Annotated in this window: 104 protein-coding genes, 2 tRNA genes and 1 other RNA gene (1 of these 107 only partly in view); 59 read left to right on the top strand and 48 right to left on the bottom strand. The window is 69.8% G+C overall.

Annotated features, from left to right (window positions below; translation table 11 throughout):
- Together ACFWN7_RS00535 and ACFWN7_RS00530 are read left to right on the top strand one after the other, a co-directional pair.
- Positions 1-588: the 3' portion of a TrmH family RNA methyltransferase gene (locus ACFWN7_RS00535; RefSeq protein ID WP_376936695.1), read on the top strand. The gene continues 252 nt to the left of window position 1, outside the view; the window shows 588 of its 840 coding nt (coding positions 253-840); its start codon lies off the left edge, out of view; it ends in the stop codon at positions 586-588.
- On the top strand, positions 581-1,861 hold the full coding sequence (locus tag ACFWN7_RS00530) for a D-alanyl-D-alanine carboxypeptidase family protein (protein ID WP_376936694.1): 1,281 nt from the start codon (positions 581-583) through the stop codon (positions 1,859-1,861). Before ACFWN7_RS00535 ends, ACFWN7_RS00530 begins: the two co-directional genes overlap by 8 nt.
- On the opposite strand, the gene ACFWN7_RS00525 is transcribed toward ACFWN7_RS00530, so the two are convergent.
- The gene (locus tag ACFWN7_RS00525) at positions 1,843-2,628 is read right to left on the bottom strand and encodes an SGNH/GDSL hydrolase family protein (protein WP_376936693.1); all 786 of its coding nucleotides are present in this window, start codon (positions 2,626-2,628) and stop codon (positions 1,843-1,845) included. The two genes, ACFWN7_RS00530 and ACFWN7_RS00525, sit on opposite strands and share 19 nt — an antisense overlap.
- Positions 2,629-2,714: 86 nt before the next feature.
- Here ACFWN7_RS00525 and ACFWN7_RS00520 point away from each other — a divergent pair, with 86 nt between their 5' ends.
- From ACFWN7_RS00520 to ACFWN7_RS00505, 4 genes are all read left to right on the top strand, one after another.
- Complete coding sequence (locus ACFWN7_RS00520; RefSeq protein ID WP_376936692.1) at positions 2,715-4,511, top strand: DEAD/DEAH box helicase; 1,797 nt, start codon at positions 2,715-2,717, stop codon at positions 4,509-4,511.
- A gap of 88 nt (positions 4,512-4,599) precedes the next feature.
- Positions 4,600-5,532 (top strand): hypothetical protein, encoded by a 933-nt coding sequence (locus ACFWN7_RS00515; RefSeq protein ID WP_376936691.1) that lies wholly within the window; start codon positions 4,600-4,602, stop codon positions 5,530-5,532.
- Positions 5,532-5,891: a GntR family transcriptional regulator gene (locus ACFWN7_RS00510; RefSeq protein ID WP_376936690.1), complete on the top strand. Its 360-nt coding sequence runs from the start codon at positions 5,532-5,534 to the stop codon at positions 5,889-5,891. The genes ACFWN7_RS00515 and ACFWN7_RS00510 overlap by 1 nt, the downstream gene beginning before the upstream one ends.
- Positions 5,892-6,149: 258 nt before the next feature.
- Positions 6,150-7,523, top strand: a complete 1,374-nt coding sequence (locus tag ACFWN7_RS00505; protein ID WP_376936689.1) for an FAD-binding oxidoreductase — start codon at positions 6,150-6,152, stop codon at positions 7,521-7,523.
- Positions 7,524-7,535: 12 nt separating this feature from the next.
- On the opposite strand, the gene ACFWN7_RS00500 is transcribed toward ACFWN7_RS00505, so the two are convergent.
- Positions 7,536-8,765 carry a trans-sulfuration enzyme family protein gene (locus tag ACFWN7_RS00500; protein WP_376936688.1) on the bottom strand — a complete coding sequence of 410 codons (1,230 nt, stop codon included), beginning with the start codon at positions 8,763-8,765 and terminating at the stop codon, positions 7,536-7,538.
- Positions 8,766-8,874: 109 nt separating this feature from the next.
- Here ACFWN7_RS00500 and ACFWN7_RS00495 point away from each other — a divergent pair, with 109 nt between their 5' ends.
- A complete protein-coding gene (locus ACFWN7_RS00495; protein WP_376936687.1) occupies positions 8,875-9,351 on the top strand; it encodes an Lrp/AsnC family transcriptional regulator in 477 nt (158 codons plus the stop codon).
- Between the two features lie 24 nt (positions 9,352-9,375).
- Here the strand turns inward: ACFWN7_RS00495 and ACFWN7_RS00490 are convergent, their stop codons facing one another.
- The 3 genes from ACFWN7_RS00490 to ACFWN7_RS00480 form a co-directional block, all read right to left on the bottom strand.
- Positions 9,376-10,467: a VIT1/CCC1 family protein gene (locus ACFWN7_RS00490; protein ID WP_376936686.1), complete on the bottom strand. Its 1,092-nt coding sequence runs from the start codon at positions 10,465-10,467 to the stop codon at positions 9,376-9,378.
- Between the two features lie 160 nt (positions 10,468-10,627).
- Complete coding sequence (locus ACFWN7_RS00485; protein ID WP_376936685.1) at positions 10,628-11,512, bottom strand: DUF3097 domain-containing protein; 885 nt, start codon at positions 11,510-11,512, stop codon at positions 10,628-10,630.
- Between the two features lie 9 nt (positions 11,513-11,521).
- Positions 11,522-12,718: an MFS transporter gene (locus ACFWN7_RS00480; protein ID WP_376936683.1), complete on the bottom strand. Its 1,197-nt coding sequence runs from the start codon at positions 12,716-12,718 to the stop codon at positions 11,522-11,524.
- Positions 12,719-12,839: 121 nt separating this feature from the next.
- Here ACFWN7_RS00480 and ACFWN7_RS00475 point away from each other — a divergent pair, with 121 nt between their 5' ends.
- The gene (locus ACFWN7_RS00475; RefSeq protein WP_376936682.1) at positions 12,840-13,208 is read left to right on the top strand and encodes a hypothetical protein; all 369 of its coding nucleotides are present in this window, start codon (positions 12,840-12,842) and stop codon (positions 13,206-13,208) included.
- The gene (locus ACFWN7_RS00470) at positions 13,172-13,834 is read left to right on the top strand and encodes a hypothetical protein (protein ID WP_376936681.1); all 663 of its coding nucleotides are present in this window, start codon (positions 13,172-13,174) and stop codon (positions 13,832-13,834) included. Before ACFWN7_RS00475 ends, ACFWN7_RS00470 begins: the two co-directional genes overlap by 37 nt.
- A 100-nt stretch (positions 13,835-13,934) precedes the next feature.
- On the opposite strand, the gene ACFWN7_RS00465 is transcribed toward ACFWN7_RS00470, so the two are convergent.
- The 4 genes from ACFWN7_RS00465 to ACFWN7_RS00450 form a co-directional block, all read right to left on the bottom strand.
- The gene (locus ACFWN7_RS00465) at positions 13,935-17,393 is read right to left on the bottom strand and encodes an error-prone DNA polymerase (RefSeq protein WP_376936679.1); all 3,459 of its coding nucleotides are present in this window, start codon (positions 17,391-17,393) and stop codon (positions 13,935-13,937) included.
- A 30-nt stretch (positions 17,394-17,423) separates the two neighbouring features.
- Positions 17,424-18,971 (bottom strand): DNA polymerase Y family protein, encoded by a 1,548-nt coding sequence (locus ACFWN7_RS00460; protein ID WP_376936678.1) that lies wholly within the window; start codon positions 18,969-18,971, stop codon positions 17,424-17,426.
- Positions 18,968-19,684 carry a hypothetical protein gene (locus tag ACFWN7_RS00455; protein WP_376936677.1) on the bottom strand — a complete coding sequence of 239 codons (717 nt, stop codon included), beginning with the start codon at positions 19,682-19,684 and terminating at the stop codon, positions 18,968-18,970. The genes ACFWN7_RS00460 and ACFWN7_RS00455 overlap by 4 nt, the downstream gene beginning before the upstream one ends.
- A gap of 111 nt (positions 19,685-19,795) precedes the next feature.
- A tRNA-Leu gene (locus ACFWN7_RS00450) sits at positions 19,796-19,879 on the bottom strand.
- 113 nt (positions 19,880-19,992) lie between these two features.
- On the opposite strand from ACFWN7_RS00450, the gene ACFWN7_RS00445 reads away from it, so the two are divergent.
- Positions 19,993-21,318: a M20/M25/M40 family metallo-hydrolase gene (locus tag ACFWN7_RS00445; protein ID WP_376936676.1), complete on the top strand. Its 1,326-nt coding sequence runs from the start codon at positions 19,993-19,995 to the stop codon at positions 21,316-21,318.
- A 49-nt stretch (positions 21,319-21,367) separates the two neighbouring features.
- The gene (locus ACFWN7_RS00440) at positions 21,368-22,186 is read left to right on the top strand and encodes an undecaprenyl-diphosphate phosphatase (RefSeq protein WP_376936675.1); all 819 of its coding nucleotides are present in this window, start codon (positions 21,368-21,370) and stop codon (positions 22,184-22,186) included.
- 34 nt (positions 22,187-22,220) lie between these two features.
- Here ACFWN7_RS00440 and ACFWN7_RS00435 read toward each other — a convergent pair whose 3' ends face one another.
- A complete protein-coding gene (locus ACFWN7_RS00435; protein ID WP_376936674.1) occupies positions 22,221-23,141 on the bottom strand; it encodes a PAC2 family protein in 921 nt (306 codons plus the stop codon).
- Positions 23,142-23,216: 75 nt separating this feature from the next.
- On the opposite strand from ACFWN7_RS00435, the gene ACFWN7_RS00430 reads away from it, so the two are divergent.
- From ACFWN7_RS00430 to lnt, 9 genes are read left to right on the top strand one after another with little or no spacing between them, the layout of a single operon-like run.
- Positions 23,217-23,900 carry an HAD family hydrolase gene (locus tag ACFWN7_RS00430; RefSeq protein WP_376936673.1) on the top strand — a complete coding sequence of 228 codons (684 nt, stop codon included), beginning with the start codon at positions 23,217-23,219 and terminating at the stop codon, positions 23,898-23,900.
- Complete coding sequence (locus tag ACFWN7_RS00425; RefSeq protein ID WP_376936671.1) at positions 23,897-24,919, top strand: tRNA (adenine-N1)-methyltransferase; 1,023 nt, start codon at positions 23,897-23,899, stop codon at positions 24,917-24,919. The genes ACFWN7_RS00430 and ACFWN7_RS00425 overlap by 4 nt, the downstream gene beginning before the upstream one ends.
- A gap of 53 nt (positions 24,920-24,972) precedes the next feature.
- Positions 24,973-25,902 carry an FKBP-type peptidyl-prolyl cis-trans isomerase gene (locus ACFWN7_RS00420; protein WP_376936670.1) on the top strand — a complete coding sequence of 310 codons (930 nt, stop codon included), beginning with the start codon at positions 24,973-24,975 and terminating at the stop codon, positions 25,900-25,902.
- 49 nt (positions 25,903-25,951) lie between these two features.
- Positions 25,952-26,971 (top strand): helix-turn-helix transcriptional regulator, encoded by a 1,020-nt coding sequence (locus ACFWN7_RS00415; protein ID WP_376936669.1) that lies wholly within the window; start codon positions 25,952-25,954, stop codon positions 26,969-26,971.
- Positions 26,971-27,990 (top strand): helix-turn-helix transcriptional regulator, encoded by a 1,020-nt coding sequence (locus ACFWN7_RS00410; protein ID WP_376936668.1) that lies wholly within the window; start codon positions 26,971-26,973, stop codon positions 27,988-27,990. The genes ACFWN7_RS00415 and ACFWN7_RS00410 overlap by 1 nt, the downstream gene beginning before the upstream one ends.
- A 36-nt stretch (positions 27,991-28,026) precedes the next feature.
- The gene (gene tatA, locus ACFWN7_RS00405; protein ID WP_376936667.1) at positions 28,027-28,254 is read left to right on the top strand and encodes a twin-arginine translocase TatA/TatE family subunit; all 228 of its coding nucleotides are present in this window, start codon (positions 28,027-28,029) and stop codon (positions 28,252-28,254) included.
- Positions 28,255-28,304: 50 nt separating this feature from the next.
- Positions 28,305-29,057 carry a twin-arginine translocase subunit TatC gene (tatC, locus tag ACFWN7_RS00400; RefSeq protein ID WP_376936666.1) on the top strand — a complete coding sequence of 251 codons (753 nt, stop codon included), beginning with the start codon at positions 28,305-28,307 and terminating at the stop codon, positions 29,055-29,057.
- Between the two features lie 12 nt (positions 29,058-29,069).
- Complete coding sequence (locus ACFWN7_RS00395; RefSeq protein ID WP_376936665.1) at positions 29,070-31,499, top strand: DEAD/DEAH box helicase; 2,430 nt, start codon at positions 29,070-29,072, stop codon at positions 31,497-31,499.
- Positions 31,500-31,529: 30 nt separating this feature from the next.
- The gene (gene lnt, locus ACFWN7_RS00390; RefSeq protein WP_376936664.1) at positions 31,530-33,089 is read left to right on the top strand and encodes an apolipoprotein N-acyltransferase; all 1,560 of its coding nucleotides are present in this window, start codon (positions 31,530-31,532) and stop codon (positions 33,087-33,089) included.
- A gap of 12 nt (positions 33,090-33,101) precedes the next feature.
- Here lnt and ACFWN7_RS00385 read toward each other — a convergent pair whose 3' ends face one another.
- The 5 genes from ACFWN7_RS00385 to ACFWN7_RS00365 form a co-directional block, all read right to left on the bottom strand.
- Positions 33,102-33,464 carry an RNA polymerase-binding protein RbpA gene (locus ACFWN7_RS00385; RefSeq protein ID WP_376936663.1) on the bottom strand — a complete coding sequence of 121 codons (363 nt, stop codon included), beginning with the start codon at positions 33,462-33,464 and terminating at the stop codon, positions 33,102-33,104.
- A gap of 85 nt (positions 33,465-33,549) precedes the next feature.
- Complete coding sequence (locus tag ACFWN7_RS00380; RefSeq protein WP_376936662.1) at positions 33,550-34,305, bottom strand: glycerophosphodiester phosphodiesterase; 756 nt, start codon at positions 34,303-34,305, stop codon at positions 33,550-33,552.
- 10 nt (positions 34,306-34,315) lie between these two features.
- Positions 34,316-35,278: an SPFH domain-containing protein gene (locus ACFWN7_RS00375; protein WP_376936661.1), complete on the bottom strand. Its 963-nt coding sequence runs from the start codon at positions 35,276-35,278 to the stop codon at positions 34,316-34,318.
- 33 nt (positions 35,279-35,311) lie between these two features.
- Positions 35,312-35,782, bottom strand: coding sequence for an NfeD family protein (locus ACFWN7_RS00370; protein WP_376936660.1), 471 nt, complete (start codon positions 35,780-35,782; stop codon positions 35,312-35,314).
- A 59-nt stretch (positions 35,783-35,841) separates the two neighbouring features.
- The gene (locus tag ACFWN7_RS00365; RefSeq protein WP_376937095.1) at positions 35,842-36,312 is read right to left on the bottom strand and encodes an NfeD family protein; all 471 of its coding nucleotides are present in this window, start codon (positions 36,310-36,312) and stop codon (positions 35,842-35,844) included.
- 139 nt (positions 36,313-36,451) lie between these two features.
- Between ACFWN7_RS00365 and ACFWN7_RS00360 the strand changes: the two genes are divergently transcribed.
- Positions 36,452-37,219 (top strand): SDR family oxidoreductase, encoded by a 768-nt coding sequence (locus ACFWN7_RS00360; protein ID WP_376936659.1) that lies wholly within the window; start codon positions 36,452-36,454, stop codon positions 37,217-37,219.
- Between the two features lie 78 nt (positions 37,220-37,297).
- Here the strand turns inward: ACFWN7_RS00360 and ACFWN7_RS00355 are convergent, their stop codons facing one another.
- Positions 37,298-37,906, bottom strand: coding sequence for an HdeD family acid-resistance protein (locus tag ACFWN7_RS00355; protein WP_376936658.1), 609 nt, complete (start codon positions 37,904-37,906; stop codon positions 37,298-37,300).
- 282 nt (positions 37,907-38,188) lie between these two features.
- Between ACFWN7_RS00355 and ACFWN7_RS00350 the strand changes: the two genes are divergently transcribed.
- Positions 38,189-38,629: an iron chaperone gene (locus ACFWN7_RS00350; protein WP_376936657.1), complete on the top strand. Its 441-nt coding sequence runs from the start codon at positions 38,189-38,191 to the stop codon at positions 38,627-38,629.
- Positions 38,630-38,850: 221 nt separating this feature from the next.
- Here ACFWN7_RS00350 and ACFWN7_RS00345 read toward each other — a convergent pair whose 3' ends face one another.
- Both ACFWN7_RS00345 and ACFWN7_RS00340 read right to left on the bottom strand, forming a co-directional pair.
- Positions 38,851-39,513: an HAD-IA family hydrolase gene (locus tag ACFWN7_RS00345; protein WP_376936656.1), complete on the bottom strand. Its 663-nt coding sequence runs from the start codon at positions 39,511-39,513 to the stop codon at positions 38,851-38,853.
- A 56-nt stretch (positions 39,514-39,569) separates the two neighbouring features.
- The gene (locus ACFWN7_RS00340) at positions 39,570-39,902 is read right to left on the bottom strand and encodes a hypothetical protein (protein ID WP_376936655.1); all 333 of its coding nucleotides are present in this window, start codon (positions 39,900-39,902) and stop codon (positions 39,570-39,572) included.
- Positions 39,903-40,004: 102 nt separating this feature from the next.
- Here ACFWN7_RS00340 and ACFWN7_RS00335 point away from each other — a divergent pair, with 102 nt between their 5' ends.
- On the top strand, positions 40,005-40,766 hold the full coding sequence (locus ACFWN7_RS00335) for an SDR family NAD(P)-dependent oxidoreductase (RefSeq protein ID WP_376936654.1): 762 nt from the start codon (positions 40,005-40,007) through the stop codon (positions 40,764-40,766).
- Between the two features lie 17 nt (positions 40,767-40,783).
- On the opposite strand, the gene dhaM is transcribed toward ACFWN7_RS00335, so the two are convergent.
- Genes dhaM through dhaK form a run of 3 tightly spaced genes read right to left on the bottom strand, consistent with a single transcriptional unit; the run spans position 40,784 to position 43,159 of the window.
- A complete protein-coding gene (gene dhaM, locus ACFWN7_RS00330) occupies positions 40,784-41,497 on the bottom strand; it encodes a dihydroxyacetone kinase phosphoryl donor subunit DhaM (protein ID WP_376936653.1) in 714 nt (237 codons plus the stop codon).
- Position 41,498: 1 nt separating this feature from the next.
- Positions 41,499-42,146 (bottom strand): dihydroxyacetone kinase subunit DhaL, encoded by a 648-nt coding sequence (gene dhaL, locus ACFWN7_RS00325; protein WP_376936652.1) that lies wholly within the window; start codon positions 42,144-42,146, stop codon positions 41,499-41,501.
- Between the two features lie 11 nt (positions 42,147-42,157).
- The gene (gene dhaK, locus ACFWN7_RS00320) at positions 42,158-43,159 is read right to left on the bottom strand and encodes a dihydroxyacetone kinase subunit DhaK (RefSeq protein WP_376936650.1); all 1,002 of its coding nucleotides are present in this window, start codon (positions 43,157-43,159) and stop codon (positions 42,158-42,160) included.
- 266 nt (positions 43,160-43,425) lie between these two features.
- Here dhaK and ACFWN7_RS00315 point away from each other — a divergent pair, with 266 nt between their 5' ends.
- Positions 43,426-44,139, top strand: coding sequence for an MIP/aquaporin family protein (locus ACFWN7_RS00315; RefSeq protein ID WP_376937094.1), 714 nt, complete (start codon positions 43,426-43,428; stop codon positions 44,137-44,139).
- Between the two features lie 84 nt (positions 44,140-44,223).
- Complete coding sequence (gene glpK / locus ACFWN7_RS00310; protein ID WP_376936649.1) at positions 44,224-45,744, top strand: glycerol kinase GlpK; 1,521 nt, start codon at positions 44,224-44,226, stop codon at positions 45,742-45,744.
- Between the two features lie 96 nt (positions 45,745-45,840).
- On the opposite strand, the gene trpD is transcribed toward glpK, so the two are convergent.
- Complete coding sequence (gene trpD / locus ACFWN7_RS00305) at positions 45,841-46,893, bottom strand: anthranilate phosphoribosyltransferase (RefSeq protein ID WP_376936648.1); 1,053 nt, start codon at positions 46,891-46,893, stop codon at positions 45,841-45,843.
- A gap of 129 nt (positions 46,894-47,022) precedes the next feature.
- On the opposite strand from trpD, the gene ACFWN7_RS00300 reads away from it, so the two are divergent.
- The 5 genes from ACFWN7_RS00300 to ACFWN7_RS00280 are packed head-to-tail and all read left to right on the top strand — an operon-like array spanning position 47,023 to position 52,130.
- A complete protein-coding gene (locus ACFWN7_RS00300) occupies positions 47,023-47,661 on the top strand; it encodes a heme-copper oxidase subunit III (RefSeq protein WP_376936647.1) in 639 nt (212 codons plus the stop codon).
- Between the two features lie 46 nt (positions 47,662-47,707).
- Positions 47,708-48,502: a c-type cytochrome gene (locus ACFWN7_RS00295; protein WP_376936646.1), complete on the top strand. Its 795-nt coding sequence runs from the start codon at positions 47,708-47,710 to the stop codon at positions 48,500-48,502.
- 37 nt (positions 48,503-48,539) lie between these two features.
- On the top strand, positions 48,540-49,616 hold the full coding sequence (locus ACFWN7_RS00290; protein ID WP_376936644.1) for a Rieske 2Fe-2S domain-containing protein: 1,077 nt from the start codon (positions 48,540-48,542) through the stop codon (positions 49,614-49,616).
- The gene (locus ACFWN7_RS00285; RefSeq protein ID WP_376936643.1) at positions 49,613-51,223 is read left to right on the top strand and encodes a cytochrome bc complex cytochrome b subunit; all 1,611 of its coding nucleotides are present in this window, start codon (positions 49,613-49,615) and stop codon (positions 51,221-51,223) included. The genes ACFWN7_RS00290 and ACFWN7_RS00285 overlap by 4 nt, the downstream gene beginning before the upstream one ends.
- A 31-nt stretch (positions 51,224-51,254) precedes the next feature.
- Positions 51,255-52,130 carry a methyltransferase domain-containing protein gene (locus ACFWN7_RS00280; protein WP_376936642.1) on the top strand — a complete coding sequence of 292 codons (876 nt, stop codon included), beginning with the start codon at positions 51,255-51,257 and terminating at the stop codon, positions 52,128-52,130.
- Positions 52,131-52,194: 64 nt separating this feature from the next.
- On the opposite strand, the gene ACFWN7_RS00275 is transcribed toward ACFWN7_RS00280, so the two are convergent.
- The 5 genes from ACFWN7_RS00275 to ACFWN7_RS00255 form a co-directional block, all read right to left on the bottom strand.
- Positions 52,195-52,617: a cytochrome c oxidase subunit 4 gene (locus ACFWN7_RS00275; protein ID WP_376936641.1), complete on the bottom strand. Its 423-nt coding sequence runs from the start codon at positions 52,615-52,617 to the stop codon at positions 52,195-52,197.
- Complete coding sequence (gene ctaD, locus ACFWN7_RS00270) at positions 52,618-54,354, bottom strand: cytochrome c oxidase subunit I (RefSeq protein WP_376936640.1); 1,737 nt, start codon at positions 54,352-54,354, stop codon at positions 52,618-52,620.
- Positions 54,351-55,253, bottom strand: coding sequence for a cytochrome c oxidase subunit II (coxB, locus tag ACFWN7_RS00265; protein ID WP_376936639.1), 903 nt, complete (start codon positions 55,251-55,253; stop codon positions 54,351-54,353). Before coxB ends, ctaD begins: the two co-directional genes overlap by 4 nt.
- Before the next feature lie 200 nt (positions 55,254-55,453).
- Positions 55,454-55,804 carry an iron-sulfur cluster insertion protein ErpA gene (gene erpA, locus ACFWN7_RS00260; RefSeq protein ID WP_376936638.1) on the bottom strand — a complete coding sequence of 117 codons (351 nt, stop codon included), beginning with the start codon at positions 55,802-55,804 and terminating at the stop codon, positions 55,454-55,456.
- 77 nt (positions 55,805-55,881) lie between these two features.
- Positions 55,882-57,318 (bottom strand): dipeptidase, encoded by a 1,437-nt coding sequence (locus tag ACFWN7_RS00255; RefSeq protein WP_376936637.1) that lies wholly within the window; start codon positions 57,316-57,318, stop codon positions 55,882-55,884.
- 37 nt (positions 57,319-57,355) lie between these two features.
- Here ACFWN7_RS00255 and ACFWN7_RS00250 point away from each other — a divergent pair, with 37 nt between their 5' ends.
- Positions 57,356-57,943, top strand: coding sequence for a DUF3043 domain-containing protein (locus tag ACFWN7_RS00250; RefSeq protein ID WP_376936636.1), 588 nt, complete (start codon positions 57,356-57,358; stop codon positions 57,941-57,943).
- Positions 57,944-57,975: 32 nt separating this feature from the next.
- Here ACFWN7_RS00250 and ACFWN7_RS00245 read toward each other — a convergent pair whose 3' ends face one another.
- Positions 57,976-59,124 carry an alkaline phosphatase family protein gene (locus tag ACFWN7_RS00245; protein WP_376936635.1) on the bottom strand — a complete coding sequence of 383 codons (1,149 nt, stop codon included), beginning with the start codon at positions 59,122-59,124 and terminating at the stop codon, positions 57,976-57,978.
- A 75-nt stretch (positions 59,125-59,199) separates the two neighbouring features.
- On the opposite strand from ACFWN7_RS00245, the gene ACFWN7_RS00240 reads away from it, so the two are divergent.
- On the top strand, positions 59,200-61,677 hold the full coding sequence (locus tag ACFWN7_RS00240; RefSeq protein WP_376936634.1) for a DNA topoisomerase (ATP-hydrolyzing) subunit A: 2,478 nt from the start codon (positions 59,200-59,202) through the stop codon (positions 61,675-61,677).
- A gap of 118 nt (positions 61,678-61,795) precedes the next feature.
- A complete protein-coding gene (locus ACFWN7_RS00235) occupies positions 61,796-63,130 on the top strand; it encodes an FAD-binding oxidoreductase (RefSeq protein WP_376936633.1) in 1,335 nt (444 codons plus the stop codon).
- A gap of 2 nt (positions 63,131-63,132) precedes the next feature.
- On the opposite strand, the gene ACFWN7_RS00230 is transcribed toward ACFWN7_RS00235, so the two are convergent.
- Positions 63,133-65,226: a type IIA DNA topoisomerase subunit B gene (locus ACFWN7_RS00230; RefSeq protein WP_376936632.1), complete on the bottom strand. Its 2,094-nt coding sequence runs from the start codon at positions 65,224-65,226 to the stop codon at positions 63,133-63,135.
- A gap of 146 nt (positions 65,227-65,372) precedes the next feature.
- Between ACFWN7_RS00230 and ACFWN7_RS00225 the strand changes: the two genes are divergently transcribed.
- Both ACFWN7_RS00225 and ACFWN7_RS00220 read left to right on the top strand, forming a co-directional pair.
- The gene (locus ACFWN7_RS00225; protein WP_376936631.1) at positions 65,373-65,609 is read left to right on the top strand and encodes a hypothetical protein; all 237 of its coding nucleotides are present in this window, start codon (positions 65,373-65,375) and stop codon (positions 65,607-65,609) included.
- 83 nt (positions 65,610-65,692) lie between these two features.
- Positions 65,693-66,451, top strand: a complete 759-nt coding sequence (locus ACFWN7_RS00220; RefSeq protein ID WP_376936630.1) for an alpha/beta fold hydrolase — start codon at positions 65,693-65,695, stop codon at positions 66,449-66,451.
- 17 nt (positions 66,452-66,468) lie between these two features.
- Here the strand turns inward: ACFWN7_RS00220 and ACFWN7_RS00215 are convergent, their stop codons facing one another.
- From ACFWN7_RS00215 to ACFWN7_RS00200, 4 genes are all read right to left on the bottom strand, one after another.
- Positions 66,469-67,218 (bottom strand): type 1 glutamine amidotransferase, encoded by a 750-nt coding sequence (locus tag ACFWN7_RS00215; RefSeq protein ID WP_376936629.1) that lies wholly within the window; start codon positions 67,216-67,218, stop codon positions 66,469-66,471.
- Entirely contained in the window at positions 67,215-68,471 is a 1,257-nt protein-coding gene (locus ACFWN7_RS00210) for a Mur ligase family protein (protein ID WP_376936628.1), read from the bottom strand. Before ACFWN7_RS00210 ends, ACFWN7_RS00215 begins: the two co-directional genes overlap by 4 nt.
- A 22-nt stretch (positions 68,472-68,493) precedes the next feature.
- The gene (locus ACFWN7_RS00205) at positions 68,494-69,924 is read right to left on the bottom strand and encodes an RNA polymerase sigma factor (protein ID WP_376936627.1); all 1,431 of its coding nucleotides are present in this window, start codon (positions 69,922-69,924) and stop codon (positions 68,494-68,496) included.
- A 289-nt stretch (positions 69,925-70,213) separates the two neighbouring features.
- A complete protein-coding gene (locus tag ACFWN7_RS00200) occupies positions 70,214-71,140 on the bottom strand; it encodes a proteasome assembly chaperone family protein (protein WP_376936626.1) in 927 nt (308 codons plus the stop codon).
- Between the two features lie 87 nt (positions 71,141-71,227).
- On the opposite strand from ACFWN7_RS00200, the gene ACFWN7_RS00195 reads away from it, so the two are divergent.
- The 3 genes from ACFWN7_RS00195 to sucB all read left to right on the top strand — a co-directional run bounded on the left by ACFWN7_RS00195 (position 71,228) and on the right by sucB (position 75,830).
- Complete coding sequence (locus ACFWN7_RS00195) at positions 71,228-72,694, top strand: leucyl aminopeptidase (protein ID WP_376936625.1); 1,467 nt, start codon at positions 71,228-71,230, stop codon at positions 72,692-72,694.
- 97 nt (positions 72,695-72,791) lie between these two features.
- The gene (gene lpdA / locus ACFWN7_RS00190; protein WP_376936624.1) at positions 72,792-74,165 is read left to right on the top strand and encodes a dihydrolipoyl dehydrogenase; all 1,374 of its coding nucleotides are present in this window, start codon (positions 72,792-72,794) and stop codon (positions 74,163-74,165) included.
- Positions 74,166-74,231: 66 nt separating this feature from the next.
- Positions 74,232-75,830 (top strand): 2-oxoglutarate dehydrogenase, E2 component, dihydrolipoamide succinyltransferase, encoded by a 1,599-nt coding sequence (sucB, locus tag ACFWN7_RS00185; RefSeq protein WP_376936622.1) that lies wholly within the window; start codon positions 74,232-74,234, stop codon positions 75,828-75,830.
- On the opposite strand, the gene ACFWN7_RS00180 is transcribed toward sucB, so the two are convergent.
- Positions 75,827-77,473: a hypothetical protein gene (locus tag ACFWN7_RS00180; RefSeq protein ID WP_376936620.1), complete on the bottom strand. Its 1,647-nt coding sequence runs from the start codon at positions 77,471-77,473 to the stop codon at positions 75,827-75,829. The two genes, sucB and ACFWN7_RS00180, sit on opposite strands and share 4 nt — an antisense overlap.
- 156 nt (positions 77,474-77,629) lie before the next feature.
- Between ACFWN7_RS00180 and lipB the strand changes: the two genes are divergently transcribed.
- From lipB to ACFWN7_RS00165, 3 genes are all read left to right on the top strand, one after another.
- A complete protein-coding gene (lipB, locus tag ACFWN7_RS00175) occupies positions 77,630-78,268 on the top strand; it encodes a lipoyl(octanoyl) transferase LipB (RefSeq protein WP_376936619.1) in 639 nt (212 codons plus the stop codon).
- Complete coding sequence (lipA, locus tag ACFWN7_RS00170) at positions 78,265-79,254, top strand: lipoyl synthase (protein ID WP_376936618.1); 990 nt, start codon at positions 78,265-78,267, stop codon at positions 79,252-79,254. The genes lipB and lipA overlap by 4 nt, the downstream gene beginning before the upstream one ends.
- A 73-nt stretch (positions 79,255-79,327) precedes the next feature.
- A complete protein-coding gene (locus ACFWN7_RS00165; RefSeq protein WP_376936617.1) occupies positions 79,328-80,041 on the top strand; it encodes a DUF4191 domain-containing protein in 714 nt (237 codons plus the stop codon).
- Between the two features lie 15 nt (positions 80,042-80,056).
- Here ACFWN7_RS00165 and ACFWN7_RS00160 read toward each other — a convergent pair whose 3' ends face one another.
- Complete coding sequence (locus ACFWN7_RS00160) at positions 80,057-80,491, bottom strand: RDD family protein (protein ID WP_376936616.1); 435 nt, start codon at positions 80,489-80,491, stop codon at positions 80,057-80,059.
- 135 nt (positions 80,492-80,626) lie between these two features.
- Between ACFWN7_RS00160 and glnA the strand changes: the two genes are divergently transcribed.
- Positions 80,627-82,051 carry a type I glutamate--ammonia ligase gene (gene glnA / locus ACFWN7_RS00155; protein WP_376936615.1) on the top strand — a complete coding sequence of 475 codons (1,425 nt, stop codon included), beginning with the start codon at positions 80,627-80,629 and terminating at the stop codon, positions 82,049-82,051.
- Between the two features lie 225 nt (positions 82,052-82,276).
- Here glnA and ACFWN7_RS00150 read toward each other — a convergent pair whose 3' ends face one another.
- Complete coding sequence (locus tag ACFWN7_RS00150) at positions 82,277-85,315, bottom strand: bifunctional [glutamine synthetase] adenylyltransferase/[glutamine synthetase]-adenylyl-L-tyrosine phosphorylase (protein WP_376936614.1); 3,039 nt, start codon at positions 85,313-85,315, stop codon at positions 82,277-82,279.
- A gap of 11 nt (positions 85,316-85,326) precedes the next feature.
- A complete protein-coding gene (locus ACFWN7_RS00145) occupies positions 85,327-86,664 on the bottom strand; it encodes a glutamine synthetase family protein (protein ID WP_376936612.1) in 1,338 nt (445 codons plus the stop codon).
- Between the two features lie 89 nt (positions 86,665-86,753).
- On the opposite strand from ACFWN7_RS00145, the gene panB reads away from it, so the two are divergent.
- Positions 86,754-87,656: a 3-methyl-2-oxobutanoate hydroxymethyltransferase gene (gene panB, locus ACFWN7_RS00140; protein WP_376936611.1), complete on the top strand. Its 903-nt coding sequence runs from the start codon at positions 86,754-86,756 to the stop codon at positions 87,654-87,656.
- Positions 87,657-87,704: 48 nt separating this feature from the next.
- On the opposite strand, the gene ACFWN7_RS00135 is transcribed toward panB, so the two are convergent.
- Positions 87,705-87,890, bottom strand: coding sequence for an SPOR domain-containing protein (locus ACFWN7_RS00135; RefSeq protein ID WP_376936610.1), 186 nt, complete (start codon positions 87,888-87,890; stop codon positions 87,705-87,707).
- A gap of 11 nt (positions 87,891-87,901) precedes the next feature.
- On the opposite strand from ACFWN7_RS00135, the gene ACFWN7_RS00130 reads away from it, so the two are divergent.
- Positions 87,902-88,048: a hypothetical protein gene (locus tag ACFWN7_RS00130; protein WP_376936609.1), complete on the top strand. Its 147-nt coding sequence runs from the start codon at positions 87,902-87,904 to the stop codon at positions 88,046-88,048.
- Positions 88,038-88,793, top strand: coding sequence for a polyphosphate--glucose phosphotransferase (gene ppgK / locus ACFWN7_RS00125; RefSeq protein WP_376936608.1), 756 nt, complete (start codon positions 88,038-88,040; stop codon positions 88,791-88,793). The genes ACFWN7_RS00130 and ppgK overlap by 11 nt, the downstream gene beginning before the upstream one ends.
- Before the next feature lie 5 nt (positions 88,794-88,798).
- On the opposite strand, the gene rnpB is transcribed toward ppgK, so the two are convergent.
- The 4 genes from rnpB to ACFWN7_RS00105 form a co-directional block, all read right to left on the bottom strand.
- An RNA gene (rnpB, locus tag ACFWN7_RS00120) (RNase P RNA component class A) lies at positions 88,799-89,174 on the bottom strand.
- 75 nt (positions 89,175-89,249) lie between these two features.
- Positions 89,250-89,987: a zinc ribbon domain-containing protein gene (locus ACFWN7_RS00115; protein WP_376936607.1), complete on the bottom strand. Its 738-nt coding sequence runs from the start codon at positions 89,985-89,987 to the stop codon at positions 89,250-89,252.
- 37 nt (positions 89,988-90,024) lie between these two features.
- Entirely contained in the window at positions 90,025-90,843 is an 819-nt protein-coding gene (locus ACFWN7_RS00110) for a Nif3-like dinuclear metal center hexameric protein (protein ID WP_376936606.1), read from the bottom strand.
- 48 nt (positions 90,844-90,891) lie between these two features.
- Positions 90,892-90,967: transfer RNA gene (locus ACFWN7_RS00105), tRNA-Val, on the bottom strand.
- Positions 90,968-91,042: 75 nt separating this feature from the next.
- On the opposite strand from ACFWN7_RS00105, the gene ACFWN7_RS00100 reads away from it, so the two are divergent.
- Positions 91,043-91,741 (top strand): hypothetical protein, encoded by a 699-nt coding sequence (locus tag ACFWN7_RS00100; protein ID WP_376936605.1) that lies wholly within the window; start codon positions 91,043-91,045, stop codon positions 91,739-91,741.
- A gap of 21 nt (positions 91,742-91,762) precedes the next feature.
- Here ACFWN7_RS00100 and ACFWN7_RS00095 read toward each other — a convergent pair whose 3' ends face one another.
- The gene (locus ACFWN7_RS00095) at positions 91,763-92,218 is read right to left on the bottom strand and encodes a peroxiredoxin (RefSeq protein WP_376936604.1); all 456 of its coding nucleotides are present in this window, start codon (positions 92,216-92,218) and stop codon (positions 91,763-91,765) included.
- 168 nt (positions 92,219-92,386) lie between these two features.
- Here ACFWN7_RS00095 and aceE point away from each other — a divergent pair, with 168 nt between their 5' ends.
- The 6 genes from aceE to ACFWN7_RS00065 all read left to right on the top strand — a co-directional run bounded on the left by aceE (position 92,387) and on the right by ACFWN7_RS00065 (position 100,090).
- The gene (gene aceE / locus ACFWN7_RS00090; protein ID WP_376936603.1) at positions 92,387-95,113 is read left to right on the top strand and encodes a pyruvate dehydrogenase (acetyl-transferring), homodimeric type; all 2,727 of its coding nucleotides are present in this window, start codon (positions 92,387-92,389) and stop codon (positions 95,111-95,113) included.
- 11 nt (positions 95,114-95,124) lie between these two features.
- A complete protein-coding gene (locus ACFWN7_RS00085; protein WP_376936602.1) occupies positions 95,125-96,336 on the top strand; it encodes a PucR family transcriptional regulator in 1,212 nt (403 codons plus the stop codon).
- Positions 96,337-96,491: 155 nt separating this feature from the next.
- Entirely contained in the window at positions 96,492-97,415 is a 924-nt protein-coding gene (locus tag ACFWN7_RS00080) for an ACP S-malonyltransferase (protein ID WP_376936601.1), read from the top strand.
- Between the two features lie 39 nt (positions 97,416-97,454).
- Positions 97,455-98,459 carry a beta-ketoacyl-ACP synthase III gene (locus ACFWN7_RS00075; RefSeq protein ID WP_376936600.1) on the top strand — a complete coding sequence of 335 codons (1,005 nt, stop codon included), beginning with the start codon at positions 97,455-97,457 and terminating at the stop codon, positions 98,457-98,459.
- Between the two features lie 65 nt (positions 98,460-98,524).
- Complete coding sequence (locus ACFWN7_RS00070; protein WP_056731598.1) at positions 98,525-98,773, top strand: acyl carrier protein; 249 nt, start codon at positions 98,525-98,527, stop codon at positions 98,771-98,773.
- A gap of 81 nt (positions 98,774-98,854) precedes the next feature.
- Positions 98,855-100,090 carry a beta-ketoacyl-[acyl-carrier-protein] synthase family protein gene (locus ACFWN7_RS00065; protein ID WP_376936599.1) on the top strand — a complete coding sequence of 412 codons (1,236 nt, stop codon included), beginning with the start codon at positions 98,855-98,857 and terminating at the stop codon, positions 100,088-100,090.
- Between the two features lie 166 nt (positions 100,091-100,256).
- Here the strand turns inward: ACFWN7_RS00065 and ACFWN7_RS00060 are convergent, their stop codons facing one another.
- Complete coding sequence (locus ACFWN7_RS00060) at positions 100,257-100,778, bottom strand: DUF3145 domain-containing protein (RefSeq protein WP_376936598.1); 522 nt, start codon at positions 100,776-100,778, stop codon at positions 100,257-100,259.
- Between the two features lie 210 nt (positions 100,779-100,988).
- Between ACFWN7_RS00060 and ACFWN7_RS00055 the strand changes: the two genes are divergently transcribed.
- Positions 100,989-101,681: a PadR family transcriptional regulator gene (locus tag ACFWN7_RS00055; RefSeq protein ID WP_376936597.1), complete on the top strand. Its 693-nt coding sequence runs from the start codon at positions 100,989-100,991 to the stop codon at positions 101,679-101,681.
- Here the strand turns inward: ACFWN7_RS00055 and ACFWN7_RS00050 are convergent.
- Positions 101,660-103,429, bottom strand: coding sequence for a bifunctional 3'-5' exonuclease/DNA polymerase (locus ACFWN7_RS00050; protein ID WP_376936596.1), 1,770 nt, complete (start codon positions 103,427-103,429; stop codon positions 101,660-101,662). The genes ACFWN7_RS00055 and ACFWN7_RS00050 overlap by 22 nt on opposite strands.
- 89 nt (positions 103,430-103,518) lie before the next feature.
- Between ACFWN7_RS00050 and ACFWN7_RS00045 the strand changes: the two genes are divergently transcribed.
- Positions 103,519-104,379 carry a hypothetical protein gene (locus ACFWN7_RS00045; RefSeq protein WP_376936595.1) on the top strand — a complete coding sequence of 287 codons (861 nt, stop codon included), beginning with the start codon at positions 103,519-103,521 and terminating at the stop codon, positions 104,377-104,379.
- Here the strand turns inward: ACFWN7_RS00045 and ACFWN7_RS00040 are convergent.
- Both ACFWN7_RS00040 and ACFWN7_RS00035 read right to left on the bottom strand, forming a co-directional pair.
- Positions 104,266-104,850: a DUF7010 family protein gene (locus ACFWN7_RS00040; RefSeq protein WP_376936594.1), complete on the bottom strand. Its 585-nt coding sequence runs from the start codon at positions 104,848-104,850 to the stop codon at positions 104,266-104,268. The genes ACFWN7_RS00045 and ACFWN7_RS00040 overlap by 114 nt on opposite strands.
- Positions 104,851-104,891: 41 nt before the next feature.
- A complete protein-coding gene (locus ACFWN7_RS00035) occupies positions 104,892-105,458 on the bottom strand; it encodes a GNAT family N-acetyltransferase (RefSeq protein WP_376936593.1) in 567 nt (188 codons plus the stop codon).
- Between the two features lie 21 nt (positions 105,459-105,479).
- Between ACFWN7_RS00035 and ACFWN7_RS00030 the strand changes: the two genes are divergently transcribed.
- Genes ACFWN7_RS00030 through ACFWN7_RS00010 form a run of 5 tightly spaced genes read left to right on the top strand, consistent with a single transcriptional unit; the run spans position 105,480 to position 113,524 of the window.
- The gene (locus ACFWN7_RS00030) at positions 105,480-108,218 is read left to right on the top strand and encodes an ATP-binding protein (protein WP_376936592.1); all 2,739 of its coding nucleotides are present in this window, start codon (positions 105,480-105,482) and stop codon (positions 108,216-108,218) included.
- Between the two features lie 57 nt (positions 108,219-108,275).
- Entirely contained in the window at positions 108,276-108,791 is a 516-nt protein-coding gene (locus ACFWN7_RS00025) for a DJ-1/PfpI family protein (RefSeq protein ID WP_376936591.1), read from the top strand.
- On the top strand, positions 108,788-109,558 hold the full coding sequence (locus ACFWN7_RS00020) for an ABC transporter ATP-binding protein (protein WP_376936590.1): 771 nt from the start codon (positions 108,788-108,790) through the stop codon (positions 109,556-109,558). Before ACFWN7_RS00025 ends, ACFWN7_RS00020 begins: the two co-directional genes overlap by 4 nt.
- Positions 109,555-112,071: an ABC transporter permease gene (locus ACFWN7_RS00015; RefSeq protein WP_376936589.1), complete on the top strand. Its 2,517-nt coding sequence runs from the start codon at positions 109,555-109,557 to the stop codon at positions 112,069-112,071. The genes ACFWN7_RS00020 and ACFWN7_RS00015 overlap by 4 nt, the downstream gene beginning before the upstream one ends.
- The gene (locus ACFWN7_RS00010) at positions 112,064-113,524 is read left to right on the top strand and encodes an MFS transporter (protein ID WP_376936588.1); all 1,461 of its coding nucleotides are present in this window, start codon (positions 112,064-112,066) and stop codon (positions 113,522-113,524) included. Before ACFWN7_RS00015 ends, ACFWN7_RS00010 begins: the two co-directional genes overlap by 8 nt.
- A gap of 176 nt (positions 113,525-113,700) precedes the next feature.
- Here the strand turns inward: ACFWN7_RS00010 and ACFWN7_RS00005 are convergent.
- The coding region (locus tag ACFWN7_RS00005) for a hypothetical protein (protein WP_376936587.1) at positions 113,701-113,943 on the bottom strand (243 nt) is incomplete at its 5' end.

The following is a 113,943-nucleotide window of genomic DNA, read 5'->3' as shown; positions in this document are numbered from 1 at the left end:
CAGCTCGAGGCCATCACGGGGTACCGGGTGCACCGGGGCGCCCTCGCCGCGTTCCACCGGCCGGCGACGCCCGACCCCGCCGCACTGCTCGAGGGTGCGCGTCGCGTCGTCGTGCTCGAGGACATCGTGGATCACACGAACGTCGGCGCGATCTTCCGCTCGGTCGCGGCGCTCGGCGCCGACGCGGTGTTCGTGAGCCCGCGATGCGCCGACCCACTGTACCGCCGCAGCGTGCGCGTCAGCATGGGCACGGTGCTGCAGGTGCCCTGGACCAGGCTGCCCGAGTGGCCGGATGCCGCGGCGCTGCTGCATGCGCACGGCTTCTCGATCCTCGCGCTCGCGCTCGCGGACGACGCGGTGTCGCTGCGGGCGCTCGCCGCCGACCCGCCCGAGCGCCTCGCACTCGTGTTCGGCGCTGAGGGCGACGGTCTCAGCCGCAGCGCGCTCGGCGCCGCCGACCAGGTCGTCACGATCCCGATGGCGCACGGCGTCGATTCGCTGAACGTGGCCGCCGCCGCAGCGGTCGTGCTGTATGCGCTCGCCGTCGACTCGACGACCGCGGTCGACGGGGAGGCGACGGATGCCTGAGACGAATCCCCGCGCGGATCGCGCGAAGGTCTACCGGCGGCGCCGCATCGTCGTGTTCTCCGCGCTCGCGCTCGTGGTCGCGCTCGTCACGACCGGCGCGATCTACACGACGAACGCGCTCGGCGCCCCGATTCCGGCTGCAGCGCCCGCGATCATCGACCCCGCGCCCGTCGCCGCGTCGCCGCAACCGGTCGCCCTGCCGGGTTTCGGCAGCTACGCGGTCGGCGCGGTCGGGTTCGACGGCCTGCTCGCGGCGGGGAATGACGCGGCATCGGTGCCGATCGCGAGCATCACGAAGGTCGTCACCGCACTCGTGGTGCTCGAGGCGCATCCGATCGCGGCCGGCGAGGGCGGACCCGAGATCGCCTACACGAGCGACGACGTCGACATCTACTGGGACATGGTCGCCCAGAACGGCTCCGTCGCCCCGGTGGCCGCCGGATCGACGCTGACGCTCCGCGAGAGCCTCGAGGCGATGCTGCTGCCGTCGGGCAACAACTACGCGATCTCCATCGCGAACTGGGCGTTCGGCTCCGAGGCCGCCCTCGTCGAGCGCGCCGACGCCTGGCTGGCCGAGCACGAGCTCACGACCACGCGCATCGTCGACGCGAGCGGACTGTCCCTCGACAACGTGTCGACCGCCCCCGATCTCGTGAAGCTCGGCGAGCTCGCACTGACCGATCCGGTGCTCGCCGAGATCGTGGCGACACCCGTCGTCGACATCTCCGAGCTCGGCACGCTGAAGAACTCCAACAAGCTGCTCGGCAGCCACGGCGTGGACGGCATCAAGACCGGCACCACCGACGACGCCGCGAACCTGCTCTTCTCCGCCGACGTGCCGGTGGGGGCGACATCCGTCACCATCGTCGGGGTGCTGCTCGGCGGCGACACCCACGCGGTGCTGAACGACGCGATCGCCGCGCTCCTCGACTCGATCGCGCCGGGCTTCCACGAGGTCACCCCCCTCGAGGCCAACCAGGCGCTCGCCGAGTACGACACCCCGTGGGGCGACACCGCGCGCGCGCGGACGGCGGGCGGGGCATCCGTCATCGTCTGGAACGACACGCCCGTCGACGTCGAGGTGCACGCCGACCCCCTGACCCTCGCCACGCGCGGCGACGAGGTGGGCACGGCCGTCGTGCGCGCCGGCGCGCAGGAGATCACCGTTCCGCTCGTGCTCGACGCGTCGCTCGACGACCCCGGCGCGTGGTGGCGGCTCACGAACCCCGGCGCGCTCGACGCGACCGGCGCGGCTCAGCCGGGCAGCGAGTAAGGGCCTGCATCGGGGCGCTTCGCCGAGATGAGATCTCCAGAGGACTGGTGACGGATGCGCCGGAGCACCCACGGCACGAGGTAGTCGCGCGCCCACGACAGGTCTTCGACGCGCGCCTGCCGCCAGGTGCCGGTGGGCAGCGGTTCGGGCTTCATCGGTTCGAGGTCGTTGTCGACGTTGAGCGCGGCGAGCACCATTCGAGCGACGGTGTGGTGACCGAGCGCGTTCAGGTGCAGCCGGTCGGGTGCCCACATTCGCTGGTCCTGGATGTCGGTGAGCGCCCACTGGTCGGCGACGATGCAGTCGAAGCGCTGCGCGATCCGGCGGAGGTTCTCGTTGTAGATGGCGACCTTGCCTCGGATGCCTCGGAACACGGGGGAGAACCCGACGTCGACGCCCGTGAAGATCACGATCGTCGCCCGGTCGCGGGAGAGTCGTTCGATCGCGTACTCGAACCGCGCGGCGATCTCGTCGGGGTCGGTTCGCGGGCGGATCACGTCGTTGCCGCCCGCAGAGACGGTGATGAGGTCGGGGCGGAGCGCGAGCGCCGGCTCGAGCTGCTCGTCGACGATCTGCTGGATGAGCTTGCCGCGCACCGCGAGGTTCGCATAGGCGAAGTCCTCGGTGCCCTGGCTGAGCACCTCGGCCACGCGGTCGGCCCAACCGCGGTGACCGCCCGGCACACTCGACTCGGGATCGCCGATGCCCTCGGTGAACGAATCGCCGATGGCGACATACCGTGACCATGGGTGCTGCTGCGTGACCATCCCCCCATTGTGCCGGTTCGCGGACTCCACGCGGCGGTCCGGCCCGGGTTCGATCATGTCGGGCCCCTCCGCTACGCTCGGATCCAGTGAGCACCGCGACCCCCTCCGGCCATCAGCCGGGCACCTCGGCCGCCGAGCATCTCCCACCCTCGTTCCCGGCTCGTGCCCCATGGGGCACCGCATCGAGGCTCCGCGCCTGGCAGGCCGAGGCGCTCGAGCAGTACCTCGCCGGCCTGCCGCGCGACTTCCTCGCGGCCGCGACGCCGGGCGCCGGCAAGACCACGTTCGCGCTGCGTCTCGCCGCCGAGCTCAGGGCCCGCCGCATCATCGACCGCATCACCGTCGTCGCCCCGACCGACCACCTGAAACGGCAGTGGGCGGATGCCGCGGCCCGCGCCGGCATCCGACTCGACCCGGGTTTCCGCAACTCCCACGGACGCGCCGCCGGGCACTTCCACGGCGTCGCCGTCACCTATGCCCAGGTCGCGATGCGGCCCGCGCTGCACCGCGAGCTCACCGTCTCGGGGCGCACGCTCGTGATCCTCGACGAGGTGCACCACGGCGGCGACGCGCTCTCGTGGGGCGACGCGATCCGCGAGGCGTTCGAGCCCGCGACGAAGCGGCTCTCGCTCACGGGAACGCCGTTCCGCTCCGACACGGCCCCCATCCCGTTCGTGCACTACGAACCCGACGCGCGGGGCGTTCGGCTCTCGAAGACCGATTACGACTACGGCTACGGCCGTGCCCTCGCCGACGGCGTCGTGCGGCCGGTGCTCTTCATGGTCTACGCGGGCCACATGCGCTGGCGCACCAAGGCCGGCGATGAGATGGAGGCGAAGCTCGGCGAGGACAACACGAAGGACATCACCTCGTCGGCGTGGCGTACCGCGCTCGAGCCGACCGGCGAGTGGATCCCCGCCGTGCTCGCCGCAGCTGATCGCCGGCTCACCGAGGTGCGGCACGGCATCCCCGACGCCGGCGGGCTCGTCATCGCAACCGATCAGACGGTGGCTCGCGCGTACGCGCAGATCCTCGAGGGCATCTGCGGCGAGCGGGTCACCGTGGTGCTCTCCGACGAGAAGGAAGCCAGTGCCCGCATCGAGGAGTTCTCGGGCAACACCAGGCGGTGGATGGTCGCGGTGCGCATGGTCTCCGAGGGCGTCGACGTGCCGCGGCTCTCGGTGGGCGTGTACGCCACGAGCGCGTCGACGCCGTTGTTCTTCGCACAGGCGATCGGCCGATTCGTGCGCGCGCGGCGCCGCGGCGAGACCGCGTCGGTCTTCCTCCCGAACGTGCCGACCCTGATGAGCCTCGCCTCGCAGCTCGAGCTCGAACGCGACCACGCGCTCGATCGGCGCAGCGGCGACGATGGTGACGACGGCCTCGACGACAGCCTCCTCGAATCGGCGAACCGCGAGGAGCGCGCCTCGGAGGAGGCCGGCCTCGGCACGTGGGAGGCGATCGGGTCGGATGCCTCGTTCGACCGAGTGCTCTACGACGGGACCGAGTTCGGCACCCTCGCCGAACCCGGAAGCGACGAGGAGTACGACTTCATCGGCATCCCCGGCATCCTCGAGCCCGAGCAGGTCTCCGAGCTTCTCCGCCATCGGCAGGCGCGTCAGGCCCGTAGGTCCGGCGAGCGGCGCAAGCACGCGGTCGAGGAGGAGCACGCCGAGCCCGTGGCGCTCTACCGCACCCTCAAGGAGCAGCGCGCGCTGCTCAACAGCCTCGTCGGCCTCTGGGCGCGGCACACCGGGGAGCCGCACTCGCAGGTGCACGCCGAGCTCCGTCGGGTCTGCGGCGGCCCGGCGGTGGCGCAGGCCACCGTGACCCAGCTGCAGTCGCGCATCGAGCTGCTGCGCCGCCGTCTCGGCAGCCGCTGAGGCGCGGGTCTGGCGGCGATTGCGAGTCGACCCTTGAAACCCTCGGATCATGTGTCATGCTGTTGATACATAACTCGCGGAGGTCGTGTTGTCGTTCTTCCTGTGGCTCTGGTTCGAGGAGATCGCAGTCTGCACGGTGGCGCTCGTCGCACTCGGCATCCTGTTGCATGCCGCTCGCGTCTCGACCGTGACGGTCCGGGGCGAGTCCTTCATCGGCCGTGTATCGGCGCTCCTGGCGCTGGCGGGCATCGTGCTGTTGTGGTGGTCGCGCTGGTGGGCTACCCCGGATGAGAATGTCTGGCGATACGCTCTGCCCATTCTCGCCGCCGTCTTCGCGATCGCGATCCATGCCACGTTCTCGGCACGGGCGACCGGTGAACGGCAATTCGACGCGGTCGATCTCGCCCTGCGGTCGATCTGGTCGTACGGATCGCGCTGGTGGTTCGTCGGCTGGTGGACGCTGGCGGCGCTCATCACGGCGACGGTCGTGCTCGCCGGACTCGCGTCGAGCACCGATGAGCGGGGTCGTTACACCATGATGGTGATCCAGCTCGGAACCTCGCGGGCGGGCACGACCTTCTTCGGCTGGTCATTCGGCCTGCCGGTGCTGGTCGCGCTGGCCGTGCTGGTGGCCGTCGTACTCATGGCCCTGCGGCGCGTGTCCATTCCCGCGGTTCCAGCGGATCCAATTCATCGGGAGCGCGATCGCGCACATCGCCGCGGTCGCACACGCACCATCCTCTCCATCGCGTGCGGAGCGGTGTCATTCACGCTCGGCGCTTCGTGGCTCTTCATCGGTCAGTCCTCACGGCTCGCCGCAAGCATGTCGACACCCGAAGGCATGCGGGTCGACGTCGGTACCTCCTTCGCCGCCCTCGCGATGCCGCTGGCTGTCGGGGGCATCCTGCTCGAAGGACTCGGGCTCGCCCTGATCGCATTCGCACTCTTCCAGCCGCGGGCTCGCGCAGCCGATCGCTCACGTGTGCCGTCCGCCGCACGTGCCGAGTCAGTTGCGAACTGATGGTCACGCTCGACCTCGGAGGGGCGTCGCCACCGTCGGACCAGATCCATCAACAGCTCCGTGGCCTCATCATGGCGGGCCGGATCGCACCAGGGGAGCGACTTCCGACCGTTCGCCAGCTCTCACGAGACCTTGGTGTGGCGCCGGGCACGGTGGCGAAAGCCTACAAGTTGCTGGAATCCGAGCGATTCGTGCAAGCTCGGGCACGCGGCGGAACGATCGTGAGCGCATCGCCTCGCGGGTTGCCGGCTGAAGTGCTCAAGCCGGCGCGGGAACTGCACGACGCGGCGGTGAGAAATGAGCTGACACTCCAAGACGCAATCACCGTGCTGATGGGACTGTGGACCAACCGGAACTGAGGCGGGCGTCCCGGCTTGGGCGGGCGTTCGTCAGGGTGCGCCGACGCGCTCATGAACGGTCGCGGCCGAACTCGGAAGCGACGAGGAGTACGACTTCATCGGCAGCCCCGGCATCCTCGAGCCCGAGCAGGTCTCCGAGCTTCTCCGCCACGCGAAAATGGGGCGTTCACCCCATGCATCCGACCGTGGCCGCGCCTACCGTTGGTACTGCCGTCGGATGCTTGACGGGATTGCGAGGCGATCATGATGATGTCGCAGGTGGCGCACTCACCGCTTGCCGGTGACCTGCGCGCACGTGTGCGAGGAAAGGTGATCGAGCGGGATCACCGCGAGTACGACGCGGCACGGGGGGTCTGGAACGCGCTCATCGACCGGCACCCCGACGTCATCGTCAGATGTGCGGACACCGAAGACGTGGTGGCGTGCGTCGACGCGGCGCGTCGCCATCGGCCGATCGTGTCGGTCCGCGGGGGTGGACATCAGGTCGCCGGGAGCGCCGTGTGCGACGACGGTCTCGTGATCGACCTTTCGCGCATGAGCGGCGTGGTCGTCGACCCCGTCGCGCGGACCGCGCGTGTCCAGGGTGGGGCGCTCTGGGCGGATGTGGATGCCGCGACCCAGGTGCACGGGCTCGCGACGCCCGGCGGCGAGATATCCGAGACCGGGGTCGGCGGGCTGACGCTGGGCGGCGGCCTCGGCCTGATGCAGCGCACCCACGGGCTCAGCTGCGACAACGTGATCTCGATGACCATCGTCACGGCGGACGGGAGCGTCCGCACCGCGAACGCGGATGAGAACCCCGACCTCTTCTGGGCGGCACGAGGGGCCGGACGCGGACTCGGAGTGGTCACGGAGTTCACGTTCGCGCTGCATCCGCTCGGTCCCGAGGTCGCCAGCGCCGCGTTCGTCCATCCCGCGGCCGAGGCCGCGACCGTGTTCCGCGCCTGGCGCGAGATGGCGCTCGCAGCGCCGGTCACGATCGCGCCGCAGTTCGCGCTCTGGTCGGTTCCTCCCTTCCCCGGCCTGCCGAGCGATCTCGTCGGGGTTCCCGTCGTATTCGCCCTCGGAACGTACATCGGAGACCCAGCCGATGCGGGTCCGGTGCTCGAACCGTTCGGGGAGCTCGGCCGGCCCATCCTCGATCTCAGCGGTACCAGCACGTGGGTCGAGACCCAGAGCGAGTTCGACGACGTGCTCCCCGCGGGCGGGCGCTACTACTGGAAGTCGCACTTCATGGACGACCTTGCCGACGAGACGGTGGACATGATCGTCGAGAATGCGGCTCGCCGACCGGATTCGAGTTCCGCGGTCGTCGTCCGGACGGTGGGCGGGGCGATCGACCGGATCGGCGTCGACGAGTCGGCGTTCCCGCACCGCGGCGCGCGATTCAACGTCAGCATCGACGCCATCTGGACGGACCCGGCGCTCGACGAGGCGTCCATCGCCTGGGCGCGGGAGCTCTGGAGCGCGCTGCGACCGGCCTCCCGCGGCGTGTACATGAACTTCGCGGGCTTCGGCGAAGGCGAGGATGCCATGTGGGGCCTGATCCTCGGAACCCATGAGGAGCGCGTCGAGAGGATTCGCCGCGCGTACGACCCCGACGGCGTGTTCGACGGGGCGGCGAGGCCGTGACGGCCGCGACCGTCAGGCCGTGACGGCGTCCGGCGCTCGTTCGGAGGAGACGAGGCCGCCGACCTCCGCGGCCGCATCGAGGGCGGCCATGAGGTCGGCCGTCAGGTCGTCGATGTGCTCGAGCCCGATCGAGAGTCGCACGATGCCCGCTCCCGGCTTCGCCTCACCGGCCACGGGGCGATGCGTGAGCGACGCCGGGTGCTGAACGAGCGAGTCGACACCGCCGAGCGAGACCGCGTGCGTCACGAGATCGCACGACTCGGTGAAGCGTGCGGCCGCCTCGTAGCCGCCGGCGAGGTCGAGGGCGATGATCGAGCCGGGGCCCGCGAGCTGCGTGCCGACAAGGCCGGCGGGATCCTGCCCTGCCAGTCCGGGATAGTGCACGTGGGCGACGGCGGGATGAGTGAGCAAGCGCTCGGCGAGCAGTGCGGCGGTCTCCTGCTGCGCGCGCACCCGCACGGGAAGGGTGCGAAGCCCCCGGTGCAGCAGGTACGCGGCCATCGGATGCAGCAGGCCTCCGGTGAGCGCGCGGACGCGCCGCAGACGCTCGACCCAGCCGCGGTCGCCGGCGACGATGCCGCCCATGACGTCGCCGTGTCCGCCCAGGTACTTCGTCGCACTGTGCAGCACGACGGTCGCGCCGTGCTCTACCGGTCGCTGGAGCACGGGGGTTGCGAACGTGTTGTCGACGAGCAGCGGCACGTCGCCCGCGGCATCCGCCACCTGGCGCAGGTCGAGGAGCTCGAGGGTGGGGTTGGCCGGCGTCTCGACGATGACGAGGCCGGTGTCGGGCTCGATCGCGTCGGTGATGCCCGCGGCATCCGTCCACGTGACGCGAGTGCCGAGGAGGCCGTTCTCGAGCACGTGGTCGGTGCCGCCGTAGAGCGGGCGCACCGCGACCACATGCGGGCGAGCGTCGGCGACGGTGGCGATGAGCGTCGCCGCGAGGGCGGCCATGCCGCTCGAGAACGCGACTGCGCCATCGGTGCCCTCGAGGCCGGCGAGCGACTCCTCGAAGCGGGCGACGCCGGGCTGCCAGAGGCGCTGGTACACCGCCGAACGGCCCTCGCCGAGATCGTGGCCGGTGGCGAGCTCCTCGTACGCCAGGCCACCGGTCTCGACGGAGCCGAGCGGATTGGTGGTCGAGAAGTCGATGACGGGAACGTGGGAACCGCTCTCGCGGACCCCGGTCATTCCACCATGCACGGCGCGGGTCTCGAACTTCGTCGACGATGTCTGCATGCCTCGAATGAAGCAGAATCTGTCACGATCGGCAAACTCCGATGAATGATCATTGCGATAGGCTAGAAATCTCGCAGCTTCTGCACGAACTCACGAGGAGAATCGACTCATGGCGCAGAAACCAGAACTCGACCGCGTCGACCGGGCGCTGCTCCAGGCCCTGTCCACGAATGCACGGGCGTCGGGTGCGGCGCTCGCTGCCGAAGTGGGCGTCGCGGAGTCCACGGTGTCGCTCCGTCTTCGGCGTTTGCAGAGCCTCGGCACGGTTCGCGGCTACCGGGTCGACGTCGATCTCGCCTCGCTCGGCGTCTCGCTGCAGGCGCTCATCGCGGTGCGGCTCGTGAAGCACGACCGAAGTGAGATCGACGCGTTCCGCCAGCAGGTGCCGCATCTGCCGGGTGTGATCGGCGTCTTCCACATGGCGGGCGCGGAAGACTACCTCCTCCACGTGGCCGCGCGCGACGCGGAAGAGCTTCGCGAGTTCGTGCTGGCGTATCTCACGGGGCATCCGGCCGTGGCGCACACCGAGACCAACCTCATCTTCGAGCACGTCGACGGCGACGGCTGGAATCGGCTCGTCGGCTGACCGGAAGCGCCCGCCGGCTCACACTCACGCGAGCGTCGTGCCGAACGCCAGGCCGAGCAGGTACGTGACGGCCGCGGCGCCGAGCCCGATGGCCAGCTGACGCAGTGCCCGCTTCATGGGGGAGGCGCCCGAGAGCAGCCCGACCGTTGCACCAGTCGCGAGCAGCGCGATGCTCACGAGCACCGCAGCGATCGCGATCGCCGCCGGCCCGCTCACGCCGAACAGGTAGGGGAGCACGGGAATCAGCGCGCCCGATGCGAAGAACAGGAAGCTCGACACCGCGGCCGACAGCCCGGTGCCGACGGCGTCGTCGTCCTGCTCCACGACGGTGAGGGCGTCGGTGGGGACCGACGTGCGACCGGCAGCCTTCACCCGGGCCACCATGAGCGCGGCGTGCTCGCTCGCCGCTTCCTCGCCCATGCCGCGTGCGCGGTAGACGAGGGCGAGCTCGTTGGCGTCGATGTCGAGGTCGGCAAGGGCCTCGCGCGCGGTTGGGTCGGGAACGGATGCCTCGAGCAGCTCACGCTGGGAGCGCACCGACACGAACTCTCCCGCGCCCATCGACAGTGCGCCGGCGAGGAGCCCTGCGACGCCCGTGAAGAGCACGACCGACGTCGAGACCCCGGTGGCGCCGATGCCGATCACGAGGGCGAGGTTCGAGACGAGACCGTCGTTCATGCCGAACACCGCGGCGCGGAACGTTCCGGCAAGGCGACGGCGCCCGCGCGCCGCGAGTCCGCGCACGACCTCGCCGTGGATCCGCTCGTCGGCCGCCATCGCCGCCGTCGCGTCGGGGTCGCTCGCGTACGGCGAGCGTGCCTCGGCGCGCTGCGCGAGCGCGAGCACGAAGATCGAGCCGAACCGCCGTGCGAGTCCGCCGAGGAGCCGGGTGCGCACGTCGGCGCGGGGTACGCCCGAGTCGTCGCCGCCGAGCAGCGCGAGCCAGTGCGCCTCGTGGCGGCCCTCGGCCGCGGCGAGCGCGAGGAGGATCTCACGCTCCTCGCCTTCACGGCGGGCCGCGAGCTCGCGGTACACCGCGGCTTCCGCGCGTTCGTCGGCGAGATACCGGCGCCATCTCGCCCGGTCGGCAGTGTTCGCCTCGTGGTCGTCGCTCATCCTGCTCCACACCTCATCGGGAGCCGCGGGCGTTCGCTCGTTCGCTCCCGCTCCGTCACGTCGCGGCCGCGAGCGGCCTCAGCCACGATAGCCGCCGGGCACGCGCCCACCGCCCGATGCGACGGGATTGGCAGCATTTCGGAGTGCCGAACCCCGCGGATCAGTTCGCAGCCGTGGTCGCCGCGGGTGCCGTGACGAAGTCGATGAGCTCCTCGACCCGCCCGAGCAGGGCGGGCTCGAGGTCGCCGTAGCCGCGAACCATGCCGAGGATCCGCTGCCAGGCGCGCGCGATGTCGGCCTGCTCGCCGTGCGGCCAGCCGAACGCCGCGCAGACGCCGTGCTTCCACTCGGTTCCGCGGGGAATCACGGGCCATGCGTCCCGACCGAGCCGGGCGGGTTTCACCGCCTGCCAGATGTCGATGAACGGATGCCCCACCACGAGCACATGGGGTCCATGCGGCCCCCGCGCGACCGAATCTGCGATGCGCTGCTCCTTCGAGCCGGGCACGAGGTGGTCGACGAGGATGCCGGCGCGACGACCGGGCCCGGGCCGGAAGTCGTCGAGTTGGGCGGCCAGCACGTCGACGCCCTCGAGGTACTCGACGACGACGCCTTCGACCCGGAGGTCGGCGCCCCACACCTTCTCGACGAGCTCGGCGTCGTGCCGACCCTCGACGAAGATGCGGCTGGGCAGCGCGACTCTGGCGGGCGCGTGTTCGACGGCGAAGGAACCGGATGCGGTGCGGAGCCGGCCGGCCGGTGCCTTCGGTGCGGGCGGCACGAGCCGCACGGCCTCGCCGTCGATGAGGAATCCGTGGCCGAGGGCGAACATGCGCCTCGCGCCCATGCGGTCCTCGAGCGTGACGATGCGCTTGTCGACCGCGACCACTGCGCCACAGAACCCGTCGGCGGCGAGCTCGACGACGAGGTCGCGCGCGGCCTCGACCTCGGGGATCGTGCGCCGACCGCGGGCCCTCCAGTCGCCGGCGAGAACATCGGCGCCGTAGCGGTCGTGTCCGGGAGAGTCATGGGTCGCGTTCGGCACCGGTCGAGGCTAGCGGATGCTCCGCGGCCTCCCGGCTCCGACACGGCGGGCCGCGACCCGTCGACGGAACAGGGTGAGGGTCCAGACAGCTCCAGCGGCGGCGATCGCGGCGCCCACACCGAAAGCCCACGGAATACCGAACGCGTCGGCGAACAGCCCGAGCAGGATCGGGCCGATGCCCAGCCCGAGGTCGATTGCTGCACTCGCGGTGCCCGATGCGACGCCCCGTTGCGATGGTGAGGCGGTCGCGAAGATCGCCGAGAAGAATGCCGGCGTGCTGAACGAAACCCCGACGGCCATGACTCCAGCGCCGACGATCAGCCCGGCAGGCGAAAGCCATGTCGCGACGACGACGAGACCGAGTCCGATCGTGCCGACCGCGGCGGAGCCGAGCGCAAGCGGCGGAACCTTGTCGGGCACCCGTGCGAACGCCACGCGGCACACGACGACGATTCCGCCGTACACGAACAGCGCCAGGCTCGCACTCGAGAGCCCCACCCTGCTCGCATGCAGGGTGGCGTATGCGAGGAAGCCGCCCATCGCGAGGAGCGCGGCGAGGAAGCCGATCGCGATCGGAAGGGCCGGCCGATGGATGAGGTGGTGGTCGGATGCTTCGGCCCCTTCGTTCTTACGGGTCTCGCCGACGAATAGCGTCAACCCGGCGGCGATGGCGGTCAATACGGCTGCGCCCGCCCAACCGAATGCGAATCCGTTCATTCCCACGAGCACCTCGCCGAGTGGCGGTCCGAGCGCGATGCCGAGGTAGAGCCCGAGCGAGTTGTACGACAGTGCTTCGCCGAGACGCTCCTGTGGCGCGAGGTCGGCGAGGGCGGCGAACCCCGCGACGAAGAAGGCCGCCTCCGCGACGCCGGCGAGCAGCCGCAACGCGATGATCGAGACGAGGTCGTGGGCGAGCGCGAGCAGCCCCAGGCTCACCGCGGCGACGAGTGCCCCGCCGACCAAGAGCGGCAGCCGACCGATCGTGTCGGCGAGTCGACCGGCAAACGGACGCAACACGAGCGCCGACAGGGCGAACGCGCCGAACGCCACGCCCGCCCACGCTTCGCCACGGCCGACGGGTCCGGTCACGTAGGTCGGGAGCGCGTAGATCGCGACACCGGCGGCGGTGAAGTAGCAGAGTTCCGCGACGCCCAGGGCGATGAACGGGCGGGTGAACAGGCGCTCCGTCGACAACCGGCGCGTCATCGTCGGACGCTCCGGCTGGGCGGTCGTGGATCTCGGCAGTCCACCGCTTCAGGATATTCCCGCGCCGGTGCGTCCACGGTCAAGGCGGCAGCGCCGGTTCGGCACCTGACAGGATCAGTGGATGGATGTCGCGCGGTTGCTGCTCTCCGGCCCGAGGGGCCGGCGGCTGTGTCTCGAACTGGCTATGGCGCTGGATCCGGGCGTCCGCGAGATGGTCTTCCAGCATGGCTACGACCTCGACCCAGGTCGCGGATCGTCCCGGATCCGCCTCGTCGCCTTCGCACGCGAGGACGAGCCCCACGACCCGGCACAGAACGAGCCAACCGGCATCGACGGACTCGTCGACCGGCTGATATCGCTCGGTGCGTTCGAGGTCGACGACGCTTCCGTGGCATCCCCCCTCGTCAGGTCGGTCGACACTGCCCGTTATTGGCAGGAGCCCGATGGAGAGGATTGCTCGCTGCCATCCCAGAAGTGGGGGCGGCGCTGAAGGCGCTTGCGGAGCGCATCGCTGGTTCGCCGGCAGCATCGTGGTGGCTCCGGCCGCGGCAAGCCGAGCAGTGGGCCGTGGAATGGCAATCAGCGCGCGATCCGGTTCCGTCGGCGTTCTCACGGCCGAGCGAGGTGTTGGCGACGTGGGCGCGCTGTCCGGGAGGGCGAATCGCGTGCACAGCGGGATCGGTCGCAGGATGCCACGGCGAGTTTCAGCGGCGAGTGGTGGTCGGTGCCGAGCCGGATTCCGCAGACGACCGGGTGCTGCCGTCCGGAGAACCGGCCGGCCTGGTGCTGGTTGAGGATTCCTTCGGCGAGACCGAGGCCACGGCGCTCCCGATCCGCGGCACGGGCAGAACCCTCGAGATCCGGGCGGCGGAGGAGTGGGTCGCGCTCTGCCGCGAGTTCCCTCTCGACGTCACCGCGTCGCGTCGACACGACTGGTATCGGGTCACGGGACGAGATGGCGCCTGGGTGATGCCCGATTGGGAACGCGTCGCGCAAGCCTGGGACGCCGTCCACCTGACGGTCATGGGGTACCTGAGCGCTGCCGCGCGAGCCTTGGAGGTCGAATCCGATATGGCGACCGTCATCGCCGGCTGGGCACCCGACACGACGCTGTGACTCACCGATGTGGTTCGCGAGTGGGCCGGAGGCCGCTTCCACTGGCGACGATCCTCATCCGAGGCATCCTGGGGACGCGAGCAGTGACGAGCTGACGAGTTCAGCGGAAGTCGCGCGAGCGCATCGTCGCCGACACGGTGAGGCGTTCGAACCGGTCGGCGACGAGGTTGGTCACGCCTTCGGGCGAGCGTTCGAGGATGCCACGTACGATCATCGCCGGGGCTTCGCGCGCGACCCGCCGGTACCGGTTCCACACCCCGACGCCCGCGATGACGTTGAGCGTGCCCGACTCGTCTTCGAGGTTCATGAAGGTGATGCCGCTCGCGGTCGCCGGCCGCTGACGGTGCGTGACCACCCCGCCGACCTCGATGCGGCGGCCGCTCTCGGCATGCCGCAGCAGGTCGATGCGAATGGCGCCGCGTTCGTCGAGCCGCTCCCTGATGTGCCGGATGGGGTGGTCGTCGGGTGAGATGCCCGTGGCCCACAGGTCGTAGACGACCTGCTCGGCGGGAGAGAGCATCGGCAGCAACGGCGGTTGCACGACGACGACCGAGCCCGCGAGGTACTCTTCGCGGTCCTCCGCCGCCTCGCCGGCGAGCCAGAGCGCCTCACGCCGTCGCAGGCTGAAGCCGTCGAACGCGCCCGCGGCGGCGAGCGCCTCGAGCTGCTCGGCGGCAAGACCCGCACGACGCGAGACATCCGCCATGTCGCGATACGGACCGTGCGCCTCGCGTTCGCCGACGATCCGCTCGGCGACCGCCGTGCCGATGGAGGAGACGTCGGCGAGCCCGAGCCGCACCGCGAAGGCACCGTCGCGACGGTGCTCGGCCGATCGGTCGGGTGCGTTGCGATCGAACGGCCCGATGGGCGGCTGTACGGGTTCGGCGCACGCGGCCAGGCCGGTCGGTCCGCGGCATCCGTCGCCTGAAGCAGCGGATGCCGCGGTCGACGCACCCGACGCGCCTGACGCGCCCACCTCGATCGCCTCGAGTCCGGCACTCACGCCCGAGCGGAGGATGTCGGGCCGGAGCATCTCGACCCCATGGCGTCTCGCGTCGGCGGTGAGCGTCTGCGGCGAGTAGAAGCCCATCGGCTGCGCGCGGATGAGCGCGGCGAGGAACGCGGCCGGGTAGTGCAGCTTCAGCCACGAGCTCGCGTAGACGAGCAGGCCGAAGCTGAGCGCGTGGCTCTCGGCGAAGCCGAAGTTCGCGAACGCCTCGATCTTGGCGTAGATGGAGTCGGCCACCTCGGGCTCGATGCCGTTCTCGGCCATGCCCGCGTAGAGCTTCGAGCGCAGGCGATCGATCTTCTCCACCCCGCGCTTCGAGCCCATCGCGCGTCGCAGCAGATCGGCGTCGGCCGCGCTGCAGTTGCCGACCGCGACGGCCATCTGCATGAGCTGCTCCTGGAAGAGCGGCACCCCGAGGGTACGGGCGAGCACCGGCTCGAGGTTCGGATGCAGGTAGCTGACGGGCTCCTCGCCCGTGCGCCGCCGGATGTACGGATGCACCGCGCCGCCCTGCACCGGACCGGGGCGGATGAGAGCGATCTCGACGACGAGATCGTAGAAGCAGCGAGGCTTGAGGCGGGGGAGCGTGCCCATCTGGGCGCGGCTCTCGACCTGGAAGACGCCGATGGAGTCGGCGCGGCAGAGCATGTCGTAGACCGCCTGCTCCTCTTTCGGGATGGTCGCGAGCTCCCACTCTTCGCCGGTCGTCTCGCGGACGAGGTCGAAGGTGTACTGCAGCGCGGCGAGCATGCCGAGGCCGAGCAGGTCGAACTTGACGAGGCCCATCCAGGCGCAGTCGTCTTTGTCCCACTGCAGCACGGTGCGCTTCTCCTTGCGGGCGTGCTCGATGGGGCACACCTCGCCGACGGGTCGGTCGGTGAGCACCATGCCGCCCGAGTGGATCCCGAGGTGTCGCGGGAAGGTGAGCAGCTGCTCGGCGAGCTCGACGACCGGCTGCGGGATGTCGTGGTCGTCGGTCGACACCACGGCGCCCCACCGTTCGACCTGACGAGACCACGCGTCCTGCTGCCCGGTGGAGTAGCCGAGCGCCTTCGCCATGTCGCGCACCGCAGCCTTCGGCCGATAGCTGATGACGTTCGCGACCTGCGCGGCATTCATGCGGCCGTACTTCTCGTAGACGTACTGGATGATCTCCTCGCGCCGATCCGAGTCGAAGTCGACGTCGATGTCGGGCTCCTCGTCGCGGAGCGCGGAGAGGAACCGCTCGAACGGCAGGTCGAAGAAGATCGAGTCGACCGCCGTGATGTCGAGCACGTAGCAGACGGCGGAGTTCGCCGCCGAGCCGCGACCCTGGCACAGGATGCCGCGGCTGCGCGCCTCGCGCACGATGTCGTACACGATGAGGAAGTAACCGGGGAAGTCCTTCTGCTCGATGACGTCGAGCTCGCGGCCGAGCCGCTCCCGCACGTGGTCGGGCAGGCCGGGGTAGCGCTGCCCGGCGCCCGCCCAGACGAGCTCACGCAGCCAGCTCATGGGCGTGTGGCCGGCCGGCACCTCCTGCCGAGGCAGTCGCGGGCGGGCGCTGCGCAGCCGGAAGCCGAGCTCGCCCGCCAGCGTCACCGACCGCGCCACCGCTCCGGGGTACCGGTCGAAGCGGCGCATCATCTCGGCGCCGCTGCGCAGGTGCAGGCCATCGGATGCAGGCAGCCACCCGTCGAGCTCGTCGAGGCTGCGCCGGGCCCGCACCGCCGCGAGCGCGGAGGCGAGCCGGTGCTCGCCGGGGCTCGCGTAGTGCACCGCGTTCGTCGCGAGGAGCGGCAGGCGTGCCCGCTCGGCGAGCAGCGCCAGGGCGTCGTTCGCCTCCTGGTCGAGCGGATGGCCGTGGTCGAACAGCTCCACGACGACGTTGTCGCGGCCGAAGAGGGCGACGAGCCGGTCGAGCTCGCGCCCCGCGGCATCCGCCCCGCCGTTCGCGAGTGCGCGACGAACCGCACCCTTGCGGCATCCGGTGGGAACGACCCACTCGCCGCCCGAACGCTCGGCGAGCTCCTCGAGCGAGTAGACCGGGCGCCCCTTCTCACCGCCCGCGAGCTGGCCCGCGGTGATCGCGCTCGCGAGCCGGTGGTATCCCGACTCCTGCCGGGCGAGCACGAGCAGGTGCTCGCCCTCGGGGTCGGCGACGCCCATCTGCGGCTCGGTGAGGCCGAGGCTGAGCTCGGCGCCGAACACGGTCGCCAGCTCGGGGAAGCTCTCGGCGGCCTCGGCGAAGCGCACGATGCCGTAGAAGCCGTCGTGGTCGGTGACCGCGAGTCCCGACAGGCCGAGTCGATGCGCCTCCTCGACGAGCTGCTCGGGGGTCGAGGCCCCGTCGAGGAAGCTGAACGTGGAGTGCGCGTGCAGTTCGGCGTAGGGCACGACGGGGCCGGCCGGCGCCTCGAGGCCCTCGGAAGGGCGGTACGGATGCCGCTTGCGGCTCCATGCGGGGCTGTCACCGCCGTCGGCGATGAGCGACTGCCCTCCGGGCCGCCGCTGGTCGGAGAGCTTGCGCTCGAGCTCGGACCACGGGATCGACGGGTTGTTCCAGCCCATCGGTCACCCCCTCACGATCGGATGCCGCCATCAGTCGTACCTCGCCTCGGCCCACCAGCCCTCGCGGTCGCGCACGAGCAGCCACGCGCAGCCGTCGTCGTCGACGACCTGGAACCTGTGCACGCGCTTGGCGTGCTCTTCGTCCCACCAGCGTTCGACCACCGGCCATGGACCCGCCCAGGCGCGCACGGGCGCGAGGTCGCCGCCGCCCACCGCGAAGCGCTCGGGCGCCGCGGAGACCGCCCCGCGCCCGTCGATCGCGACGACCGCGCCGCGCGCGTCGAGGAGGGCGATCGGCAGCCGCTCGCGGAACACGCTCGCGGGCGCGAGCGCGGGCAGGCTGCCCGGCCATGGCGCATCGCCCGCACGCTCGGGCGGCCGGTCGCCCCACGGCACGAGCACCTGCCGATCGGCGAGCATGCGGCCGCCGCCGATCGCCGCGGTCACGACCGCCTCGTGCCCGAGCATGCTCTGCACGCGGGTGAGCGCGTGGTGCACCCGCTCGTCGGGCCCACCGCCCCAGAGGCCCTCCTCGTGGTGGCCGGTGGAGTCGATGCGCTCGGGAATCACGCGCAACCGCACGATCGGCGAGTCGAGCCCGGTGTCGGCGGTGCCCGTGCCCTGCAGCTGCCACCGCACCCGGTCGACGACGTCGGCGGGAGTGAACCACCGCGGGTGCAGCCAGCTGCGACTCGAGTGCCCGCCGCGCTCGTCGTCGAGCTCGATGCGCAGCCCCGTGCAGACGAGTCGCACGGCCCGCATGCGCTCGATGAACTCCGAGGCGCCCACCCGGAACGCGAACGCGAGCTGGTCGACGCGGTCGAGCGGGGGCTCGAAGTGCTGCTCCGCCTCGAACTCGGGCGGCGGGGTGCGCGCGATGACCCGCGCCTGCTCGCGCCCGGCGGCGCGGTCGTGCGCGAAGGCCCCCGCCGCGCCGAAGCGGCGCCGCACGTCTTCTTCGGGAAGCGCGGCGAACTCGCCGAGGGTTTGCACGCCGAGCCGGTTCAGCAGGATCGTCGTGCGGCCGTCGGCCACGAGCGACACGGGCAGCGGTGCGATGAAGGCGGCGGATGCCCCGGGCGCCACGATCCCGACGGAGGACTCGCTCGGCGCGGCACGCGCCGCCTGCTCGGCCGCGAACGGCCCGTCGGCGACGCCGACCCGTGCACCGGCGACCCCGAGCTCGGCGACGGTGGCGAGGAGGGCCGACGCCGCGGCATCCTCACCCCCGTAGTACCGCGCGGGTCCACGAGCGCGCATGGCGAGCGTTCCCGGGCGGATGAGCTGCACACCCGGCACCGTCGCCTCGACGCCTCGTACGACGGGTTCGAAGACGCGTGCGTCGAGATCGGCGTCGTAGTCGAGCAGGGTGAGGCTGGGGGAGCGGTACTGTGCCTCGCGGAGTTTCAGCCCGCGCGCGACGCCGTCGCGGCGCGCGGTGGCAGAGCAGGCGTAGACGAGGCCGGCCTCGGTGAGGGCGATGGGGGAGGCCGGGTCGAGTCCCGTCTCACGGCACGCGGCGAAGACGGGCCAGTCGGGGCACCAGAGCACGACGGTGCGGCCGGAGTCGATGGTCATCCGGTGGCCCTCCGCACGGGGTCGTCGAGGCGGATCGGGTCGGCGCCGCTGTTCGTGCCCGCCGGCGCGAACTCGAGGGAACGCCCGGGCAACCGGAGCCGGGAACGCGCACTGCGCATGAACTCGCCGCGCCCCGCCACGCTCACGACGACTTCGCGCTCGGCGAGATGCCCGTGCCCGCGCTCGAGCCCCTGCCACTCGCTCGCCTCGATGCCGAGCCGTGCGTCGCTGCCCGGCCAGGCGCCCACGACGAGCAGGGTGGTACCGCGCTGTCGGAGCCTCGCTTGGAGCCGGCTCGACTCGGCAGGCGAGACCCGGCCCGCCGGCCGCACCGCGACGACGGGGATGACGTCGGCGAGCGCCGCGACGACGGTGAGCCACTGCCGGCCGGGCTCTGGCACGAGCACGAGCCGCTCGAGCGCGATGCCGAACCGCGCGGCGGCCTCGACGCCGAACTCGGGCATGCCCGCCACCGCGACCCAGCGCCCGCTCGCGCTCGGCGCCGCAAGGAGCGCCATGAGCAGGGTCGTCGACCCCTCGACCTGCACGACCGTGCCCTCGCGGAGCGAGCCGCCCGGCAGCACCTGTGCGAAGGCCGGATGCGTCGGCACCGCCTTGGAGTCGAGCCGCGTGGCCTGCATCCCGCGGATGCGGGCCTGCAGTTCATCGACGCGCGCCGGCCTGGGGCCGGGGGCGACGAGGGGAGCGGTCATGGCCATACCCCAGTTTCGAACATATATTCGAACAAGGCAAGTCGAAGACGCCGACCGTCCCGGAGACGAAAGAAGGCCGGATCGTGATGATCCGGCCTTCTTCACAACGCGTGCGCGAGGGGGGACTTGAACCCCCACGCCCGTTAGGGCACTAGCACCTCAAGCTAGCGCGTCTGCCATTTCCGCCACCCGCGCGTTGTGTTCGGCCCGCGATCGCTCGGAGGCCCGAGAGACGACACTAGCACGGAATCCCGGGGGCTCCGAACCCCGCGTGGCCCGGTCACCGAAGGGCGGCTACGGTGAGACGCATGGCCGACTCATCCGCAATCCAAGAGCCCCTGCCCGAGCTCGACAAGACGGCGGTGATCGCCCGAGACCTCATCCGCATCGACACCTCGAACTACGGTGAGGGCAAGGCGAACGGCGAACGCGAGGCGGCCGAGTACGTCGAGGCGAAGCTCGCCGCCCTCGGCCTCGCGCCGCAGCTCTTCGAGCCCGAACCGCGACGCACGAGCGTCGTCGCACGCGTGCCGGGGCGCAACCCGGAGAAGCCCGCACTCGTGCTGCACGGCCACCTCGACGTCGTGCCCGCCGACGCGCGCAACTGGAGCGTCGACCCGTTCGCGGGCGAGATCAAGGGCGGCATGCTGTGGGGCCGCGGCGCGGTCGACATGAAGGACATGGACGCGATGATGCTCACCGCCCTCGGCGACATCATCGGCGCGGGCTCGCTTCCCGAGCGCGAGATCGTCCTCGCATTCTTCGCCGACGAGGAGGCCGGCGGCGGCACCGGGGCGAGCTGGCTCGTCGATCACCATCCCGAGCTCTTCGCGGGCGCCACCGAGGCGATCAGCGAGGTCGGCGGTTACTCGATCACGGTCGGCGGCACGCGGGCGTACCTCCTGCAGACGGGGGAGAAGTCGCTCATCTGGGTGCGGCTCGTCGCCCGGGGCGTCGCCGCGCACGGGTCGCGTCTCATCCGCGACAACGCCATCACGACGCTCGCCGAGGCGATCGCGCGCCTCGGCCGCACCGAGTGGCCCGTGCACCTGACCGACACGACGCGCGAGCTCCTCGCCGCGATCGCGGGGGCACTCGGCGTCGACCCCGAACAGGTCTCGCCCGACGAGCTCGCGCTTGCCGCCGGCTCCGCCTCGGGATTCATCACCGCGACGCTCCGCACGACCTCGAATCCGACCGTGCTCGACGCCGGATACAAGCACAACGTGATCCCCGACCACGCCGAGGCGCTCGTCGACATCCGCACCCTGCCCGGTGAAGAGGAGGCGGTGCTGGCCGAGATCCGCGAGATCGTCGGCGACGACGTCGACGTCCAGGTCGTGCATCGCGACGTCGGCCTCGAAGCGTCGACGACCGGGCCGCTCGTCGAGGCCGTCACGCGATCGATCGGCGTGCACGACCCCGGGGCATCCGTGTTCCCCTACCTTCTCTCGGGCGGCACCGACAACAAGTCGCTCAGCCGGCTCGGCATCGCGGGGTACGGGTTCGCTCCGCTCCGCCTGCCCGAGGGCCTCGACTTCCCCGGCATGTTCCATGGCGTCGACGAGCGGGTTCCCCTCGACGCACTAGTCTTCGGTAGGCGGGTCCTCAGAGACCTGCTCCTCGACTACTGAACACCCTCGACCCTCCGGCATCCGCGGAGACGGAAGGCGGATCCGCGACGTGATCGAAGCGCTCATCCTCGGCCTCGTGCAGGGGCTCACCGAGTTCCTGCCCATCTCCTCGAGCGCCCATCTGCGGATCCTGGGGGAGTTCCTGCCGAGCGCCGAGGACCCGGGGGCCGCGTTCACCGCGATCACCCAGCTCGGCACCGAGACCGCGGTCGTGGTGTTCTTCTGGCGCGACATCGTGCGCATCGTCTCCCACTGGTTCGGCTCGTTCACGGGGCGCGTCCCCCGGCACGATCCCGACGCGCGCATGGGCTGGCTCATCATCGTCGGCTCGGTGCCGATCGTCGCGCTCGGCATCCTGTTCCAGGACGCGATCGAGACGAGCCTGCGCTCGCTCTGGATCGTCGCGACGATGCTCGTCGTGTTCGGCATCATCCTCGGCCTCGCCGACTGGGCGGGCGCGAAGAACCGCACGCTCGACCAGATCACGGTGCCGCACGGCGTTCTGTTCGGCCTGGCCCAGGCGCTCGCGCTGATCCCCGGGGTGTCGCGGTCGGGCGGCACGATCACGATGGGACTGTTCCTCGGGTACGAGCGGTCGGTCGCGGCACGCTACGCGTTCCTGCTCGCGATCCCGGCGGTGTTCGGCTCGGGCCTCTACCAGCTGATCAAGAGCTGGGGCGAGCCCGCGGTCTACGGGCCGCTCGAGACCGCCGCCGCGACGATCGTCGCGTTCGTCGTCGCGATCCTCGTCATCGCCTTCTTCATGAACTACATCTCGAAGCGCAGCTTCCTGCCGTTCGTGATCTACCGCATCGCCCTCGGCGGACTCATCTTCCTCCTGCTCGGCACGGGGGCGATCCAGCCCTGAACGGATGCCGCGGCTCGGCGCCATGCGGCCATGCTCAGGGGCCGGGGCGCGGACCCTCGCCGCGACCGTCGGCCCGTCCCTCTGGTCCGTCGCCGCGCCGTCGCAGGTAGCGCTCGAACTCCTGCGCGATGGCCTCGCCGCTCGCCTCGGGCGCATCCACTGCGTCGCGGGCCTGCTCGAGCTGGGTGATGTAGCCGGCCATGTCCTCGTCGTCGGCGGCGAGCGCGTCGACGCCGGCCTCCCACGCCTTTGCCTCGGCCTCGAGCGTGCCTCTGGGGATCGAGAGCCCCGTGAGCTCCTCGAGCTTCGCCAGCAGCGCTAGCACGGCCTTCGGCGAAGGGGCGTTGTGCACGTAGTGCGGCACCGAGGCCCAGAGCGACACCACCGGGATGCCGTCGCGCTCGGCCTGGTCGGCGATCACGCTGAGGATGCCGACGGGCCCCTCGTAACTCGATCGTTCGAGGCTGAGCGCCGTGCGCACCTCGGGGTTGTCGCTCGACGCGAAGACCGAGAGCGGGCGGGTGTGCGGCGCGTCCGCGAGCATCGCGCCGAGCAGGATGATGCCCTCGATGTCGGCGGTGAGCGCAGCGTCGACGAGTTCGGCGGCGAACCCCTTCCAGCTGCGGGCGGGCTCGGCGCCGAGGAGCACGTGCAGGGTGTCGGCGCCCGGGCCCGTGACATGGTCCTCGTCGCTCGGCAACGGCTCGCCGCTCGGGCCGAGGATCGCGGCCCCCGGCCATTCGAGGCGTCGCACGCCGTCGTCGCCGACGGCGACAGTGGGTCGGGTGAACTGATAGTCGAAGTAGAGCTCGGGGTCGACCGCCGCGATCTCGGCGAGGCCCAGCCGCTGCACGAGGAGCTTCGCGGCTCCGGTCGCCGCCTCGCCGGCGTCGTTCCATCCCTCGAATGCGACGACGAGCAGCCTTCCGCCCTCGAAACCGGCCGGCTGATTCACTCCTGGTGCCCCGCTTCCCGCCCCGGACGACCCGGGTCCCCTCCACAATAGGCCGTGCCCGTAGACTTGCGGGTTGTGACTACTCGCCTTCCCGCCGCGGTGCTCTGGGACATGGACGGAACCCTCGTCGACACCGAACGCTACTGGATGGCGGCCGAGGAGGAGCTCGTCGCGTCCTTCGGCGGCCGCTGGACCCACGAAGACGCACTCGGCCTCGTCGGCAGCGGCCTCTGGGAGGCTGCCGCCGTGTTCCAGGCGGCGGGCGTCGACCTCGACGCCGACACGATCGTCGCGCGACTCACCGCACGCGTGAAGGAGCAGCTGGCCGAGCACGGCGTGCCGTGGCGCCCCGGCGCCCGCGAGCTGCTCGAGGCGTTGCGCGAGGCATCCGTGCCCACCGCGCTCGTCACCATGTCGGTGCGCTCGATGGCCGACGACGTGATCGGCGCGATCCCCTTCGAGGCGTTCGACGTCATCGTCACCGGCGACGCGGTCGAGAACGCGAAGCCCCACCCTGAGCCCTACCTCGCCGCGGCCGCCGCACTCGGCGTCGACGTGCGCCAGTGCGTCGCGATCGAGGACTCGCCCGCGGGGCTCACCTCGGCGTGGGCGGCGGGGGCCGTCACGGTCGGTGTGCCGAACATCCTGCCGCTCGACGAGGCGCCCGCGCATGTGCTGTGGCAGACCCTCGCCGACAAATCGGTGACGGATGTCGCGGCCCTCCTCGACGCGCGAGACGCACGGAAGGCACGCACGTGACCGGGAGCCGCGGCGAACGCAGCGGGCCGTTCCGCGCCGGCGACCGGGTGCAGCTCACCGGGCCCAAGGGCCGGATGCACACCATCACGCTCGAACCGGGCAAGCTCTTCCACTCGCACAAGGGCCCGATCGCGCACGACGATCTGATCGGCAGGCCCGACGGATCGGTGGTCGCGAACCAGGTCGGCGTCGAGTACCTCGCGCTGCGGCCGCTCCTCTCCGACTTCGTGATGTCGATGCCGCGGGGTGCCGCGATCGTGTATCCGAAGGATGCCGCGCAGATTCTCGCGCAGGCCGACATCTTCCCCGGCGCGACCGTGGTCGAGGCGGGCGTGGGCTCGGGTGCGCTCTCGCTCTGGCTCCTCCGCGCGATCGGCCCGGCCGGCCGCCTCCTCTCGTTCGAGCGTCGAGAGGAGTTCGCGGACGTCGCGCGCGGCAACGTGGCGACGTTCCACGGCGCCGACCCCGAGAACTGGTCGATCACGCTCGGCGACCTGGCGCTCACCCTGCCCGAGGCGACTCCCGCGGCATCCGTCGACCGGGTCGTGCTCGACATGCTCGCGCCGTGGGAGTGCCTCGACGCCGTGTCGACCGCGCTGAAGCCCGGCGGCGTGCTGCTCTGCTACATCGCGACGGCCACCCAGCTGTCCCGCGTGGCCGAGGCGATCCGCGCGACCGGCGAGTACACCGAGCCGAACTCGTCCGAGACGATGGTGCGCGGCTGGCACGTGCAGGGGCTCGCGGTCAGGCCCGATCACCGCATGATCGCGCACACCGGGTTCCTCATCACCGCCCGCAGGCTCGCACCCGGCACCGTGCTGCCCGAGCTCAAGCGCCGCCCCGCCAAGACCGAGTTCAGCGACGACGACGTCGAGGCGTGGACGCCCGGCGCGCTCGGCGAACGCCAGGTGAGCGACAAGGCGCTGCGCAAGCGGGTCAGGGCAGCGGATGCCGCGGCCGAGCGCTCCCGTGCGGCCGACGCGTCCGCCGACACCGAGCCCCCCGGCGAAGCCGGGTAGGCTTTCCGAGGACTTTCACCGCCCTCCGCGACCCATCGAAGAATCGAGGATCAGTGCGCACGTCTCTCGCGCTCATCGTCACGGCCGGCCTCGTCGCCGTGACCCTCTCCGGTTGCGCGCCCGCGCCCGCACCCGAGGCGTCGCCCGGGCGGTCGTCCGATGTGGTGGTGGTGAAGGGCGATTTCGGCGAGAAGCCGCGGGTGGAGTTCCCGACGCCGCTCATGCCCGACGAGACGCAGTGCACCGAGGTCATCGAGGGCGAGGGTGAACTCCTCCAGGAAGGTCAGTTCCTGCTGCTCGGGGCGTCGCTGTTCAACGCCGCGACCGGGGAGCTCGAGCAGTCGGTCGGCTACGACGGCCAGCCGGTGGGCCTGACGATCGGCGAGGGCACGCTGCCCGCATTCGTGAAGGGGCTCAGCTGCGCCCGAGAAGGGTCCCGGGTCGTGGTCGTCGCACCTGCAGACGAGCTGATCCCGTCGTCGGCCGATCCTGAGTCGGTAGCGGGCGGTGACAACGTGGTGGCGGTGTTCGACGTGCTTCGCGCCTTCCCCACCCGCGCCGAGGGTGCAGTACGCCTGTCCCGCGACGGGTTCCCCGCCGTCGTGCTCGCACCCGACGGCCGCCCCGGCATCACGGTGCCCAAGACCGACCCGCCCGAGCACACCGAGGTCGAGGTGCTCAAGCAGGGCAACGGCCAGGTCGTCGAAGACGGCGACACGGTCGTGGTGCACTACACGGGCGTGCTCTGGAACGACAACTCGGTCTTCGACTCGAGCTGGGAGGCCGGCCAGCCGGCCACGTTCGTCGTCGGCGAAGGGGGCCAGGTGGTGCCCGGGTTCTCGGAGGCGATCGTCGGCCAGGAGGTCGGCTCGCAGGTCGGCGTCATCATCCCGCCGTCCGAGGGGTACGGCGACCAGGAGAGTGCCCAGATCCCGGCGGGTTCCACGCTGTTCTTCGTCATCGACATTCTGGGCGTCATCTGAGCGTGCGCCGGCAGCCGCACGCGCACGGCGCTTCAGTATGATCGCTCGTGTGGCTGGCGAGGCGGGCAGGGCAGATGCAAAGATCCCGGTCGAGGACCGGCTGTTCAGCCTCGTGCTCGCGCTGCTCGCTACCGAGACGGGCCTCCTGAAGTCCGAGATCCTGTCGTCCGTGCGCGGCTACGCCGAGCGCTACGACGCGTCGGGCCGGAATGCGAACCTCGAGCGCCAGTTCGAGCGTGACAAGGACGACATCCGCGAGCTCGGCATCCCGCTCGAGACCGTCGAGTCACCCGACCGTCCCGGAGACAACCAGGCGCTCCGCTACCGCATCCCGAAGGGCCGGTACGACCTGCCCGACGAGGTGCGCTTCACGCCCGATGAGCTCGCACTCCTGGGCCTCGCCGCCGAGGTCTGGCGTGAGGCATCCCTCTCGTCCGACTCCCAGCGGGCGCTCACCAAGCTGCGCTCGCTCGGCATCGAGCCGCGCGACCCCGTGATCGGATACGCGCCGCGGCTCCGGGTGCGCGACGCCGCGTTCGAGCCGCTGCGTCAGGCGCTCGACCGACGCCAGACGGTGCGATTCCGATACTTCAAGCCAGGTGAGGCCCGACCGCGCGAGCGCACGGTCGATCCGCTCGCGGTGGTGCTGCACGAGGGGCGCTGGCACCTGCACGCGCACGACCGCGACGCCGGCGGCCCGCGCACCTTCCTGCTCTCGCGCATCGTCGGCGGAGTGGAGCCGGTTCCCGGCGCGACCTTCGAGGCGCCGCCTCCCGGCATCCAGGATCGCATCCTCGCCGAGCTCGACGAACTGCGACTCCGGAACGCCGCCGACCTCGCCGTCACCGCGGGCAGCGACGCCGAGGTGCGGCTCGGCAAGCGCGCCGTGCTGCGCGACGAGGACACCGGCGTCATCCGCCTCCACTACACGGATGCCGCGGTGTTCGCCGACGAGCTCGCCGCCTACGGTCCCGAGGTGCGGGTGCTCGGCCCCACCTCGCTCCGCGACGCCGTCCGGCAGCGACTCGAGGCCGTCGTCGCGGCGCACCGCAACGGGGGAGCAGCGTGATGGCCGAGCGCGCGAAACCGCTGAAGGCGCCCGACAAGCTCGTCTTCCTGCTGTCGTTCGTGCCCTACCTGCTCGAGCAGCGCGTGGTCGACGTCGCCGAGGCGGCACAGCACTTCGGCATGACCGAGGCGGAGATCCGCGACGCGGTACGCCTCATCGCCACCTCGGGGCTTCCCGGTTCGACGGGCACGTACCAGCCGAACGACCTCTTCGACATCGACTGGGATGCCTTCGAAGACGACGACGTGATCGTCATCGTGCACCACGTCGCGATCGACGACGCGCCGCGCCTCTCCGCACGCGAGGCCGCGGCGCTCATCGCCGGGCTCCAGTACCTCTCGGCCTCGCCTGAGAACGCCGGCAGCGCGTCGCTCGCGTCGCTCATGGCGAAGCTCACGGCCGGCGCCTCCTCCGCGCCCAGTCGTCTCGCCATCGCCGAGACCGAAGCGGATGCCTCGCTCGGCCTCATCCGTCGAGCCGTCACCGAGGGCCGCCAGCTCGAGTTCGACTACCTGAACGCGCGCGGCGTGGCCGGGCGACGCCGGGCCGATCCGCTTCGCATCGTCTCGCAGGACGCGGACTGGTACCTCCAGGCGTACTGCCACACCCGCGAAGATGTGCGGAACTTCCGGGTCGATCGCATGAGCGGCCTCCTCGTCACCGACGAGCCGATCGGCGACCACTCGCAGCTCGCCGTGCCCGAGACGCTGTTCACCGGGTCCGACACCGACCTCGACGTCGTGGTCGACGTCGCCCCCGAAACCCTTCCGCTGCTCGCCGACTACCTCGCGGACTCCCGCACGAGCGAGGTCGACGGGCGCCTTCGAGTGACCCTCCGGCTCGCCCATGTGCATGGCCTCAAGCGTCTCGTCGCGGGCCTGCCCGGGCTCGTCACGGTCGTCTCGCCCGCCGAGGCGCGGGCCGCGGTCGAGAGCTGGGCGGCCGCCGGCCTGGCGGGCTACGCGAGTGCGGAGGCATCCGCCATCGAGCGTGCGACCGACGACGGGTCGACCGGGTAGACTGACTGCGACGATCCCGCAGAACGGACCCCGAACATGCTTCAAGGCCTCACCGGATGGCACTTCCTCATCATCCTGGTCATCATCCTGCTGCTCTTCGGCGCGCCCAAGCTTCCGGCACTCGCGCGCAGCCTCGGCCAGTCGATGAAGATCCTGAAGTCCGAGACACGCTCCGACAAGGACGACGCGACGGGTGAGGCGGGTGACACCGCGGCCGACGAGAAGCCGAAGCCCGGCGCCGACTCATCCAAGCCGAGCGCCTGAGTCCCATGTCCGCGACGACGGCTCGCGGGGCGAAGAACCGAGAGAGGCGGATGTCCCTCGGGGCTCACCTTCTCGAACTCCGCAAGCGCCTCTTCATCTCGGCGATCGCGATCGTGGTCGGCGCCGCCCTCGGCTGGTGGCTCACCGACGCGTTCGTGTGGGAGGCCATCCAGGAGCCCGTCGATCGAGTCGCCGAGGCCCAGGGCACCGACACGGCCGTCGTGTTCCCCACGATCTCGAGTGCGTTCGACCTGCGCCTGCAGCTGGCGTTCACGCTCGGCATCGTGATCTCGAGCCCCGTCTGGCTGTACCAGATCTTCGCGTTCCTCGTTCCGGGACTGAACTCCAAGGAGCGCAGGTTCACCTTCGGATTCTTCGCGTCGGCCATCCCGCTGTTTCTCGCGGGGTGCGCGGCGGGGTGGTTCGTGCTGCCGAACATCGTCCACCTCATGACGGGCTTCGTCCCATCCGATGCGGCGACGCTGCTCACCGCGCGCGAGTACATCGACTTCGTGCAGAAGCTCGTCATCGCGATCGGCATCGCCTTCGTGCTGCCGGTCTTCATCGTGCTCCTCAATTTCGCCGGTGTGATCTCGGCGGCTTCGATCATCAAGTCATGGCGTGTGGCGATCCTCGTGATCGTGCTGTTCACGGCGGTCGCAACGCCCGCGGCCGACGTCATCTCGATGTTCATGCTCGCGGTGCCGATGGTGGTGCTGTACTTCACCGCGTGGTTCATCGCCCACCTGCACGACCGCCGTGTCGAACGACGCAACCGCCTGGAGTTCGGAACGCCTGTCTAGTCTGGAGGGGTGATGAGCCTCTCACCGGCTGAGCGGTACACCCGGTCGCGCGAACACCGACGCCAGCCGCGACTCGCAGAGTTCGCGTCGAGGCTCCGTTTCGACCTCGACCCGTTCCAGAGGGCGAGCTGTGCCGCGCTCGACGAGGGGCGAAGCGTGCTCGTTGCGGCACCGACCGGTGCGGGCAAGACGGTCGTCGCCGAGTTCGCCGTGTTCCTGGCGATGCAGGAGCCCGACGACAAGGTCTTCTACACGACGCCGATCAAGGCGCTGAGCAACCAGAAGTACCAGGAGCTCGCTGATGAGTGGGGTGCCGGCGAGGTGGGACTCCTCACCGGCGACACCAACATCAATTCGGGTGCCCGCATCGTGGTGATGACCACCGAGGTGTTGCGGAACATGCTCTACGCGGATTCGCCGCTCCTCGATCGCCTCGCCTACGTGGTGATGGACGAGGTGCATTATCTCGCCGACCGCTTCCGCGGTGCCGTGTGGGAGGAGGTCATCATCCACCTCCCCGAGGAGGTTCGGCTCGTCTCGCTGTCCGCGACGGTGTCGAACGCGGAGGAGTTCGGCGACTGGCTCCAGGCGGTGCGCGGGGATACCGACGTGATCGTCTCCGAGGATCGACCCGTGCCGCTCGAGCAGCACGTCCTCGTGAAGGGCAAGCTCCTCGACCTGTTCGATTCGTCGGGCCAGGCGTCAGCCAATCGCGTGAACCCCGAACTGCAGCGCGTCGCGCGGTCGGGCGGCCGCTCGATCTCGTCGCGCTCCGCTCGCGGTCGCCGCGGCAGCGACCGCGGCAGGTTCCACCAGCAGGCCCAGGCCGCCGGGCGCCTCGAGCGGCCCGACGTCGTCGAGTTGCTGCACGGCAAGCACCTGCTCCCGGCGATCGTGTTCAACTTCTCGCGCGCCGGGTGCGACCAGGCGGTGCGACAGGTGCTCCGCTCCGGCATCCGCCTCACCGAGGCCGCAGAGCGCGACGAGATCCGCGGGATCGTCGAGGCGAGGGCGCGGATGCTCCGCGACGAAGACCTGGCCGTGCTCGGCTACTGGGAATGGCTCGAGGGACTCCAGCGCGGCGTCGCCGCGCACCACGCGGGAATGCTGCCGGCGTTCAAGGAGGTCGTCGAGGAGCTCTTCCAGCTGAAGCTCCTGAAGGTCGTGTTCGCCACCGAGACCCTCGCGCTCGGCGTGAACATGCCGGCGCGATCGGTGGTGCTCGAGAAGCTCGAGAAGTTCAACGGCGAGGCGCGCGTGCCGATCACGCCGGGGGAGTACACGCAGTTGACGGGCCGTGCGGGCCGGCGCGGCATCGACATCGAGGGCCACTCGGTCATCCAGTGGGCCGACGGGCTCGACCCAGAGGGTGTCGCGTCGCTCGCGTCGCGGCGCAGCTACCCGCTGAACTCGAGCTTCAAGCCCACGTACAACATGGCGGTGAACCTCATCGACCAGTTCGGCCGGGAGCGCACGAGGCAGATCCTCGAACTCTCCTTCGCGCAGTTCCAGGCCGACCGGGCCGTCGTCGACCTCGCGCGAACGCTGCGCAAGCAGGAGGAGTCGATGGCCGGGTTCGAGGAGGCGATGCGCTGCCACCTCGGCGACTTCGGCGAGTACGCCTCCATCCGGCGGCGCATCGGCGAGCTCGAGCGGCAGGCTTCGAAGGGCAATCCCACCCACGCTCAGCGGGAGCGGATGCAACGAGAGCTGACCGGTGCGCGCAAGGCGATGCGGGCGCATCCGTGCCACGGTTGCGCCGAGCGCGAGCAGCATGCGCGCTGGGCCGAGCGGTGGTGGCGCCTGAGGCAGGAGCACGACCAGTTGTCGCGCCAGATCCGCACCCGCACCGGGCAGGTCGCCAAGCGGTTCGATCGGGTTGCCGAGGTGCTCGAACGACTCGGCTACCTCGAGCGGGACTCCCGCGCCGAGTTGGTCTCGGCAGCGCCGGGGCGCATCCTGAAGCGCATCTACGGTGAGCGCGACCTGCTCGTCGCGGAGAGCCTGCGGCTCGGGCTCTGGGACGGCCTCGACGTGCCGTCGCTCGCCGCGATGGCGGCCTCGCTCGTCTACGAGTCACGGCGCGACGATCGCGGCGAGCAGTTCCGCCTGCCGCGTGGCAGGTTCCGCGACGCCTTCGACCGCACGACGGACGTCTGGAGCGAACTCGACGATCTCGAGCGCGAGCACCGCCTCTCGGGCAGCGAGCAGCCGTCGCCGGCGCTCGCGTCGGCCATGCACGCCTGGGCCGGCGGCGCCGGACTCGGTTCGGTGCTCGCCGACACCGAGCTGGCGGCCGGGGACTTCGTGCGGCTCACCAAGCAGGTGATCGACATGCTCGATCAGATCTCGATCGTGGCCGACGCCGAGCTCGGCGCAACCGCGCGTGCCGCGATCGACGCGGTTCGTCGGGGCGTCGTCGCCTACGGCTCCGTCGCGTGACGACCCACGCCGTTCACCTAGGCTGATCTGGTGCCCGAACGCGAACCGCGACCCCTGCTGCCGCTGTGGGCCGCCGTGCTCGTCGCCATCATCGGCGGGCTCGTCTACGATCTGGGTTTTCCGGGCGCGAGCGTGTGGCCGCTGGCCTTCGTAGGAATAGCGCTCGCGCTCATCAGCCTGATCGGACGTTCGGCGTGGGCGGCGTTCCACCTCGGTCTGGTGTTCGGGCTGGCGTTCTACCTCCAGCAGGTGTCATGGACGTCGCTCTACCTCGGCCCGGTGCCGTGGATCGCCCTTTCGGTGCTCGAGTCGTTGTTCGTGGCGGGCGGGGCCGTACTGATCGCGCTCGCGTACCGCTGGGTGCCACGAGCGAGCCCGTCTCGGTGGGTGCGACTGGTCTGGCTGCCGCTGCTCGTGGCAGGGCTCTGGTGCGTCCGCGAAGCGGCGACCGGCTCGATCCCGTACGGCGGATTCCCGTGGGGTCGTGCCGCACTGAGCCAGGCCGAGAGTCCCTTCGCCGAGGTCGTGTCGTGGGTCGGGTCGACCGGGCTCGGCTTCGTGATGGTGGCGATCGTGGCGGGCGTCATTGAGTGGGTGCGCTTACGCGGCTGGGAAGACCTTCGATCGGCGATCCCCGTTGTCGCACTCGCCATCGTCGCCGTCGCGGTCCCGGCGTGGCCCACGGCCCCGATCGGCGAGCTGCGGGTCGCGAGCGTTCAGGGCAACGGACCATCCGGCTACTTCGACGAACGGGAGCCGGGCGACGTGCTCGCGGCGCAGCTCGCGGCGACCGAGCCCATCCTCGACGAACGCGGCATCGACGTGCTGCTCTGGCCCGAGGGGGGCTCCGATATCGACCCCACACGCAGCGAGTCGGTGGCACGCATCTTCGACCGGCTCAGCGAGCAACTCGAAGCCCCGGTCGTGCTGAACACGGTGACGGTGCGCGGCGACGAGTTCTTCAACACCTCGCTGCTCTGGCGTGCGGGGGAGGGGGCGGTCGACAGCTTCGACAAGCGCAACCCCGTGCCGTTCGGCGAGTACGTCCCCGACCGGGGGTTCTGGGAGCCGCTCGCCCCCGACCTGATCGGCCTGATCCAGCGCGGCTACACGCCCGGCACGAATCCGCCCGTGTTCGATCTCGGCGACGCCGTGACAGGACTCGCGATCTGCTTCGACGTGATCTACGACGAGCTCATCTGGGAGGGAGCACGCGACGGCGCCCAGCTCTACATGTTCCAGACGAACAACGCGGACTTCCGCGGCACGGATGAGAACGAGCAGCAGCTCTCGATCGCGCGCCTCCGCGCCATCGAGACCGGGCGCTCCGTGGTGAACATCTCGACGGTCGGCACGAGCCAGGTGATCGACCCGACGGGTCGAACGATCGACTCGTTGCCCGCCTACGAGCCGGGAGCGATGGTCACCGACGTCGAACTGCGCGAGGGCCTGACGCCGTCGGTCGTGCTGGGCGGGGCGGTGCCGCTCACGATCGTGCTCGGTTCCCTCGCCGGACTGGTCGCCGCCGGCGTCATCGCACGACGGACGCCGCGCTCCCGCGAGGCGACGGGCGACGCCGACGAGGAGTGACCAGGCTGCGGCTCAGGCGCCGATCTTCTGGCCGCGACGTGCGCGCAGGTAGTTGAGGCGCTCCTGCAGGATCTCCTCGAGTTCGGCACGTGTACGACGCTCGAGCAGCATGTCCCAGTGCGTGCGCGCGACCTTCTCGCCCGAGCGGTCGATCTCGACCGGCTTCGAGTCGACGAGCAGCGTCGCGGCGGCGCCGCAGTAGCGGCACTCCCATGTCTCGGGGAGCTCGGCTTCGGTCGAGAACGTCATCACCGTCTCACGGCTGCACACCTCACAGCGGTAGGTGTAGTCGGCACGGTCGGCGAAGACCACGCCGTCCTCGCTCTGCAGGCTCTGGGCACCGATACGCATGCCCCGAAGGCTCCGGTCCGCCATGGCGTACTCCTCTCGATCGTCTTCAGGTATAAACGATCAAGCTGGGCATTCCCTTGCCAGGGACTGGGTGATTACCGGGGAATTCTCAGTTTCGGGCGGCGATGAGCTGAAGGGCGAGGTCGGCGCGGTCGGTGACGAGACCATCGACCCCGAGGTCGAGCAAGTGCGTCATATCGGCAGGGTCGTTCACCGTCCACACGTGCACCTCCGCGCCCGCGCCGTGCGCCAGGTCGATGAAGCGCGAAGTGACCAGGCGCAGCGGGCCCACGCGTTCGGGGACCTGGAGCGCAGCCGCACCACGGAGTGCACGCAGCATGCCGCCGCGCGAGCCGACGAGCGACGCCAGGCGGGCACGGATGACTCCGGCGCGGCCGGCCGAGGTCACGGCACCGGGGACCATCGCGCCGAGGCGGCGCCGGCGCGAATCGGAGAAGCTGGTGAGCAGCACCCGAGACGCTGCGCGGGTTCGCTCCAGCGCAGACACTGCGGGGAGGACTGCGGCATCGGCCTTCACGTCGATGTTGAACCACGCGTCGGGGAACGCATCGAGCACCTCCTCGAGCGACGCGAAGCCCTGGCCGCCTCCGAGTTCGATGCGTCGCAGTTCGGCCATCGTGAGCTTCGCGACCTCGAGGTCGCGACCGGCGACCCGTTTCAGATCGGGGTCGTGCGAGATCACCGCGATGCCGTCGCTCGAGACGTGCACGTCGGTCTCGAGATAGATCGCACCGACGGACGCGGCGTTCGCGAACGCGAGGAGCGTGTTCTCGGGTGCCTCCGTCGCGAGGCCGCGGTGCGCGAGCACGCGCGGCCTCGGCGGATCGAAGTACGTCGACGCCACGGCTGACCCGTCAGGGGTGGGCGGCAGGCGGGGTCGCCGGCCCGGGGGGCGGCGTCGTGACATTCGTCGCGCTCGTCGTCGTCGGCGTGAACGCGCGGCCGATGCCCTTGAGCGCCTCGGTGAGCTCGCTCGGCACGATCCAGAGCTTGTTCGCCTCGCCCTGCGCGATCTGCGGCAGCATCTGCAGGTACTGGTAACCGAGGAGCTTCGGGTCGGGATCGCCCTTGTGGATTGCGTCGAACACCGTCAGGATCGCCTCCGCCTCGCCCTGGGCGCGGAGCACGGCCGCCTTCGCGTCGCCCTCCGCCTTGAGGATCGCGGCCTGCCGCTCGCCCTCGGCGGTGAGGATCGCCGACTGCTTCGTGCCCTCCGCGGTGAGGATGAGCGCACGGCGATCGCGCTCGGCACGCATCTGCTTCTCCATCGAATCCTGGATGGAGTGGGGCGGATCGATGGCCTTGAGTTCGACGCGGGACACGCGAATGCCCCATTTCCCGGTCGCCTCGTCGAGCACGACACGCAGTTGGCCGTTGATGTTGTCACGCGAGGTCAGCGCTTCTTCGAGGTTCAGGCCGCCGACCACGTTCCGGAGCGTGGTGGTCGTGAGCTGTTCGACCGCCCCGAGGTAGTTCGCGATCTCGTACGTCGCCGCCCTGGCATCCGTCACCTGGAAGTAGACCACCGTATCGATCGAGACGACGAGGTTGTCTTCGGTGATGACGGGCTGCGGTGGGAACGACACGACCTGTTCGCGCATGTCCACGAGGGGTCGCACCCGATCGATGAACGGCACCAGGATGTTGAGGCCGGGTGCGAGCGTCCTGTGGTACCTGCCCAGCCGCTCGACGATGCCGGCGTACGCCTGCGGGATGATCCGGATCGCTCGGATCAGGACGACCAGCACGAAGATCGCGATGACGACGAGCAGGACGATCACGAAGATCTGGCCGACGAAACCATCGATGCTGATCATGGGAGCTCCTCTGCAGCCGAACGGGTGAAGTGGTCAGGCATCGTCGCGCTCGACCGGAACGACGACCACGGTGGCTCCGTCGACGAGAGCCACTCGGACGGAAGTCCCGGTCTCGACGATGGACCGGCCGGATTCCGGCGCGAGCCTCGCCGTCCACGTCTCACCGTTGGCGAGCCTGACGAGTCCGGTCGTATCGGCGATGGGAGAGACGACTCGACCCGACATCCCGGCCAAGGCGGCGATGTTGCTGGGCGTCGGGTCCGCGCCTCGGCGCATGTAGCGCAGCAGCACGGGCCGGATGGTGAGCAGGAGAAGCACCGAGACGACGGCGGCGGTGAGGATCTGCGCCCACCACTCCCAGCCGAGGAGGTAGGCTCCGAGCCCGGCGACCGACCCGAAGGCGATCATGAGGAACGTGAACTCGAGCGTCAGCAGTTCGATGATCACGCAGACGAAGACGAGGATGAGCCAGACGATCCAGACGTACTGGGTCAGGTCCAACATGCGATCGCCCCTTCGACGTCCTGTGACTGAAACCTATCACCGGAGGCCCGCCGGCACGCCTACTCGCGCGGGGTGCTGCGCTCGATCGGGACGACGACCGCCGTCGCCCCGTCGACTCCCGTGACGAGGACGCGCCCACCGACCGGAACGTCGGCCTGCTCGGTCATGGGGGAGAGGCGTGCGCTCCAGACGTCTCCGTTCTGGAGACGAATCCGACCGACCGACGACGTGACCGTTCGCATCACGGCTGCCTCGCCGCCGACCACCGCGTCGATGCCGCTGCGCGCCGAATCGCCGCCGCGCCGAAGCATCCGCATGAGCGTCGGCCGGAGCGCCAGGATGAGCACGATGGCGGCGACGGCGGCGACGACGAACTGCGCCCACCACGGAATGCCGAACAATCCGGAGACGAGACCCACGAGGCTGCCGAAGGCGAGCATCAGGAAGGTCATCTCGAGGGTGAACACTTCGATGGCGGCGAACGTGAGGATCAGCACCGACCAGGCGATCCACGCGTACTGTGTCAGCACATCCAAGTCCGTCTCCTCCGCACGGCCCCCGCCTCGAAACCTACCGTACGGATGCCGCGGCGGGGGAGTTGATAGTCTCGGTTCGGCGCCCCGCCAGGACCCCTTGGTCCGTCACTGCAAGCCACGAGGAGTTCCCGCCGTGACCAACCCACTCGCACCTGGATCCCTCGATGGTCGTGTCGCCCTCGTGACCGGCTCCTCGCGCGGCATCGGCGCCGACACCGTGCGCTATCTTGCGGACGCAGGCGCCGCCGTCGTCGTGAACTACCGCAGCAAGGCACCCCGAGCCGAGAAGGTCGTCGCCGAGATCACGGGGGCGGGCGGCCGGGCGATCGCCGTCGGTGCAGACCTCACGGATGCGGCATCCGTTGCGGAGATGTTCGAGCGCACCGTTGCCGAGCTCGGGCCCATCGACGTCCTCGTCTTGAATGCCTCGGGCGGCATGGAGACCGGCATGGGCGACGACTACGCGATGCGCCTCAACCGCGATGCGCAGGTGAACGTGATCGAAGGCGCATTGCCGCACCTGGCCGCGGGTGCCCGGATCGTGTTCGTCACGAGCCATCAGGCGCATTTCATCCGCACGACGCCGACCATGCCTGAGTACGAGCCCGTCGCCCTGTCGAAGCGTGCCGGTGAAGATGCGCTGCGTGCCATGGTGCCCCGACTCGAGGCCGCCGGCTACGGGTTCGTCGTCGTGTCGGGCGACATGATCGAGGGCACGATCACCGCGACCCTGCTCGAACGGGCGAACCCCGGTGCGATCGAGGCTCGCAAGCACGACGCCGGCCGGCTCTACAACGTCTCGGAGTTCGCGGCCGAGGTTGCGGCGGCCGCCGTCGACCCGGTTCCCGCCGACCACACGCGGTACGTCGGCGACACCTCCGGCTTCGTGCGCGAGAGCTGATCCAGCCGTTCGCACGGCGTGCGACGAGGGCCGGTCTCCGACGTGTCGAACGCAGGGACCGGCCTTCGTGGCATCCGACTATGCGGTTGCGGCCTTCGCGCCGCGACCGAAGGTGAACGCGCGCACGATCTGCATGATGCCGAGCACGATCAGGCCGATGCCGACGATCCACCACAGCACCACCACGTAGAGCGGCGAGAACAGCAGCACGATGCCCGCGATGATGCTGAGGATGCCGAAGAAGATCGCCCAGCCCCGCGAGGGCGAATCGCTCGACTGCACCAGAGCGACGACTCCCTCGACGATCCAGAGGATGCCGATCAGGATGCCGAGGAAGATGCCGACGACGACGGCGCTCTCCGTCGGATTGGACACCGCGAGGACACCGCCGATCACGAACAGCACGCCGAGGATGATGTCGAGAGCCCGCGCGCCGCCCGAGATGCCCTTCGAGAAGATGCCGAGGCCGGCGTAGGCGAGACCGGCGATGATCAGGTAGATCCCGAGGATCACCGTGAGCACGACGGCCGAGTCCTTCGGCCAGAACGTGATCAGGATGCCGACGATCAGCGCGACGACGCCCGAGATGCCGAGCGTGGCGCGCACCGTGTTGACGGCTTCCGTCGACAGGTCCGCTGAATCCAGCGAGAACCCGGCGAAGACCGTGTTGGATTGCGGCGAAGACATGACATGTCCTTTCTGGAGCGACGAGGTGCGTTGCACGAGTCAGGGTATTCCTCAACGGCGGCTGAGTGTCGGATGTGCGCGCGCGCGTCGATGTCGTCGCCTGCGAGACGAAGCGTCGTCTGCGGGGGGCATCCGGTCGCCGGGGAAGAGGCGGCCCGAGTGGATCGACCGTCGGATCGATCAGGATCGGAGAAGCACGCGACGAACCAACCGCATAACCTGAGATCGATGCCGCACTCAACGTGGCACCGCCGAAGCGGGAAATCCCAGAGGAGAATCACGATGGCCGAGACCGACACGTCCGGAGGGCTGAGCAAGGAGGAGCGCGACGCCGTCAAGCAGCGCGCCAAGGAACTCCGAGAGCAGGAGAAGGCGGGAAAGAACCGCGCGGCCGGTGAGAAGGCGGTCCTGGAGGCCATCGCCGAACTGGAGCCCGACGACAAGGTCCTCGCCGAAGGGCTGCACAAGGTCGTCACCGAGGTCGCCCCCGACCTCGTCCCGAAGACGTACTACGGCATGCCCGGGTACGCGAACGCCGAGGGCAAGATGCTCGTGTTCATCCAGCCGGCCAAGAAGTTCAAGACGCGCTACGCGACGATCGGCTTCGAAGACAAGGCCGACCTCGACGACGGTGACCTGTGGCCCGTCGGGTTTGCCGTCCTCAGCTGGACGCCGGCGGTGGAGCAGAAGGTCACCGAGCTCGTTCGCAGGGCCGTCGACTGACGGATGGTTCGGAAGCGAGCCCGACTCCGAAGGCGAATGAGGCGGCGCCATCTCAACAACCCTGCGCGCCGATAATGCACATTATGTCGGTTGCGTCTCAACTCCCTGCGCTGGAGACGAACCGGCCTGCCTGCCCGACCTCCCCCATCGTGCGCCGCCCGGACAGTCGGGACACGTACGCGTCCGCCGATTCCTCACGAAGCGACTTCCTCCTTCGAGGGTCAAACAACTGGCGCGGTGGCCACCAGTTCCACAGCCAGACCCTGAGGCGTCACGGTCACCGTGGCCATCGTGAGGTCGACGATGACGGCATCGGCCGCCTGCAAGTCGGCCGATGCATGGGAGGTGGCGACAGCCACGACCTGCGCTCCCGCCGCACGGCCCGCGCGGATTCCGGCCGGTGCGTCCTCGATGACCAGGCAGCGGCGCACATCGACGCCGAGCGCCGCGGCGGCCGCGAGATACCCTTCGGGATCGGGCTTGCCGACTGCGACGTTCTCGGCGGCCACCAGGACACACGGCACCGGCAGCCCGGCAGCCTGAAGCCGTGCCGTCATGAGTGCGGCTGAGCCGGATGTCACGGCGCCCACGCGTTCGGCCGGCAACGAGGCCAACAGCGATCGCGCCGCCGGCAAAGCGACGACGTCGGCAAGGTCGTGCAGTTCGAGCTGCTCCAGCTCGGCGACCGCCGCCTCCTGCTCACCCTCCGGCATGAACTGGGCAACGGTGTCCTCGCTGCGCCGCCCATGGCATACGCGGAGGATCTCCTCCGCATTGATTCCGCGGCGCGCCGCCCACGTGCGCCAGGTGCGTTCGACCGCGGCGGTGGAGTCGACGAGCGTTCCATCGATGTCGAACAGGATGGCATCAACGTGCAGGCGCATGGGTCCAATCTACGGACCGAGGCGCACATCTTCTCGACGCTTGCCGTTCCGGCAGCTCAGCTTTCCTCGCCCCGCCCCTCGAGCTTCTCGAGACGGCTGCCCGTCGCAGGCATCCCGAGTTCGTTGAGCGGGCCCGTGACGTCGTGCTCGGGCAACCGTTCATCGGTCGGGCAGATGAGCACCGTGTTCGGCGTCGAGTGGTCGACGACGTGCTCGAACATCGGGTGACCGCAGATGGGACACGGACGCTGGTCGACCGGCGTCGGGTCCTGCTCACGTTCCTCGGGCGGCGGCGTCGGACCGAAGGCGGGCAGCAACGCCCGGTCGACACGATCGAAGAATCGTGTGAACGTATTGCCCTCAGGCGGGCTCGCCTCTTCGCGTGCCATGCGCCCGATGGTACGCCCGCTCCCCCGTCGCGCGCCAGAGGCACGTGGGCGACGAGCGCCACTCGGACGAACTCGCCCACCGACGCCCCTACAGTGGAGACCATGACGGATGCCCCGACTCGCCCGGTCACCATCATCACTGGTGCCAGCCGCGGCATCGGCGCGGCGATCGCCGAACGGCTCGCTGCCGACGGACACGACCTCGCGCTGACCTTTCGGGAGCGCGAAGCGGATGCCGCGGACGTCGCGCGCGTCTGCGAGGCATCCGGTGCTCGCGTGATGCTGCTCCGCATCGACCTCGGCGACCTCGACCAGGCGGCGTCGGTCGTGCCGGCGGCGATCGCCGAGTTCGGCACCGTCACCGGCCTCGTGAACAACGCGGGCATCACCGGCCGCATCGGCGGTTTCCTCGACGGCTCGATCGAGGAGGCCGAACACCTCTTCCGCGTCAACGTGCTCGCGCCCATCGTGCTGACCCGCGCGGCCATCGCGCACATGGCGACGGATCGGGGCGGCATCGGCGGTTGCGTCGTCAACATCTCATCGGGTGCTGCCAGGAGCGGCGCACCGAACACGTACATCCCGTATGCGATGAGCAAGGCGGCGATCAACGCCCTCACCACGGGCACCTCGAAGGAGTTCGGGGCGGTCGGCGTGCGCGTGAACACCGTCTCTCCCGGAACGACCCGCACCGAGATCCACGCCGCTGCCGGGCGCCCGAACGCGCCCGACGAGCGCGCGCCGAACATCCCGATGCGGCGTCCGGGCGAGGTGCACGAGGTCGCCGGGGCCGTCGCGTACCTCTTCTCAGCGGATGCCTCGTACACCTCGGGTGCCGACATCCGTGTCGCCGGCGGCAATTGACCGCGGAGCCGCCGGCCTCAGTGCTCGCCGAAGCCCGACTCGGCCAGCGCGACGATCGCCTCGACGGCCGCGAGCCCGTCGGGGTCGTCGCTCGCGATCTCGACGGTCGCGCCCCTCGTGAGTCCGAGTGACATGATGCCGAGCAGGCTCTTCGCGTCGGCGCCGTTCACGGTCACCTTCTGCGGGAACGTGCTCGCGAGCTTCACGAGCTCGGCGGCCGGCCGCGCGTGCAGCCCGTCTGCGTTGACGAGCGTCACCGTGCGCGAGCCGGCCGCCGGTGGCGATTCCAGAGGAGCGCCGGATGCCGCGGCCGCGCCGTTCTCCGCGACGGCTCCGCCCCCGCCCCGTGCCGACTCCGCCGCGGCGACCACGTGGCCGAGGTCGTCGCCGGCCTCGGCGGCCACCGCCGCGGCCACTCCCCCTTCGACCAGCGGCGCATCCACGATGCGCACGCGAGCACGCGTCTCGTCGTCGAGAAAATCGAGCGCGGTCTCAGCCGTCAGGATGGCCGAGCCCAGGTCGCAGAGCACTGCGACGCCCTCGCCGGAATCGGCATCGGCGATGGCGCCGCTCACGAGGTCGAAGCTCGTGCCGATCCGCCCGTCGTCCGTGCCGCCGGCCGCGACGAGCGCGGCCGACGGCGCCATCTGACGCGCAAGGTCGACGAGCCCCTCCGCGATGCGCGTGGAGTGCGACACGAAGACCACGCCGACCCTGCCGGATGCCGCCACCTCAGGCTCCCGCCGCGGCGGATGCCGTCTCGGCGGCTGCGCGCAGCAGGAGCGCGGTCGACTGCGCCCCCGGATCCCGGTGGCCGGCCGACCGCTCGCCGAGGTAGCTCGCGCGTCCCTTGCGGGCGACGAGCGGCTCGGTCGCGACCGCTCCCGCCTCGGCCGCGTCGGCCGCGGCCGTGAGCACCGCCGCGGCATCCGCACCGTCCGAAGCGGCCGCCTCCGCAGCGTCGACGGCGGGGGTCCACGCGTCGATCATGGTCTTGTCACCGGGCTCGGCCTTGCCTCGCAGCACGATGCCGTCCCGAGCCGCTGCGAGGACTGCGGCGACGGCCTGGCCGTCGAGCGAGGTCGCCGAGTCGGCGGCGACGGCGCCCTTGAGGTACGCCGTGCCGTAGAGCGGCCCTGCCGCGCCGCCTACGGTGGAGATGAGGGTCGTCGCGACGAGCTTGAGCACGTCACCGGGCGTGGACCCGGCGGGCAGGTCGTCGAGTTTCGGGAGCACGGCCTGAAAACCGCGATCCATGTTCTCGCCGTGGTCGCCGTCACCGATCTCGCGATCGAGCGTGATGAGCTCGACCCGATGCTCGGCCACGACGTCCGCGCTCCGCCTGACCCAGTCCACTGCCCAGGTGATGTCCAGCCCCACGGTTGCCTCCTCTATCGTCCCCACCGAAGTGCCGCGGTCTGCACCGGGGAATCCCACAGTTCGATCATCTCGTCGTCGAGCCGGAGCATCGTGATCGACATCCCCTGCATCTCGAGCGAGGTGATGTAGTTGCCGACGAGCGAGCGAGCGATGTCTATGCCGTGCTCTTCGAGCCGTTCGGCGGCGCGCCGATAGGCGAGGTAGAGCTCGACGAGCGGCGTTCCTCCCATGCCGTTCACGAAGAGCAGCACGCGGTCGCCGTCGGCGAGCCCCAGATCGTCGAGGATCGGGTCGATCAAACGGTCGACGAGCCGGTCGGCCGGCTCGAGCTTGACGCGCTCGCGTCCGGGCTCGCCGTGGATGCCGATGCCGATCTCGATCTCGTCCTCGGCGAGGGTGAAGCTCGGCTCTCCGGCGTGCGGCACGATACATGGCGTGAGTGCGAGGCCCATCGAGCGGACGTTCTCGTTCACGCGTTCGGCGACGGCCGCGACCTCGTCGAGCGAGTCGCCGCGTTCGGCGGCGGCGCCCGTGATCTTCTCGACGAGCACGGTTCCGCCCACACCGCGCCGGCCGGCCGTGTAGAGGGAATCCTTGACGGCGACATCGTCGTCGGTGACGACCGCTCGCACCGTGATGCCCTCGGCTGCCGCCAGATCGGCCGCCGTCTCGAAGTTGAGCACGTCGCCCGTGTAGTTCTTCACGATGTGGAGCACTCCTGCACCGCCGTCGACGGCCTTCGTGGCGGCGAGGATCGGATCGGGCGTCGGCGACGTGAAGACGGCGCCCGGCACGGCGGCGTCGAGCATGCCGAACCCGACGAAACCCGCGTGCAGCGGCTCATGGCCGCTGCCGCCGCCGCTGACGATGCCGACCTTGCCGGCGATCGGTGCGTCGGCGCGGGCGACGTGGATCGGGTCCATCTGCACGCGCACGATGTCGGCGTGTGCGAGCCCGAACCCGGCGACCGACTCGTCGACGACGCGTTTCGGATCGTTGATGATCTTCTTCACAGGTGTCCCTTCTCCCCTGGCTGCCGCACGCCGCACGACCGTGCATCGGCGCCGACGAAGCGCTTCCCGTCAACCTACGCCAGCGCGTCGGCCTGTCGGTAGGGGCTTCGCGGAAATGCCGCCCGCCCATTCCCACCTGAACGTGGGCTGAGTATGGTGGGCAGTGTTCCGCCCCTGGGCGAAGCGTTCGGGGCCAAGCGAAGAGGATGGATGGTCAGGTGGAGAATCTCGGTGCAGTTTTCCTCTCGGAGATCGTCGGTACTGCGATGCTGACGCTTCTCGGTTGTGGCGTCGTCGCGAACGTCGCGCTCATCAAGAACAAGGGCTTCGGCGGCGGGTTCCTCATGGTCACCATCGGATGGGGCTTCGCCGTCTTCGCCGGCGTCATCGTGGCATTCAACTCGGGGGCGCACCTGAACCCCGCCGTGACGCTGGGCCAGGCGATGTACCAGCTCGCCGAGGGCACCGGCGAGTATGTGCCGGGAATTCCCGTGAACGTGCTCACGACGATCACCTATATCGGTGCCGAGCTCATCGGCGCATTCCTCGGTGCAGTCGTGATGTGGCTCGCCTACCGGAACCACTTCAACGAGGAGCCGGATCCGGCCAGCAAACTCGGCGTGTTCTCGACGGGCCCGGCGATCCGTTCCTACGGCTGGAACCTCGTCACCGAGGTCATCGGCACCTTCGTCCTCGTCTTCGTCATCATCGCCTTCAGCCGGGGCGGGACGCCGGCAGAACTCGGTGCCATCCCCGTCGCCTTCCTGGTGATCGCGATCGGCGTGTCCCTCGGTGGCCCGACCGGCTACGCCATCAACCCGGCCCGCGACCTCGGTCCGCGCATCGCCCACTTCGTGCTCCCCATCCAGGGCAAGGGGTCGAGCGACTGGTCCTACTCATGGGTTCCGGTCGTCGGACCTGTCGTCGGCGGCATCCTGGCCGGCCTGGTGGCCATTCCGCTCCTGCCGATCATCGGCTGACACCCGCGACCCGGCCGGCTCTCTTGTCCGGCACGGTAGCGGCGCGCTTCCCGCACACACTGACGAACGAAGAAGAGGTACATCATGGCCGACTACATCCTGGCTATCGACCAGGGCACGACGTCGTCGCGCGCGATCATCTTCGACAAGAAGGGGTCCATCGTCGCGACGGGTCAGCTCGAGCACGAGCAGATCTTCCCGAAGGCCGGCTGGGTCGAGCACGACCCGATGGAGATCTGGCGAAACACCCGCGAGGTGATCGGGCAGGCGCTCGGCAAGGCCGATCTCACCCGCCACGACATCGCCGCCGTGGGCATCACCAACCAGCGCGAGACCTCCGTCGTGTGGGACAAGACCACCGGCGAACCCGTCTACAACGCGATCGTCTGGCAGGACACACGCACCCAGCCGATCGTCGACCGGCTCGCAGCCGACGGCGGCGTCGAGCGTTTCAAGCAGGTCGTGGGCCTGCCGCTTGCGACGTATTTCTCTGGCACGAAGATCGTGTGGATCCTCGAGAACGTCGAGGGCGCCCGCGAGAAGGCCGAGGCGGGCGACCTCCTCTTCGGCACGACGGACTCGTGGGTCCTCTGGAATCTCACGGGCGGCGTCGACGGTGGAGTGCATGCGACGGATGTCACGAACGCGAGCCGCACGATGTTCATGGACCTCGAGACCCTCAGCTGGCGCGACGACATCCTCGAAGCGTTCGGCGTGCCGAAGTCGATGCTCCCCGAGATCAAGGCCTCCTCCGAGGTCTACGGCACGGTGGAGCCGTCGAGTCTCCTGCGCGAGGTCCCCGTGTCCGGCATCCTCGGCGACCAGCAGGCGGCGACCTTCGGCCAGGCTGCGTTCGACCCGGGCGAGTCGAAGAACACCTACGGCACGGGCAACTTCCTCATCTTCAACACCGGGGAGGAGATCGTCCACTCGAAGAACGGGTTGCTCACGACGCTCGGCTACAAGCTGGGCGACGACAAGCCGCACTATGCGCTCGAGGGCGCGATCGCCGTCACGGGCTCGCTCGTCCAGTGGCTGCGTGACAACCTCGGGCTCATCTCCAGCGCTCCTGAGATCGAGGAACTCGCGAAGACCGTCGACGACAACGGCGGCGCGTACTTCGTGCCGGCATTCTCGGGCCTGTTCGCGCCGTACTGGCGGCCCGACGCACGCGGTGCACTCGTGGGCCTCACCCGCTACGTGAACAAGGGGCATATCGCGCGTGCGGCGCTCGAGGCGACGGCGTTCCAGACCCGGGAGGTGCTCGACGCAGTCAACGCCGACTCCGGGGTGGAGCTCACGGAGCTGAAGGTCGACGGCGGGATGATCGCGAACAACATGCTCATGCAGTTCCAGGCCGACATCCTCGGCGTGCCCGTCATCCGTCCCGTCGTCGCGGAGACCACCGCCCTCGGCGCAGCCTATGCGGCCGGCCTCGCGGTCGGCTTCTGGTCGGGTCTCGACGACCTTCGCGCCAACTGGCAGGAGGACTCCCGCTGGGAGCCGCAGATGGACGACCAGGAGCGCGAGCGCCAGCTGCGCCTGTGGAAGAAGGCCGTCACGAAGACGTTCGACTGGGTCGACGCCGACGTGTCGCACGAATGACCTGAGCCACGCGAACGGCTCCGCGGCGACCGCGGGGCCGTTCGCGTTCCGACGCCAGTCGTGGCACCACCTGCCGGGATGCGCCGGAGAACGAGATCAGCGCTTCGTCGCGGCGATCCAGTCATCGAGCTTCCGAGTTGCCGCCCCGCTGTCGATCGCCTCCTCGGCCACGGCGATCTTGTCACGGAAGCGATCGAGGATCGCCCGCTGGAACTGGCTCGGATCCTTCGCCAGCTCGAACGAGACGAGCCCGGCCGCCGCATTCAACACGACGATGTCACGCACCGGTCCGCGTTCGCCGCCGAGCACGCGGTGCACGATCGCGGCGTTGTGCGCGGCATCCCCTCCGATGAGGTCGTCCATCTTCGCCCGCGCTATCCCCAGCTCGCGGGGGTCGAGGTCGTGTTCCTTCACGGTGCCGCGCGACACCTCCCACACGTGGCTGTGCCCGGTCGTGGTGAGCTCGTCGAGCCCGTCGTCGCCGCGGAACACGAGGGCCGTCGCGCCGCGGGTCTGGAACACGCCGACGATCAGCGGCACCCGGTCGAGGTGGGCGACGCCGACTGCGGATGCCTCGGGGCGGGCCGGGTTGCAGAGCGGGCCGAGGAAATTGAAGACTGTCGGCACGCCGAGCTCCGACCGCACGGCCGCGGCATGCTTGAAGCCGGGGTGGAACGCCGCCGCATAGGCGAAGGTGATGCCCGCCTCCTTCAGCACGCCGGCGACGCGTTCGGCAGGGAGCGACAGGTCGAAGCCGAGCGCGGCGAGCACGTCGGACGAACCCGATGCAGAGCTCGCCGCGCGATTGCCGTGCTTGATCACCGGGACTCCGGATGCCGCGGCGACGACCGAGGCCATCGTCGACACGTTCACCGTGCCGTATCGATCGCCCCCGGTGCCCACGATGTCGAGCGCCATCGGGTCGACGGCCAGCGGAACAGCGTGCTCGAGCACGGCGTCGCGGAAGCCGACGATCTCATCGACGGTCTCGCCCTTCACGTGAAGCGTGACGAGGAACGCTGCGAGCTGTGCCGGGGTCGCCGTGCCCGTCATGACCTGTTCCATGCACCATGCGGCGTCCGAGACGCTGAGGTCCTCCCCCTCGAGGAGCGCGCTGATGATGGCCGGCCAGTTCTGTGCTGTGGGCATGAGCAGATCCTACCGACCGGATTCACGGCGGATTCCCGGGCGCCATACGGTGCAATTCAGGGTTCCCCGACCGCATCCCGTTGACACGGCGCCCCAGTTGACGAAAACTCAACCGCGATTTCGGCCATAATGGTGAGCGTGACGAGCACCTCAATCACTTATCAGGCGAGCGCGCCCGTGATCAAGCGACCGAATACCGTTGCGGTGGGAACGATCGTCTGGCTCGGCAGCGAGGTCATGTTCTTCGCCGGCCTGTTCGCGATCTACTTCACGCTGCGGTCGACGTCGCCCGATCTCTGGGCGTTCGAGGCCGATCGCCTGAACTTCCCGTTCTCGCTGACGAACACCATCATCCTCGTGCTGTCGTCCTTCACGTGCCAGTTCGGCGTGTTCGCCGCCGAGCGACTCCAGCCGTATGCCACCGGGTGGAAGCCGAGCCAGTGGGGCATGGTCGAGTGGTTCTTCCTCACCTATGCGATGGGCGCGATCTTCGTCGCCGGCCAGGTCTGGGAGTATGCGACGCTCGTCTCCGAGGGCATCGCGATCGATTCGAACTCCTACGGCTCCGCCTTCTACCTCACCACCGGCTTCCACGGACTGCACGTCACCGGCGGTCTGATCGCGTTCCTCCTCGTCATCGGCCGAGTGTTCTCCGTCAAGAACTTCGGCCACCGCGAGGCCACGAGCGCCATCGTCGTGTCGTACTACTGGCACTTCGTCGACGTCGTCTGGATCGGCCTGTTCCTCGTCATCTACGTCCTCAAATAGCCGCAGGATCGCCACGAACAGCATGCCCGCGAACAGGAAGAACCCAATGAACCGCTCGAAGCGACGCACCGGACGCCGGCACCCGCTCGCCACCGTCGCACTGCTGGCACTCGGACTCGTCTTCACCGGCGGTGCGTACGCGGCACTCAGCACGGGCACCGCTGCCCAGGCCGAAGTGGACCCGAACTCGCAGGAGACGATCGAGCAGGGCAAGAAGCTCTTCCAGGCGAACTGCGCCACCTGCCACGGGCTCGAGGCGCAGGGAACCGGCACCGGTCCGAGCCTCATCGGGGTCGGCGCGGCATCCGTCGACTTCCAGGTCGGCACCGGCCGCATGCCCATGCAGATGCAGGGCCCCCAGGCGCAGCAGAAGCCGCCGCAGTTCACCGACGAACAGGTCAAGCAGCTCGCGTACTACGTCGCCTCGCTGGGCCCCGGCCCCGAGATCCCCGCCGACCATCTGGTGAACGGCGGCGGCGACGCCGCGAACGGTGCCGAGCTCTTCCGCATCAACTGCGCGATGTGTCACAACGTGGCCGGCGCGGGAGGCGCGCTCACCGAGGGCAAGTTCGCTCCCCCGCTGACGGATGTCTCGGGCGTGCACATCTACGAGGCCATGGTCACCGGCCCGCAGAACATGCCGGTGTTCAACGACCTGAACATCTCGCCCGAAGACAAGCGCGACATCATCACGTACCTCCAGTACCTGCAGGACAATCGCTCGCCCGGCGGTTTCGAACTGGGTTCGCTCGGACCGGTCGCAGAGGGCCTGTTCATCTGGATCTTCGGTCTCGGCGCGATCGTCGCGATCACCGTGTGGATCACGGCGAAGTCGAACTAGCGCTCACCCGGCACCGAAGTACTGAAGAAGGAGAACCATGGCACAGGACGACCACAGCGGCACTGAGCTCGCCGCTGCAGACTCGTCGCACGCCGCGCCGGAATTCGCCGGCTCGACCGGCACAGCCGTCATCCCGCACGACGGGTTCGAGAACCCCGGCTTCGAGCCGCACCGTCCGCGTGTCACCGACGAAGACCCGAAGCGCGAGAACCGGGCGCAGCGCACGGTCTACACGCTCTTCTACCTCTCGATCCTCGGCAGCGTGTGGGCGATCGCCGCATACATGCTGTTCCCGATCGAGTCCAACGACGTGGGCGCCGTTCGCGACAACAACATGTTCATCGGTCTCGGGGTGACGCTCGCGTTGCTCGGCATCGGGTTCGGCGCCGTGCACTGGGGCAAGTCGCTCATGACCTCGCCCGAGTCGGTCGACATCCGTCACCCCATCGGCGGCACCGAGGCCACGAAGCAGGGCGCCGTCGAGGTGTTCCGCGAGGCCGACGAGGAGTCGGGCTTCTCGCGCCGCTCGGTCATCCGGAACAGCCTCATCGGAGCACTCCTCGTCTTCCCGCTGCCTGCCGTGGTGCTCTTCCGGGGACTCGCGCCCCAAGACCAGCTCCCGGTCGAACTCCTCAGCCACACCATGTGGGCGAAGGGCACGCGCCTCGCGCTCGACCCCTCGGGCGTGCCGATCAAGGCGTCCGACGTCACGATCGGCAGCGCCTTCCACGTCATTCCCGAGGGCCTCAACGAGCTCGAGCACGGCAAGCTCGAAGAGAAGGCGAAGGCCGCCGTCCTGCTCATGCGCCTCGAGCCGAGCGAGCTGAACGAAACGCCCGATCGTGAGTCGTGGTCGTACGACGGCATCGTCGCCTACTCGAAGATCTGCACGCACGTCGGATGCCCGGTGGCGCTGTACGAGCAGCACACGCACCACCTGCTCTGCCCATGCCACCAGTCGCAGTTCGACGTGACGAACCACTGCGAGGTCATCTTCGGCCCGGCGAAGCGCCCTCTGCCGCAGTTGCCGATCGCGGTAGACGACGAGGGGTACCTCATCGCGCAGAGCGACTTCACCGAACCCGTCGGCCCGAGCTTCTGGGAGCGTCATTGACCACCGCATCGACCCAATCACCCGCGCCCGTCAAGCGCTCGTTCACGGCGGCGGCATCCGACTACGTCAATGACCGCACCGGTCTCGCCGTCGCGATCAAGGGGCTCGGACGCAAGGCGTTCCCCGACCACTGGTCGTTCCTGCTCGGCGAGGTCGCGCTCTTCAGCTTCATCGTGGTCCTGGTGTCGGGCACGTTCCTGACCTTCTTCTTCCAGGCCTCGATGGCCGAGGTGCACTACGACGGCTCCTATGTGCCGCTCAAGGGCGTCGAGATGTCGGTGGCGATGGCGTCGACGCTCGACATCTCGTTCGACATCCGCGGCGGACTCTTCGTGCGGCAGATGCACCACTGGGCGGCGCTGCTCTTCGTCGCCGCAATCGGCCTGCACATGCTCCGCGTGTTCTTCACCGGTGCATTCCGCAAGCCGCGCGAGATCAACTGGGTGTTCGGCTTCATCCTCTTCATCCTCGCCATGGCCGAGGGGTTCACGGGCTATTCGCTGCCTGACGACCTCCTGTCGGGCAACGGACTCCGCATCATCGACGGCATGATCAAGGGCATCCCGCTCATCGGGACGTGGACCTCGTTCCTCCTCTTCGGCGGCGAGTTCCCCGGCACGGCGATCGTCGGGCGCCTCTACACGCTGCACATCCTGCTTCTCCCGGCGCTCGTCGTCGCGCTCATCGCCGTACACGTGGGCTACGTGTTCATCCACAAGCACACCCAGTTCGCCGGCCCCGGACGCGAGCCGACGAACTCGGTCGGCCCGCCCATCCTGCCCATCTATGCGGCGAAGGCCGGCGGCTTCGTGTTCATCATCTGGGGCGTCATCTCCCTCATCGCGGCGTTGTTCACGATCAACCCGATCTGGAACTACGGTCCCTACGACCCGTCGCCCGTCTCCGCCGGTACCCAACCCGACTGGTACATCGGCTTCGCCGACGGCGCCCTGCGTCTGATCCCGCCGGGCTGGGAGTTCGTGTGGCTCGACCGCACCTGGTCGTTCAACATCCTCGTGCCCCTGATCGCGATCGGGGTCTTCATCCTCCTCGTGGTCGCATACCCGTTCATCGAGGCCTGGATCAAGGGAGACAAGCGGGAGCACCACATCGCCGACCGTCCGCGAAACGCACCGACCCGCACCGCGATCGGAGCGGCCGGGGTGACGTTCTACGCCGGCCTCTGGGCAGCGGCGAGCTCCGACATCCTCGCGACGCACTTCTCGCTCACGATGGAGGGCGTCATCCACGCCCTGCAGGCGACGGTGATCATCGGCCCGTTCATCGCCTACTTCATCACCAAGCGCGTGTGCCTCGCGCTGCAGAAGAAGGACCGCGAGATCGTGCTGCACGGCTACGAGTCGGGCCGCATCGTGAAGCTGCCCGGCGGCGAGTTCATCGAGGTGCACCAGCCCCTCGACGAGTACGAACGCTGGAGGCTCGTGAGCTACGAGAGCTACGCGCCCCTCATGATCCGCCCGAATGCCCGTGGAAAGATCACGATCGGGCAGCAGGTGCGTGCGTCGTTCTCGCGGTGGTTCTTCGAGGACCGAATCGCTCCGGTCACAAAGGGTGAGCTCGAGGCCTCGCACTCCACCCATCACTGATCCGGCGCTGACGGATTCGGGCATCGGACCCATGTCGATCGATTCGACCTGGCTCCGGTGCCCGAACTGCTTCCTCCCGCTCTCCCCTGCCGGCGACCGCACGCTCGGGTGCGAGAGCGGACACCGCTACGACCTCTCGAGGCACGGCACGGTCTCACTGCTGCCGCCGCGTGCTCCGCACACGATCGGCGATAGCCGTGAGATGCTCGAGGCGCGAGCGCGTCTCCTCGGTTCTGGTGTGTTCGATCCGATCGCCGATGCGATCGTGACCGCGTCGGGCGACGCCGCATCTCGCACGGGCGACGCAGCACTCCGCGTGGCCGACCTTGGATGCGGCACAGGGTACTATGCCTCCCGACTCGCAGAAGCCCTCCCATCCGCCGAGTTCCTTGCGGCGGACCGCTCCCCCGTCGCCGTGCGAATGGCGGCACGCGCCGTCCCCCGCTCGACCAGCGTCGTGCTCGACCTCTGGCGCCCCCTGCCGCTCCGTGATTCCGCCGCGGACCTGGCCATCAACGTGTTCGCACCGCGGAACCCTCGAGAGTTCGCCCGGGTCCTCCGCCGCGACGGCGTGCTCGTCCTCGTCGTGCCGACAGCCCGCCATCTGGGAGAGCTTCGGCGTGTCGGCGGTCTGCTCGACATTCCGGCCGGAAAGGACGCCCGGGTGAGCGCACAGCTCGTCTCAGCCGGCTTCTCGCCTTCGGTCGCCGTGAGACTGGAGTACAGCGCCACCGTGGACGCCGCGCAGCGCGCCGCGATCGTGGGGATGGGGCCGTCCGCCCACCACACTCGCGCGGGTGGCCTCGCAGTCTCCGAGAACTCCGCATCCGACGAGCCGTCGCAACCGTCGCGCGTCACCGTCTCCGTCGACGTGCTTGCGTTCCTGCGCGAACCCGACTCCTCCTGACGCCGCTTCGCGGAAACGAGGAACGCCCGGCGCGACGAGGCGCCGGGCGTTCGAACGACTGAGGTCAGCGTGCGAAGTTGCCGCGGTAGTACTCGTAGACCCAGCCCACGATGCTGATGACGAACAGCGGAACGGCGATGAACGCGATCCAGAAGCCGATGGCGAGGCCGAGGAACGCCAACGCAGCGGACGCGGCCAGCGCGATCGGCCACCAGCTCCACGGGCTGAAGAACCCGAGTTCGGGGTCGCCGTCGTCGATGTTCGCGTCGAGGCGGTCTTCAGGGAGCTCCGCACCCTGCGCGCTGTGCACGCGACCGAGGTAGAAGGCGATGAATGCGGCGAGGACCGCGGTGAGCGAGAGCGCGACGGTGCCCGCCCATTCCATGCCTGGATCCACCTCATCGATGGCGCTCCAGAATGCATAGACTGCGGCGGACAGGGCGAAGAATACCGCCAGGATCCAGAACAGGATGACATTCGCGCGCATCTACTTGACTTCCTTCGTCGCTGCGTCGTACACCGGGGACTCGGGCGCGTCCTTCGCCGGACCGATCCCCACTGGAATACCCGCCTCGGGATGATTCAGGTCGAACGCGGGCGACTCCGAACGGATGCGCGGGATCGACGTGAAGTTGTGTCGAGGCGGCGGGCAGCTGGTTGCCCACTCGAGCGAACGTCCGTAGCCCCACGGGTCGTTGACGGTCACCCTGGGTGCACGTCGAGCCGTGATGTAGACGTTCAGGAAGAACGGGATGAGCGAGACCGCGAGGATGCCCGCGCCGACCGTGGACAGCTGGTTCATCCACGTGACGTTGTCTTCAGGCAGGTACGAGTAGTACCGACGGGGCATCGCGACGACTCCGAGCCAGTGCTGGATGAGGAACGTCGTGTGGAAGCCGATGAAGAGCAGCCAGAAGTGCCACTTGCCGAGGGTCTCGTTGAGCATCTTGCCGGTCCACTTCGGCCACCAGAAGTAGAAGCCGGCGAACATCGCGAACACGACCGTGCCGAAGACGACGTAGTGGAAGTGCGCGACGACGAAGTACGTGTCGGAGACGTGGAAGTCGAGCGGTGGCGACGCCAGGATGACGCCGGTCAGGCCACCGAACACGAACGTGATGAGGAAGCCGAGCGACCATACGAGCGGTGTCTCGAACGTGATCGACCCTCGCCACATCGTGCCGATCCAGTTGAAGATCTTCACGCCGGTCGGCACCGCGATGAGCATCGTCATGAGCGCGAAGAACGGCAGGAGCACTGATCCGGTCACGTACATGTGATGCGCCCAGACGGTGACCGAGAGGGCCGCGATCGCGATCGTCGCGTAGATCAGCGTCTTGTACCCGAAGATCGGCTTGCGGCTGAATACGGGGAAGACCTCCGACACGATGCCGAAGAACGGCAGCGCGATGATGTACACCTCGGGGTGTCCGAAGAACCAGAACAGGTGCTGCCAGAGGATGACACCGCCGTTGGCCGGGTCGTAGATGTGCGCCCCGAAGATGCGGTCGGCGCCGGCGGCGAGGATCGCCGCCGCGAGCACGGGGAACGCCATCAGGATGAGGATCGACGTGACGAGCGTGTTCCACGTGAAGATGGGCATGCGGAACATGGTCATGCCGGGGGCGCGCATCGTGATGATCGTCGTGATGAAGTTCACCGCACCGAGGATCGTGCCGAAGCCCGAGAGGCCGAGGCCGAGCATCCAGAGGTTGCCGCCGACTCCCGGCGAGAACGTGGTGGAGGCCAGCGGCTGATAGGCGAACCATCCGAACGAGGCCGCACCCTGCGGGGTGAAGAAGCCGGCCACGGCGATGAACGACCCGAAGTTGAAGAGCCAGTACGCGAACGCGTTGAGGCGCGGGAACGCGACGTCGGGTGCACCGATCTGCAGCGGCATGAGGACGTTCGCGAACCCGGCGAACAGCGGCGTCGCGAACATCAGCAGCATGATCGTGCCGTGCATCGTGAACAGCTGGTTGTACTGCTCGCGGGTCTGGATGATCTCCAGGCCGGGCTCGAACAGCTGGGCGCGGATGATGAGGGCCATCACGCCGCCGATGCAGAAGTAGATGAACGACGTGATCAGGTAGAGGTACCCGATGACCTTGTGGTCGGTCGAGGTGATCCACCTGACGAGGATGTTTCCCTTGCGCTCGACCTTGGAGGCGCCGAACGGCAAGCTGCTCGACTGCGGACGAGCCGGTGCGGTCGTGGTGCTCATTCGGCTTCGTGCTCCTCTTTCAGTTCGGGAACCCCAGCGCCGGGCTGGTTCTGGTTGCGGTCGTAGTCGGTCGACAACTGGCCCTCTTGGCCGAGATCGCGCAGCGACTCGATGTACTCCTCGTACTCGGCCTCCGAGACGACCTCGACGTTGAAGAGCATGAGCGAGTGGTACTCGCCGCAGAGCTCGGCGCACTTGCCGGCGTAGGTTCCCTCACGCTCGGGGATGAACGACATGTAGTTCGTCTTGCCCGGGATCATGTCCTTCTTGTAGAGGAAGTCCACGACCCAGAAGGAGTGGATGACGTCACGCGCCTCGAGCTTGATCTCGACGTTCGCCCCGACCGGGAGGTAGAGCGTGGGCAGCTCCGACTGCACGAGCGAGCCCTCGGTCCCCTCATCGGACAGCTGGCCCTGGATGCCGGGCGAGTACACGTCTTCCTTGACGTAGTTGAAGTCCCAGGCCCACTGCTTGCCGATGGCCTCGATCTGCACGTCGATCTCGTCTTCGGCGAACCGCTGTTCGATCGCGGCCTGGTCGCGCGCCGTGAAGGCGAAGAAGCCCAGCACCAGGATGAGCGGAACGATCGTGTAGAAGACCTCGATCGGCATGTTGTACCGCAACTGGACCGGCAGGCCGGTCTGGCCCTTGCGCCGACGATACGCGATGACCGCCCAGATGGCGAGCCCCCACGTCACGATGCCGACCACGAGGAGGACGAGCCACGACGTCACCCACAGACCCGAGACGCGCTCGGTGTGGTTGGTCACGGGCGACTCGCCCTCGACGAACCCGGGGAGGAACCCGTTCAGCTGGGCCTGGGTGCATCCTGCGAGCACGAGGCTGAGCATCGCTGCGAGCGGGATTGCAGCCAATCGGAGACGGCGGTTGTGGCGCACCGGTGACCTTTCGGGAGACTCGAAGGCGCTTCACAGCGGAAGCGCGTGATCGATGCCTAGCCTACTCCGAGTCGAACCGGGGGGTGTGCACCAGGAGGCGGTGTCGAGAGCCCCGCTCCACGGAGTCCAGACTCGATCGGCGGAAACGCCGAAGGGAGGCCGCCCACGCGGCCTCCCTTCGATCCAGCCACGTCAATGCGTCAGTGGAACGAGTCACCGCACGCGCAGCTGCCCTCCGCGTTCGGGTTGTCGATCGTGAAACCCTGCTTCTGGATGGTGTCCTCGAAATCGATGGACGCGCCGTCGAGGTACGGGACGCTCATCTTGTCGACGACGACCTCGACGCCCGAGAAGTCGACGACGGCGTCGCCGTCGAGGAGCCGCTCGTCGAAGTAGAGCTGGTAGATCAGCCCGGAGCATCCGCCCGGCTGCACCGCGACACGCAGACGCAGATCGTCGCGACCCTCCTGCTCGAGGAGGCTGCGCACCTTGTCGGCGGCCGGCTCGCTCAGCTTCACGCCGTGGGCGGTCTCGGTGATCGTGTCGCTCATGTCTCTCCTCGATGCGTAGGAACGCGGGACTCTCCGTCCATGGTAACCGCCGCGGCTGCGAGGACGCCCCGAACGGGTCAGGAAGCGGATGTGCGCTCCTCGAGCCGGGCGAGGAACAGCGCCTCGCTCAGCAACGCGCGCTTGAACACGCCGAGGTGCAGCGACTCGTTCGGGCTGTGCGCGCGAGAGTCGGGGTCTTCCACGCCCGTCACGAGGATCTGGGCTTCGGGGAACTCCAGGGAGAGCTCCGCGATGAACGGGATCGAGCCGCCGACGCCGATCTCCACGGGCTCCCTGCCCCACCCCTCCGCCATGGCCGCACGGGTCTCGGCGACGGCCCAGCCGCCGGTGTCGACGAGGAACGCCTGGCCGGTGTCGACATCGTCGAACGAGAGGCGGGCCCCGAACGGCGCGTGCCCCTCGAGGTGACGCCTGATCGCGGCGAACGCCTCGTCCGCGTCCTGTCCGGGGGCGACGCGGGCGCTCACTCGGACGCGCACACCTGGAATGAGCGTGTTCGAGGCGTTCGCGACATCCGGTGCGTCGATGCCCGTGACCGTGATCGCGGGCTGCGCCCAGATCCGCGACAGGATCGTGCCGTTGCCGATGGGCGTGACGCCGTCGAGGAGACCGGACTCCGCGCGCAGCCTCGCCTCGTCGTAATCGGGGGTCTCGAGGTCGGCGGTCGTGAGGCCATCGATGGCGACCGAGCCGTCCTCAGCCCACATCGAGTCGAGCAGGCGGATCGCGGCCAGCATCGCGTCGGGCACCGCACCGCCGTACATGCCCGAGTGCGAGGCATGCGCGAGCGTGTCGACTCGCAGGTTGAATGCCACCGCGCCGCGCAGCGCGACGGTGATCGCGGGCGTCTCGACATCCCAGTTGCCCGAATCGGCGACGATGATCGCGTCGGCCGAGAGCAGCTCGCGATTCTCGCGCAGGAAGTTCGCGAAGGAGCGCGAAGCCCACTCCTCCTCACCCTCGATGAAGACGGCGATGCCGAGGTCGAAGTCGCCCACGGCCTCGGCGAACGCACGGATGGCACCGACGTGCGCCATGACGCCCGCCTTGTCGTCCGCGGCGCCACGGCCGTGCAGGCGGTCGCCGCGCTGGGTCGGCTCGAACGGCGGAGTCTCCCAGTCTTCATCCTTGCCGGGCGGCTGGACGTCGTGGTGCGCGTACAGCAGCACCGTGGGGCGATCATTGCGAGCGGGGCGGTGTGCCACGACGGCCGGCTGCCCGAGCTCGGATCCGTCCTCCACGAGTGCGCGACGCACCTCGACGAGGTCGAACACGTCGGTGCCGCGGAGCAGCTCCGCGACCGCGTCGGCGCTCTCGGCGACGTGCGCCTCGTCGAAGGCCGGCCAGGAGACCGACGGGATGCGCACGAGCCGCGCGAGGTCGGCGATGGTCGCGGGGAAGCCGGCATCGACGGCGGCGCGGACCGCATCGCCGGTCTCGACGGACTCGCCGACGGCTCCTGCTCCGGATTCGGTGGGATGGGGCTGGGTCATGCCGGTAATCTTAAGGGGAACCGATTCGAGGACTCCCGTGGCAAAGCATCCCACCAACACCCCTGCGCCCGAGACGGGCGCCGACGACGAGGCGTCCGACGCGACTCCCAAGGCCGGCAAGGGCGCCCCGACGCCGAGCCGTGCACAGCAGGAGGCCGCGCGGAAGCGGCCGCTCGTTCCCGACGACCGCAAGCTGGCGGCGAAGCAGGCTCGCGCGAAGCAGGCCGAGGCCCGCGAGCGCGCGCGCGTCGGCATGGCCGTCGGAGACGAGCGATACCTGCCCGCTCGCGACCGCGGACCCCAGAAGAAGTTCGTGCGCGACTACGTCGACGCCCGGTTCAGCATCGGCGAGGTGCTCATCCCGGTGATGTTCGCGGTCATCCTCCTGACGCTCGTGCCGAGTCCCGAGGTGCAGACCATCGGCATCCTGGCCCTATGGGCGTTCTTCCTCGTCGCCGTGCTCGACGTCGTCATCCTCGGCATCATCCTCACCCGCAAGATCAGGGAGAAGTTCGGTGCCGACAAGGCAGAACGCGTGCGGTGGTACGCGGCGATGCGAGCGCTACAGCTCCGCCCGCTGCGCCTGCCGAAGCCCCAGGTCAAACGCGGCCGGTACCCGTCCTGAGCCGAGCTCGGCAGTACGCGTCCTGAACGGACTCAGACACGGGCGTACGCGCCGGCGCGGATGAGCGGCACCCGGGTCTCCTCGTCACTCAATGAGCCGTGCTGGCCGATCATCGCCTCCGCCTGCCGGTTCGCCTCCCGACGGTCGTAGTAGGCGACGCCCGAGCGCGCCGCGATGAGCACATCGCCGACGCGTTCGCGCACCTCGTCGGCAATCGGCCCGTACACACCCGCCTCGATGGCCTCGACGCGGCCGAGCACCCACGCGCGATGACCCTCGGCCGCGTGCCATCCCTCGATGAGCGCCTTGGCTGCCAGGTCGTCCAGCCCGGGTTCGAAGTACAAGGAGAGCAGTCGCGGCTCGCCGCCGACATGCCGGACGCCGTCGAGCAGTTCGGGGCGGTCGTCGACGAACACGTGCCGGTGGGCGGGAACGTCGATCACGCCGTGGTCGGCGGTCACGAGGAGGCCCGCGCCACGCGGCATCCGGCGTTCGAATGCGGCGAGCTCCGCATCGAGCGCCTCGAGGATCGCGAGCCAGCGGTCGGATTCCCAGCCGTGCGCGTGCGCGGCCTGGTCGAGCTCTGGCACGTAGAGGTAGACGAGCGCACCGGCATGCTCGTCGAGCAGCCGTCCGGCCTCGTCGAATCGGTCGGCGATCGCCGCGGCCGGTCGGTACTCCGCACCGCGGAGCACCGCGCGCGTGAAGCCCGAGTCAGCATACCTCGGTGCACCGACCGCGAAACTCGGCGTGCCGTGCACCCTCGCCGTCTCGAAGAGGGTCGGCACGCGCTGCCAGGTCTCGGGCACCATGCCGTCGTCCCAGCCGTTCAGCTGGTTGACGAGCCGGTCGTTCGCCGCGTCGAGCACGCGGTAGCCGACGAGGCCGTGCTCGCCCGGCATCCTCCCCGTCGTGAAGCTCGCGAGCGCAGCGGCCGTCGTCGACGGCAGCACCGTGCGGATGACATCGCGCCGCGACATCCGTGCCGCGAGGAACCGCGCGTGGCCGGCGCGTGCCTGGATGTTCGACGCGCCGAGGCCGTCGACCATCACGATCACCGCACCGGATGCCGCAGGCAACTCGAACGGGTTGGGCTCGCGCCGCAGACTCGCGATCGAACTGCCGAGCACCCCGGCAAGCCGCGGAGCACTGACGGCGGGCACCGGTAGCATTGCTGGCATCGCGCCCAGTCTGGCACAGGCCGGGCGCGCCACCGTTCCACCCGCGTGCGCCGCACGCCCGCCACAGGACCACGAATGACCCGAGCCAAGAACCCGCCCGCAGACGACCCGATCGACGAACGCATCGAAGACGTCGACGTCGCCGCCGAGATGCAGGGCTCGTTCCTCGAGTACGCCTACTCCGTCATCTACTCCCGGGCGCTGCCCGATGCCCGCGACGGGTTGAAGCCCGTACAACGGCGCATCCTCTACCAGATGACCGAGATGGGCCTTCGCCCCGATCGAGGCCACGTGAAGTCGGCTCGCGTCGTCGGCGAGGTGATGGGAAAGCTCCATCCGCACGGCGACACCGCCATCTACGACGCACTCGTGCGCATGGCGCAGGCGTTCACCCTGCGCGTGCCGCTCGTCGACGGGCACGGCAACTTCGGTTCGCTCGACGACGGGCCGGCCGCGCCACGCTACACCGAGGCGCGCCTCGCCTCCCCGGCGCTGGCGATGACCGAAGGCCTCGACGAGGACGTCGTCGACTTCGTGCCGAACTACGACAACCAGCTGACCCAGCCCGATGTGCTCCCGGCGGCGTACCCGAACCTCCTCGTCAACGGCGCGAGCGGCATCGCGGTCGGCATGGCCACGAACATGGCGCCGCACAACCTCATCGAGGTCGCGGGCGCGGCGCGGCACCTCATCTCCCACCCGAACGCGACGCTCGACGAGCTGATGGAGTTCGTGCCCGGCCCCGACCTGCCGACCGGGGGCACCATCGTCGGCCTCGCCGGAATCAAAGACGCCTACGCCACCGGCCGCGGCAGCTTCAAGACCCGCGCGAAGGTGAGCGTCGAGTCGATCACGGCACGCAAGACGGGGCTGGTCGTCACCGAGCTCCCATACCTCGTCGGCCCCGAGAAGGTCATCGAGAAGATCAAAGACGGCGTGAACGCCAAGAAGATCAACGGCATCTCGGATGTCACCGACCTCACCGACCGCACCAACGGTCTCCGTCTCGTCATCGGCATCAAGACGGGTTTCTCCCCCGACGCGGTGCTCGAACAGCTCTATCGGCTGACCCCGCTCGAGGACTCCTTCAACATCAACAACGTCGCCCTCGTGGACGGCGGCCCGCAGACGCTGGGGCTCCGGGAGCTGCTCCAGGTGTACGTCGCGCATCGGATCGCGGTGGTGACCCGCAGGTCGCAGTATCGTCTCGCGCGGCGCAGGGAGCGCCTGCACCTCGTCGACGGACTGCTCATCGCGATCCTCGACATCGACGAGGTCATCCAGGTCATTCGCTCCAGCGACGACACAGCAGCCGCGCGAACCCGCCTCATGGAGGTCTTCGACCTCAGCCAGGTGCAGGCCGAGTACATCCTCGAGCTGCAGCTTCGTCGCCTCACCAAGTTCTCGCGCATCGAGCTCGAGGCCGAACGCGACCGGCTCCGAGCCGAGATCGAGGAGCTCGAGGCCTTGCTCGCGAGCCGCCACCGGATCGAGGCGCTCGTCTCAGACGAGCTGGCAGACGTCGCCGAACGCTTCGGCACGCCGCGTCGCACCCTCCTCACCGACGCGAGGCCGAGCATCGCGGGCGCGGCGGCCAAGCGTGCCTCGGCCGCAGCGCTGGAGGTGGCGGATGTCCCGTGCCGCGTGTTCCTCAGCTCCACCGGCCGCATCGCCCGTGTCGACCTTCCCGATGGCGAGGGCGGACCCCCGACCATCGCTCCGCCGGCCCGCCGGAGCAAGCACGACGCGATCCTCTCGACGCTCGACACGACCAGCCGGGCGGAGATCGGCGCGGTCACGAGCCTCGGGCGGCTCATCCGGTTCGCTCCCGTCGACCTCCCGATGCTGCCGCCGACCTCGGTGCAGCTCGGTGCCGGTGTGCGGATCGGCGACTACCTCGCCCTCCCGAACCGCGACGAGAAGGTGCTCGCCCTCGTCTCGCTCGACGCAGATCGTTCCATCGCGCTCGGCACCAAGCAGGGCATCGTGAAGCGCGTGGCCGCCGGCGCCTACCCGAACAAGCCCGAGTTCGAGGTGATCGGGCTCAAGGCCGGCGACGAGGTCGTCGGCGCCGTGCAGGGCGACGAGAGCGACGAACTCGTGTTCGTGGCATCCGACGCCCGACTGCTTCGGTTCGCCGCGTCATCGGTGCGACCGCAGGGCTGCCCGGCGGGTGGCATGGCCGGCATCAATCTCGCTTCAGGCACGCAGGTCATCCACTTCACGAGCGTGCCGGCGGATGCCGCAGACGAGACGATCGTCGTCACGATCGCCGCGAGCGGCGAGACGCTGCTCGGCACCGACCCGGGCGGTGCGAAGGTGAGCTCGTTCGCGGAGTTCCCGGCCAAGGGCCGCGCCACCGGCGGAGTTCGCGCCCAGCGGTTCCTCAAGGGCGAGGACGCGCTGCACCTCGCCTGGGTGGGACCCTCCCCCGCCCTCGCAGTCGGCACCGACGGGTCGGCGCGCCAGCTGCCCGACGGCGGCGCCAAGCGCGACGGATCAGGCCAGCCGCTCGATGCGGTCGTCGGAGCGGTCGGCCGGCAGATCGGCTGACCCGGGGGCCGACGACGTTCCACGCCTTGACGCCGACGCGACCAGCGGGCATATTCGGGCGTGGTCGACGCGTTGCGGCACTCGAACGCGACGTCCGTCCGGACGACGAGGGGTGGCCATGACACGAGCAGCGTTGCAGGCGGCCATCAGCGGGCGGGTGCTGACACCGGGCGAAGACGGCTACGATGCGGCGCGCACGGTGTGGAACGCGATGATCGATCGGCGGCCCCGCTTCATCGTGCAATGCGCCGAGGCCGGCGACGTCGTCGCCGCGGCGCGCTTCGCCCGGGAGTACGACCTCGAACTCGGCATCCGCTGCGGCGGCCACGGCATCGTCGGCCATGCCGTCCCCGACGACGGCCTGATGCTCGACCTCCGTCCGATGGGTGAGGTGACCGTCGACCCGGCGGCCCGGCGCGCCCGGGTGCAGGGTGGAGCGATGCTCGGTGCGCTCGACCGGGCGGCGCAGCAGCACGGCCTCGCGACGACAGCGGGCAACGTCTCGCACACCGGCGTGGGTGGCCTCACCCTCGGAGGCGGGATGGGGTGGCTGGCCCGGCAGCACGGGCTGTCATGCGACAACGTGACCTCGTTCGAGGTGGTCACCGCGGTCGGCGACACCGTCCGTGCGAGCGCCGGCGAGCACGCCGACCTGTACTGGGCGCTGCGCGGAGGCGGCGGCAACTTCGGCGTGGTGACCGAGTTCGAGTTCGCGCTGCATCCGGAGCCGGGCAGGGTCGTCTCGGCGGAGTTCCGCTACACCGTCGCCGACGCTCGGCTCCCGATGCGGCGGTGGCGAGACCTGAGCGGCGCCGCACCCCGGCAGGCGACGTACACCGCCACCATCGCCGGGCTGGAGGTCGCCCTCGGCCTCGTCTGGGTCGGCGACCCCGAAGAGGGGACGGCCGTGATCTCAGACCTCGCCGACGAGCTCGCGAGCGTGGCCGAACCCGCCGCGCGTGTGGTCGAGCCGATGACGTACCTGCAGCTCCAGACCCGCGAGGACGACGTCGAAGGTCACGCCTGGCGGCGGTACTGGAAGGGTCACTACTTCAACGCGCTCGACGACGAGCTCATCGACTCGTTGCTCGCCCGCGACGGAACCGACCTGCCGAACGTGAGCCTGCAGGCCTACGGCGGCGCGATCGCCGACGTCGCCGACGGCGAGACGGCGTTCTCGCGGCGCGACACGGCGTTCGAGTTCGTCGCGGCCTCGCGCTGGCAGGATCCCGGCGACGACGAGCACCGCATGTCGGCGGCGCGTCGGTATGCGGCGACGATGGACCGGTTCGCGAGCGGAGCCTACGTCAACGTGCTCGGCGACGACGGCGACGCCGGAATCCGGCGCGCGTACTCCGAGGAGAAGCTCGCACGGCTGACGGCGGTCAAGGATGAGTACGATCCCGAGAACGTCTTCCACCTGAATCAGAACATCCGACCCTCGGGTCGGTGATGTCACGCGTCGATGCGGTCGCGTTCGAGTGCGTCCGCACTTTCGATGATGAACTCCTTGCGCGGGGCGACTTCGTTGCCCATGAGCAGTTCGAACACCCGCGCGGCGTTCTCCGCATCGCTAACGCCGACCCGGCGGAGCGTACGATGACGGCGATCCATCGTCGTGGTGGCGAGCTGGTCGGCATCCATCTCACCGAGACCCTTGTACCGCTGGATGGGATCCTGGTACCGCCTGCCCTGCTTCTGCAATGCTGCGAGCACGTTCAGGAGCTCCGTCTCGGAGTACGTGTAGATCGTGTCATTCGGCTTGGATCCGGGATTCATCGCGACGACGCGATGCAATGGCGGAACCGCGGCGAAGACCCGACCCTCTTCGATCATCGGCCGCATGTAGCGGAAGAACAGGGTGAGCAGCAGCGTGCGGATGTGCGCCCCGTCGACGTCGGCGTCGCTCATGATGATGACCTTGCCGTACCGGGCTGCCGTGAGGTCGAAGCTCCGGCCGGAGCCCGCTCCGATCACCTGGATGATCGAGGCGCACTCGGCATTGCCGAGCATGTCGGCCACGCTCGCCTTCTGCACGTTCAGGATCTTGCCGCGGATCGGCAACAGGGCCTGATGCTCACTGTCTCGCGCGAGCTTCGCCGTGCCCAGGGCGGAATCACCCTCGACGATGAAGAGCTCGCTGTGCGCGACATCGCTCGAACGGCAGTCGACGAGCTTCGCGGGAAGGGACGAGCTCTCGAGCGCGTTCTTGCGGCGCTGCGTCTCTTTGTGGGCACGCGCGGAGATGCGGGCCTTCATCTCGGCCACGACCTTGTCGAGGAGAAGCGACGCCTGCGTCTTGTCGTCGCGCTTCGAGGACGCGAAGCGCGCACCCAGCTCCTTGGTGAGGACGTTCGACACGATGGCTCGGGCGGCGGGGGTGCCGAGCACCTCCTTCGTCTGACCCTCGAACTGCGGTTCGGGCAGCCGCACGGTGATCACCGCCGTCAGGCCCGCGAGCACGTCGTCTTTCTCGAGCTTGCCACCTCCATTGAACGCAGCGCCGGCTTTCAGCCTGCGCGCATTCTGCTCGACCTGCCGGCGGAGGAACTTGAGCATCCCCTGCTCGAAGCCGGCCTGGTGGGTGCCGCCCTTCGGGGTCGCGATGATGTTCACGAACGACTTCACGACGGTGTCGTAGCCGGTGCCCCAGCGCAGGGCGATGTCGACGTGACACTCGCGGTGCAATTCGGTGGGCACCATCGCTCCACCGTCGTTCAGGACGGGGACGGTCTCGGTGAAGCCGCCCGTGCCGGTGATGCGCCACACGTCGGTCAGCGCGGCATCCGTCGCAAGGTGCTCGGCGAACTCGGAGATGCCGCCGTCGAACTGGAACGACGTCGTGTGCGGCACGTCCCCGCGCTCGTCGGTGACGTCGATGGCGAGTCCGGGCACGAGGAAGGCCGTTTGCCGGGCCCTGCCGAGGAGCTCGTCGGTCTGGAACTCCGCGCCCTTCGTGAAGATCTGCCGGTCTGCCCAGTACCGGATGCGCGTGCCCGTGAGGCCCTTGGCGACCTTGCCGACGATGCGCAGCTCGCTGCGCTCCTCGAACGGTGTGAACGGCGCGTCGGGGGTGGGCTCGCCGGCATCGGCGAAGACACCGGGCTCGCCCCGGTGGAACGACATCGCCCAGGTCTTGCCGTCGCGGTCGACCTCGACGTCGAGCCGCTCCGACAGGGCGTTGACGACGGATGCCCCGACGCCGTGCAGCCCGCCGGACGCCGAATACGAACCAGAACCGAACTTGCCGCCGGCGTGAAGCTTCGTGAATACCACCTCGACACCGGAGAGACCCGTCTTGGGCTCGACGTCGACGGGGATGCCGCGCGCCCGGTCGCGCACCTCGACGCTGCCGTCGGGGTGCAGCTGCACCGCGATCTCACTCCCGTGGCCGCCGAGCGCCTCGTCGACGGAGTTGTCGATGATCTCCCACAGACAGTGCATGAGTCCCCGCGAGTCGGTCGAGCCGATGTACATGCCGGGGCGCTTGCGCACGGCCTCGAGACCCTCGAGCACGGAGAGATGGCGGGCGGAATAGTCGGAGCTCACGTCGGTCAAGCCTACTGAGCAGATCCGACACGTCGCCGCAGGCACTACGCGCAGAGCGAAATGCCACGCCAGACGGAAGGTTCCCACCTCGGGCCGTGTTTTCATAGATGAACGGATCTTCGATGCTCGAACCAGGAGGAGGAGCCATGGCCCAGTACACCGATACCACCGGTGCGGTCGATGAACTCGACACCCCGTTCGAGCTGACCGCCCTCGATCGCTGCGACGCATGCGGCGCGCAGGCGTACATCCGTGTCGTGGTCGCCAACGGCGAACTCCTGTTCTGCGCCCACCACGGTCGCAAGCACCAGGAGAAGCTCTCCCAGATCGCGCACAGCTGGCACGACGAGTCGAGCCGGCTGCTCTCCGAAGGTCGCGACTGACCCGATAGGTCTCCCGAACGCTCCGGCTCCGGTCGGGGCGTTCGTCTTGCCGGTTGCCGGCCATCCCGTCTACCCTTCCGGCGATGACGCTCGCACATGACATCGCCGGCGACGGGCCGTGCGTGATACTGCTCCACTCCTCCGTCTGCGACCGCCGGATGTGGAACCCGCAATGGGAGCTCCTCGTCGACGCGGGGTTCCGGGTCATCCGGCCCGACTTCCGCGGGTTCGGCGAAACACCGGCGCCCACGGCGGGGTACGACGAGGCCCGCGACATCCGGGACCTCCTCGACGTTCACGGAATCGAGCGCGCCGCGCTCGTCGGATCGTCGTTCGGCGGGCGCGCCGCGCAGGAGTTCGCGGCGCGCTGGCCGTCGCGGGCGACCCGTCTCGTCCTGCTGTGCCCGGCGACCCGGCTGCTCGAGCCCACCGACGACCTGCGAGCGTTCGATGCTGCGGAAGACGCGCTGCTGGAGGCCGGCGACATCGACGGCGCAGTCGACCTGAACGTTCGCACCTGGGTCGGACCCGCGGCAGACGATTCCACACGGGATTCCGTGACGCGGATGCAGCGGCGCGCGTTCGAGGTGCAGCTGGCCGCACCCGACGTCGCCGCCGACCGCGGCGACTTCGACCTGCGGCAGGTGAGCGCACCGACCCTGATCATCTCGGGTGCGCACGACCTCGACGGCATGCAGAGGGTCGCCGAGTTCCTCACCGAGCGCATCCCGGGCGCCGTGCACCGGCGACTCGACTGGGCCGGCCACCTGCCGAGCGTCGAGGACCCTGCACGGCTGAGTCCGTTGCTGCTCGAGGTTCTGCGCGAGCCGGCGTCGACCTGACGAGGGCGCTACCGCGATCAGCTGATCGAATCGGGCGCGGATGCCGCGACGCGCGCCGCGGCGAGCTGCGCCTCGCGGGCGGCGACGGCATACCCGTCGACGATCGCGGCGCGCTCCCCCGGCCGGTACTCGAGGCCGGCCCGCTCCGCCGCAGTCGCGAGCAGCGCGTCGGCGAATGCCGGGTTCTTCGCAAGGACCGGCCCGTGCAGGTGAGTGCCGATGACCGATCCCATGACGACGCCCTCCTGGGCGGAGTCGCGGCCGTTGCCGCTGCCGGCGCGTACTCGACCGAGCGGGGAGCCTTCGGCGCCCACGTAATCCCGCGCGTGGTTCTCGAAGCCGACCAAGGTGCCGAACCGCGGGGACGCGACCGCGAGGTCGCCGGTGACCCGGGAGATGCGCGGCACGGCGCGGCCGGGGAGGATCCCGAGTCCCTCGACGGCCGAGCCGTCGGCCAGCTCGATGCCCCAGCTGAGGAGCTCCCAGCCCGTGCCGACCGCGAGGATCGGCACACCGTCGGTGCCCCATGTGCGCAACTCGTCGTGCATCGTGAGCAGCACATCTCTACTCGCGTCGAGCGAGGAGTCGCTGCCCGAGCCGAGCACGATCGCGTCGACCCGTTCGGGCAGGTCGGGCCGGGCGTCGACGCCGACGACGCGGGCGGCGAGCCCGGCCCACGAGGCACGTGCCGCGAGCACGGAGGCATTCTCGGCGTCGCCGTTCGTGTTCTGGAGCGCCGGCAGCAGCGCCACGATGGTGAGGGTCATTCCGCTCCCGTGAGTCCGAGGTGCGCACGCGTGCGCCGCATCGCGTCGGCCGAGAAGACGATCGTCTTCACTCCGTTCGCAGGTGCGGGCGCCGCGAGGAAGTCGTCGAGGGCGCGCCCGAGGTCGGGCTCGACGCGGTCGATCTCGACGCCGTCGTAGGCGAGCATGAGTGCGGCCTCGTGGGCCTTCGATCCGGTGACGATCGCCACATGCCCGAGCGACGAGGCATCCGTCGGCCAGAAGTACGACGGGTCGCGCACGTCGGATCCGATCGCGAAGAGGATGTCGGATGTGCCGGGCTCGATGCTGTCGACGTTGAGCTGGTAGCTCGCCGGATTCTGGATGAGCACGAACTCCACCTGCTGGCCGCGCACCGTGGTGCGCTCGCCGCGGCCGAAGACGGCGGGAATCGCGCCGAGCGCCTGGTTCGCGGTCTGCACGGAGAACCGTTCACCGAGTACCGTCTTCGCCGTGGCGTAGGCGGCGGCCGCGTCGACGGCGTAGTGCGCGCCGCGGGCTGGCAGCGATGTCGTGATGAACGATCGGCCGTCGTTGATCAAGGCCGTCCGGCCGTCGACGCCCTCCACGAGGACGCCCTCCCCCGGTTGCAATCGATCAGCGGCGGTCTCGGTGTAGCCCAGTCCGCGCGGCGAGGAATCGAGCACTGCCTGCGAGACACCGAAACGTCGCACCGCGACATCCGACCGCACATCGGCGGCGAGGCGCACGAGGTGGGCGTCGTCGGCGTTGACGACCACGGCCTCGTGGGCGCGCCCCGCGATGCGGGCCAGCATTCCCGCGACCATCTCGGAATCATGGAAGCGGTCGATCTGATCGACCATGACGTTCATGAGCGTGACGACGCGAGCGTCGACCCCCTCCATGACACGCGCGCCGTGACCCTCGTCCATCTCGAGCACGGCCATGTCGCCGGGCACATGTCCGCGCCAGTCGGCCCGCTCGAGGAGGGCGGAGGTGAGACCCTGGCTGATGTTCGCGGTCGACGGGTTCGTGAACACCTCGACCCCGTGCGCGCGGAGGATCGCGACGAGCATCTTCGTCGTCGTCGACTTGCCACTCGAGCCCGACACGACCACGAGCCCCTGCGGAAACCCCGACAGGGTGCGCTTCAGGTACCCGGGTGCGATCTTGTTGACGATGAGACCCGGGACGGCCGATCCGCCGCCGGGCTTGCGCAGCCGGGCGGCGAATCGGGTGAGCCTGCCGACGAGGATCGCCGGCCCATAACGCATGAAACCAGCGCGCACCGTCGGCCTACTCGAGGTAGTCGCGCAGCGACTGCGAGCGTGACGGGTGGCGCAGCTTCGCCATCGTCTTCGACTCGATCTGGCGGATCCGCTCGCGGGTGACGCCGAACGTGTCGCCGATCTGGTCGAGGGTCTTCGGCATGCCGTCACCGAGGCCGAAACGCATGCGGATGACGCCCGCCTCGCGCTCGGACAGCGAGTCGAGCAGCGACTCGAGCTGCTTCTGCAGCATCGTGAAGCCGACCGCGTCGGCCGGGACGACCGCCTCGGTGTCCTCGATGAGGTCGCCGAACTCGCTGTCGCCGTCTTCGCCGAGCGGCGTGTGCAGCGAGATCGGCTCGCGACCGTACTTCTGCACCTCGATGACCTTCTCGGGGGTCATGTCGAGCTCGCGGCTCAGCTCCTCGGGCGTGGGCTCGCGCCCCAGGTCTTGCAGCATCTGGCGCTGCACGCGTGCGAGTTTGTTGATGACCTCGACCATGTGCACGGGAATGCGGATGGTGCGGGCCTGGTCGGCCATGGCGCGGGTGATCGCCTGGCGGATCCACCACGTCGCGTACGTCGAGAACTTGAAGCCCTTCGTGTAGTCGAACTTCTCGACCGCACGGATGAGGCCCAGGTTGCCCTCCTGGATCAGGTCGAGGAACTGCATACCGCGACCCGTGTACCGCTTGGCAAGGCTCACGACCAGACGGAGGTTCGCGCCGAGCAGGTGGCTCTTCGCACGCTGACCGTCTTTCGCGACCCACTGCAGCTCACGACCGAGATGCGAGCGCTTCTCGGCGTCGCTCAAGTGCGAGAGCTTCTCCTCGGCGAAGAGTCCAGCCTCGATGCGCATCGCGAGCTCGACCTCTTCGGCCGCATTCAGCAGGGCGACCTTGCCGATCTGCTTCAGGTAGTCCTTGACGGGGTCGGCCGTCGCCCCGGTGATGGCGCTCGAGTAGACCGGCACCTCGTCTTCGTCGTCGACCGCGCGCAGCACGAGCGCACCGGTGGGGTGCGGTTCGACCGCGACCGGCTTCGCCTCGTCGTCATCGGTGTCGGATGCCGCGTCGGTGCCGCCCTCCTCGGGCGTCTCGCCGGGGGTCGCGGCTTCGGCCTCCACCTCGACCTCGACCTCGACGTCTTCGAGCTCCTCGGGCTCCATCCCGTCTTCGCCGTCGCCGGCGGCGTCGCCCTTCGCCTTGCCCCGCGGCTTCTCGGCCGACTTCGCAGTGCTCGTGCGGGACGTCTTGCCGGCCGACTTCGCCGCGCTCTTCGCAGCCGTCTTGGTGCCGCTCGCCTTCGTGGCCGCAGCCTTCGTCGTCTTCGCCGCGGGTGTCGCGGCAGCGGCCTTGCCGGCCGTCGTGTCGGTGGTCGACTTCGCGGCCGTCGTACGCGTCGTCGCGGGCTTCTCAGCCTCGCTCTTCGCCGACGTCGCAGTCTTCGTCGTAGCCATTCGTATGAACCTCTCCTACCGTCGCGCGGCGTGTGCCCTCGCGGACCCTCGGCTCGTGCATTCGGTCCGGTCGATTTCGGACACTATGAGGACCCATGTCAAGTCCGCATGATCGGCGCGAGCGTGTCGCACCTGCGGGCCAGAACGGGTCCTGCCTCCATTATACAGGCGCGCGCACGCGATGACGCCCAGTCGGCGCGCGTCCTTCCCCACAGTTCACAACGTTTCCGGGCGTCGGCCCATTCCCGCTTCCCGTGTCGGCCGATCGCGTGAATGCACGGGCGCGGGCTCAGCCGCCGAGGGGTGACTCGTCATCGCGCGTGCGCCGGTAGGCGAGGAACTTCTCGAGTTCAGCCGCGATCTCGTCGGCAGATGGCAGCTCCCCTGCTTCGTCGGTGAGCGGGGAACGCAGGGTGGTGCCCTCCATGTAGGAGTCGTGCCGGTCCTCGAGCGTGCCGACGAGTTTCGCGAGCTCTCCGTTCTCGGCGACCTGCTCGTCGATCCGGGCGACGAAGTCGCGGCCCTGCTCGCGCAGCGCATCGGTCGGGAAGATCCTTCCCGTCGAGGCGCTGATGGCCTCGAGGGCTGCGACGGCGGCCAGCGGGTACTCGGCGTCGGACAGGTAGTGCGGGACGAGCAGGACGAACCCGGTCGTCGGGTGCCCCTGCTCGTGCAGCCGGTACTCGACGAGGTGGAGCGCGTTGGAGGGAACCTGCGTCGTCGGCCGCCAGATCGACATCGCCTCGATGAGGTCGGCGCGATTGCCGCTCACGGTCATGCCGATCGGGCGCGTGTGCGGCACGGGCATCGGGATGGCATTGATCCACGTGGTCGACGACACCCCGAGGTCGTCGATGAGTCCGAGCACGGCAGCGCCGAAACGTTCCCATTGGAAGTCCGGCTCATAGCCCGTGAGCAGCAGGAACTGCTGGCCGAGTTCGTCGCGGGCGAGGTCGAGGCTGAGCCGCGGCGGCCGATAGTCGGCGAGGTGGTCGCCTTGGAACAGGATGATCGGCCGGCGCGCGCGGTAGTCGAGGAGCTCGTCGGCGTCGAACGTCGCGACGACCGTGCTGTCGAGCGTCGACAGCAGGTACTGCGTCGTCTGCGCGACGGCGCCGCCGGCATCGGCGAAACCGGTGAGGCCCGCGACGAGCGGGAGACCCGACGGCACGGTGACGTCGGGATTCAGCTCGTACAGGGAACGGGGATCGCGCATGACTTCAGCCTACCGACGGCCCGGAACGCCCCCACCGGATGGAGGCCGCCCGCGTGGCGCCCAGAGCGAACACGTACGATCGGCTGCATGACCGTGCCCGAGCTCGCCTGTTCTCCCACTTCCGCCCTCGAATCCGACGCAGACGTGGTGCTGCTCGCCGCTCTGTCGACCGACGACGGCGTGCAGCTGCTCGGGCCCGCGGCGTTCGACTGGGTCGCGCCGCTCCTCGCCTCGCTCGGCGCCACCGGCGCTGTCGACGAGCTCACCCGTGTCCCTGCACGGGGCGATGGGCCCGCCGTGGTCGCCATCGCCGGTGTCGGCGGGCGATCGGATGCCGCGAGCCTCCGCCTCGCCGCCGGGAGCGCAGTGCGGCAGCTCGCGGGCACGGGGTCGGTGGCCGTAGCGATCCCGACCTCCGACGCGGCATCCGCCGAGGCGGTGCTCGAGGGCGCCGCGCTCGGTGCGTACGCGTTCCGGGAGTACCGTGCCGAGTCCAAGGCGCCCGTCGGCCGGGTCACGCTGCACACCGAAATCGAGGGCGTGCGCCTCGATCGGGTGCGTTCGGTCGTCACCGCCGTCGCTCGCACGAAGGATCTCGTGAACACCCCGCCCCTCGATCTCTTCCCCGAGCGCCTCGCCGAGATCGCCGTCGCCGCATCGGATGCCGCGGGCGTCTCCTCGCGCGTCTGGGACGAGTCCGCGCTGGAGGCCGACGGGTTCGGCGGAATCCTCGCGGTCGGACGTGGATCGAGCCGCGGTCCACGACTCGTTCGGCTCGAGTACGCGCCTCCCGGGGCATCCGTGCACCTGGCACTCGTCGGCAAGGGAATCACCTTCGATTCCGGCGGGCTCTCGTTGAAGCCCATGGCCTCGATGGTCGGCATGAAGGCGGACATGGCCGGCGCAGCCGCGGTGCTCTCGGCGATCGTCGCGCTGGCCGAACTCGCGGTGCCGATCCGGGTCACCGGGTGGCTCTGCCTCGCCGAGAACCTGCCGTCGGGAACGGCCGTGCGCCCGAACGACGTGCTGCGCACGTACGACGGCACGACCGTCGAGGTGCTCAACACCGACGCCGAGGGTCGACTCGTCATGGCCGACGGCCTGGCCGCGGCGAGCGACGAGCAGCCCGACACGATCGTCGATGTCGCGACCCTCACCGGCGCGCAGGTCATGGCGCTCGGTCACCGCATCGCCGGGCTCATGGGCGACGACGGCCTCGTCGCGCAGACTCGCGCGGCCGCGGACGACGTCGATGAGGCCGTCTGGCCGATGCCGCTCCCCCGCGACCTGAAGAGCCTCCTCAAGTCGGAAGTCGCAGACCTCGCCAACACCAAACTCGGCGTGACCGTGCCCGGGATGCTCCTCGCGGGCGTGTTCCTGCGCGAGTTCATCGGCACGAACGTCGCGTCCGGCGACCGGATCCCGTGGGCGCACCTCGACATCGCAGGACCTGCGTACAACTCCGGCGGGGCGTGGGGATTCACCGGCGCGGGGGGCACCGGAGCGGCCGTTCGCACGCTCATCCGGCTTGGAGAGCACCTCTCCGCGGGGTAGTAAGGTCGTATGGGCGAGAACGTCGCCCATACGTCTGCCCCGGCGACCGACCGGCGGCGGTCCGTGTCGCAGATCTGGTGCGCAAGGGAGATTGCGGTTGTCCGAGCAGAACTTTGACATTGTCATCCTCGGTGGCGGCAGCGGAGGGTACGCAGCGGCGCTGCGCGCCGTCGAGCTGGGCTTCACCGTCGGATTGGTCGAGAAGGACAAGCTGGGTGGCACCTGCCTGCACCGCGGCTGCATCCCGACCAAGGCGCTGCTGCACGCGGCGGAGGTCGCCGACAGCTCGCGCGAGTCGTCGAAGTTCGGCGTCCGGTCGACGTTCGAGGGCATCGACGTTCCCGCCGTCACCGCATATCGCTCGAGCATCGTGGCAAGCAAGTTCAAGGGCCTGCAGGGGCTCGTGAAGGCCCGTGGCATCACGGTCATCGAAGGCGAGGGACGTCTCGTCGGGGCGAACGCCGTGCAGGTCGGCGACGACCGCATCGTCGGCAAGAACATCATCCTCGCGACGGGCTCCTACTCCCGATCCCTCCCCGGTCTCGAGATCGGCGGCCGCGTCATCACGAGCGAGCAGGCGCTCGAGCTCGACTTCGTGCCGAAGAAGGTGGCCGTCCTCGGCGGCGGCGTCATCGGCGTCGAGTTCGCGAGCGTGTGGAAGTCGTTCGGCGCCGAGGTGACGATCATCGAGGCACTCCCCCACCTCGTCCCGAACGAGGAGGAGTCGGTCTCCAAGCAGCTCGAGCGGGCCTTCCGCAAGCGCGGCATCGAGTACAAGCTCGGAGTGCGCTTCCAGGGCGTCACCCAGAACGACGACAGCGTCGTCGTGACGCTCGAGAACGGCGAGACCGTCGAGGCCGAGCTGCTGCTCGTCGCGGTCGGCCGTGGCCCCGTCACCCAGGGCCTCGGCTACGAGGAGGCCGGTATCACGATCGACCGAGGCTTCGTCATCACCGACGAGCGCCTCGCAACGAATGTGCCCGGTGTCTACGCCGTCGGCGACATCGTGCCAGGTCTCCAGCTCGCGCACCGCGGCTTCCAGCAGGGCATCTTCGTCGCCGAGGAGATCGCGGGCCTCAGCCCGATCGTCGTCGATGACGTGAACATCCCGAAGGTGACCTACTGCGAGCCCGAGGTCGCCTCCATCGGGTACACCGAGACCCGGGCAGCCGAGAAGTACGGCGCCGACCAGGTTTCGTCGTACGAGTACAACCTCGCCGGAAACGGCAAGAGCCACATCCTCGAGACGAGCGGCTCGATCAAGGTCGTGCGCGTGAACGACGGCCCCGTCGTCGGCGTGCACATGATCGGCGCACGAGTCGGCGAGCTCATCGGCGAAGCCCAGCTCGCCGTGAACTGGGAGGCCTACCCCGAGGACATCGCGCCGTTCATCCACGCGCACCCCACCCAGAACGAGGCGCTCGGCGAGGCGTTCCTCAAGCTCGCCGGCAAGCCCCTGCACGCGCTCTGATCCAGCGCCCCGAAACACGACTGCAATAAGCTAGAAAGCGTCACACGCTGTGAAGGAGACAAGCGAATGAGCGAATCCGTCAGCCTCCCGGCACTCGGCGAGAGTGTCACGGAGGGCACGGTCACCCGCTGGCTGAAGAACGTCGGCGACCGTGTGGAGGTCGACGAGCCGCTGCTCGAAGTGTCGACCGACAAGGTCGACACCGAGATCCCGTCGCCGATTGCCGGCGTGATCGAGGCGATCCTCGTCCAGGAAGACGAGACGGTCGAAGTCGGCACCGCACTCGTGACGATCGGCGACGGATCGGCCGCCGCCGCGCCTGCCGAGGCGGCTCCGGCGGCCGATGCTGCGGCGGCACCCTCACCCGAAGCGGCTCCTGCCGCACCCGCAGCCGAGGCAGCTCCTGCCGCACCCGCAGCCGAGGCAGCTCCTGCCGCACCGGCACCCGAAGCAGCACCTGCCGCAGCGGCACCCGAAGCAGCACCTGCCGCAGCGGCACCCGAAGCGGCTCCTGCCGCACCGGCGCCTCAAGCCGCACCGGCTGCACCGGCAGCTCAGGCGGCACCTGCCGCACCCGCACCCGAAGCAGCCACGGCTGCACCGGCGCCCCCGGCCGCCGCGGCACCGTCCGCACCCGCTCCCGAGACTGCGCCTGCCGCCCCTCAGGCGGCTCCGGCCGCACCGGCTCCGGAGGCCGCAGCGCCCGCAGCCCCGGCCCCCGAGGCACCGGCGCCGGCCGCCTCGGGTTCCCACGCCGGCACGAGCGGCTACGTCACGCCGATCGTTCGCAAGCTCGCCAATGAGCAGGGCGTCGACCTGGCCAACGTGACCGGCACCGGCGTCGGCGGCCGAATCCGCAAGCAAGACGTCATCTCCGCCCAGGCGGCATCGTCGGAGCCGGCTGCTCAGGCCGCGGCCGCTCCCACGCGCACGCCGCTCGAGACCTCCCCTCTGCGTGGTACCACCGTGCCGATGACGCGTCTGCGCAAGGTCGTCGCCGAGCGCGCCGTCGTCTCGATGACGTCGACGGCACAGCTCACGACGGTCGTCGAGGTCGACGTCACCCGCATCGCGAGGCTGCGCGACCGCGTGAAGGGCGCCTTCCTCGAGAAGACCGGAAACAAGCTCTCGTTCCTGCCGTTCTTCGCGCTCGCAGCTGCCGAGGCTCTCCGTGCCTACCCGATCGTCAACTCGACCGTCGACGGCGACAGCATCGTGTACCCGGCCACCGAGAACATGAGCATCGCGGTCGACACCGAGCGCGGCCTGCTCACGCCGGTCATCCGTGACGCCGGCGAGCTCGACATCGCGGGCCTCGCGGCCCAGATCGCCGATCTCGCCGAGCGCACGCGCAACAACCAGCTGAAGCCCGACGAGCTCTCGGGCGGCACGTTCACCCTCACCAACACCGGCTCGCGCGGTGCGCTGTTCGACACACCCGTCGTCTTCCTTCCGCAGTCGGCGATTCTCGGCACGGGCATCGTGGTGAAGCGGCCCGTGATCGTGAGCGAGGACGGATCCGACGCGATCGCGATTCGCTCGATGGTCTACCTCGCCCTGTCGTACGACCACCGCATCATCGACGGTGCCGACGCCGCACGCTTCCTGACCGCCGTCAAGGAGCGCCTCGAAGAGGGCGATTTCGAGTCCGAGCTCGGCATCTAGTCGAAGATCTCCCGCAAGCGCCAGCCGGCCTCGCCCCTCACCACGAGGAGCGAGGCCGGTTCGCGTCGGGGCCCTGCGCCGGTCATCCCGACGAGCACGGCGTCGCCCATTTCCGCGCGCACCTCCAACGTCGTGAGGTCGAATCCGTCGTCGACGTGCGTCGCGCCGTCGCGGGCGGCGAGCATCGCGGCCCGGTCCTGCGCCTCGATCGCCGATGTCGGCTGCACGACGGCGTCGAGGCATCCGAGATCGAGCGTCTCGAAGCACCGGGAACGCCGCTCGAGCAGCCATCGCGTCGCCGCCACCGGATCGTCATCGCCCGCCGCTCCGGTCTGGACTCCGTCGGCGATCGGGGGCGGGGCGCCCACCGCCGATTGAGGGCCGCCCTCGCTCGGGGATGCAGGACCCGTGATCGCCGACGCACCCGGTTCGAGGGACTGGCGCACCTCCGTCTCGGTGCCCGGGGGCACCATCGTGAGCATGAGCACGAGGGCGCCACCCCCGATGAGCCCTCCGACCATGAGCGCACGTCGCTTCGACCGCATCATCGAGCCGAGGCGCGTCCGCAGGCGCGCGCCGGGGACCGCATCCGCGGCCGTCGCCAGGCGCTCACCGAGATCTTCTGGAAGCTGTGCCAGCCCGAGAAGTGCGCGTGTCCGCCGGCCCCGTGTGGGACGGTCGCCGTCCGAAGCTCGGCCGTGGTCGTCGGTGATGTCGGGCGCCGCCGCCGGGGTGCCGATGCGCGCCGGGAGACGCACGGTGCGCATCCGCACTTCGACGCCCGCGATCGGTTCCGCGGCGGCCACCGCGAAGAGCCTCCGCTCCAGGTCGGCTTCGCACTGTTCGAACGGTCGCACTTCCAGGCGCCCGCGGATGAGGTCGACGGCGTCGTCGAGGACGCCCGCCGGACGCACGGCGCCACACACATCCTCGAGGAGTTCGGCGAGTGCGACGTGTCCCGACCTGAGAAGGGCGGTGCGCTCGGCCGACTGTTCGTGGCCCGGAAGCCGACGCAGGGCGCCGAGACCGACGAGCCTCGGGCGTCCGGCGTCATCGAGCAGGATGTCTGAGGCGGCGAGCCTCGTGTGCACGAATCCATGCGCCGCGAGCTCGGCGACGGCGACGACGATCGGGGCGAGGATCGTGACCGCCTCGCCGGCGGTCAGCATGCGTTCCGTCAGCAGGCGGGACACGGCGACGCCGCCGATCCTCTCGACAGCGAGGCAGCACCGTCCGTCGTCGAGTGCGGCGACGTCGTAGAGCGCGGGCAGCGCTCCACCGGCATCCGTCGACATCGCCTCGATCTCGAGGGCGACGGACTCGGCCGAGGCGTCCCTCGGGTACACGCGCACGACGACGAGCGGCGGCGAAGCCGACGCGGGTCCGGTGCCGCTCCGACCCGAGCCGTCGACCACAGGCGGTGCGAACGAGTACGGGTCGCGGGGGTCGGATGCGCCGGGCAGGTCGGCGGTGGCCAGGTACACGTCGGCGCGCTCCCCCGCGGCGATGCGCCTCAGGAGCCGGTACCCGACGAAGGCCCCGACGAGCGAAGGTGCGTCCGCGGTCGATGCGGTGTGCGCAGTGCTCGCCACGTCGCTCGATGGCGCGGTCGGGCGACGGCTTCGGCTGCGATCACGAGTCATGACTCGATCCTCGCGCCGGCTCCCGCCCGCGTGGACGGGCAACCGCCTCAGGTGCGCCGAGTCGTGCACCCCGAACGTGTCGAGGACGAGTCGCGCAGACGCCGCCGCCGGCTCGGCCGGCTCGCGGCAGCCGTCGATGCACCTAGACTGGACGGCATGCTCGACTTCGTCGTCGCGGGGCTAAGCGCCAACTCCGTGCCGTACATCGAGGGTCTCGACCTTCAGCGCGCCGTCCATCGCGCGGTCGTCGCGGGCGAACGCCCCGACACCGTCATCCTCCTGGAACACCTCTCCGTCTACACTGCCGGCAAGCGAACGGCTCCCGAGGAACGACCGACCGACGGCACTCCCGTCATCGACGTCGACCGCGGTGGCAAGATCACCTGGCACGGCCCCGGCCAGCTCGTGGGGTACCCGATCCTCCGGCTCGCCGAGCCCATCGACGTCGTCGGCTACGTGCGACGCCTCGAAGGCATGCTCATCGACGTGCTCGCCGACCTCGGCGTCGACGGCCGTCGGGTCGATGGCCGCTCCGGCGTCTGGGTCGGCCCACCCGGCCTCGAGAACAAGATCGCCGCGATCGGCATTCGCGTCGCCGACGGCGTCACCATGCACGGATTCGCGCTGAACTGCAGCAACTCGATCGATCCCTACGAGAAGATCGTCGCGTGCGGCATCCGCGACGCCGGCATCACCACGATCACCCGAGAGCTCGGCTACGAGGTCACCCCTGAAGACCTCGTCGCACCCATCACGCAGCGGTTCCGGGACGACGAGGAGGCGGTCGCCGCATGAGCGCGGCACCAGAGGGGCGCCGCATGCTGCGCCTCGAGGTCCGCAACGCCCAGACGCCCATCGAGCGCAAGCCCGACTGGATCAAGACCCGCGCGAAGATGGGCCCCGAGTACCGGCAGCTGCAGCAGCTCGTGAAGAGCGAGGACCTGCACACGGTCTGCCAGGAGGCCGGCTGCCCGAACATCTACGAATGCTGGGAGGACCGCGAGGCCACCTTCCTCATCGGGGGCTCGCAGTGCACCCGCCGGTGCGACTTCTGCCAGATCGACACCGGCAAGCCCGCCGACTACGACGTCGACGAGCCGCGCCGCGTGGCCGAGTCGGTCGTTCGCATGCAATTGCGCTACTCCACGGTCACGGGCGTCGCCCGCGACGACCTTCCCGACGAGGGCGCATGGCTCTACGCCGAGACGATCCGCGAGATCCACCGCCGGTCCCCCGGTACCGGCGTCGAGATCCTCGTTCCCGACTTCTCGGGCAACCCGGTGCACCTCGCCGAGGTGTTCTCGGCACGGCCCGAGGTGTTCGCCCACAACGTCGAGACGGTGCCGCGCATCTTCAAGCGGATCCGGCCGGCGTTCCGGTACGAGCGTTCGCTCGACGTGATCACGCAGGGCCGCGATGCGGGACTCATCACGAAGTCGAACCTCATCCTCGGCATGGGTGAGGAACGTGCGGAGATCTCGCGGGCGCTTCAGGACCTGCACGACGCGGGCACCGACATCATCACGATCACGCAGTACCTTCGGCCGAGCCCGCGCCACCTCCCCGTCGATCGATGGGCGCGTCCCGAGGAGTTCCTGGAGCTCAAAGAGGAGGCCGAGGAGATCGGATTCCTCGGGGTGCTCGCCGGTCCGCTGGTGCGCTCGTCGTACCGTGCGGGTCGCCTCTGGGCGCAGTCGATGCGGGCGAAGGGGCGGGAGCTTCCGAGCGAGCTCGCCCACCTCGCCGATGCATCGCTGGGATTCGCGCAGGCGGTCGGCTGAGACATCCGGATGCCGCCTCCGCCCACCGAGAACACGGTCGGAGGCGGCCCCCGCCGCCGGTATCCTTGTGACCATGGCACGCACCAAGGACAAGGGGTCCGCTCCGAAGGAGCCCGGCCGCATGAAGCAGATGTGGCAGGTCTTCCAGATGACCCGCCGTTACGACTCGAGCTCGCAATGGCTCATGCTCCTCGGCTTCCTCGTTCCCGTGCTCGTCGGCCTCGCCCTCGCGCTCTGGCTCGGCGAGGGCAATGGCTTCACGATCGCCCTCTGGGTCGTCGCGGGCGTGCTCGCGGGCATCCTGCTCGCCCTCGTCATTCTCGGCCGTCGCGCCGAGCGTGCGGCCTACTCGCAGATCGACGGACAGCCGGGCGCGGTCGGGGCCGTGCTCCGCAGCGGCCTGCGCGGCGGCTGGGTGGGCAACGAGATGCCGATCGCCGTGAACGGGAAGACGCAGGACGCCGTCTACCGCGCGGTCGGCCGGGGCGGCGTCGCCCTCATCAGCGAAGGGCCCGTCACCCGCACCCAGCGGATGCTCGACGACGAGAAGCGCAAGGTCGCCCGAGTGCTGCCCAATGTGCCGATCACCCTCATCGCCGTCGGCCACGACGACGGTTCGGTGGAGCTCCACCGGCTGCCGGCCACGCTCCGCAAGACGAAGCGCACCCTGACGAAGCCCGAGGTGCTCGCCGTCTCGAACCGTCTGAACTCCCTGCAGGCGCCGCTGCCGATCCCGAAGGGCATCGACCCCATGAAGGCGCGGCCGCAGCGCGGCAAGATGCGCTGACCCCGCTCCGTTCGATCAGGCCCGGATGAGCACCGTGCCGGCGACCTTGTCGTGGAAGCCGCGCTGGTCCGCGTCCCAGATGAGCGCCGGGATCACGACGACGAGGAGCGCCGTTCGCACGACGGGACGCCACAGGCCGATCCAACCGCCGGACATCGGCACGACACGCAGCCCTGTGAGCCGGTGCCCGACGCTGCCGCCGATCGTGGGGATGAAGAGGATCTGCAGGAGCGCGAAGATCCCGAGGGTGAGCCACGAGTGCAGCATCGAGCTGTACGGGGCGAACAGCAGCGCGATGACGGTCGCCGAGGCCCAGTCGATGACGAGGGCGGCGATGCGCCGGCCGACGCGTCCGATCGAACCGGGGCCGGAATCGGGAAGGCCCAATCTCTCGCCGGGCCAGCGGTTCGGTCGGAGCTCGCCGGTGGCAGGGGGCTTCGCATCGGGCACCCGTCGAGTCTACCGACAGGCACCCGCGTAACATGGCCGAAACATCGGCGTCACGGTCGGGAAACCGTGAGCCGATAGCGTCGCGTTCGGCTGTGCACCACCGCCCGGTCCCACCCCCCTTGGAGATTCCGTCACATGTTCAGTGATTCGTCTGAAGTGCTCAAGTTCATCAAGGAGACGGATGTCAAGTTCCTCGACATCCGCTTCACCGACCTCCCGGGTGTGCAGCAGCACTTCAACATCCCGGCTGCGACCGTCGACGAGGACTTCTTCGCGACCGGCCAGCTGTTCGACGGCTCCTCGATCCGCGGGTTCGCGTCGATCCACGAATCCGACATGCAGCTGATCCCGGATGTCTCCACCGCCTACGTCGACCCGTTCCGCGCCGAGCGCACGCTCATCATGGTGTTCGACATCTACAACCCGCGCAACGGCGAGGTCTACGGCAAGGACCCACGTCAGGTGGCGAAGAAGGCCGAGAAGTATCTCGCGTCGACCGGGATCGCCGACACGGCGTTCTTCGCTCCCGAAGCGGAGTTCTACATCTTCGACGACGTGCGCTACGAGGTGAACCAGCACTCGAGCTCATACTCCGTGGACTCCAGCGAGGGCGCATGGAACTCGGGCCGCATCGAAGAGGGTGGCAACCTCGCCAACAAGACCCCGTACAAGGGCGGCTACTTCCCCGTCTCCCCCGTCGACCAGCACGCAGACCTGCGCGATGACATCGTGCTCAAGCTCGTCGACGCCGGCCTCGAGGTCGAGCGCAGCCACCACGAGGTGGGCACGGCGGGCCAGGGTGAGATCAACTACAAGTTCGACACGATGGTGCACGCCGCCGACGACATCCTGAAGTTCAAGTACGTCGTCAAGAACACCGCCGAGCAGTGGGGCAGGACGGCCACGTTCATGCCGAAGCCCCTCTTCGGCGACAACGGCTCGGGCATGCACACGCACCAGTCGCTCTGGAACGAAGGCAAGCCCCTCTTCTACGACGAGGCCGGCTACGGCGGCCTCAGCGACCTCGCGCGCTGGTACATCGGCGGCATCCTGAAGCACGCGCCGGCGCTGCTCGCCTTCACGAACCCGACGGTGAACTCCTACCACCGGCTCGTGCCGGGCTTCGAGGCGCCCGTGAACCTCGTCTACTCGGCGGGCAACCGCTCGGCCGCGATCCGCATCCCGATCACGGGCACGAACCCCAAGGCCAAGCGCATCGAGTTCCGCGCGCCGGATGCCTCGGGCAACCCGTACCTCGCGTTCGCCGCGCAGCTCATGGCCGGCATCGACGGCATCAAGAACCGCATCGAACCGCACGAGCCCGTCGACAAGGACCTCTACGAGCTGCCGGCGGAGGAGGCGAAGTCGATCCCCCAGCTGCCCGGCTCGCTGGACGCCGTGCTCGACGCGCTCGAGGCAGACCATGACTTCCTCCTCGAGGGGGGCGTGTTCACCAAGGAGCTCATCGAGACCTGGATCGACTACAAGCGCGAGAAGGAGCTGAAGCCCCTCGCCCAGCGCCCGCACCCGTTCGAATTCGAGCTGTACTACGGCGTCTGACGCCGGTATGCCGGCAACGGGCCCACACCACTTCGGCGGTGCGGGCCCGTTTCCTTTGGCGGGCTCAGAACGCCGACGCGCGGTAACGACCGCGCAACGCGCTGCGTGCAACGATCCCGTGATCGAACCGCACCGAACCGGGCGAGGCACCGATGAGCGCGCTCATCGCATGGGCACGCAACAAGTACCCCTGATCGATTCGCGAACACTCCGCAGTCTGCGGCGTCAGCCGGTGGTCGGATCGCGGCGTGGCGGCAAGCCGTAGAAGCCGCGCTCGAAGACCGCCCGCGCTCGCCGGGTGAGCTGCAGGTAGTCGTGCTCGAGCCGCGTGGCGGAACCGGGCTGGTAGCCCATGATGCGTGCGACACCCTCGAGCTGCGACCGTTCGACGGGCAGCACATCGGTGGTGCGGTCGAGCCACAGCGTGAGGGCCGATCGGGCGCGTGACGCGAAGATCCACGCCGCACGGAGGACTTCGGCATCGGATGCTGCGACGAGTTCGTGTTCGACCGCGCTCGCGAGCGCGTCGAGCGTCGACGTGGTGCGCAGGGACGGCATCTCGGCGGCATGCCGCAACTGCACGAGCTGCACGAACCACTCGACATCCGACAGCGACCCACGGCCGAGCTTCAGGTGCCGAGTGGGATCGGCCCCCTGCGGGAGTCGCTCCTTCTCGACCCGTGCCTTGATGCGCTTCACCTCCCGGATGTCCTGTTCCGAGATGTGCACCGGATACCGCACGGAGTCGGCGAGCTCGGTGAAGTCCCGGATGAGGGCTTCGTCGCCCGCCACGCCACGGGCGCGCAGCAGCGCTTGAGCCTCCCACGTGAGCGACCAGCGCGCGTAGTACGCGCGGTACGCGTCGAGCGAACGGGCAACCACGCCGTTCCTGCCCTCGGGGCGGAGGTCGGCGTCGAGTTCGAACGGGAGGCGGGCGTCCTCGCTGAGCCGAACGAGCTCGGAGACGATGCGGAGGGCACGTGAGTGCGCCGCATCCGGCGCGGCGGCGGCGTCGGGGCTCGTCGAGGCATCTGCCGGACGGTAGACGTACACGACATCCGCGTCGGAGCCGAGGCCGAGCTCGCGGCCGCCGAACCGCCCCATCCCGATCACCGCGAACTCGATCCCGTCGGGCGCGTCGCCCCTGATCGCCTCGACGATCGCCGCGATGTGGGTCTGGGTGACGTCGGAGAGACCACGTCCGAGCTCCTCGACCGTGCAGACGTCGAGGATCGCCGAGAGGGCGAGTCGCAGCACCTCGCGGCGGCGGATGGCGCGGAACACCTTGGCCGCGGCATCCGCGTCGCCGTGACGACGGAGCACGGCTCGCTTCTCGTCTTCGAGCGCGGGGAGGGGCCGCGGCCGCAGTTCCTCGAGATCCTCGAGCCAGGCGACGGCCTCGGGAATCCGTTCGAGGAGCTCCCCCGCGAACCGCGAGCCCGACAGCACGTGGGTGAGGCGAAGCGCCGCGTCCGACGAGTCGCGGAGCAGCCGGAGGTACCAGTGCGTGGTCCCGAGGGTGTCGCTGAGGCGGCGGAAGGCGAGCAGGCCGTAGTCGGGATCGGCGCCGTCGGCGAACCACGAGATGAGCACCGGCATGAGGTGTCGCTGGATGGCGGCACGGCGCGAGACGCCTGCGGTGAGCGCGCCGATGTGCGCGAGCGCACCGCGCGGATCGCGGAAGCCGATCGCCGCCAGTCGCGCCTCGGCCTGCTCACTCGTGAGCTCGAGTCCGCCTGCGGGCAATGCCGCCACCGCCGAGAGCAGCGGGCGATAGAAGAGTCGCTCGTGCAGGCCGCGCACGCGCTGCCGAGTGGACTGCCAGAGCGACGTGAGCTCCTCGGCGCTGCGGGCGAGGCCCGAGGACCGTGCGAGGGTGCGCAGACGTCCGGGGTCGCGCGGCATGAGATGCGTGCGCCGCAGGCGTTCAAGCTGGAGGCGATGCTCGAGCACGCGGAGGATCCGGTAGTCGCGGGCGAACTCCGCCGCCTCCTCGCGTCCGACATAGCCGTGCTCGGCCAGGGCGGTGAGCGCCGGGAGCGTGCCCGCCTGCCGGATGGACGCGTCGTTCGCACCATGAACGAGTTGGAGGAGCTGCACCGTGAACTCGATGTCGCGGAGGCCGCCGGGGCCGAGCTTCAGCTGCACCTCCACCTCATCGGCGGGGATGTGCTCGGTGACCCGCTCGCGCATGCGCTGCACGGACTCCACGAATCCGTCGCGGCTCGAGCTCGCCCACACCTTCGGAGCGACTCCCGCCGCATATCGCGCGCCGAGGTCGGCGTCGCCGGCGAGTGGTCTCGCCTTCAGCAGCGCCTGGAACTCCCAGCTCTTCGCCCACCGGTCGTAGTACTGCAGATGCGACTCGAGCGTGCGCACGAGCGCGCCGTCCTTGCCCTCGGGCCTGAGGTTCGGGTCGACCTCCCAGAGCGGCGGCTCGATACCGGGCTCAGCGATCACGCGCATGGCGACCATGGCGATGCGGGTCGCGATGTCGAGCGCCCTCGGTGTGGACACGACCTGCTCGTCGGCGGACTCCGCGACGAAGATCACGTCGACGTCACTCACGTAGTTGAGCTCGCGGGCACCCGCCTTGCCCATGCCGATGACCGCAAGACGCGTGGCTTCGACCTCGTGCTCCGGATACCGCCCGGGCGCCGGCTCCCCGTCGGCGCGGGCAACCGCCCGCCGTGCCGCCGTGATGGCCGCGTCGAGCGTCGCACCGGCGAGGTCGGCGAGGCCCGCCGCGATCGTGTCGACGGCCTCGATCGTGTTCGGCCGAGTGAGGTCGTAGACGGCGATCGCGGCGAGGAGGCGGCGGTGGCGCACGCGTACGGCTCGGGCCGCGGCGTCGAGGTACTGAACCGGCGGAACGTCGAGGTCATCGAGCGCTGCGCGCAGCACAGCACGCGCATCGCTCGCCGCGAGCGGGGGCATGGGCACCTGTCGGAGTACCGCGAGCTCGGCCGGATGCCGCATCAGGAAGTCGGCGAAGCCCCTCGACGCCCCCAGCAGCCGCGCCATCCGCTCAGCCGAGGCCTGCTCGCCGAGTACCACCGCCACCTCGTGGGGGGCGCGCTCGTACAGCCGGCTCGTCGCCGCGAGCGCCTCGTCGGGGTCGCCCGCCGAGGAGAACACGGCGAGCAGGTGTTCCTCGTCGACGCCGGTCGCCGAGGCGAGCGATCCGAGCGAGGCCGCGGCGCGGCTCAGATCGTCGAAGCCCGCGCGAGCGAGACGGCCGAGGGTCGGGGTCTGCCGTGACATCCGTTGCGAGGTCAGAGGATCTCGAGGTTGCGCTGCAACTCGAACGGCGTGACCTGCGAGCGGTAGTCGCGCCACTCGGCGCGCTTGTTCGCGAGCACGTAGTTGAACACCTGCTCACCCAGGGTCTCGGCGAGGAGCTCGGACTCCTCCATGAACTCGATGGCGTGGTCGAGGCTGGCCGGGAGCGGGTTGTACCCCAGCGCGCGTCGCTCGCTGTCGGTGAGCGCCCAGACGTCGTCCTCCGCCTCGGGCGGCAGCTCGTAGCCTTCCTCGACGCCCTTCATTCCGGCGGCGAGGAGCAGCGAGAAGGCGAGATACGGGTTCGCGGCCGAGTCGATCGCACGGTACTCGACCCGGGCGCTCTGCCCCTTGTTGGGCTTGTAGAGCGGCACGCGCACGAGTGCGGAACGGTTGTTGTGCCCCCAGCACACGAAGCTCGGCGCCTCGTCGCCGCCCCACAGCCGCTTGTACGAGTTCACGAACTGGTTCGTGACTGCCGAGATCTCGTTGGAGTGCCGCAGGAGCCCGGCGATGAACTGACGGCCGATCTTCGACAACTGGTATTGCGCACCCGCCTCGAAGAACGCGTTCGCGTCGCCCTCGAAGAGCGACAGGTGCGTGTGCATGCCCGAGCCCGGCTTGTCGGAGAACGGCTTCGGCATGAACGTCGCGTAGACCCCCTGCTCGATCGCGACCTCCTTGACGACGGTGCGGAAGGTCATGATGTTGTCGGCCGTGGTGAGGGCGTCGGCGTAGCGGAGGTCGATCTCGTTCTGGCCGGGGCCCGCCTCGTGGTGGCTGAACTCGACCGAGATGCCGAGGTCTTCGAGCATCCGCACGGAGCGCCGACGGAAGTCGTGCGCCGTGCCGCCGGGCACATTGTCGAAGTATCCGGCCGAATCGACCGGCTGCGGCCCCTCGGGGCCGTACTTCGAGGACTTCAGCAGGTAGAACTCGATCTCGGGGTGCGTGTAGAACGTGAATCCCTGGTCGGCCGCGCGAGCGAGCGTGCGCTTCAGCACGTTGCGGGGATCGGCGACCGCGGGCTCGCCGTCGGGCGTCGTGATGTCGCAGAACATGCGACCGGTGGGATCGATGTCGCCACGCCACGGGAGCGTCTGGAACGTCGCCGGGTCGGGGAATGCCAGCAGGTCGGACTCGTAGGTGCGGCTGAGTCCCTCGATCGCGGACCCGTCGAACCCGATCCCCTCCGTGAACGCGCCCTCCACCTCGGCCGGGGCGATCGCGACCGACTTCAGCGTGCCGACGACATCGGTGAACCAGAGCCTGACGAACTTGACCCCACGTTCCTCGATCGTGCGAAGAACGAAGTCGCGCTGCTTATCCATCCACACCCTCTCTCGCACCTCTCAGGGTAGCGGCTCGGTGCAGGCCCGGGACGCCGAGCACGGATGCCGCGTTGTGCGAGACTGGCGGCATGCCCGAGACGCCCGTGAACGATGCCGCACCGACCCCGGCGGCCCCCTCGGCCCCGCCCGCCGTCGAGTCGAACCCGTATGGAGGGACGGCGGCATCCGGCGGTCCGAAGCGGGTGCGCACGCGACATTTCCAGAACGCCAAGCGCGAGGGCATCAAGATCACCGGCCTCACCAGCTACGACCAGCTCACGGCGCGGATCTTCGACGAGGCCGGCATCGACTTCCTGCTCGTCGGGGACTCGGCCGGCAACGCGGTGCTCGGCTACGACACGACCCTGCCGGTGACGGTCGACGACCTGATCCCCCTCACCCGTGCCGTCGCGGGCGCGGTGAAGCGTGCGTTCGTCGTGGCCGATATGCCCTTCGGCTCCTACGAGAACGGCCCCGAGGTCGCCCTGCACACCGCGGTGCGGTTCATGAAGGAGACCGGCGCACACGCCGTGAAGCTCGAGGGCGGCGAACGCAGCGCGAAGCAGATCAGGCGCATCGTCGGCGCCGGGATCCCCGTCATGGCCCACATCGGCTACACGCCGCAGAGCGAGCACGGCCTGGGCGGGCACGTGATCCAGGGGCGGGGCGAGGGCGTGAAGCAGCTCCTCGCCGACGCGAAGGCGATTCAGGATGCCGGCGCGTTCGCGGTCGTGCTCGAGATGGTGCCGGCGGATGCCGCACGCCAGGTGACCGAGCTGCTCGAGATCCCCACGATCAGCGTCGGCGCCGGGCCCCACACCGACGGGCAACTGCTCGTCTGGACCGACTGGGCCGGGCTCACGATCGGCCGGGTGCCGAAGTTCGTGAAGCAGTACGCGAACCTCTCGGGCATCCTGAGCGACGCGGCCAGGCAGTGGCGAACGGACGTGGAGTCGGGTACCTACCCGAACTCGGAGCACAGTTACGAATAGGCCTCGAGACGCGTCCGACTTCGTCGGGAGCTGCTCGTCCGCCGGCGATCAGTCCTCGGCGGCGTCCTCCTCGGCCCACTTCGCGCTGTTCGCGCGGAGGATCTCGAGCGCCCGCTCGGCCTCCGCGTGCGTCTCGAACGGCCCGACGCGGTCGACCGACGGCGACTCGAAACCCTGCTCGACCTCGCCGGTCTTCAGGTTGTACCAGAACATGTGCTCGACATCCTCGGCCATAGGGCGATCCTATGCCCAAGGACACCGCCGACCACCTGATGCCGGGCCGCCTTTCGCCGATCCGCGCCGCGGGGCGGATCGCCGCGGGCGCGAACGGGGCCGCGGCATCCGCCATCGAACCGGGCGTCACGACGATAGGGTGGCGCCATGGCGACTGACCACGCGATCGGAATCGACATCGGCGGCACCGGCATCAAGGGGGCGGTCGTCGACCTCGGCACCGGAGAGCTCGTCGGCGACCGGTTCAAGGTGCGCACGCCCGAGGGCGGGAGGCCCGCCGACATCCTGAGGGCCACGGACGAACTGCTCGCCGGCATCGCCGACGAGTCGGACGGCACGAAGCTGCCGCTCGGCCTGTGCTTCCCGGCGGTCGTCAAGCACGGGCGCACCCTCTCGGCGGCGAACGTCTCCGATGAGTGGATCGGGCTCGCCGCCGAGGAGCTCTTCGAGAACGAACTCGGCCGCGAGATCCACTTCATCAACGACGCGGATGCCGCCGGCTACGCCGAATCCCGCTACGGCGCGGCGGTCGGCGCAGAGGGGCTGGTGATCCTCACGACGCTCGGCACCGGCATCGGGTCGGCGTTCCTCTACGACGGCGTGCTCGTGCCGAACACCGAGCTCGGGCACCTCGAGATCGACGGCGTCGACGCCGAGCACCGCGCCGCGTACTCCGCCATGGAGCGGGAATCGCTGAGCTGGACCCAGTGGGCGGAGCGGCTGCAGCGGTACTACGCGCACGTCGAGTTCCTCTTCTCCCCCGACCTGTTCGTGGTCGGCGGCGGCGTCTCGAAGCACCACGAGCACTTCCTGCCGCTGCTCGACCTGAAGACACCCATTGTTCCCGCGGTGCACCGCAACAACGCGGGCATCCTCGGCGCGGCGTCGCTGGCGACGCGGTAGGGGTGCGAGCGGGCCGGCTGATACGCCGGGTTCTGTTCACCGGGCGCTTGCGCGACACCGGCTGGACGGCCATCTCTCTCGGAGCTGCGTTGCCGCAGCCCTCCAGCGGCCCACCCGGGAACGGGACGGGCAGCCCCATCGTTCCCTGTCTGGCCTTGCTCCGGACGAGGTTTGCCGAGCCGACCGCGTCACCGCGGCCGCTGGTGGGCTCTTACCCCACCGTTTCACCCTTACCCCGGGCGTGAGCCCGGGGCGGTCTGCTTTCTGTGGCACTGTCTCGCGGGTTGCCCCGGGTGGGTGTTACCCACCGTCCTGCCCTGCGGAGCCCGGACGTTCCTCGGCATCCGATCGCCCGGATGACGCGGCCGTCTTGCCGACCCGCTCGCAACTGCCAGACTACAGGCCGACGCCGCATGTCGGTTCGGCGGGCGGTCGGATCGCGGAGGTGCCGATCCCTCAGATGCCGGATTCGTCGGTGCGCACCAGGATGCGGTCGCACTCGGGGCAGAGCAGCACGTCATCGGGTGTTGCCCGCCGCACGCTCTCGAGGCCGGAGCCCGTGAGCGTCATGTTGCAGCCCTGACACGTGCGGTGCTGGAGGTGTGCGGCCCCCACGCCCGCGCCGCGCGTGCGGCGCTGCTCGTAGAGGCCGAGAAGATCGGCGGGAACGCCGCCCGCGACGACGACGCGGTCGCGTTCCGCGGCATCCCGTTCACTGGCGAATCCGGCGGCCGCCGCGTCGCGCTCGGCCTCGAGCTTCGCCGTGTCGGCCGCGATCGAGGCGCGCTCCTCGTCGATGCCGGCGAGAACGCCCTCGGCGCTCTCGAGGCGCTCCATCACCGCGAGCTCCTGGTCTTCCAGGTCGGACAGGCGCTTCTTCAGTGAGACCAGCTCGGACTCGAGGCCGGCGACATCCTTCATCGAGGAGGTGTGCTGCAGGCGATCCCCGTCGCGCGCGATGCGGGCCTCGACGATCGCGACATCCGACTCGAGGCGCGCGAGCTCCGTGCGAGCGTCCTCGAGACCGCCGACGGCCTCCGCGCGCGTGCCGCGAACCGAAGTGTCGCGTGCGGCGAGCTCGGCGAGCGGGGCTGCCTGCGGGAGGGAACCGAGCCGGTGCGCGAGCTGCTGCAGGCGGGTGTCGAGGGACTGCAGTCGCAGCAGTTCCTGCTGTTCGGCGGGGGTTGCCTTCACGTGGTGCTCCTCGTCGGGTGGGAGGGGGAAGCGGTCATCATTGCACGACCTGGAAGTCCCAGGGATCGGTGCGCAGCTCGCTGACGCGCACGTCGAGACCGGGATGCGCGGCGCGAAGCTGGGTGGCCGCCGCATCGAGCCAGAGCCATTCGCTCGCCCAGTGCGACACGTCGATCAGGTCGGGGCCGCCACCGAGCACCGCCTGCTCACGAGCCTCGGATGCCGGGTGGTGGCGCAGGTCGGCGGTGATGTAGACGTCGGCGGCCCGCACGGCGGGGTCGCCGAGCAGGGAGTCGCCTGCGCCGCCGCACACCGCGACGGTCTCGACGGGATCGTCGAAGCCGCCGGATGCGCGCACGCCCGTCGCCGTGGCGGGGAGGATCTCGGCGAGCCGGCGTGCGAGGCGGCCGAGCGTCGTGGGCTCGGCGAGCCGGCCGACGCGGCCCAGGCCGAGGGCTGGATCGGCGCCGGGCACGATCGGCCGGGCGTCGAAGAGACCGAGGCGATCGGCGAGCACCGCCGACGTGCCGCGTTCGACGACATCGGCGTTCGTGTGGGCCGCGACGAGCGCGCACCCGGCGCGGATGAGCCGCGCGAGGAGCGCTCCCTTGTAGCGATCCTCGGCGATCGTGGTGACGCCGCGCAGCAGCAGCGGGTGGTGCGTGATCATGAGGTCGGCGCGAGCGTCGATCGCCTCGTCGACCGTAGCGCCGACGGCGTCGACGGCGAACAGCACACGCCCGACCACGGCATCGGGGTCACCCGTCACGAGGCCCGGGGCATCCCACGGCTCAGCCCCCTCGAGCGGCCAGAGCCGGTCGATCGTCGTCAGGACCTCGGTGAGAACGGCTGGCACGCGCCCCAGCCTAGCGCCGCACGCACGCGGCATCCGATCGATCACCCCTGGTGGGCCCTGCCGGGCTCGAACCGACGACATCCACGGTGTAAACGTGGCGCTCTACCAACTGAGCTAAAGGCCCCCACGCGCGATCGACTGTGAGCCGATGCCGCGCGGCGCATGCTCATCGTATCGGAGCGTCCCTAGACTCGCGGCCATGGAGGTCGCGACGAGGCACCCGAGCCGCACCGCGGAGCCCGAGTACCGCTGGCCCGCGGTCGTGGCCCTGCTCGTCGCGCTGGCCCTCTACGCGATCCTGCCGAACGAGCTCGTGGGCGGGCAACGGTTCGTGGTCGTCGCGGCCGGCCTGGCGTTCCTCGTGCCGCTCTCGATCGTGAACCCGCACCGCCTCGTGCGCCAGACGACGTGGTCGCGGGTGCTGTCGGTCGGGCTCGCCCTCCTCCTGGTGCTCGTGAACCAGGTCGCCCTCGTCGTGCTCGTGACGAAGCTCGTCGGCGGCCACAACGACGCCCCGGGACTGCTGCTCGCCGCACTCCAGGTCTGGGTCGCGAACGTCATCGGGTTCGCACTTCTCTTCTGGGAGCTGGATCGGGGCGGACCAGTGCTCCGAACAACCTGGAACCGGACGGAACTGCCACCGGCCGACTTCAGATTCTCGCAGGACGAGGATCGCGACGCGATCGCAGAAGTCGCCGCGCGATCCTCGGCACTGCAGGACTGGACGCCGCGCTTCGTCGACTACCTCTACACGTCGCTGTCGAACTCGATGGCGTTCAGCGCGAGCGACGCGATGCCGCTCTCGCAGCGCATGAAGCTCCTGATGGGATTGCAGGCGTTCGGCGGGTTCGTGATCCTCGCGCTCGTGATCGCGCGCTCCGTGGGCATCCTGGACTAAAGGGGATGCCGCGGCATCCGCTCACCGCGACAGTGCGACCCGGTACTGCTCGATGGTGCGCGCCTCGCCGGGTGCGGAGGCGAAGCTCGAACGGATGACCCCCTGCTCGTCGATCACGAAGGTGGCACGGTTCGCGTACCCCCGATCGTCGAGGAATGCGCCATAGGAGCGGGCCACCTCGCCGTGCGGCCAGAAGTCTGCGAGCAGTTGGAACCCGTATCCCTGTTCCTCCGCCCAGGCGCGGAGCGTGTGCTTGGAGTCGACGGAGACGCCGAGGAGCTCCGTGTCGGACTCGAAGAACAGCGTCAGGTTGTCGCGGAGTTCGCGCAGCTCACCCTGGCAGGTGCTCGAGAACGCGAGCGGGAAGAACACCAGCGTCACCCGCTTCATGCCGCGGAAGCTCGCGAGCGACACGGGCTGCCCGAACTGGTTCGGCAACGCGAAGTCGGGCGCCGCCGTGCCGGGTCGAAGGATCATCGGGGCGTTCCTCCCGGTGTTCTCGGAGCGGGGACCGCACCCAGCCTAGCCGTCACGTCGCGGGCATAGACTCATTAGGATGGCGTGGTGCCACGCGACCGTGATCCGGTCTTCCGTCGTGCGCACGCCCAACCCCCTGGCAAGAACTGCTGAAGAGAGAGGTCGAGTGTGACTGTCAACGACCAGGACCCCTACTCGGTCGAGGCGATGGACTCGGATCCCGAGGAGACATCCGAATGGGCCGAATCACTCGACGCGCTCGTCGGTGAGAAGGGGCACCAGCGTGGGCGCGAGATCATGCTCAGCCTGCTCAAGCGTTCGAAGGAGCTGCACCTCGGCGTGCCGATGGTGCCGACCACGGACTACCTGAACACCATCGCGCCCGAGAACGAGCCCGAGTTCCCGGGCGACGAGGAGATCGAGCGTCGCTACCGCGCGTGGATCCGCTGGAACGCCGCGATGCTCGTGCACCGCGCCCAGCGGCCCGGCATCGCCGTCGGCGGCCACATCTCGACGTACGCGTCGAGCGCGGCCCTCTACGAGGTCGGCCTCAACCACTTCTTCCGCGGCCAGGACCATCCCGGCGGCGGCGACCAGATCTTCTTCCAGGGGCACGCCTCCCCCGGCATGTACGCCCGCGCCTTCCTCGAGGGCCGGCTCACCGCCGACCAGCTCGACGGCTTCCGTCAGGAGAGGTCGCACGCGCCGAACGGGCTCTCGTCGTATCCGCACCCGCGGCTCATGCCCGACTTCTGGCAGTTCCCGACGGTGTCGATGGGCCTCGGTCCGATCAACGCGATCTACCAGGCGCAGCTCAACAAGTACCTGACCAACCGCGGCATCAAGGATGCGAGCGACCAGCGCGTCTGGGCCTTCCTCGGCGACGGCGAGATGGACGAGGTCGAGAGCCGCGGTCAGCTGCAGGTGGCCGCGAACGAGGGCCTCGACAACCTCACGTTCGTCGTCAACTGCAACCTCCAGCGCCTCGACGGCCCGGTGCGCGGGAACGGCAAGATCATCCAGGAGCTCGAGAGCTTCTTCCGCGGCGCGGGCTGGAACGTCATCAAGGTCATCTGGGGCCGCGAGTGGGACGACCTGCTCGCCCGCGACCACGACGGGGCGCTCCGCAACCTCATGAACGTCACGCCCGACGGCGACTACCAGACGTACAAGGCCGAGTCGGGCGCGTACGTGCGCGAGAACTTCTTCGGCCGGGACCCCCGTGCCCTCGAGCTCGTGTCGCACCTCAGCGACGACGAGGTATGGGGACTCAAGCGTGGCGGCCACGACTACCGCAAGGTGTACGCGGCGTTCAAGGCGGCCTCCGAGCACACGGGTCAGCCCACGGTCATCCTTGCGAAGACGATCAAGGGCTACGGTCTGGGTCCAGCCTTCGAGGGTCGCAATGCGACCCACCAGATGAAGAAGATGACCCTCGAGAACCTGAAGACGTTCCGCGACACGATGCGCATCCCGATCTCCGACGCCCAGCTCGAGGAGAACCCGTACCTTCCGCCGTACTTCCACCCGGGCCCGGAAGACGACGCCATCCGTTACCTGCAGGAGCGCCGTCGCGAGCTCGGCGGCTACACCCCCGAGCGCCGCGCATCGCACACCGCGGTCTCGTTGCCCGACGAGTCGGCATTCGCCATCGCGAAGAAGGGCTCCGGCACGCAGGAGATCGCCACGACCATGGCGTTCGTCCGGTTGCTGAAAGACCTGATGCGCGCGAAGGACTTCGGCAACCGGATCGTGCCGATCATCCCCGACGAGGCGCGCACGTTCGGCATGGACGCGTTCTTCCCGAATGCGAAGATCTACAACCCGAACGGCCAGCACTACACGTCGGTCGATCGCGAGCTGCTCCTCGCCTACAAGGAGAGCCCGCAGGGCCAGATGCTCCACGTCGGCATCAACGAGGCCGGCGCGTTCGCCGCGTTCACCGCGGTGGGCACCTCGTACTCGACCGAGGGCGAGCCGCTCATCCCTATCTACGTCTTCTACTCGATGTTCGGGTTCCAGCGCACGGGCGACGCGATGTGGGCGGCGGGCGACCAGATGGCGCGCGGCTTCATCATCGGCGCCACGGCGGGGCGGACCACGCTCACGGGCGAGGGCCTGCAGCATGCCGACGGGCACTCGCATCTCCTGGCCTCCACGAATCCGGCGGTCGTCTCCTACGATCCGGCCTACGGCTACGAGATCGGGCACATCATGCGGTCGGGCCTCGACCGCATGTACGGCGGAAACCACCCCGACCCCAACGTCATGTACTACCTCACCGTGTACAACGAGCCGCTCGTGCAGCCCGCCGAGCCCGAGGGGGTCGACGTCGAGGGCATCGTGCGCGGCATCCATCGCCTCTCGGAGTCGAGCGTGCAGGGTCCGAAGGCGCAGCTGCTCGCCTCGGGCGTGGCGGTGCCGTGGATCATCGAGGCGCAGGAACTGCTGGCCGCCGATTGGGGCGTGTCGGCGGATGTCTGGTCGGTCACGAGCTGGACGGAGCTCCGCCGCGACGGCGTGGCCGCCGACGAGCACAACTTCCTCAACCCCGACGCGGAACGACACACGGCCTACGTGACGCAGAAGCTGTCGGGGTCGCAGGGGCCGTTCGTCGCGGTGTCCGACTACATGCACGCGGTGCCCGACCAGATCCGCGCCTACGTGCCCGGCGACTTCGCCACCCTCGGCGCCGACGGCTTCGGGTTCTCCGACACGCGCCCGGCCGCTCGCCGCTTCTTCAAGATCGACGGCCCCTCGGTCGTCGTGCGAACGCTCGAGCTGCTCGCCGACCGCGGCGAGGTCGACCGCTCGATCCCGGCGCAGGCCATCGAGAAGTACCGGCTCCACGACGTGAACGCCGGAACCACCGGATCGGCCGGCGGCGAGAGCTAGCAGGCGACGAGGTGGCGACGAAGCCCAGGACGAAGGCGGAGACGCTCGCGTGGTTGCGCACCATCGCGGGCGAGCTCTCCACCCAGACGCTGAAACGCCTCGAGGACACCCTGCCGTGGTACGGCGACATGCCGCCGAGCCGGCGGTCTGCGGTGGGCCTCGTCGCCCAGGCCGGCATCTCGTCGTTCATCGCCTGGTTCGAGGATCCGCGGTCGACGCCGTGGATCGCCGCCGATGTATTCGGGGCGGCACCCCGTGAACTCCTCCGCTCGGTGAGCCTGCAGCAGACGCTGCAGCTCATCCGCGTGACCGTCGAGGTCGTCGAAGACCGCGTGAAAGACGGCGGCGAGCCGCTCCGCGAGGCCATCCTGCTGTACTCGCGCGAGATCGCCTTCGCCGCGGCCGACGTCTACGCTCGTGCCGCCGAGGCACGCGGCCTCTGGGACGCGCGGCTCGAGGCGCTCGTCGTGGATTCGATCCTGTCGGGCGAGTACGACGACGAGCTGCCGAGCCGCATCGCCGCGCTCGGCTGGCACGGGCACGGCGAGGTCGCGGTGCTCGTCGGCACCACGCCGAAGCAGCTCGACGTCGACCACGTGCGCCGCGCCGCGCGGCACATGCACGCCGACGTGCTCATCGGCGTGCAGGGCAACCGGCTCGTGCTCGTCATCGGCCGCTCCGACCCGCTCGGCGGCGAGCCCGAGGAGACCATCGGCACCTCGCCGGCGCTCACCTTCATGGAGATCGCCTCGCAGCTCGAACCGCACTTCGGCCCCGGGCATCTCGTGCTCGGCCACGAGGTGCCGAACCTCGTCGATGCGTCGAAGAGCGCGAAGGCGGCTCTGGCGGGTTTCGCCGTCGCACGGTCGTGGCGCCACGCCCCCCGGCCGGTGCACGCCGACGACCTGCTGCCCGAGCGCGCGCTCGCCGGTGACCCGCTCGCCCGCGCGACGCTCGTGCACCGCATCTACCGGCCGTTGCAGGCGCACTCGACCGAGCTCCTCACGACCCTCTGGAGTTATCTCGACAACGGTCGCTCCCTCGAGGCCACCGCCCGCGAGCTGTTCGTGCACCCCAACACCGTGCGCTATCGCCTCAAGCGCGTCTCCGACGTCATCGGGTGGGATGCCACCGGCGCACGTGAGGCGCTCATCCTGCAGGCCGCGCTCATCATCGGCTCGATGAGCGACCACGAGCACCAACCGCGTCGCCGGCCGGGCTGAGCCGCCGGCGACGCTGAGTCGCCGGCCGGCCCGAGTCGCCGGCCGGCCCGAGTCGCCGGCCGGCCCGAGTCATGTCGGCCCACCACAAGGCTTCCGACGAGAGCTTGTGGCATCGATACACACCCCGGGTGCCGAGGATTGGCAGACTAGGGAGGGTGATCGTCGTCGTCTGCCCTGGACAGGGCTCGCAGACCCCCGGATTCCTCACCCCCTGGCTCGCCGACCCGGCGTACGCCGACCGGCTCGGTGCCCTCTCGGATGCCGCGGGCGTCGACCTCGCGACCCACGGCACCGTGAGCGACGCCGACACCATCCGCGACACCGCCGTGGCCCAGCCGCTCATCGTCGCGGCCGGACTGCTCACCCTCGGTGCCCTGCTCGCCGACGGCCGCGCGGCGCGCATCGGCGGGATCGCGGGCCACTCCGTCGGCGAGATCACCGCCGCCGCGGGCGCCGGGGTCCTCGAAGAAGCCGACGCGATGCGCTTCGTCGCCGAGCGCGGCCGCGCGATGGCGGATGCCGCAGCGCTCGCCGTCACGGGCATGAGCGCCGTGATCGGTGCCGACGAGGACGCGCTCCTCGTTCGCCTCGACGAGCTCGGACTCGAGCCCGCGAACTTCAACGGCGGCGGTCAGATCGTGGTCGCGGGCGCCCTGGATGCGCTCGAGACGCTGAAGGCCGAACCGCCCGCCGGTGCGAGGGTGATCCCGCTCCAGGTCGCCGGCGCCTTCCACACGCGCTACATGCAGCCCGCGGCCGCGCGACTCGCCACCGTCGCCGCGGCGAACCACGACGTCTCCGACCCCGGCCTGACGCTCTGGACGAACCACGACGGCAGCCGCGTGACATCCGGTGCCGCCTTCTTCGACCTGCTCGTGGGCCAGGTCTCCTCCCCCGTACGCTGGGACCGCTGCATGGCGTCGTTCGCCTCCGCGGGCGTCACCGGGCTCATCGAGGTCGCACCCGCGGGAGCTCTCGTCGGGCTCGCCAAGCGTGCGCTCAAGGGCGTTCCGACGTTGGCCGTGAAGACCCCCGACGACCTGCCCGCCGCCATCGAGCTCATCGAGCACGCCGCCTGATTCCGGGCACGACGAGAAGCACTCACGAGATTGGCGAGCATGACGAAACACACCCTGCAGCAGTCGCACGGACCGGCTTACACACGCATCTACGCGATCGGCGCTGCGCGCGGCGAGATCGCCGTGCCCAATGAAGACCTCGTCGGCCCGATCAACTCCTCCGACGAGTGGATCCAGCAGCGCACCGGCATCATCACGCGAGCGCGGGCAGGAGCAGATGTGGAGGCCGTCGATCTCGCGACGGATGCCGCGCACGAGGCGATCGCGAGGTCGGGCGTCGCACCCGAGCTCATCGATCTCGTGATCGTCGCCACCGTTTCGAATGTGCAGCAGACGCCCTCGATCTCCGCCGTGGTGGCCGATCGGGTGGGCGCCAATCCGGCCGCCGCCTACGACACCAACGCGGCGTGCGCGGGATACGCCTACGCCATCGCCCAGGCCGACGCGCTCATCCGCAGCGGCGGCGCGCACTTCGCGCTCGTGATCGGCGCCGAGAAGCTGTCGAATGTCGTCGACCCGACCGACCGCTCGATCTCGTTCCTCCTCGGCGACGGTGCGGGCGCCGTCGTCGTGGGCCCGAGCGACTTCCCGGGCATCGCCCGCACTGTCTGGGGTTCCGACGGCTCCAAGGCGGGCGCGGTCGGCATGAACCATACGCTCACCGAGTTCCGCGACGGGGCATCCGAGTGGCCCACGCTCCGGCAGGAGGGCCAGACGGTCTTCCGCTGGGCGGTGTGGGACATGGCGAAGGTCGCGAAGCAGGCACTGGATGCCGCGGGCGTGACCAGCGCCGACCTCGCCGCGTTCATCCCCCACCAGGCGAACATGCGCATCATCGACGAGTTCGCGAAGCAGTTGAAGCTGCCCGAGTCGGTCGTGGTCGCCCGCGACATCGCGACGACCGGCAACACGTCGGCCGCGTCGATCCCGCTCGCGACGCACCGGCTGCTCGAGGAGCATCCGGAGCTCTCGGGGGGCCTCGCCCTCCAGATCGGCTTCGGCGCCGGACTCGTGTTCGGCGCCCAAGTGGTGGTTCTCCCCTGAACCGCAGACCATCGTCCATCTAGACTGTTCCTCGGTCAAACGAGACACCCCCAAGGAGAAGAACAATGGCATTGTCCACCGAAGAAGTGCTTGCCGGCCTGGCCGAGCTCATCAACGACGAGACCGGCATCGCGACCGACACGGTTGAGCTGGACAAGTCGTTCACCGATGACCTCGACATCGACTCGATCTCGATGATGACGATCGTCGTCAACGCCGAGGAGAAGTTCGACGTCAAGATCCCAGACGAAGAGGTCAAGAACCTCAAGACCGTCGGCGACGCCGTCGACTTCATCGTCAAGGCCCAGGCCTAGTCGCTGATCGGGCGGGTCCGCACGGCCGACGTGCGGCCCGCCCATCCGCGCGACCGTTTCCCTCCTACGGAGTGCTCTCGTATGACCAAGAAGATCGTGATCACCGGTATCGGCGCGACCTCGCCGCTCGGTGGAACCGCCGGTGACAGCTGGAAGGCGCTGCTCGCCGGCGAGTCCGGTGCCCGCCACCTCGACGAGGCGTGGGTGTCGGAGCTCGAACTGCCCGTGACCTTCGCGGCGACCGCCAGGGTGGCGCCGACGACGGTGCTCGAGCGCCACGAGCAGAAGCGCCTCGACCCCTCGAGCCAGTTCGCACTCATCGCCGGCCGTGAGGCCTGGGCTGACGCCGGTGCGCCCGAGATCGCCCCCGAACGGCTCGCCGTCGACTGGTCGACCGGCATCGGCGGCGTCTGGACCCTGCTCGACGCGTGGGACACCCTGCGCGAGCGCGGGCCCCGTCGCGTGCTGCCGATGACCGTGCCGATGCTCATGCCGAACGGCCCCGGCGCCGCGATCGGCATGGACCTGCACGCACGCGCGGGCATCCGCACCGTGGTCTCGGCGTGCGCGTCGAGCACCGAGGCGCTCGTCAACGCCTACGACCACCTGCAGCAGGGCCTCGCCGACGTCGTCATCGCGGGCGGCTCCGAGGCGGCCATCCACCCGCTGCCCATCGCCGCCTTCGCCTCGATGCAGGCACTGTCGCGCCGCAACGACGACCCCGCGATCGCCTCCCGCCCGTACGACGTCGGCCGCGACGGTTTCGTGCTCGGCGAAGGCGCCGCGGCGCTCGTCGTCGAGACCGAGGAGCACGCGAAGGCCCGCGGCGCCCGCATCTACGCCGAACTGCTCGGCGGCGCGATCACGAGCGACGCGTATCACATCACGGCGCCCGACCCCGAGGGCTCGGCCGCCGCCCGCGCGATGAAGGCGGCCATCGAGGGCGCCGATGCAGCGCTCAGCGACGTGAAGCACATCAACGCGCACGCGACGAGCACCCCGGTGGGCGACATCGCCGAGTACAACGCACTGCGCCGCGTCTTCGGCGACGCGCTCGACGGCATCGCGGTCACCGCCACGAAGGCGTCCACCGGGCACCTCCTCGGCGGTGCCGGCGCGATCGAGGCGCTCTTCACCGTGCTCGCGCTGCACGAGCGCACCGCGCCGCCGACGATCAACCTGACCGACCAGGATCCCGAGATCCCGCTCGACGTCGTCACCTCGCCGCGGTCGCTCGGCACAGGCGACGTCGTCGCGATCTCGAACTCGTTCGGCTTCGGCGGCCACAACGCCGTCGCTGCGTTCCGCACCGCCTGATCGGATGCCGCGGCGGGAGCGGATGCCGCGCCGCGACCGCGCATGAGAAGACCCCGGTCACGACTGGCCGGGGTCTTCTCCATCACGGCTCGCGGGTTTCGGTCGTGCATCGCCGGGAAGCGTCATCCGACGTCGCGTCACGCCACCTCTCGGGGCCGCGTCCCGCTCAGCCCACCTGGTGCAACCAGACGACCGGAGCGAAGTCACTGGCGTGGCGGAACGGCTCGAGCTCGTCGTCCCATGCCTGGCCGAGTGCGAGCCGAAGCTCGCGGTGGAGTTCCACCGCGTCCGTGCCCGCGATCTCCATCGCGTAACGGATCCGGTCCTCGGGCACGACGGTGTTGCCCGCCGTGTCGATCTGGGCGAAGAAGACTCCGAGATCGGGCGTGTGCATCCAACGGCCGCCATCGGAACCCGGCGTCGGATCCTCGCTGACCTCGAAGCGCAGTTGTTCCCACCCACGAAGGGCCGACGCGAGCATCGCGCCGGTGCCCGCTTCGCCCTCCCAGTAGGACTCCGCACGCATGAGGCCGCGAGAGACCGGCTGCTCCGACCAGTCGAAGTTCACGGCACTGCCGAGGGCGCGACCTGCTGCCCACTCCACATGCGGGCACAGTGCCCGCGGCGAGGAGTGCACGAACAGCACGCCTCGCGCGGGGAGCACTGCCCGCGTGGTCTTCTCCGCCATCTCCGTCTCCGTTCTCGAGGTGCGTCTTCCCCTACGACCTCGGAACCGCCGGACGGCGGATGTTCGATTATGGACGGCGAGCCGTCATGGGCGATTATGCCGCGGATCTGGGTGTAAGACAAGGTGTGCGCCCGTGCGCGCGGGTCGGCCGACCGGCGGCCCGGAACTGTATGCTCAGTGAATCGTTCGTTCTCCCCTTCGGAGGCTCCCATGGCCGTGCGCGACGCGATCCTGGTCCTGCTCACCGCCGGGCCCGCATACGGGTTCCAGCTGCACGGCGGCCTTGCCGCGCGCACAGGCGGGAGGCGCACGGTCAACGTGGGCCAGACCTACGCCACCCTCGAGCGGCTCGCCAGGCAGCGGCTCGTGGAGCCCGCCGGCACGACCGATGACGGGCTGCCCCTGCACCGCCTGACGGCCGCGGGGGCCGAAGCCGCACAGGCCTGGCTCATGGGCGCGGATGCCGCGGGCGCCGACCCGTGGGATGAGACGCTCGATCGCATCCTCATCGCACGATCGCTGCCCGACTGCGATGCCGATGCGGTCATCGCCGCCGAGCGGGCACGGTGGCGGGAGCGGCGTGCCGCGGCATCCGCTGCAGTCGCGGCATCCGATACAGTCGCGGCATCCGCTGAAGCTTCGGATTCGACGACCACCGCCGTTCCGCCTGCGAACGGCATGCCGGCCTCGGATGAGGCGCGAACGGACGCGTCGGAGGCGAGCCTCGTCGGGCTCGCGGCATCCGCTGAACTCGCCCGCGCGGACGCCGCACTGGCGTGGCTCGGCACCGTCGAAGCCGAGACGCGGCTCCCCTTCCCTCCCCGCACGTCGCGTCCGAAGCGCGGTCGGAGGCCCGGTGCGGCCACGGCGAAGGGCGACCCTCAGGCGTCGGCCATCGCGTAGCTCTCGACGATCGCGAGGTCGAGTGGGAACTCCACGGGGAAGTCGCCGAACAGGAGGGTTCCCGCCGCTTGCGCCGCCGTTTCGACCGCTGCGGCGACCTCGTCGGCGACCTCGCGCGGCGTGTGCACGATGATCTCGTCGTGCAGGAAGTAGACGAGGTGCGGCGCACGGTCGAACACGGGGCCGGATGCCCCGGCCGCGGGGGTGGCGGATGACACGGTCGACGCGATCACGTCGAGCCGCATGCGCAGCCCCGCCATCCAGCACAGCGACCACTCGGCGGCGCTGCCCTGCACGACGAAGTTGCGCGTGAACCTGCCCCAGTCGCGTGCGCTCGACCGGGCGCGCCGCTCATCGGCCGCCGTGGCGTCGGGCTCGCTCGCGCGCGCCTGCACGGCGCGCCACTGCGCCGACGGGAACGGCGAGGAACGCCCGAGGAGGGTCGTCACCGAGCCGCCCCGTTCGCCCTCGGCGGCCGCGCGGTCGACGAGCGCCATGCCGCGGGGGAATGCGCTGGCCAGGCGGGGAACGAGGCGCCCGCTCTCGCCGGTCGTCGCGCCGTACATCGCCCCGAGGATCGCGTACTTCGCCTCATCGCGCGTCGCCACCACGCCCGCGTCGACGAGTCCGAGGTAGAAGTCGCGCCCGCGGCCCGCCGCCGCCATCGCCTCGTCGCGGGCCATTCCGGCGAGCACCCTCGGCTCGAGCTGTGCCGCATCGGCCACGACGAGCGTCCAGCCGGGGTCGGCCACCACGGCGGCGCGCACATTCTTCGGCAGCTGCAGTGCCCCTCCGCCCGACGTCGCCCACCGTCCGGTCGCGGTGCCGCCGGGAACGTACTCGGGCCGGAACCGGCCGTCGACGACCCACTCGTCGAGCCATGCCCATCCGTTCGCGCTCATGAGCCGCGCGAGCTTCTTGTATGCGATGAGGGGCTCGATCGCGGCGTGGTCATGCTCGCGCAGCTCCCACCTCGCCGTCGAGTCCACCTGGATGCCCGAGAGGCGGAGCGCCCGCAGCAGCTCTGCTTGCGAATCGAGGTTGACGGATGCCACCCCGAGCTCCCGTCGCACGCGCCCGGCCAACTCCTCCATGCGGCTCGGCTTCCACCCCGGCGCCGGACGCGCGCCGAGCTCGACCTCGAGCACACGTTCGTGCACGGCACGGTCCCACGGGAGGCCGGCTGCGTGCATCTCGGCGCCGATCAGCGCACCGGCGGACTCGGCGGCCAGCAGCAGCCGCAGGGCGCCCGGCGCGGAGCTCTCCGCCACGAGTGCCTCCTGCCGCCGGAGTTCCTGCAGCAGCCGATCCGTGAGGGTCGCCGCTGCGCCGGTGACCGTCGACTCCCCCGCCTCCTCCGCGTCGAAGTCGAACAGCGTGCTGTGCACGGCGACCCGCGCGCCCGTGTCGGCCTGCGACGCGGCATCCGTCTCAGCGGGGCCCGCGGGCAACCAGCCGGGACGCGGATGTCCGCCTGCCCCGCGGGCGGAGGCCGTCGCCGTCGAATGGTCGAGGATCGCGCCGCAGAGTCGGAGGTCGTGGCAGCGATCGACACGCACACCCGCAGCAAGGAGCCGGGGATACCACGCGCGTGTGTCGACCCAGACCCAGCGCGGACGCGACGGCTCGAGGTCGCGCACCGCGTCGGCGAACGCATCGAGGGCGATCTCGCGCACGGGCTCGTCGGGAAGTTCAGGATCGACGAGACGGACAAGGCCCCGTTCACCCATCCCGACCACGATCTGCACGCCTCCATTCTCACGTTCCCCTGCGACAGTGTCGGCGGTTCCGCGCACGATGGACGCATGGATCACGCAGAGGCCCGACGATGGTCGCGGTGAGCTTCCGATGCGGCCACGGCGCCCTCGCCGGCGACCCTGGCGTCGTCGCGCTCGGGCGCGTGTGCCCGGTCTGCATGCTGCTCGACGAGACGCATCGCTCGCGGGCAGAGCTGCTCCGCAAAGTGGCGCCACCGTGCCGTTCAGCGCTCGCCCGTGAGACGCGCATCGGCGCCGAGTACGAGTGGCGCTGCTCTCGCGGCCACGACCGATACCCCGCCACCGTGCGCGAGGTGCTCACGGGCCCGGGCTGCGCGAAGTGCCGCGCCAATGCCGCCTCCCCCGGCGCCGCTCACGAGGCCGGCGTCGCATTCATGAAGCCCGGCCTCCGGGTCGGCACTTCGGTGACCGAACAGCGGTTACGGATGCTCCTGGGCGAGCGCGTCCGGCTGCACCACCGCGTGAACGCGGTGCACATCGCCCGCACCTTCTTCGGCCGCCAGGAGGTGTGGCCCGACATCCTCGTCCCGGCGCTGCGCATCGCCGTCGAGTACGACGACCCGGGCAGGTCGCGCCGTGCCCATCGCGGGCTGAAGGAGGCATCCGATCGCGAGAAGGACGACGCGCTCAGGGAGGTCGGCTGGGAGGTCATCCGCATCCGCGCTGGGGGCCTCGAATCCTCCGGCCCGCACAGCATCGTCTGCGACTCGCTCACGGAGGCGGTCGTCGACGAGGTGGTCGCCCGCATGCGCCGCATCCGCGGCGATGCCGCAGTCGACACGATCTCGCTGGGGCATCCGGCGGCATCATGGGGGCGGACGCCGCATCGATCGGCCGTTCTCTCGCGCCAGCATGAACGCGGTGACGGCAAGCAGCACGGCGGTGACGCTCGGAGCCGCGATGGGGACCAGCGCGCGTAGCAGCCATCCCACCAGACCGGCGGCGACCGGGATGCCGATGCTCGCGAAGAGGTATGCGCGGCTGTTGTACAGCCACGCGTAGGGCAGCAGGTGGGCGCCGACGAGGACGGCGAGGAACCAGGGAACCACGTGCGGGACGGCGAAGGTCGCTCCGAGCATGAGCGGGATGAACAGGATCTGCACCGCGCCGAGAAGCCCCGCCAGCGCGCCGAGCGGGTTTCCCTTCGCATAGGGATCGAGCTTCATGGCCCTCGCGACGAGGAGGCTGAGAGGAAAGAGCAGCCCGGCGCCGAACGCGTACGCGAGGGCGAGCACGACGTCGTTCGTCAGGAATGCGCCGAGAACGGCGAAAGCCGACCAGAGGATCACCCCAGCGACGATGAAGTTCACACCCCGCCCCGTCTTGGTGCTGAGGTCCGTCTGGAGCGCCTCCAGCTCGGTGCTCGAGTCGCGTTGTGCTGTCTTCTCCACCACCTGTTCCTTTCCTGCTCCGTGATCTGGTCGCGTCTTCTTCACCGCCGAACGTCCGGACGGTTTGAGCGGCGGCCCAGGTATCGTTCGGGGGTCCATGCTGCAACGACTTTCGTGGTCAGGTGCGCCCCGAGTCGCCGGTAGAAGCGGTGGGCCGCTTCGTTGCCGAGTTGGGCACCCCACACCACCGTGAGGGCGTCATCTGCAGCGAGCTCAGCGACGGCGTTCATCAGCAGTTCCCCGGCCCCACGGTTGCGGTGCAGGGGTCGTATCCAGAGGTCGTCAAGGCCGATGACGTCGGTGCCGAGCCAGAGGTCAAGCCGGCGCAGCATGGAGACATAGCCGATCGGCTCGAGGCCGGCGAATGCCAGCAGCACGGTCACATCCGCGCGGCCGAGCATGCGCTCCCAGTCGGCCGTGGTTGCGACGACCGCATCCATCGTGCCTTCGTGGTGGGCGATCTCGCGGACCATCTCGTCGACGAGCGCGGCATCTGCTGGGGTGGCCTGGCGGATGAAGATGAGGGACGGCGGTGCCATGTGTTCGTTCATGGTTCGAGTCTCGAGATCGGGTGCGCGTTCCAGCGCCGGTGAAACCACCGGGTTCATCGGCGTGAATAGGATCGGACTGTGCTCATCGGCCGCGATGCTGAGCGCCGAATCCTCGGCGAGTCGGTCGGTCGCGCGGTCGGCGGCATCGGCGCCGCACTCGTCGTTCGCGGCGAGCCGGGCATCGGCAAGTCCGCTTTGCTGAGAGACCTGCTCGAGCGCCGCACCGACGTGCGGGCCCTGGTGACCGTCGGCGTCGAATCCGAGCGCCCCCTGGCGTTCGCGGCGCTGCATCGCCTGCTCCTGCCCCTGTTCGATGGAATCGACGGTCTGCCGGTCGCACAGGCCGGAGCGCTGCGACGTGCGTTCGGCCTGGTCGCCTCGAGTGATTCACCTGAAGATCGGTTCCTGACATACCTTGCCGCTCTGTCGTTGCTGACGGATGCCGCGGGCCGATCGCCGATCGTCTGCGTCATCGACGACGCGCACTGGCTGGATGATCCGTCGGCTGATGCATTGCGATTCATCGCGCGCCGGATCGAGGTCTCGGCGATCGCGATGGTGTTCGCCGCGCGGGATCGCGACGTCCGCAGATTCGATGCACCGGATCTGCCCGAGCTCACGCTCACCGGGCTGCCGCCGGAGGAGGCCGATCGGCTGATCGTCGAGACCGCCGGTTCGTCGATCGACGCCGAGGTGCGCCGCGTCATCGCGGCCAGGACCCTCGGCAACCCGCTGGCGCTGGTCGAGTTGCCTTCGGCGCTGTCACCGTCGCAGGCGTCCGGCGTCGAGGATCTGCCGGAGCATCTCGTCACCGAGCACGTGCAGGAAGTGTTCTCGGGCAGACTGCGGCCGCTCACGGCCGACGCGCGACGCAGCCTTCTCGTCGCGGCCCTCGACGGGTCGGCGAGCCTCGACATCGTACGAGCGGCGGCGAACAGCCTCGGACTGGGCGACGACGCGTTCGCGGCGGTCGAGCAGTCGGGCCTGATCGAGATCAGTGGCCGAGAGGTGCGGATGCGGCATCCGCTCGTCAGAGCCGTCGTGCTGTCGCACTTCCAGGCCCCTGAGCACGGCATGGCGCACCTCGCCCTGGCGGGCGCGCTCGAGCGACACCACGACCCCGACCGTGCCGTGTGGCATCGGGCCGCCGCCGCGGCGCCTCCCGACGATGAGGTCGCCGAGTCGCTTGAGCAGGCGGCGCAACGGTTCAGCAGTCGTGGCGGTCACGAGGCGGCGAGCTCGGCGTATGAGCATGCGGCGCGACTGTCGTCGTCCGGCGAGCGTGCCGGCGCCCGGCTGGCCCTCGCCGCCGGTGCGGCGTGGGCGGCGGCCGACCCCCAGCGAACCCGGCTGCTCGCGCAGCGCGCCCGTGCGACCACCACGGATGCGGGTGCACTGGCCGACCTCGACCGGCTCCGAGCATTCGTGGAGATGAACTTCGGCTCGCCGCGGCTCGCGCACGGCATACTCGCGGGAGCCGCCGAGGAGGCGTCGCACGCGGGCGATCCGTCCCGCGCCCGGCAATTGTCGATGGTCGCCTCCGCGCTGGCGACCTTCGGGGCGGACTCCGGCGCGCCGGTGCAGGTCGACACACCGGCAGCAGCCTCCGAGCCGGTCGCGGACGCCGAGCGAAGCGCCTCCCTCCTCTTGTGCGGATTGCACGACCTGGCCGGCGGGCGATTGGAGGAGGCCGTGCCGGCGCTGCGGGAGGCGATCACGCTGGCCGAGCACGCCGACGCGCCCGACCTCGTGACGAACGTCGGCATCGCCACCCTTCAGCTCGGCGACGACGAGGCCGCGATCGCGTGGCACGCGCGCCAGCTCGACGCGGCGAGGGCGCAGGCATCACCGCTCGGAGTCATCCATGCGCTCACCCGTCGAGCGATCGCGCAGCTCTTCACCGGTGACTGGCGCGAGCTCGAGATGGCCTGCGCCGAATCACTCGACCTCGCGCGGGTGACCGGCCACGCCAACCAGCGGGCATTCCCGCTCTCGCTGATGCTCGTCGCCGACGCGTATCGGGGCGGCGTGGATATCGAGAACCGAGCGACCGGGATCGAGCAACTGCTGAAGGATCATCCCTCGGGGGTGCTCGAGGTGATCACCCGTGATGCGCTCGCGTGGGCCCGTGGCATCGACCGGCTCGGCGTCGCGCCCGAGACCGCGCTGCAGCACTTGACCGGCATCACCACGACGATCATGCGCCGGGCCGCCGCACTCGACACCGCTGATGCGGCCGTGCGATCCGGTGCCGTCGACCAGGTCAGGCAGATCGCCGTCGACCTGCACCGGTTCGCCGAGGTCACCGGAAATGCATGGGCGTCGGATGCCGCAGTCTACGTGTCGGCATCGATCGCAGCGCCCGGCGAACGCGACGAACCGCTCGGGCCACATGCAGCCCGGCCGGCGGGGACCCGCCGGCTCATCCGCGGGCGCGTGCTGCTGGCGTACGGCGAGCACCTTCGGCGCACGCGCAGGCGGGTGCAGGCTCGGGTGCCGCTGCGGCAGGCGCACGCGATCTTCGACGCGCTCGGCGTCACCGCGTTCCGCGATCGCGCCGCGGACGAGCTGCGCGCGTCCGGCGAGTCGGTGCGCCGCGGCGAGGCCGACGCGTCGGCACCTGCCGCCGGCGCGCTGACCGCCCAGGAGCTGCACGTGGCACGGGCGGTGCGGGAGGGGATGCCGAACCGTGAGGTCGCGGCGCGGCTGTTCCTGAGCCCGCGCACCGTCGAGTTCCACCTCCGCAACATCTTCACCAAGCTCGGAATCACCTCGCGCAGCGAACTGTCCCGCTTCGACCTCGGCGCCACTGACTGACCGATCCCGGTGGTTTCACCGGCGCGACCACGTGCCGCCTGGAACGAGCATGAGCGTGTGCAGATCGCAATCCTCCTCTTCGACCGGTTCGCGGCGATCGATGCGGTGACCCTCCATGGGGCGCTCTCGGTGCTTCCCGATGCGGATGCCGCGTTCGTCGCCCACGAGCCCGGCCCGGTGCGGGACGACACCCGTCGCCTCGAGCTCACGGCGGACGCGGCACTGCACGAGATGCCCCGACCCGACGTGCTGGCCGTTCCCGGGGGCGACGGCGCGGCGCTCGCTGCGCCCAACGGCGCAATCGAGACCTGGATCGGCTCGGCCGTGCAGCACGGCGCGTGGGTCGTCACCGTCGCATCCGGCGCCCTCCTCGCCGCACGCGCCGGGGTGCTCACGGGTCGGCGCGTCGTCGCCCCGGAGCACCTGCACCACCAGCTGACCCACTTCGGCGCACACCCGGTGCTCGACCGAACCGTCATCGCCCGACCTATGGCCAGCGCCCGCTCGACCTCGAGCGTGGCACACCTGATCACGACTCTCGCAACCCACCTCGAATCGAAAGGAATCCGATGAACACCACCACCATGCCTCGAGGCGACACGATGATCGTCGCCAGGGGCCTCGTCAAGACCTACGGAACCGGAACAGCTGCCGTGCAGGCGCTCGCCGGCGCCGACCTCGACGTGGCGACCGGCAGGTTCGCCGCGATCATGGGCCCGTCCGGATCCGGCAAGTCCACGATGATGCACGCGATGGCCGGCCTGGACACCGTCGATGCCGGCGTCATCCGGCTGGCCGGCGCAGACCTGACCACGATGACGGAGCGGCAGCGCACCCTGTTGCGCCGCACCACCGTCGGATTCGTGTTCCAGAGCTTCAGCCTGGTGCCGGCGCTGACCGCGCGTGAGAACATCGAGCTCCCGCTCCGCTTGGCGGGCATGCGCCCGGACGGTGAGTGGGTCGACGCCATCACGCACACGCTCGGCATCCGTGACCGGCTCACCCACCGGCCCAGCGAACTGTCGGGCGGCCAGCAGCAGCGGGTCGCCATGGCACGCGCCCTCGCGGCCCGGCCCGAGGTCGTCTTCGCCGACGAGCCCACCGGAGCCCTGGACTCTCGTTCCGGGCATGCGCTGCTCGCGTTCCTGCGCGATGCGGCCCACGAGTACGGGCAGACCATCGTGATGGTCACCCACGACCCGGTGGCGGCAGGCTACGCCGACCGTGTCGACTTCCTCGCCGACGGCCGAGTCGTCGACGGGTTCGACGACCCGACCGCCACCGACGTCCTCGACCGCATGGCGCGGTTCGACGACCGCCGTCAGGAGGTGGCGGCATGATCCGGTTCACCCTCGCCCAGGTGCTGGCCAACCGCCTGCGCCTCGCCCTGACCGTGGTCGCGATCATGCTCGGTGTCGCGTTCGTCACCGGCAGCATCGTGCTCAGCGACACGGCGCAACGGCTGTTCGACGACCAGTTCACGACGGCCAGCGCCGGCGCCGACCTCACGGTGCGCCAGGCGACTTCGTTCGACTCGGGAATGGGCGTCGAGGTCGAGCGCGACCCGCTCGCGGCCGGCATCGTCGAGTCCATCGGATCCGTCGACGGGGTCGCCCGGGCGGTCCCGGTCGCCAAGGGGCCGGCGCGTCTTGAGCGCGCCGCCACCGACCTCGGCGCCGTGCAGTTGTCGACGTTCGTCGACGCTCCGCTGGGTGCGTACCCGATCCGTGACGGGCGTGCTCCGGATGCCGTAGGCGAGATCGTCATCGACGCCGTCGCGGCCGGCCGGCTCGGCCTCCAGATCGGTGACACGGTCACCGTTGCGGCCGAGAAGCGGATCGATGCGGAACTGGTCGGGTTGGTCGGATTCGGCGAATCCGACGGGCCACCGGTCGGCACGGTCGTGCTGACCGACCTGGCGACCGCGCAAAACGCCCTCGCACTCGACGGCGACATCTCCGAGGTGCTGGTCACGTCCGACCTTCCCGTCAGCCGGATGCAGGACGCCCTGGTCGCCGAGCTCGGCGACGACGTTCAGGCCGCCAGCGCGCAGGATCTCGCAGAGGCCGGCGCAGAAGCGGCCGCCGCCAACCTCGAAATGCTGAAGACCGTGCTCGTGGCCATGTCGGTGGCGGCACTGTTGATCGGGTCGTTCCTGATCGCGAACACGTTCTCGATCGTGATCGCCCAACGCACTCGCGAGCTCGCGGTGCTCCGCGCCACCGGAGCCACCGGTCGTCAGGTGCTTCGTTCGGTGCTCGCCGAGGCGGCCATCGTCGGCCTGGTCGCGTCCGCCGCGGGCACGGCCGCCGGTGTCGCCGGAGCGCTCGGGCTTCGCGGCCTCGCCCGCCTGTTCGGGGTCAGCATCCCCGCCGGCGACCTGGTGGTCGAACCGCAGACGATCGTGCTGGCCCTGGTGCTCGGCACGGTGGTCACCGTGATCGCCGCGATCGGGCCGGCCAGAAGGGCGGCGACGGTGTCCCCCGTCCTCGCGCTGCGCAACACCGCAGCCGAGGGTCGCCGACTCGGCGTCGGCCGGCTCATCACCGGAGTCCTGCTGCTCGGCAGCGGCTCCGCCGCGGCGCTCCTGCCGACGTTCGGCGCACCGATGCTGCTGCTGGCCCTCGGGCTGGCGCTGGTCGTCGCGGGCCTGGTCGTCGCAGGTCCTCTGGTGGTCCGTCCGCTCGTCGGCGTGCTCGGTGTCGCGATCGCCAGGCTCGGCGTCTCGGGCCGACTCGCAGTCGAGACCGCGCATCGCGCCCCCCGGCGCACGTCCTCCACGGTGATTGCGCTGTCACTCGGCCTGGCGCTGATGAGCTTCGTCACGATCGTGATCGGCTCGGTCAAGGACGCCACCGGGGCGCAGTACCGCGAGGTGGTCACCGCCGACGTGGTCATCGAGTCCGCCGGGCAGGAGATGCTCGGCGGGGTGCACCCGGAGGTGTTCGACGAGGTCGCCGGAAACCCCGACGTCGACACGGTTGCGAGGCTGAAGTACGGTCACTGGCGCGACGGCCAGACCACGAGCGCGCTCAGCGCCTTCGACCCCGAGCTCATCGGCAGGGCCGCAACGCTCCGGATGGTCGACGGCCGGCTCGATGCCCTCGAGAACGGCGGGATCTTGATCGCCGAGCGGGTCGCCATCGAAAAGGACCTCGCCGTCGGCGACCTGCTCCCGATGACGTTCGCACGCGATGGCGAGCAGCAGGTCGAAGTGGTCGGCGTGGTCGCCGACGCATCCGCTCAGGCATTGCAGACCGACTACTTCGTCTCGCTCGACACCTACGCGAACCTGTTCACCGAGGACATGGATGCCAGCCTGTTCGTCATCGGCCGCGACGGGGTCGGCCCCGCTGAACTGACCCGTGCGCTGGAGGACGAACTCGACGACCACCCCACCGTGCAGGTCCGCGACCAGGCGGCGGTCATCGAGGGGCGAACGAAGACCGTCGACCAGATCTTCGGCCTGGTCACGGTGCTGCTGGTGCTCGCCATGGTCATCGCGGTGCTCGGGATCACGAACACCCTGGCGCTGTCGATCGTGGAGCGCACCCGCGAGATCGGACTGCTTCGCTCGGTCGGGATGTCGCGGGCGGGGGTGGCGGCGATGATCCTCACCGAGGCCGCACTCGTCGCCGCGATCGCGGCCGTGATCGGCATCGTCGTCGGTCTCGGGGCGGCGTACGCCACCGTCGGTGCGCTCGGGGTGGTCGCCCCCCTGCCCATGGTCATCCCGTTCACCCAGCTCGCGGTCATCGTCGCCGTCGTGGTCGTGGCGGGCCTGGTCGCGGGGATCGCACCCGCGCGCCGAGCCGCCCGGCTTCCCGTGCTGGAGGCGATCGCGCATGCGTGAGCGGATGCTGCTCGGGATTCTCGTCGCGGCGCAGTTCGTCGTGATGCTCGACACCGCCGTGCTCAACGTGGCGCTGCCGACGATCGGCTCGTCGCTCGGGCTCGGACCGGTGGGCACCGCCTGGGTGCTGAACGCGTACTTCCTGGTGTTCGGCGCGACTCTGCTCGTGTCGGGGCGGGCCTCCCATGTCATCGGCCGGCGGCGCATGTTCCTGATCGGCGCGGCGCTGCTGTTGGCCGGCGCGATCGTCGGGGCAATGGCCTCGACGGGCGTGGCGGTGGTCGCTGCACGTCTCATCCAGGCGCTCGGCGCGGCGGCGCTGAGTCCCGCGGCGATGTCGATGATCCTGGCTCGAACGGATGGGAAGGCCCGGGTTGCGGCGATGAGTGCCTGGGGCGCCGCGTCGACGGTGGGCGGCGCGACCGGGGTTGCGGTCGGCGGACTGGTGACTGCGGTAGCAGGATGGAACGCGGTGTTCGCGATCACCGGCGCGGCGGCAGGCCTCGCGCTCGTGCTGGGCCTGCGGCTGCTGCCGATGGATGCCCCGGGCCCGCGTCGCTCGTTCGATGGTCCTGGCGCCTCGTTGGCGACCGGAGCGGCCTTCGCCGTCGCATTCGCGGTGCTCTCCGTGCCCGGTCATGGCTGGTTGTCGGTGCCGGTGCTCGGCGCCGGCGCCGCCCTGCTGCTTGCGCTGCTCGTCATCCGCGAGCGTCGCGCGGCCGACCCGCTGTTCCCCGCTGAGGTCATGCGCAGCAGGCGCGTGGCGGTCGCGTTGACGGTCAACGTGCTCGGCGGCGCCGCGCGGATCGCGTCGTTCGTGCTGGTCGCGTTCCTGCTGCAGCGGGTGCTGCAGATGGACCCCGGGGCGGCCGGCATGGCGATGCTGCCCACGTCGCTCATCGGGTTCGGCGTGAGCGTCGCGCTGCTGCCGAAGCTGCTGAACCGGTTCGGTCCCGAACGGGTGGCCGCCATCGGATGTCTCCTCCTCGCGGCCGCCCACGCGGTGTTCGCCGCGGTCCAGCCCGGCAGCTCGTATGCGCTGCACGTGCTGCCCGGTCTGGCCCTGGCCGCCTCCGGGGTGGCGATGAGCTTCACCCCGACCACGCTGATCCTCGCTACGGAGGTCAGCCGGCGCGACGTCGGCGTGGGCTCCGGGCTCGCGTCGGCCAGCGCGCAACTCGGCGGCATGCTCGGGATCGCCGTGTTCGGCGCGGTCGAGGCGGCCGCGAACGGCCGGCCCGGCGCCGGACATGTGGACGCGGCATCCGCCGGTGGACTGTCGGCAGCATTCCTCGTAGCAGTCGCATTCGCCGCGGCCGCCGGCGTGCTCACCATCGCCCGACTGGTGCCGCGCCGGGCCGCCCGAAGGATGGAGTCCGTCGAGCCGAGACTGAATCCGACGGAAGGTGAACTCGACCGAGCCGCTCAGATGCTGCAAGGGCAGATCAGATGACCACCACCCACCGCCAGGATGTCGGCCCGTACCGTCGATGACCCCGTGCACGTGTATGCGCTCGATTCCCGTTGCGGTTGCGCCTGGGTTTCGGGACGATCGACCAGTCCGACGCACTCGCAACGGCAGCCCACTGATCGCCGCTCATCAGCACGTCAGGCGAGATTCGGGACGCTTCAGCGAGCGCCTGGTGGCGGTTCCTCATCTCGACCGTGCTCGCCGTCTCGTCGGGGGTAACCGTCCAGCAGTTTCCGGATGACGCGCCAGTCGTCGTCGGTGTCGGTCCAGTTCGTCTCGGGCTCGCGCAGGCGTTTCACCCGGATTCCGTCGAGCAGCAGTCGGAGCACCCGCGCGACCTCGTCGCCGTTCTCGAACTCGCGCTCGATCTGCGGTCGGATGCGTTCGAAGGTGCGCTCGTT

It is taken from the genome of Agromyces sp. NPDC058484 (assembly GCF_042720415.1).
Taxonomy (GTDB): domain Bacteria; phylum Actinomycetota; class Actinomycetes; order Actinomycetales; family Microbacteriaceae; genus Agromyces.
This window is presented reverse-complemented; position numbering and strand designations above follow the sequence as displayed.

Excerpts from the sequence above, each read along its gene's own strand:
- ACFWN7_RS00180 (WP_376936620.1), bottom strand. The coding sequence starts at position 77,473 with ATGACTCGTGATCGCAGCCGAAGCCGTCGCCCGACCGCGCCATCGAGC.
- ACFWN7_RS00240 (WP_376936634.1), top strand. The coding sequence starts at position 59,200 with ATGACCCGAGCCAAGAACCCGCCCGCAGACGACCCGATCGACGAACGC.
- ACFWN7_RS00195 (WP_376936625.1), top strand. The coding sequence starts at position 71,228 with ATGACCGTGCCCGAGCTCGCCTGTTCTCCCACTTCCGCCCTCGAATCC.
- glnA (WP_376936615.1), top strand. The coding sequence starts at position 80,627 with ATGTTCAGTGATTCGTCTGAAGTGCTCAAGTTCATCAAGGAGACGGAT.
- ACFWN7_RS00020 (WP_376936590.1), top strand. The coding sequence starts at position 108,788 with ATGAACACCACCACCATGCCTCGAGGCGACACGATGATCGTCGCCAGG.
- ACFWN7_RS00165 (WP_376936617.1), top strand. The coding sequence starts at position 79,328 with ATGGCACGCACCAAGGACAAGGGGTCCGCTCCGAAGGAGCCCGGCCGC.
- tatC (WP_376936666.1), top strand. The coding sequence starts at position 28,305 with ATGTCCCTCGGGGCTCACCTTCTCGAACTCCGCAAGCGCCTCTTCATC.
- ACFWN7_RS00210 (WP_376936628.1), bottom strand. The coding sequence starts at position 68,471 with ATGCGTTATGGGCCGGCGATCCTCGTCGGCAGGCTCACCCGATTCGCC.
- ACFWN7_RS00145 (WP_376936612.1), bottom strand. The coding sequence starts at position 86,664 with ATGGATAAGCAGCGCGACTTCGTTCTTCGCACGATCGAGGAACGTGGG.
- sucB (WP_376936622.1), top strand. The coding sequence starts at position 74,232 with ATGAGCGAATCCGTCAGCCTCCCGGCACTCGGCGAGAGTGTCACGGAG.
- glpK (WP_376936649.1), top strand. The coding sequence starts at position 44,224 with ATGGCCGACTACATCCTGGCTATCGACCAGGGCACGACGTCGTCGCGC.
- ACFWN7_RS00370 (WP_376936660.1), bottom strand. The coding sequence starts at position 35,782 with ATGTTGGACCTGACCCAGTACGTCTGGATCGTCTGGCTCATCCTCGTC.
- ACFWN7_RS00445 (WP_376936676.1), top strand. The coding sequence starts at position 19,993 with ATGGCCGACTCATCCGCAATCCAAGAGCCCCTGCCCGAGCTCGACAAG.
- ACFWN7_RS00235 (WP_376936633.1), top strand. The coding sequence starts at position 61,796 with ATGACACGAGCAGCGTTGCAGGCGGCCATCAGCGGGCGGGTGCTGACA.
- erpA (WP_376936638.1), bottom strand. The coding sequence starts at position 55,804 with ATGAGCGACACGATCACCGAGACCGCCCACGGCGTGAAGCTGAGCGAG.
- ACFWN7_RS00525 (WP_376936693.1), bottom strand. The coding sequence starts at position 2,628 with ATGGTCACGCAGCAGCACCCATGGTCACGGTATGTCGCCATCGGCGAT.
- ACFWN7_RS00010 (WP_376936588.1), top strand. The coding sequence starts at position 112,064 with ATGCGTGAGCGGATGCTGCTCGGGATTCTCGTCGCGGCGCAGTTCGTC.
- ACFWN7_RS00385 (WP_376936663.1), bottom strand. The coding sequence starts at position 33,464 with ATGGCGGACCGGAGCCTTCGGGGCATGCGTATCGGTGCCCAGAGCCTG.
- ACFWN7_RS00035 (WP_376936593.1), bottom strand. The coding sequence starts at position 105,458 with ATGAACCCGGTGGTTTCACCGGCGCTGGAACGCGCACCCGATCTCGAG.
- trpD (WP_376936648.1), bottom strand. The coding sequence starts at position 46,893 with ATGCCCACAGCACAGAACTGGCCGGCCATCATCAGCGCGCTCCTCGAG.
- ACFWN7_RS00275 (WP_376936641.1), bottom strand. The coding sequence starts at position 52,617 with ATGCGCGCGAATGTCATCCTGTTCTGGATCCTGGCGGTATTCTTCGCC.
- ACFWN7_RS00295 (WP_376936646.1), top strand. The coding sequence starts at position 47,708 with ATGAACCGCTCGAAGCGACGCACCGGACGCCGGCACCCGCTCGCCACC.
- ACFWN7_RS00510 (WP_376936690.1), top strand. The coding sequence starts at position 5,532 with ATGGTCACGCTCGACCTCGGAGGGGCGTCGCCACCGTCGGACCAGATC.
- ACFWN7_RS00065 (WP_376936599.1), top strand. The coding sequence starts at position 98,855 with ATGACCAAGAAGATCGTGATCACCGGTATCGGCGCGACCTCGCCGCTC.
- ACFWN7_RS00075 (WP_376936600.1), top strand. The coding sequence starts at position 97,455 with ATGACGAAACACACCCTGCAGCAGTCGCACGGACCGGCTTACACACGC.
- ACFWN7_RS00455 (WP_376936677.1), bottom strand. The coding sequence starts at position 19,684 with ATGACCGCTCCCCTCGTCGCCCCCGGCCCCAGGCCGGCGCGCGTCGAT.
- ACFWN7_RS00215 (WP_376936629.1), bottom strand. The coding sequence starts at position 67,218 with ATGACCCTCACCATCGTGGCGCTGCTGCCGGCGCTCCAGAACACGAAC.
- ACFWN7_RS00130 (WP_376936609.1), top strand. The coding sequence starts at position 87,902 with ATGCCCAAGGACACCGCCGACCACCTGATGCCGGGCCGCCTTTCGCCG.
- ACFWN7_RS00070 (WP_056731598.1), top strand. The coding sequence starts at position 98,525 with ATGGCATTGTCCACCGAAGAAGTGCTTGCCGGCCTGGCCGAGCTCATC.
- ACFWN7_RS00480 (WP_376936683.1), bottom strand. The coding sequence starts at position 12,718 with ATGACGCGCCGGTTGTCGACGGAGCGCCTGTTCACCCGCCCGTTCATC.
- ctaD (WP_376936640.1), bottom strand. The coding sequence starts at position 54,354 with ATGAGCACCACGACCGCACCGGCTCGTCCGCAGTCGAGCAGCTTGCCG.
- ACFWN7_RS00100 (WP_376936605.1), top strand. The coding sequence starts at position 91,043 with ATGGAGGTCGCGACGAGGCACCCGAGCCGCACCGCGGAGCCCGAGTAC.
- ACFWN7_RS00095 (WP_376936604.1), bottom strand. The coding sequence starts at position 92,218 with ATGATCCTTCGACCCGGCACGGCGGCGCCCGACTTCGCGTTGCCGAAC.
- ACFWN7_RS00200 (WP_376936626.1), bottom strand. The coding sequence starts at position 71,140 with ATGCGCGATCCCCGTTCCCTGTACGAGCTGAATCCCGACGTCACCGTG.
- ACFWN7_RS00280 (WP_376936642.1), top strand. The coding sequence starts at position 51,255 with ATGTCGATCGATTCGACCTGGCTCCGGTGCCCGAACTGCTTCCTCCCG.
- ACFWN7_RS00350 (WP_376936657.1), top strand. The coding sequence starts at position 38,189 with ATGGCCGAGACCGACACGTCCGGAGGGCTGAGCAAGGAGGAGCGCGAC.
- ACFWN7_RS00335 (WP_376936654.1), top strand. The coding sequence starts at position 40,005 with ATGACGGATGCCCCGACTCGCCCGGTCACCATCATCACTGGTGCCAGC.
- ACFWN7_RS00395 (WP_376936665.1), top strand. The coding sequence starts at position 29,070 with ATGAGCCTCTCACCGGCTGAGCGGTACACCCGGTCGCGCGAACACCGA.
- ACFWN7_RS00150 (WP_376936614.1), bottom strand. The coding sequence starts at position 85,315 with ATGTCACGGCAGACCCCGACCCTCGGCCGTCTCGCTCGCGCGGGCTTC.
- ACFWN7_RS00355 (WP_376936658.1), bottom strand. The coding sequence starts at position 37,906 with ATGTCTTCGCCGCAATCCAACACGGTCTTCGCCGGGTTCTCGCTGGAT.
- ACFWN7_RS00410 (WP_376936668.1), top strand. The coding sequence starts at position 26,971 with ATGGCCGAGCGCGCGAAACCGCTGAAGGCGCCCGACAAGCTCGTCTTC.
- ACFWN7_RS00290 (WP_376936644.1), top strand. The coding sequence starts at position 48,540 with ATGGCACAGGACGACCACAGCGGCACTGAGCTCGCCGCTGCAGACTCG.
- ACFWN7_RS00245 (WP_376936635.1), bottom strand. The coding sequence starts at position 59,124 with ATGCCAGCAATGCTACCGGTGCCCGCCGTCAGTGCTCCGCGGCTTGCC.
- ACFWN7_RS00475 (WP_376936682.1), top strand. The coding sequence starts at position 12,840 with ATGGATGTCGCGCGGTTGCTGCTCTCCGGCCCGAGGGGCCGGCGGCTG.
- ACFWN7_RS00220 (WP_376936630.1), top strand. The coding sequence starts at position 65,693 with ATGACGCTCGCACATGACATCGCCGGCGACGGGCCGTGCGTGATACTG.
- panB (WP_376936611.1), top strand. The coding sequence starts at position 86,754 with ATGCCCGAGACGCCCGTGAACGATGCCGCACCGACCCCGGCGGCCCCC.
- ACFWN7_RS00375 (WP_376936661.1), bottom strand. The coding sequence starts at position 35,278 with ATGATCAGCATCGATGGTTTCGTCGGCCAGATCTTCGTGATCGTCCTG.
- lipA (WP_376936618.1), top strand. The coding sequence starts at position 78,265 with ATGAGCGCGGCACCAGAGGGGCGCCGCATGCTGCGCCTCGAGGTCCGC.
- ACFWN7_RS00340 (WP_376936655.1), bottom strand. The coding sequence starts at position 39,902 with ATGGCACGCGAAGAGGCGAGCCCGCCTGAGGGCAATACGTTCACACGA.
- ACFWN7_RS00500 (WP_376936688.1), bottom strand. The coding sequence starts at position 8,765 with ATGCAGACATCGTCGACGAAGTTCGAGACCCGCGCCGTGCATGGTGGA.
- ACFWN7_RS00135 (WP_376936610.1), bottom strand. The coding sequence starts at position 87,890 with ATGGCCGAGGATGTCGAGCACATGTTCTGGTACAACCTGAAGACCGGC.
- ACFWN7_RS00495 (WP_376936687.1), top strand. The coding sequence starts at position 8,875 with ATGGCGCAGAAACCAGAACTCGACCGCGTCGACCGGGCGCTGCTCCAG.
- ppgK (WP_376936608.1), top strand. The coding sequence starts at position 88,038 with ATGGCGACTGACCACGCGATCGGAATCGACATCGGCGGCACCGGCATC.
- ACFWN7_RS00530 (WP_376936694.1), top strand. The coding sequence starts at position 581 with ATGCCTGAGACGAATCCCCGCGCGGATCGCGCGAAGGTCTACCGGCGG.
- ACFWN7_RS00015 (WP_376936589.1), top strand. The coding sequence starts at position 109,555 with ATGATCCGGTTCACCCTCGCCCAGGTGCTGGCCAACCGCCTGCGCCTC.
- ACFWN7_RS00465 (WP_376936679.1), bottom strand. The coding sequence starts at position 17,393 with ATGGGCTGGAACAACCCGTCGATCCCGTGGTCCGAGCTCGAGCGCAAG.
- ACFWN7_RS00315 (WP_376937094.1), top strand. The coding sequence starts at position 43,426 with ATGCTGACGCTTCTCGGTTGTGGCGTCGTCGCGAACGTCGCGCTCATC.
- tatA (WP_376936667.1), top strand. The coding sequence starts at position 28,027 with ATGCTTCAAGGCCTCACCGGATGGCACTTCCTCATCATCCTGGTCATC.
- ACFWN7_RS00055 (WP_376936597.1), top strand. The coding sequence starts at position 100,989 with ATGGCCGTGCGCGACGCGATCCTGGTCCTGCTCACCGCCGGGCCCGCA.
- ACFWN7_RS00225 (WP_376936631.1), top strand. The coding sequence starts at position 65,373 with ATGGCCCAGTACACCGATACCACCGGTGCGGTCGATGAACTCGACACC.
- ACFWN7_RS00205 (WP_376936627.1), bottom strand. The coding sequence starts at position 69,924 with ATGGCTACGACGAAGACTGCGACGTCGGCGAAGAGCGAGGCTGAGAAG.
- ACFWN7_RS00490 (WP_376936686.1), bottom strand. The coding sequence starts at position 10,467 with ATGAGCGACGACCACGAGGCGAACACTGCCGACCGGGCGAGATGGCGC.
- ACFWN7_RS00255 (WP_376936637.1), bottom strand. The coding sequence starts at position 57,318 with ATGACCCAGCCCCATCCCACCGAATCCGGAGCAGGAGCCGTCGGCGAG.
- ACFWN7_RS00060 (WP_376936598.1), bottom strand. The coding sequence starts at position 100,778 with ATGGCGGAGAAGACCACGCGGGCAGTGCTCCCCGCGCGAGGCGTGCTG.
- lipB (WP_376936619.1), top strand. The coding sequence starts at position 77,630 with ATGCTCGACTTCGTCGTCGCGGGGCTAAGCGCCAACTCCGTGCCGTAC.
- ACFWN7_RS00460 (WP_376936678.1), bottom strand. The coding sequence starts at position 18,971 with ATGACCATCGACTCCGGCCGCACCGTCGTGCTCTGGTGCCCCGACTGG.
- ACFWN7_RS00300 (WP_376936647.1), top strand. The coding sequence starts at position 47,023 with ATGGTGAGCGTGACGAGCACCTCAATCACTTATCAGGCGAGCGCGCCC.
- ACFWN7_RS00345 (WP_376936656.1), bottom strand. The coding sequence starts at position 39,513 with ATGCGCCTGCACGTTGATGCCATCCTGTTCGACATCGATGGAACGCTC.